The organism is Streptomyces sp. NPDC006012, from assembly GCF_042871185.1.
Lineage (GTDB): Bacteria > Actinomycetota > Actinomycetes > Streptomycetales > Streptomycetaceae > Streptomyces.
On the sequence record NZ_JBIAIE010000001.1, the window covers coordinates 115343 to 224923 of the forward strand.

Genomic DNA, 109581 nt, shown 5'->3' on the forward strand with positions numbered 1-109581 from the left:
CGGCCGGTTCGTGCGCTCCCGGCGGCGCGGCGAGACCGCCTCCGTCTTCCTGCCGACCATTCCCGACCTGCTCACCTTCGCAGGCGAGATGGAGGTCGAGCGCGACCACGCCCTCGACAAGCCGAAGAAGGAGGGCGAGGAGGACCCGTACGCCGAATCCGAGAAGGAGATGGCGGAGGCGAACCAGGAACAGGACGAGGACACCGGCGAGCAGGACACGCTGCCCTTCGAGGCGCTGGAGTCCGACGCCGTCTTCGACCGGGTCCTCTACGACGGGGCCGAGTTCGGCATGCAGGCCCACCCGGGCAGCGAGGAGGAGCAGGACTACCTCGGGATCCCGGGGCTGTTGGAACCCGACCAGGTGCAAATGCTGTTGCAGAAGCGGCAGGCCCGGCAGATCGCGCACAGCCGCAAGAAGCCGGACACCGAGGCCGACCTGCTCGAACTGCCCGCCGAACGCCGCCCGGTGGTCAGCCACAAGGAGATGATGGAGCTGCGCAAGCAGCTCAACACGATGGTCAGCGCGTACGTCCATCAGAGCGGCAAGCCGCACGGGGTGATCCACACCGAGCTGCGGCGGGTCTGCGGCGGACCGCCGAGCGCCGAGGCGACGGCCGGTCAGCTGCGGCAGCGGATCGCCAAAGTACAGGAGTGGGCAACGCGGATGCGCTGACGGGCTGCCCGTTCGGCGTTCGGAGTATCAGGACGAAGGCGGGCACTCCGGATCAACTGCTGCCCGGATTCTGGACGAAGGCTTCCGCTCAGCGAACCTGCTTCGCTACTGTCCGGCTACGCACACGCCCCGTGGCAGTGCAGCCGCGGAGCGCAGTCGTGAAGCGACTGGGCTCGGAGCCGCCGAGCAGTCCCGCCGAACGGCGGCCACTGAAGCGCGTCGCTGACGGGACTCGGCACGCATCCACGACCAGAGGCCACCGACCTCACCACCAAAGGAGTGGGCGTCGTGACCGCGGAGACCTCTCAGACGCTCGACCGGGGACTGCGCGTCCTCAAACTGCTGGCCGACACCGACCAGGGGCTGACCGTCACCGAGCTCTCCCACCGGCTGGGGGTGAACCGGACCGTGGTGTACCGACTGCTCGCCACGCTCGAACAGCATGCGCTGGTCCGGCGTGACCTGGGCGGGCGAGCCCGGGTCGGGCTGGGCGTGCTGCGCCTGGGGCGGCAGGTGCATCCGCTGGTACGGGAGGCCGCGCTGCCCGCGTTGCGGTCGCTGGCCGAGGACGTCGGGGCGACCGCCCATCTGACGCTGGTGGACGGGGCGGACGCGCTGGCGGTCGCGGTGGTGGAGCCGACGTGGACGGAATACCACGTGGCGTACCGGGCGGGGTTCCGGCATCCGCTGGACCGGGGGGCCGCGGGCCGGGCGATCCTCTCGGCCCGGCAGGCGCCGCCCGCGGAACCCGGCTACACGCTGACCCACGGCGAGTTGGAGGCCGGGGCCTGCGGGGCGGCGGCGCCGCTGATCGGGGTGACCGGGGTGGAGGGCAGCGTCGGGGTGGTGATGCTGTCGGACTCCGTCCCGGAGCGGGTGGGCACCCGGGTCGTGGACGCCGCCCGCGAGGTCGCGGAGGCCCTGCGCTGAGCGGGACAGCGGGACAGCGGGACAGGGGAGCGAGCGGTGCTTGCGCAGCCCGCCGGCTGGCGTCGTACGTTGTCCTCGGGTCGTACGTCGCCTCGGCTGCGGACGGTGGCCTGGCGCCTGGGACGGCGGCCTGATCGGGCGGGCGGCGGCCGTATCCGGTTGTCGCGTTAGATTGACCTCGTGTTCTCTCGTCTCACGCGCCTCCAGGCCGTCGCCGTCTGCGCCCTGCCCGTCGTGGCACTGATCGCCACCGCGGTGTTCGCGCCGCTGCCGTTCGCGCTGGCGCAGCCGGGGCTGACCGCGAACGTCCTCGGCGAGAACCAGGGCAACCAGGTGATCACGATCTCCGGTGCGCCGGTCCGGCGGACGGCCGGCCAGCTGCGGATGACGACCATTGAGGCGACCTCCCCGGACACGGACGTCTCCCTCGGCGATGTGATCGACAGCTGGTTCCGCACGGACCGGGCGGTCATGCCCCGCGACTCCGTGTATCCGAGCGGGGGCAGCGTCAAGGAGATCGAGCAGCACAACGTCGAGCAGATGCAGCAGTCCCAGGACGCCGCCACCCGGGCCGCGCTCCGGTACCTCGACGTGACCGACAAGAACGTCAAGGTCGCGCTGAAGCTCGCGGACGTCGGCGGACCCAGCGCCGGTCTGCTGTTCTCCCTCGGGATCGTGGACAAGCTGGACGGCAACGGCAGCGGCGGCGACCTCACCGGCGGCCGTACGATCGCCGGCACGGGCACGATCGACGACGACGGCGCCGTCGGCGCGGTGGGCGGCGTGGCCCTGAAGACCCAGGCGGCCCGGCGGGACGGGGCGACGGTGTTCCTGGTGCCCAAGGCCGAGTGCAGCGCCGCCAAGGCGGAACTGCCGAAGGGCCTTCGGCTGGTCCCCGTCACCACGCTGAAGGGAGCGGTGGACTCCCTGGTGGCGCTGGAGAAGGGGAACTCCTCGGTCCCGAGCTGCTGAGCGTTCTGCCGGTGAGCGCGGGTGTCGGGCGTCCGTCCCGGTCCCGTACGGACGGCATCTCCCTAGGCCGGCCGGCCGCCCTCCCGGTCCTGTGACGCCTGCTCCACCAGCGGGATGATCCGCAGCGGAACGGGGTTCTCCATGACGATCGCCGTGGCGGCCCGGACGATGCCGTCGAAGCCGACCACCCGGTCGATCACCCGCTGGAGATCGGCGTTCGAGCGGGCCACCAGCCGGCACAGCATGTCCCCGGTCCCGGTGGTGGTGTGCAGTTCCAGCACCTCAGGCACGGTCGCCAGGTGCGCACGGACGTCCGGCCCCTGCCCCTGCCGGATCTCCAGCGTGGCGAAGGCGGTGACGGGGTAGCCGAGGGCCGCCGGGTCCACCTGCGGGCCAAAACCGCGGATGACCCCGTTCGCCTGGAGCCGGTCCAGTCGCGCCTGCACGGTGCCCCGGGCGACCCCCAGCCGACGGGACATCTCCAGCACGCCGATCCGCGGCTCCTGCGCCAGCAGCACGATGATCCGCCCGTCCAGACGATCGATCGCCATTCGGTCTCCCGCTGTGGTCATCGGGTGTACAAGAACTGCCGGTACGGCCGTACCGGTCAGCGTATTGCCGAGTGGATACGCGGACCACCGCGCACTTGTGCCGAGTGCCGCCGCGCATCCGCCGGTCCCGTCTAACCTGGCCGTATGGCCAGGATCAACGACGTGGGCGGCACGCAGGGGTTCGGCGCCATCGACACCACCGACGACGTGGAACCCTTCCACGCCGACTGGGAGGCCCGGGTCCTCGGTCTCTACAACGCCCTGCGCAAGCAAGGGGTCTTCACCACCGACGAGTTCCGGGACGCCATCGAGCGGATGCCCCCGGCCGAGTACCTGGGCACCTCGTACTACGAGCGCTGGTTCCGGGCGATCTGCACGCTGCTGGAGTGCAGAGGGATCCTCGCGCCCGGCGAACTGGAGGCCGGTGAGCCTGCGGCCGGTGTACCGGAGGCCGGCGATGACTGACCGGTTCCCGCCGGGCACCCCGGTGCGCGCCTTCCCCCACGATCCGCCGCACCACACCCGTCTGCCGCGGTACGCCCGCGGCAAGCGCGGCGTCGTGGTCGAACCGGAAGGCCCCGCCCCGCTCGCCGACGCCCGCGCGCAGGGCCGCGCGGACGCGCCCGTCGAACAGGTCTACGCGGTCCGCTTCCGGGCCCGTGACCTGTGGGGCGACGGCGACCACCACGTCGTACTCGACCTGTGGGAAAGCTATCTGGAGGAGGACCGGACCGATGAGCGGTGACCACTCCGACGCGACGATCGCCCGGCGGGTACGGCGCCTGGAAACCCTGCTGGAGGAGAAGGGGCTCCTCTCCGGCGGGGCGCTGGACGAGAGCATCGACGCCTTCCTCTTGGGCGCCTCCCCGGCCAACGGCGCCCATGTGGTCGCCCGCGCCTGGACCGACCCCGCCTACCGGGCCCGGCTGCTGGCCGACGGCACCGCGGCCGTGCGGGAGCTGGGCTACCTGCGCGAGGCGGCGCCGCGGCTGCGGGTGGTCGAGAACACCGAGTCGGTGCACAACGTCATCGTCTGCACGCTCTGTTCCTGCTACCCGCTCAGTCTCCTCGGACCGTCCCCCAGCTGGTACAAGTCCGAGGCGTACCGCTCCCGCGTGGTGCGCGAACCACGGGCCGTGCTCGCCGAGTTCGGCCTGCACCTGCCCGCCGGTACGGAGATCACGGTCTGGGACTCCAGCGCCGAGACCCGTTACCTGGTCCTGCCGCGCCGCCCCGAGGGCACCGGGCAGCTGACCGAACAGGCCCTCGCCGCCCTGGTCACCCGCTACGCCCTCATCGGCACGGCCGCCGTGTGAGCGCTGCACACGGCCGCCGTCCCGCAAGTCCGGCGGGCCCGTCGTGTGAGCCGCAGGCCCGCCGATCGGCTCACCAGGCCGGGGCCGTGTCCTCGGGCGGCTCGCCGAGGGTGCCCAGCGCCGCCTTCGCCTCCGCCACCCGGGTCGGGGAGAAGTACGGGTTGATCTGGAGCGCCTCCTTGAGGTGGCGGCGGGCGTATGCGTACTCGCCCAGGTTGCGTTCGATCATGCCGCGGTGGAAGACGTACAGCGCGCTGCGCACCTCGCCGCCCTTCGTCTTGTCGGTCGCCTTCTCGGCGTAATCCAGGCCCTCCAGCGGGTCCCCGGCCCGGTACAGCGCCCACCCCAGCGCGTCCGCCACCTCGATCCCCGGCTGCCGCTCCCACTCGTCGCGCAGCCGCCGCACCGCCTCCTGCGGATCCCCGTGATCCGCCTCGTACTGCCCGATGACCAGTTCGTCGTCGACCCCGCCCGCCCTGTCCCGCTCCGTGCGCTGGCGCAGCAGTTCGTACTGGGCGCGTGCCTCCTGCGCCCGGCCCTGCGATTCGTACAGCTCGCCCAGCTCCAGGGCGTACTGCGGGGACGGCTGCCCCGCCAGCGCGTGCGCATAGGCGTTCAGCGCCTCCGTCGTACGGCCCAGCGCGGCCAGCGCCCGCCCCTGCCCGGCGAGTGCCCCCCGCTGGTCCGGGTCCAGGCGGACGGCCGCCTGGAAGTGCTGCAGGGCGTCCTCCCGGTCCCCGCGCTCCCACGCCAACTGCCCGCCCCGCTCCAGGTAGGCGGCCCGCTCGGCGGCGGTGCCCGCGGTGGCCGCGGCGTCCGCCAGCTGCGCGGACGCGTCCTCGCGCCAGCCCCGGTCGCGGTAGACGGCGGAGGCCCGGGCCATCACCGCCGGGTGCACGGCGGGCGGGGTGTGCAGCTCCATCAGCTTGTCCAGCGTGTCGCGCGCCGCCTTGTAGTCGCCGAGCCCGGTGTAGGCGTCGATCAGCAGCGCGTACGTCGTCCAGCGGTTCGGGGAGACCTCCTGCGCCTGTTCGCCCTGCCACCTGGCCTCGTCGAAGTCCCGGCGCGCGAGGGCCAGCGCCGCCAGTCCCTCCAGCGCCTCGGCGTTCTCCATCGGCCGCTCCCGCAGCGAGGTCTGCAGCGCTTCGTGGGCCTTCGGGAAACTCGCGGCGTCCGCGGTGCGACGCCCGCGCTCCACATAGGCCGTCCCCAGCACCGCCCAGGCCCGCGCGTCCTGCGGATGTGTGCGCAGGAACCTCTCCCGTTCTCCGATCAGCTTCGTCAGCTCGGGCAGCGCGACCGGCACCCCGGCGGTCACCGCCGTGACCGGCCGCGGCCCCGGGGCCGGTGCGGGCCGCCGGAGGGGCGGCGGCTGCGGGGGCGGCAGCAGCATCAGCACCCCGACCCACCCGGCGGCGCCCGCGACACCGGCCGACGCCAGGGCGCCCAGCACCCGCCGCCGCACACGGGCGCGGCGCCGCGGCGCCGTGGCCACCAGGGAGGTACCCGGGCTGGACTGTTCTTTCTTCATAAGTCTTACTGTGCGTTCATCCGACGACCGCAACCCGGCAGCCGAAGGCGCGCGCCGGATGGGGTTCACACCGATGGCCCCGGGTGCGAGGCTGTGATCATGAGCCGAATCGAAGCCGCACCTGACGCAGTGATGGCCGATCTGACCGACCGGCTCCGGGCCGGCCTGCCGGCCGAGGCCGTCGTCACCGATCCCGATGTCATGACCTCGTACGCCAACGACATGGCGAGCTTCTGCCCGGCCGGCACCCCGGCCGTGGTCGTCCTGCCGCGTACGGTCGAACAGGTCCAGCACGTCCTGCGCACCGCCACCGAGCTGCGCGTCCCGGTCGTCCCGCAGGGCGCCCGCACCGGCCTGTCCGGCGGCGCGAACGCCGCCGACGGCTGCATCGTGCTGTCCCTCACCAAGATGGACCGCATCCTGGAGATCAGCCCGGTCGACCGCATCGCGGTCGTCGAACCGGGCGTCGTCAACGCCACGCTCTCCCGTGCCGTCGAGGAGCACGGCCTGTACTACCCGCCCGACCCCTCCAGCTGGGAGTCGTGCACCATCGGCGGCAACATCGGCACCGCCTCCGGCGGTCTGTGCTGCGTGAAGTACGGGGTGACGGCGGAGTACGTGCTCGGCCTGGACGTCGTGCTCGCCGACGGCCGACTGCTGTCCACCGGCCGCCGGACCGCGAAAGGGGTGGCGGGGTACGACCTGACCCGCCTGTTCGTCGGCTCCGAGGGCTCGCTCGGCGTCGTCGTACGGGCGGTCCTCGCGCTCAAGCCCAAGCCGCCGCAGCAACTGGTGCTGGCGGCCGAGTTCTCCTCGGTGGCCGCCGCCTGCGACGCGGTGTGCCGGATCATGGCGGGCGGCCATCTGCCGTCCCTGCTGGAACTCATGGACCGTACGACGGTCAAGGCCGTCAACGAACTCGCCCACATGGGTCTGCCCGAGTCCACCGAGGCGCTGCTGCTGGCCGCGTTCGACACCCCCGATCCGGCCGCCGACCTGGCCGCGGTCGGCGCGGTGTGCGAGGCCGCCGGTGCCACCGAAGTGGTCCCCGCCGACGACGCCGCCGAGTCCGAGATGCTCCTGAAGGCACGCCGGCTGTCCCTGCCCGCGCTGGAAGCGGTCAAGGGCACGACGATGATCGACGACGTGTGCGTGCCCCGCTCCCGGCTGGCCGAACTGCTGGCGGGCATCGAGCGGATCGGCGAGAAGTACCGGCTGACCATCGGCGTGTGCGCGCACGCCGGTGACGGCAACACCCACCCGACCGTCTGCTTCGACGCCCAGGACCTGGAGGAGTCCCGGCGGGCCCGCGAGTCCTTCGACGAGATCATGGCCCTCGGACTGGAACTGGGCGGCACCATCACCGGCGAGCACGGCGTCGGCGTCCTGAAGAAGGAGTGGCTGGCCCGGGAGATCGGCCCGGTCGGCGTGGAGATGCAGCGCGCCGTCAAGCAGGTCTTCGACCCGCTGGGCATCCTCAACCCGGGCAAGCTGTTCTGACGCTGCGGTGCCGGTGCCGCTGCTGCGCAGCTTCTGCCGCTTCCGCTGCCGTTCGCGGGGGCCCCGCCGTTCGCGCGGCCTCCGGTGCCGCCGGGCGGGCGGTCACTGGGCGAGCAACTGGTCGAGCGCGTGGTCGACGCCCATCTGCTCGCCCTCGGACCCCGGCGGCACCGCCCGCATCGTCCGCTCCAGCCAGGCGGACAGCTGGGCGGCCGGCGCCTCCAGCAGGGCCTCGCCGTCGGGCGAGCTGAGCGCCATCAGGACGACACTGCGGCCCTCCGCCTTGGCCGGCCACACCCGCACGTCCCCCTGTCCGCAGGGCCGGAACACCCCCTCCACCAGCAGTTCACGGGCGAACGTCCAGTTGACGGGCTGCTCGGAGTTGATGTGGAAGGCGATGTGGACCGCGTACGGGTCGGCGACGCAGTAGGCGAGCCGCGCCGGGACCGGCACGCTGTGCTCCGGGGACAGGACGAGCTTCAGTTCCAGTTCGCGTTCCACCACGGTGTAGTGCATGGCCTGTGCTTCCTCTCTCGGGCAGGTGTACGGGACCCGAGGGAGGTCCCGTACGAGTGGAGAGCGGGCCGGTGCCCGGGCATTACGCGGGTCCGGAGAAGTTTTTTCCGCGGTCGTGAATCCGGTGCGCGGGGTTGCCCGGAAAGGGGCGGGTCCGGCAGGACTGGCGGTGCCGGGCCATCAGGTCTGATAGATGTGGAGGCCCCCAACCCACCCCCGAGCAGATACGGGACGACGGACATGAGCGCCCCCACTCCGGCCCCCGGCGACGACTGGCCTCGCGAGGGCTATTACCCGGACCCCTCCATCCCCGGCTACGTCCGGTACTGGAACGGGGCCGCCTGGCTGCCGGGCACCAGCCGGCCGGCGCCCCAGGACGGCGAACCGCTCACCCCGCCGCCCGGGGCGCGTCCGGCCGCGCCCGCGGTCGAGGAGACCGGTCCGCACTTCTTCGACGAGGACCCGCAGCCGGGACCCGGCGGGCCGGAACCGGCGTCCGCATGGGGCGCCGACCGGGCCCGGCAGACGGGCTTCGGCGGCGAACCGGACCGCCGGGTCTTCTGGGGCGCCGACCCACGGACGCCCGGCGCCGACCCACGGACGCCCGCGGACCAGCCGCCTCCGTCCGCCCCGATGCCCCCGCCGGACGGGCGGGCCACCAGCACCGACGGCACGGCGACGATCCCTCCGGCGGATTCCGGCGAACTCCCGGAGAACGGGACGTTCGTCTTCCGCCGACCCCTTCCCGGTCCGGCCGCCGTGCCCGGTCCGGCCGCCGTGCCCGGTCCGGCCGCCGTGCCCGGTCCGGCCGCCGTGCCCGGCCAGGGCTCCGGCCCCACGGACGAGGGCACCATGACCTTCCGCCCGGTACGCCCGCGCGCCGGTGAACCGGGCCCGGCAGGCTCTCCGGCGGGTCCGGCGGGTCCGGCGGGTCCGGCGGGTCCGGCGGGTCCGGCGGGTCCGGCGGGTCCGGCCGGTCCGGCCTTCGGTCCGCCTCCGGGTCCGCTCGGACCCGCCGCGGGCGTGCCGGGCGCCGCGGGACCTGCCGGGGGCCACGCGCCGGGTGCCGCCGCGTCCGCGTCCGGTCCGTTCGGCGTGCCGGGTGCGGGCGGCCCGGCCCCCGCCGGGGGGCCGGGCGGGTTCGGGTCCGGGCAGGCCGGCGCGGACCGCGCCGCCGGGGCGCAGGCGGCAGGCCGCCCGGCCGCCGCCCAGGTCGCCGCTTCCCCGCTGCCGCAGCAGTCCGGCCCGGTGACCACCGGGCCAGGGGGCGGCCAGTCCTCCTGGGCCCAGCAGGTGCACCAGCTCGCGGGCGCCGGGGACGAGCAGCCGGTGGTCCCCTGGAAGCCGCCCATGGAGGACCCCTTCCAGGCGATGGTGCGGCAGCAGTCGGCCGCCCGGCCCGCCGGGGTCGGCAAGCGGCTGGCGGCCCGGCTGATCGACACCGTGGCCGTCGGCGCGGTCACCGCGGTGGCCGCCGTACCGCTCGGTGCCAAGGCGGCCGACCACATCCAGGGGAAGGTCGACGCGGCCAAGCTCTCCGGCCACACCGCCACGGTCTGGCTGCTGGACGGGACGACGGGGGCGTACCTCGGCATCGTCCTCGCGGTCCTTCTCGTCGCCGGCGTCCTCTACGAGGTGCTGCCGACCGCCAAGTGGGGCCGCACCCTGGGCAAGCGGCTGTGCGGCCTCCAGGTGCGGGACATCGAGGGCCACGAACCGCCCGCCTTCGCCGCGTCCCTGCGCCGCTGGCTGGTCGCCACCGTTCCGGGGCTGCTGGGCATCGGGGTGATCGGCTTCGCCTGGTGCCTGTTCGACCGCCCGTGGCACCAGTGCCTGCACGACAAGGCGGCCCACACCTTCGTGGCGGGCTGACCGGGGTCCCTACGCCCGGTGCGGGAGACGGCGGTCCGCCGTTCTGTTCGCCGGATTCCGTCATCCGTACGGCCGCCCGTCGGATGCGGATCCGGGCGGTTCGCGGTCCACTCGGGCCATGAGCAGTGAACCGCCTCCCGGCGCCGGGCAGCAGCCACCGGAAGACGATCCGTTCAGAAAGCGGCCCCCGTCCGGTGAGGGGGCGGGCTCGCCGTACGACGGCCGGCAGCCCCCACCTCCGGGCGGCGAGGGCGACCAGCCGCCGCCCGGCGGCGGCCAGCAGCCCCCGCCCTATGGCGGCCAACAGCCCCCGCCCGGCGGCGGCCAGCACCTCCCGCCCTACGGCGGCGGTCCGTACGGAGCCGGCGGCCCGTACGGGGCCGGTGGTGTGCCCGGTGATCCGCTCGCCGGTATGCCCCCGCTCGCCGACAGCGGCAAGCGCACGCTCGCCCGCATCATCGACCTGATCCTGGTCGGCATCGTCGTCGGGCTGATCACCTGGGGCCTGGGGGTGGCCGAGTACCAGGTGGACAGCGAAAAGGTCGACGTCGCCAAGTCCTCCGCGCAGTCGGTGATCGCCGCCGTGCTCTACATCGCCTACGACACCGTTCTGATGTCCCGGACCGGGCAGACCCTCGGCAAGAAGTGGCTGGGCATGCGGGTCGCCAACCTGGCCGACGGCTCCACCCCCTCCGTGCCGACCATGCTGGCCCGCTCGCTGGTGTTGTGGATCCCGTTCGCCTTCTGCTGCGCCTGCATCTGGACCGCGATCTGCGGCGGCTGGAGCTTCTTCGACCGGCCCTACAAGCAGGGCCTGCACGACAAGGCCGCGAAGACGGTGGTGGTCAGCACCGGGTGAGCGCGGCGGGCCGGGTGAGGCGGCCGGTGGACGACAGCAGTCGGCGGGTCCGTGTCGCACGGACCCGCCGACTGCGTGTGTCGTTCAGCGAGCCGTGGGCTCGCGCAGCTGCTCGGCCGAGGCGGCCACCGGCTTGCGGGGCGCCGGCACCACCCGCTGGGCGGTGGCCGGCGTCGTGGCCGCGGGGGCGGCCGCAGGAGGCTTGGGCAGGGGTACCGTCATGGCGACCAGCAGCCCCAGGGCGAGCGCCGCGAGGGCGATCACGGCGATACCCAGTCCCGAACTCGTCTGCGACAGCAGCAGCATGGCGAGCGTCGAGAAGATCACGGTGCAGGAACCGTAGGCGAGCTGTGCGGCAGTCGGACGAGGCATGGCAATCGTGTCCTCGGAGGATATCGGGGGGTGAGGCGAGCAACCGGCCTGGCTTTCCGCCGGCTTCCGGGCGTTCCACTTTCGACTCTATTCGCGTGCATGCCCGAGTGGAGCGGTTGGTAAGCGTGGCCTAACCCACGGTGCCGGTGCACGGGGGGCGCACGGAGTCATGCATCCGGCAAGTGCCGTGGTGCACACGCCTGTTGGGTGCTCCGCCGGTGTCGCCCGGCCCCTCTTCATGCCGGAGTCCGTACATAGTGCAGTTGTCTTGTCCAAGTCAAGATCTGTCTTTTCTCTTAAACCTCTAGTCAAATTACGTCACTTGACTACACGCGTGAATCACGCACGGACCCTCCAAGCCGGGGACCCGTCCTGTCCGTGCGCGCAGCGCTGGGGAGGAACTCAAGTGACCAGCAGACCCTGGATGTTCAGAGCCGCCGCGGTCGGCGTCGCACTCGCGGCGGCGTCCGCCACGTTCGCGACGTTCGCCGTCGCGGAGGCGAGCACCACGGCCGCGTCGGCCGCCGCGAACCGGCACGACCCGGCGCCGGTGAGGCAGAAGACGCACGACCTCGACGGCCCGCTCAGCAAGACCCGGGACGCGCAGCGCCAGGAGGCGCTCGACCAGGTCATGGCCGGCCGGGCCAAGGTGCAGAACCGCGACGGTTCGCAGGTCGTCCAGCTCGCGAGCGGGAAGGGCGACAGCAAGTACGTCGAACTGGGCCGGGAGAAGACCGACGAGATCTTCACGATCCTGGTCGAGTTCGGCGACCAGACGGACCCCCGTTACGGCGGCTCCGTCGGCCCGCAGCACAACGAGATAGCCGCGCCGGACCGCACCGGCGACAACAGCACCGACTGGCAGGCCGACTACGACCAGAAGCACTACCAGGACCTCTACTTCGGCAGCGGCAAAGGCACCGAGTCGCTGAAGAAGTACTACGAGAAGCAGTCCTCGGGCCGCTACTCGGTGGACGGCGAGGTCTCCGACTGGGTCAAGGTCCCCTACAACGAGGCCCGCTACGGCAACAACGCGTGCGGCTCCAGCACCTGCTCCAGCGTCTGGAACCTGGTGAGCGACGGCCTGAAGTCCTGGGTCGCGGACCAGCAGGCGGCCGGCCGCTCCGCCGCCGACATCAAGGCGGACGTGGCCAAGTACGACCAGTGGGACCGCTACGACTACGACGCCGACGGCGACTTCAACGAGCCCGACGGCTACATCGACCACTTCCAGATCGTGCACGCCGGTGAGGACGAGTCCGCGGGCGGCGGCGCCCAGGGCGAGGACGCGATCTGGGCCCACCGCTGGTACGCCTACGGCACCGACGCCGGCGCCACCGGCCCCGACTACAACAAGCTCGGCGGCGCGCAGATCGGCGACACCGGCATCTGGGTCGGCGACTACACCATCCAGCCGGAGAACGGCGGCCTGGGCGTCTTCGCCCATGAGTACGGCCACGACCTCGGCCTGCCGGACGAGTACGACACCGCGGGCGGCGAGAACTCCACCGGTTTCTGGACCCTGATGTCCGCCGGCTCCTGGCTCGGCCGGGGCCAGGACGCCATCGGTGACCTGCCCGGCGACATGAACGCCTGGGACAAGCTCCAGCTAGGCTGGCTCGACTACGACATGGCGAAGGCCGGTGCCAGGTCCGCGCACCGGCTGGGCGTCGCCGAGTACAACACCAGGAACCCGCAGGCGCTGGTCGTCTCCCTCCCGGACAAGGCGGTCACCACTGAGATCGTCGCCCCGGCGCAGGGTGCGACGCAGTGGTGGAGCGGCAGCGGCAACGACCTCAAGAACACGCTGACCCGCAGCGTCGACCTGACGGGCAAGTCCTCGGCCGCCCTGACCCTGGACGGCTGGTGGGCCATCGAGGCGGGCTACGACTTCCTCTACGCCGAGGTCTCCACCGACGGCGGCGCCAACTGGAGCGCGCTCGACGGCACCGCGGACGGCCAGGCCATCGGGCGGGACGGCAGCGACAAGCCCGTCCTCACCGGGTCCTCGGACGCGTACAAGAAGCTGTCGTACCCGCTGGACGCCTACGCGGGCAAGAAGATCGACCTGCGGTTCCGCTACACCACCGACGGCGGTGTCGCGGAGGACGGCTTCGCCGCCGACCGGATCACCCTGACCGCGGACGGCGCGACGGTCTTCGCCGACGACGCCGAGAGCGCGGACCCGGCCTGGACGGCGAACGGCTTCTCCCGGATCGGCGCGTCCTTCACCAAGGACTACGCGCAGTACTACGTCGCCGAGAACCGCCAGTACGTGTCGTACGACACGACGTTGAAGACCGGTCCGTACAACTTCGGCTTCTCGACGACCCGTCCGGACTGGGTGGAGCACTACCCGTACCAGAACGGCCTGTTGATCTGGAAGTGGGACACCTCCGAGCAGGACAACAACACCGGGCAGCACCCCGGCACCGGCCTGATCCTGCCGGTCGACTCGCACCCGACGGCGCTCAAGTGGGCCGACGGCACGCTGCTGCGCAACCGGATACAGGCCTACGACTCGACGTTCGGCCTGGAGCGCACGGACGGCATCACGCTGCACAAGGCGGGCGTGCCGACCCGGATCGCGTCGTCGAAGGGGGTGTCGGTCTTCAACGACCACACCGGCACCTACTACGACGCGGCGAACCCGACGGGCGGTGTCAAGATCACTGACACCAACACCAAGATCAAGATCGACAAGCAGGCCCATGATGGCTCGACGATCGACATCCAGGTCGGCCCTGCGGTGAGGTAGCTCGTATCTCCGCAGGTCAGAGACGTATCGGCGGCGACCCCTTGGCGGGTCGCCGCCGATCGTGTTTAGGTGCGTCCTGTGGCGCTCTTATTGACACCGACCGAAACGGGGATGTGACTGAATGGCCGCTGGAGGTTTCTGCAAGCTGCCGAACGGCATGGTGGTGGTGGCACTGAACCTGCCGAGCCCCGCCGCCGACGGCGCGACCGCGGGCACGACCGCGGGTGTGGTGCGTGTGCTGGTGCACGCCCGGAACCGGGCCCGCGCTCTGACGCGGCTGCGCAACCTGGGTATGCGGGCGGTCTACCTGCGCGGGAACGCGGCGCCGCCGACGCCGGACGAGATCACGGCGGTGCTGCACCATCCGGACGGGCTGATATGGCGTACCGCGCCCGGCAACGGTGTCGCGACGGCGGACCCGGTCACCGAGCTGTGGCATCCGATCAGGGCGCTGCGGCGCGCTCGCGCTCCGCTCGGCGGGCTTTGAGGCGTCCGGTGCGGGTGCCGGAACCGGAGGCGTGGGGGCGGTGGGGCGTGAAGGACGTCGGTCGTCTGCGGGTGCTTCGTGGCCGGGCGCGCAGTTCCCCGCGCCCCTGCCGGGCGCGGCCCTCCGGGGCGGACTAGACGACCGGCTTGCCCGACAGTGCCACGCCTGCCTCTCGCAGGTCTTCGAGGGCGCGCTGGGTGGTGCTCTCGGCGACGCCCGCGGTCAGGTCCAGCAGGACGTGCGTGCGAAACCCTTCTCGCACGGCGTCCAGGGCGGTGGCGCGTACGCAGTGGTCCGTGGCGATGCCCACCACGTCCACCTCGCCGACCTCGCGGGCCCGCAGCCAGTCGGCCAGCGGGACGCCGTTCTCGTCGGTGCCCTCGAAGCCGCTGTAGGCCGCCGCGTACGCACCCTTGTCGAAGACGGCGTCGATCGCGCCGGAGGCGACCGCGGGGGCGAAGTTCGGGTGGAAGCCCACGCCCTCGGTGCCGGCGACGCAGTGCGCGGGCCAGGAGCGGACGTAGTCGGGGTCGTCGGCGAAATGGCCACCGGGTGCGATGTGGTGGTCACGGGTGGCCACCACGTGCCGGTAGCCGGCCGGCGCCTGACCGATCAGCTCGGTGATGGCGGCGGCCACATCGGCACCCCCGGCCACCGCGAGGCTGCCCCCCTCGCAGAAGTCGTTCTGCACGTCTACGACGATCAAGGCGCGGCGCATGGTCGGTGTCCTTCGACTGACGGTCCCCCGCTCGTGGCGGGCGGGGGGTGTGAAGTTACGAGCCTAGAGACTTCTGCTCCGGGGCGGGAGGGGTACGGCCGGGGCGGACGGTTGCCGGACGCCCCCGGTGCCCCGCCCGGCGGGGCACCGGAAGGGCGCTAGCTGCCCGGGCCCGCGTGGACGTACTCCGTCGCAAGGACGGGTTCCCCGCGCGACAGCTGCGTCGCGGACAGCGGCAGACCGGCACGTGCGACGGCGTGCCGGTCGCGGACGGCGTCCAGCGGCTCGCGGGCCACCACCGTGCCGCCCTTGACCAGCTCGACCAGGAGCTGCCGGTCGGCCAGCTCCGCGGGGACCGGCCCGGTGCCGATGACCTCGGCCTCCGCCACCCCGTGGGCGTCCAGCCGGCGCGCGGCCCACTTGCGCCCGCCGATGGAGGTCTTGCCGCCGGTGGAACGTTTCGCCACCGGCAGCAGCGGGGCCTGCGGGCCGGCCGACTCGGCGCGCGCCACCAGCTTGTAGACCATCGAGCAGGTCGGGTGCCCCGAGCCGGTCACCAGCTGGGTGCCGACGCCGTACGCGTCCACCGGGGCGGCGGCGAGCGAGGCGATGGCGTACTCGTCCAGGTCCGAGGTCACGGTGATCTTCGTAGCGGTCGCGCCCAGCTCGTCCAGTTGCTGCCGCACCCGGTGCGCGACCAGCAGCAGGTCCCCGGAGTCGATGCGCACCGCGCCCAGCTCGGGCCCGGCGACCTCGACGGCCGTCCGGACCGCCTCGGCGACGTCGTAGGTGTCCACCAGCAGCGTGGTGCCCCGCCCGAGCGAGTCCACCTGGGCCCGGAAGGCGTCCCGCTCGTTGTCGTGCAGCAGGGTGAAGGCGTGGGCGGAGGTGCCCACCGTCGGGATGCCGTAGCGAAAGCCGGCCGCCAGGTCGGAGGTGGTGGTGAAACCGCCGATGTAGGCGGCGCGCGCGGCGGCCACGGCGGACAGCTCGTGGGTGCGCCGGGCGCCCATCTCGATCAGCGGCCGGTCCCCGGCGGCCGAGGCCATCCGGGAGGCCGCCGCCGCGATGGCCGAATCGTGGTTGAGGATGGAGAGGATCACCGTCTCCAGGAGCACGCACTCGGCGAAGGAGCCCTCCACCCGCAGCACCGGCGAGCCCGGGAAGTACACCTCGCCCTCGGGGTAGCCCCAGATGTCACCCGTGAAGCGGTACTCGGACAGCCATTGGAGGGTGTCCTCGTCGACGATCTGCCGCTCCCGCATGAAGTCGAGGACGTCCACGTCGAAGCGGAAGTTCTCGACCGCGTCCAAAACCCGCCCGGTGCCCGCGACGACGCCGTAGCGGCGCCCGTCCGGCAGCCGCCGGGTGAAGACCTCGAACACGCTCCGCCGCCCGGCGGTGCCCGCCCTGAGGGCCGCCTGGAGCATCGTCAGCTCGTACTGGTCCGTGAAGAGTGCCGTCGACGGCACGCCCACCCGCCGGCCGCCACCGCCCCGGGGCGACGGCGCCGCGCGCCCTTCGCCCTCCGGCAGCCCAAGGTCCGCTGTGTCCATGAACCCGCATGCTACCCCCATTTCGTCAGTGTGACGATTTTTGCTGAGCATGGCAGCATGGGCGATGTGACGTCACCCGCGCCCGTAGAGATCGAACGCACCGAGTCGGCGGAGGAGGTCTTCGCCGTACCCGAGCCGGACGTCCCCTGGGTCACGATCGTGCACAACGACCCGGTCAACCTCATGAGCTATGTCACCTACGTTTTCCAGACGTATTTCGGCTATCCCAAGGACAAGGCCACGAAGCTCATGCTCGATGTCCACCACAAGGGCCGGGCGGTCGTCTCCAGCGGCAGTCGCGAGGAGATGGAACGCGACGTGCAGGCGATGCATGGCTACGGACTGTGGGCCACCCTCCAGCAGGACCGGAAGTAGCGACGCCACCGATGTCAGGACACTTCGAACCGCTCCCCGGCGGCGGCGCGGCCGTCGCGCTCGACGACGTCGAGATTTCCATCATCCGGTCGCTGGCCGTCCAGCTGCTGGAACTGATCGGTCCCGGCACCGCCCCCGCGGACGCTCCCGCCGACCCGCTCGCCGAACTGTTCACCGAGGGGCCGAGCGAGCCGCCCGCCGACCCGGTGCTGCGCCGTCTGTTCCCGGACGCCTACGGCGACCCCGGGCGGGCGGCCGACTCGCCCGCCCGGGCGGCCGAACAGGAGGCGTCCTCCGCCGAGTTCCGCCGTTACACCGAGAACGACCTGCGGGCGGGCAAGCGGGAGAACGCCCTCGCGGTGATCCGCGCCCTGGACGCGCTGGCCGCGGCGGGGGAGGACGGGGCGGTCCTCAAGCTGTCGCCCGAGGAGTCCCGGCAGTGGCTGGGCGCGCTCAACGACCTGCGGCTGGCGATCGGCTCCCGGCTGGAGATCACCGACGAGGACGACACCGAACTGCTCTACCGGCTGTCGGACGACGACCCGCGCAAGCCGATGGTGATGGCGTACCTGTGGCTGGGCGGACTCCAGGAGACCCTCGTCTCGACGCTGATGCCCTGATTCGCCCCTATTTCGCGTTCGCTCAGAGGACGCTCAAATCCGGATAACGATCCTGTCACCAAAGTGAGCTATTTTGACAGGATTGTTTGCCGTTTATCCCATTTTTCCTGTGTGGTGCGTCACAGTGCACCGGTGTCATGGCCGGGGCGGTCGTGGTAAATCTTCACGACCGCCAGGCGGACAGCAACCGTGTCCCGCCGGGTGGTGGCCCGGTCGGTCGGCTACCGGCCAGGCCAGCTCCATCAGTCGTGGGGGGACCGAAACCGGGCTGAGGCCGACCGAAGGGCCCCGGACCGGCGTGGAGAAAGGGACACCGCACATGACCCCATCGCAGGTCACCGAGGCGCCAGAAGAGGGCTACGAGCGCGGGCTCGGCAGTCGCCAGGTGCAGATGATCGCGATCGGCGGCGCCATCGGCGTCGGTCTGTTCCTGGGAGCCGGGGCGAACATCGCCAAGGCCGGACCCAGCCTCATCCTGATGTACGCCATCTCCGGCGGCATCATCTTCTTCATCATGCGGGCGCTGGGCGAGCTGCTGCTCTACCGGCCCGTCTCGGGATCCTTCGCCGAATACTCCCGGGAGTTCCTCGGCCCGTTCTTCGGTTACTTCACCGGCTGGACGTACTGGCTGATGTGGGTGGTGACCGGCATGGCCGAGCTGACGGCCGCCGCGATCTACGTCCACTACTGGTTCCCGTCCGTACCGCAATGGCTGACGGCCCTGGTCTTCCTGGTGATCCTGTTCGTGGCCAACCTGATCTCGGTGAAGCTGTTCGGCGAGATCGAGTTCTGGTTCTCGATGGTCAAGGTCACCGCGCTGATCGGCATGATCGTGATCGGTCTCGGCGTGCTCACCTTCGGCTTCAGCGCCGCCGGTGACACCGCCACGGTCTCCAACCTCTGGCAGTTCGACGGCTTCTTCCCCAAGGGCATCGGCTCCTCCCTGATGACCCTGCAGGGCGTGATGTTCGCCTACCTCGCCGTGGAACTGGTCGGCGTCACCGCGGGCGAGTCGGAGAACCCGGAGAAGACCCTCCCGAAGGCCATCAACACCCTGCCCTGGCGGATCGCGCTGTTCTACGTCGGTGCCCTCACCGTCATCCTGTGCGTGGTCAAGTGGACCGAATTCGCCGAAGGCGTCAGCCCGTTCGTGAAGGCGTTCGCCGTCATCGGCATCCCGGCCGGCGCGGGCATCGTCAACTTCGTCGTGCTCACCGCGGCCCTGTCGTCCTGCAACTCCGGCATGTACTCCACGGGCCGCATGCTGCGCACCCTCGCGGACAACGGCGAGGCCCCCAAGGTGTTCGGCCGGCTGTCGGCTTCAAAGACCCCCGCGCTGGCCATCACGATCTCCGTCGGCTTCATGTGCATCGGCGTGGTCCTCAACTACCTCGTCCCGGAGAAGGCGTTCGGCTACGTCACCTCCGTCGCCACCGCGGCCGGCATCTGGACCTGGCTGATGATCCTGATCAGCCACGTCCGCTACCGCCGTGAGGTCGTCGCGGGCCGGCTGCCCGCGTCCTCCTTCCCGGCGCCGGGCGGATCGGTGTGCAGCTGGATCGCCATCGTCTTCCTCCTCTTCGTCACCGGCCTGATCGCGTACGACGCCGACTCCCGGATCTGCCTGTACGTGATGGCGGGCTGGGCGGTCGTGCTCGGCATCGGCTGGCTGTACCTGAAGAAGCGCAATGCCGGGGCCACCGACCGCAGTGAACCGGCGCTGGAGCAGGTGGGCTGAGACCAGCCCACCGAGAACAGCACCGCCGAGGACGTCCGGCCGCAGCACGCCAGATACGGCGAGCACCGCGGCAGCCGCTCTGGACGTCCGCCATGTGGGCCGCTCCGTACCGTCCCTCGGTACGGAGCGGCCCCACTGCTTATCCTTGCCCGCATGCTGACCATCACCCAGGACCTGTACGACCGGATCGTCGCCCACGCCCGTGCGGACCACCCGGACGAGGCGTGCGGAGTGGTCGCGGGTCCGGCGGGCTCCGACCGCCCCGAGCGCTTCGTCCCGATGCTCAACGCCGCCCGCTCGCCCACGTTCTACGAGTTCGACTCGCAGGACCTCCTGAAGCTCTACCGCGAACTGGACGACCGCGACGAGGAGCCGGTGATCATCTACCACTCCCACACCGCGACCGAGGCGTACCCGTCCCGCACCGACATCGGCTACGCGAACGAGCCCGGCGCCCACTACGTCCTGGTCTCCACCGCCGACACCGACGGCCTCGGCGAGTTCCAGTTCCGCTCCTTCCGGATCCTCGACGGCGAGGTCACCGAGGAGGAGGTCAAGGTCGTGGCGGCGTACTGACCGCGGTTCGGTCGGAATTCATCCACCATGCGAGATCCCATTCCGGGAGGCGGATCGGGAATCGATACGATGTACCCATGGTTCTCCACGACGTGAGCGAGAAAGCGCCGGGCAGGCTGCTCGTGGCGCGGCTGCACGTCGATCTGTGCAGGCTGAACAGCGCCATCTGTTGACGTTTCCGTGCCGCCGTGCGGCCGTGAGCCGCGGCGCTCCCCCCACGTGCCGAAAGCCGGGGGACCCACTGTGCGCCCGATCCGATTCTTCCGACAGGAGCCCGCAACCATGGCCATCGAGGTCCGCATCCCCACCATCCTCCGCCAGTACACCGACGGCCAGAAGGCGGTGGAGGGCAACGGCGACACCGTCGCCGCGCTGTTCGCCGACCTCGAAGCCCGGCACACGGGCATCCAGGCCCGCCTCATCGACGAGACGAAGGACGGTCAGCTGCGCCGCTTCGTCAACGTCTACCTGAACGACGAGGACGTCCGGTTCGTCGACGGCATCGACACCAAGCTGTCCGACGGCGACGTCGTGACCATCCTGCCGGCCGTGGCCGGCGGGATGTCCTGACAGGCCCTGATCCACATGCGCTACGACTCCCCGCTCGCCGCGGTGGGCAACACCCCGCTGGTGTGCCTGCCGCGCCTCTCGCCGTCCGCCGACGTCCGCATCTGGGCCAAGCTGGAGGACCGCAACCCGACCGGCTCGGTCAAGGACCGCCCCGCGCTGCACATGGTCGAGCAGGCGGAGAAGGACGGCCGGCTCACCCCGGGCTGCACCATCCTGGAGCCCACCTCCGGCAACACCGGCATCTCCCTGGCCATGGCGGCCAAGCTCAAGGGCTACCGCATGGTGTGCGTGATGCCCGAGAACACCTCCCAGGAACGCCGTGACCTGCTCGGCATGTGGGGCGCGGAGATCATCCCCTCGCCGGCCGCGGGCGGCTCCAACACCGCCGTGCGCGTCGCCAGGGAACTCGCCGCCGAGCACCCGGACTGGGTGATGCTCTACCAGTACGGCAACCCGGACAACGCCGGCGCCCACTACGCCACCACCGGCCCGGAGATCCTCACCGACCTCCCCTCGGTCACCCACTTCGTCGCCGGCCTCGGCACCACCGGCACCCTCATGGGCGTCGGCCGCTACCTGCGCGAGCACAAGCCGGACGTGCAGATCGTCGCCGCCGAGCCCCGCTACGACGACCTCGTGTACGGCCTGCGCAACCTCGACGAGGGCTTCGTACCGGAGCTGTACGACGCCTCCGTGCTCACCACCCGCTTCTCGGTCGGCTCGGCCGACGCGGTCACCCGCACCCGGGAACTCCTCCAGCAGGAGGGCATCTTCGCCGGCGTCTCCACAGGCGCCGCGCTGCACGCCGCGCTCGGCGTCGGCCGCAAGGCGGTGCGGGCCGGGGAGAGCGCCGACATCGTCTTCATCGTGGCCGACGGCGGCTGGAAGTACCTCTCCACCGGCGTCTACACGGCGGCCACCACCGAGGAAGCCATCGCGGCCCTGCACGGCCAGCTCTGGGCGTAGCGCCCGCCCCAGCCCTTCGACCGCCGAGTGGCGGACCCCGGCCGGTGGAACCGGCGGGGGTCCGCAACGGATCCGGACGGCCCGGTGGAACGTCACATCCGTACCCGGTCCGACACCCCTGGCGGAAAGGCGGTCGCCCCATGCGCCGTACGACGATCCACCGCACGACGCTCGCCGCCGCGGCGGCCGTGGTGCTGCTCGCCGGCTGTGGCGGGGCGGGCGGCGGCCCGGGCACGGGGGACAGCGCGGGCGGCGGGCACAGCACGGGCAGCGGCACCCCGTCGTCGAACCCGTCCGCACCGTCGGCCCCGTCGACCCCTTCCGCATCAGGCACCCCGTCCAAGCCGGGCACGCCCTCCGGCGACTGTGTGACCCAGGCCGAACTGACCGTCGCCGACGACGGCCACAGCCTGTGCCTCACACGGGGCGCGGTGGTACGGATCGACCTGGACGGCACCGCGGACCGCCCCTGGCAGCCGCTCACCGCCACCGGCAACGCGCTCAAGGCCGTCAACGCGGGGATCGTCGTCCGGCCGGGCCACGCGCTCGCCGCCTACGAAGCCGTCGCCGCCGGCACCGCCCGGCTCACCTCGTACCGCCCGCTGTGCGCCCAGGGCAGCCCCGGCCAGGTCACCTGCCAGGGCCTGCAGAGCTGGACGGTCACGGTACGGGTCCGCTGAACCGGGGCCGGGCCTGCCCGCTGAAGTGGGGAGGGGCCCGCTGTCGAACCGGGGCCGGGCCCGCCGCTGCGGCGATGCGGCCCCGCTCAGGTCGCCAGGTGCCGCACCTGGTCCCACAGCACCGGATCGACCACGCCCACCCGGCGCCGGAAGTCCCACACCGGCACCTGGCGCAGCTCGTCCGTCTCCAGGAAGCTCTGCCGGCCCTGCGCGTCGCCTACGGAACCCGGCGGGAGCGGGATCACCCCGGCCTGTTCGTCGCGGTACCTGCTGGTGATCTCCGCGACCGTGGCCCGCTTGCCGTGCACCGCGAGCACCAGACAGGGCCGGTCCTCCGCCCGCCCGTCCCGCGCCGCCGCCCTGCCCGAGGCGCCGCGCGGAGCCGCTTCGGCCGCCGACCCCTGCGCGTGCGGCACGCTCGCCCACCAGATGTCACCCGGCCGCGGCCGGGTGGCGCCCGCCCGGGGACCCTCGTCGTATCCCAGTGACGGCGTCCTGCGCCGGGGCGGCCGGCTGCCGCGTCCCCAGCCGTCGACGAGCGTGGCGATCAGCGCGAGCAGCACCACCGCCGCGAGCGCCAGCCACCAGGACGTGTCCATAGGCTTGACGGTACCGGCGCGTGCAACCCCCCGCGCGCCCTCTACCGCATCGCCCGCGCCCCCGGTCCAGCCGAACCGGTGACACCACAGGTGAGTTCGCCCACAACCCCCCTGGCAAAGGAGCGACCCAGGCTTTCGCGCTTTACGCTCGACGGACCGCACGACCCCTGTCTGCCTTTTTCTGAAACCCATTTCGCCCCCAGTGGACCGTTCCTTCCGGTTCGGTCCAGCCGGATTCACCGCCAACGGAGGTTTCTGCTTCATGAAGCTCACCGTCGTCGGCTGCTCGGGGTCGTTTCCGTCCGCGGACTCGGCCTGTTCGAGCTACCTCGTGGAGGCCGACGGCTTCCGGCTGCTCCTCGACCTGGGCAACGGCGCCCTCGGCGAGTTGCAGCGCCACTGCGGTCTCTACGACCTCGACGCGATCTTCCTCAGCCATCTGCACGCCGACCACTGCATCGACATGTGCGCCTACTTCGTGGCGCGCTACTACCGGCACGACGGCGGACGCGCCGCCCCGATCCCCGTCTACGGACCCGAGGGCACGGAGCAGCGCCTGACCACCGCCTACGCCGACACCCCCACCGCCTCCTCCATGAGCGAGGTCTTCGACTTCCACACGATCAAGCCGTCCACGTTCGAGATCGGCCCGTTCACGGTGCACGTCGAGCGGGTGCGGCACCCCGTGGAGGCGTATGCCATCCGGGTCGAACATGGCGGGAAGTCGCTGACGTACTCCGGGGACACGGGCGTCACCACGGCCCTCGACGAGCTGGCCCGGGACACCGACCTCTTCCTGTGCGAGGCCGCGTTCACCTACGGCAAGGAGGACATCCCCGACCTGCACCTCAACGGCCGCGAGGCGGGCGAGAGCGCCACCCGCGCGGGTGCCCGGCGCCTGGTCCTCACCCACATCCCCCCGTGGACCGACCCCCAGATCAGCCTGGCGGACGCGCGCGCCGTCTTCGACGGCCCGGTGGAACTGGCGGCACCCAGGGCGACGTACGAGATCTAGACGTACGAGAGCCAGCGGACCCGGTTCGCACGGGGTTCAGGCCCGTGCGCGCACACCGGAAGGCCCCGGAACCGAGCATCGGCTTGGGTTCTAACGGTCCTCGCAACACCCGTGATCTGTGGGAGTTGCGAGGACCGTGGGCTTTGGGCGGGACGATCTTGCTGGGTTGCGGGAGCCTTCGTCGTGCCGGGCTGGACTCACGCCTTGGTGAGGTCCTCGACCTCCTCCTCGGGCTCGCGGCCCGGGGTCTTCAGATCGAACTTGACGATCGCGAAGCGGAAGGTCACGTAATAGATGGCCGCGAAGACCAGACCGATCGGGATGATCAGCCATGGCCTGGTCGCCAGATGCCAGTTCAGCGCGTAGTCGATGAAGCCGGCGGAGAAGTTGAAGCCGTCGTGCACGCCCAGGCCCCAGGTCACCGCCATCGACGCCGCGGTCAGCACCGCGTGCAGCACGTACAGGACCGGCGCGACGAACATGAAGGAGAACTCGATCGGCTCGGTGACACCGGTGACGAACGAGGTCAGCGCGAGGGAGACCATCATGCCCAGCACGGCCTTGCGGCGTTCGGGGCGGGCGCAGTGCGCGATGGCGAGCGCGGCGGCCGGCAGGCCGAACATCATGATCGGGAAGAACCCGGACTGGAACAGACCGGCGGACGGGTCACCGGCCAGGAACCGGGTGATGTCGCCGTGCACGACGTCGCCGGCCGCGTTCTTGAAGTCGCCGAGCTGGAACCAGGCCACCGTGTTGACGAACTGGTGCATGCCGACCGGGATCAGCGCGCGGTTCACGGCACCGAACAGGGCCGCGCCGCCCGAGCCGAGACCGGTCAGCCACTCGCCGAAGTTCGAGATGCCCTCACCGACCGGCTTCCAGACCAGGCCGAAGAAGACGCCCATCACCAGGCCGACGAAGGCCATGATGATCGGCACGAGCCGGCGGCCGTTGAAGAAGCCCAGCCAGTCGACGAGCTTGGTCCGGTGGAAGCGCTGCCACAGCACGGCGGCGAGCAGACCCATGATGATGCCGCCGAGCACCCCGGGATCGTTGTAGACGGCCGGGGTGTCCTTGCCCTTCTGGATCACCTCGTCGGCGACCGGGAACGCCTGGAGGACCTTGCTGTAGACGAGGAAGCCGACCACCGCGGCGAGCGCGGTCGAACCGTCCGCCTTCTTGGCGAACCCGATGGCGACGCCCACGCAGAACAGGATGGGCAGGGCGCCGGTCAGTGCACCGCCCGCGTTGGAGAAGACAGCGGCGACCTTGTCCCAGCCGAGACCGTCCTTGCCGAAGATGTCGGGCTGACCCAGCCGGACCATGATCCCCGCCGCCGGCAGCACGGCGATCGGGAGCTGCAGGCTGCGGCCGACCTTCTGCAGGCCCTGGAACAGGCCGGATCCCCGCCTCTTTGCGGGGGCCGCCGTCGCGGTGGCGGTGCTCATGCGTCCTCCATCGGGTGGTGGTCTACACCACTCAGTGGTGTAGACCTGTTGTAACACGGTGGAGGGCGCCCACGGAATGGCCATTTCCACAGCACGGTGCCGGGTTTCGGTCACACTTTGGTGACGCCGCCGAAGCCCCCGCCGACACCGTGCCGATCACGCCTCGGCGACGTCCTCGACCTCCTCCGCCGGCTCCCGACCCGGCGTCCGCAGACCGAACCGCACGATCGCGAAACGGAACACCACGTAATAGACGACGGCGAAACACAGCCCGATCGGCACGATCAGCCACGGCTTCGTCGCCAGACCCCAGTTGATGACGTAATCGATCAGCCCCGCCGAGAAACTGAAACCGTCGTGCACCCCCAGCCCCCACGTCACCGCCATCGACACCCCCGTCAGCACCGCATGCACCCCATACAACAACGGCGCCACGAACATGAAGGAGTACTCGATCGGCTCGGTGATGCCCGTCACGAACGACGTGAGCCCCACCGACAGCATCAGACCGCCCACCTCGGCACGGCGGTCCGGCCGCGCGCAGTGCGTGATGGCCAGCGCCGCGGCAGGCAGCGCGAACATCATGATCGGGAAGAAACCCGACGTGAACAGACCCGCGTGCGGATCACCCGCCAGGAACATGTTGATGTCACCGTGCACCACCGTGCCGTCCGACGCCGTGTAACTGCCGAACTGGAACCAGATGGGCACGTTCAGGAACTGATGCAGGCCCACCACCAGCAGCGCCCGGTTCGCCACCCCGAAAACCCCCGCACCCCACGCCCCCAGACCCCGCATCCACGCACTGAAACCCTCCAGCGCGGCACCGACCGGCGGCCAGACCCACAGACACAGCGCCGCGAACACGATCGCCACGAACGCCATGACGATCGGCACCAGCCGGCGCCCGTTGAAGAAGCCCAGCCAGTCCACCAGACGCGTGCGATGCAACCGCGCCCAGAAGAACGCCGCCAGCAGCCCCATCACGATGCCCCCGAAAACCCCCGGGTTCTGATACGTGAAGGCCGACACCGTCCCGTCCCGCGCCTGACACCCGGCCGCCACCGCCCGCGCACCCGCCGCACAGCCCTGCGGGAACTGGTGCAGCACGTTGTAGTAGACGAGGAAACCCGCCACCGCGGCCAGCGCCGTCGAACCGTCCGCCTTCTTCGCCATCCCGATCGCCACCCCGACACAGAACAGCAGCGGCAGCCCCAGCGAACCGTCGAGCAGCGCACCGCCCGCCCCCGCCATCACCTTCGACGCGGCCGTCCAGCCCAGCCCCCGCGCGCCGAACACATCAGGCTGGCCCAGCCGGTTGAGGATGCCCGCCGCCGGCAGCACCGCGATGGGAAGCTGCAGACTGCGCCCCATCTTCTGCAACCCCTGAAACAGACTGTTCCAGCGCGCGCGGGCGGGAACCACCGTGCTGTCGGCGCTCATGGCGTCCTCCGGGCCGCTCGGCTCACAAGCGGGCTTGGCGACCGTCTCCCGAGTGGTGTAGACCAGTTTCGGACGGTTCCGCTGCCGTGAACGCCATCCTTCGATACGTACGACAAGGACGCTCGCGAAGCTGGGCCAACTGTGGGTTACTGCGACAAAGCGGTTCAGACCAGGGAGACGGAACATGGCCAGCAAGGCAGAGAAGATCGTCGCCGGACTCGGCGGCATCGACAACATCGAGGAGATCGAGGGCTGCATCACCCGCCTGCGCACCGAGGTCACCGACCCCTCCAAGGTCGACGAAGCCGCCCTGAAAGCCGCCGGCGCCCACGGCGTCGTCAAGATGGGCACCGCCATCCAGGTCGTCATCGGCACGGACGCCGACCCCATCGCGTCGGAGATCGAAGACATGATGTGAGCCACACAGCCCACCCGTAAGGGGCCCCGCCCAGCGGACACCGACAACACGTCCCAGCGGCCGGGCCCCTCACGCGTCCCCGCCGAACCCCGCAGCGAGAAACAAGGCCGGTACACGCACATCCGACGGGCATCGAACGCCCCGGCATCCGACGGGCATTGCCCGCTCCGGCACCCGACGGGCACCGCACGCCCCGGTACCCGACAAGCATTCCCCGCCCCCGCACAGCCGACTTCCCACGCCCGGACGGGGACCGCCCCCCAACCCCCACAGGCACCCTCCCCAGCCGCCCCACATCCGGCCGGACCCCACCCGCCCAGGCACTAGGCTCCACCCCATGTCTCGAATCGACGGCCGCACCCCAGAACAACTCCGCCCGGTCACTATCGAACGCGGCTGGAGCAAGCACGCCGAAGGCTCCGTCCTCGTCTCCTTCGGCGACACCAAGGTCCTCTGCACCGCATCCGTCACCGAAGGCGTCCCCCGCTGGCGCAAGGGGAGCGGCGAAGGCTGGGTCACCGCCGAATACGCCATGCTGCCCCGCGCCACCAACACCCGCGGCGACCGCGAATCCGTCAAAGGCAAGATCGGCGGACGCACCCACGAGATCTCCCGGCTCATCGGCCGGTCCCTGCGCGCCGTCATCGACTACAAAGCCCTCGGCGAGAACACCATCGTCCTCGACTGCGACGTCCTCCAGGCCGACGGCGGCACCCGCACCGCCGCCATCACCGGCGCGTACGTCGCCCTCGCCGACGCCGTCACCTGGGCCCAGGGCAAGAAACTCATCCGCCCCGGCCGCAGGCCGCTCACCGGCACCGTGAGCGCCGTCTCCGTCGGCATCGTCGGCGGCATCCCGCTCCTCGACCTCTGCTACGAAGAGGACGTCCGAGCCGAAACCGACATGAACGTCGTCTGCACCGGCGACGGCCGCTTCGTCGAGGTCCAGGGCACCGCCGAAGCCGAACCCTTCGCCCGCGACGAACTCGACGCCCTCCTCGACCTCGCGGTCACCGGCTGCACCGACCTCGCCGCCCTCCAGCACACGGCACTCGAAGCCACCCTCGAAAAGTAAAGGGAACGCCAAACAGAAGTCCCCGCCGCGGCAACCCCACCGGCCTCCCCGGCGTCCCCATGAATACGGGCGCACGACACACAGGTCTGCGCCCCGCCAGCCTGAACCGGGGAGGAACCCAGCCATGGCCGCGAGTCGACGCCGCCGTCGAACCCGTATCACCGCCGTCGCCGCCGTGACGGCCGGCGTCGCACTCACCACCGGCCTCCTCACCGGATGCGACAGCGTCGACAGGGCCCTCGACTGCGTCCGCACCGCCGACTCCATCGCCGACAGCGTCACCCGACTCCAGCAGGCAGTGGAGAACGCCGCCGACGACCCCACCCAGGCCGCCGAATCCCTCGACGCCATCGAGAAGAACCTCGACAAGATCGGCGACACCACCGACGACGCCGACGTCAACAAAGCCGTCGACAACCTCGGCACAGCCGTCGGCAACATCCGCACAGCGATCAAGAACGGCGACGCCACCCCCGACGTCGGACCGGTCACCGACGCCGCGGGCGAACTGACCAAGGTCTGCACCCCGTAAACCTTGTGTGAGTGGCCGGCGTACAGGAAATCCGGACGGCGCAGATGACTCCCTTGACGGCGACGGTAGGGCGCCCACCGACGCGACCGCGGACGACCCGTCCTCGCGTCGCCGCCGGAGCTACCGACGTGATGCGCGTCACACGACCTTGCCCCTGACGTCAACGTCAGCTTTTAGAGTGACCGATGTGCGGGCCGGACGAGCAAGGCCCCGGGCGAATCATGGGAGAAGGAAGAGATGCTGTACGACTACAAGACCCTGCGGGTGACGGTCGACACGGGCGTGGCCCGAGTCACCATCGACAACGCCCCGGTCAACATGCTGGACACCACGCTCGTCAACGAACTGCACGACTTCGTCGGTGCCGTGGCCGACGACGAGCAGGTCCGCGTGATCGTGCTGGACAGCGCCGACCCGGAGTTCTTCGCTGCGCACGTCGACTTCGGCTTCATGCTGGACCCGGCCGCGTTCGGCGGGCTGGCCAACCCGGGCGCCGGCAGCGGCGGCGACGAGTCGCTGATCAACCCGATGCAGAAGCTGATGCTGCGGCTGCGCCTGCTGCCGCAGGTGACGATCGGCAAACTGTCCGGCCGGCTGCGGGGCGGCGGCAACGAGCTGGCCATGGCCCTGGACATGCGCTTCGCCGCCCGCGGACGGACCTGGCTGTCCCAGGTCGAGACCCGGATCGGCATCATCCCCGGAGGCGGCGGAACCCAGTTGCTGCCGCCCCTGGTGGGCCGGGCCCGCGCGCTGGAAGCGATCCTCGGCGGGAACCTGTTCGACGCCGAGACGGCCGAACGCTACGGCTGGATCAACCGCGCCCTGCCGGCCGAGGAACTCGACGCATTCGTGGACGACCTCGCCCGACGCATTGCGGCACTGCGGCCGGAACAGATCGCCGCGACGAAGGCCGCGGTCGGCGCGGCGGCAGCCACCGGCGGGGACCTGCTGGCCGGCTTCACCGAGGAGAGCAAGGTGCTGGGTGCCGTCTACCCGGCCCCGGACGCGGTGGTCGAGCGGGCGCGCACGGCCGTCGAGAGCGGGATGCAAAGCCGCGAAAACGAACTCGACCTGGAGGCGTCACTGGACCGCGTCGCACAGCTCCCGTAAACCGCCGGCCGGCAGCGGGGGATACTGGCGCGCATGACCCGCCTGATCCTCGCCACCCGCAACACCGGAAAGATCACCGAGCTGCGCTCGATCCTCGCCGACGCGGGCCTGCCCCACGAACTCGTGGGCGCGGACGCCTACCCCGACATCCCCGACGTCAAGGAGACCGGCGTCACCTTCGCCGAGAACGCCCTGCTGAAGGCACACGCCCTCGCCCGGGCAACCGGCCTGCCCGCCGTCGCCGACGACTCGGGCCTGTGCGTCGACGTCATGAACGGCGCCCCCGGCATCTTCTCCGCCCGCTGGGCCGGACGCCACGGCGACGACAAGGCCAACCTGGACCTGCTGCTCGCCCAACTCGCCGACATCTCCGACGAACACCGCGCCGCGCACTTCGCCTGCGCGGCGGCCCTGGCCCTGCCCGACGGCCGCGAAGCGGTGGTCGAGGGCCAACTGCGGGGCACCCTCCGCCACACCCCCGCGGGCACCAACGGCTTCGGCTACGACCCGATCCTCCAGCCGGACGACGACACCCGCACCTGCGCCGAACTCACCCCGGCCGAGAAGAACGCCATCAGCCACCGGGGGAAGGCGTTCCGGGCGTTGGTACCGGTGGTGCGGGAGTTGTTGGGCTGAGGGCATGAAAAACGCCCCGCACCTTTGAATGCAAGGTGCGGGGCCCCTTTTGCCTGTGCGCCCGGTCGGATTCGAACCGACAAACACGACCACCTAAAGATCGCCGCTCGGCCGTTGGCGTACGGGCGCCTGCGACGGGGCCTACTTTACTGGGCTACGCCTTCCGCCGTCCGCCCCCTCTGCACCAGGTGCTGGTGATCGCGTGGCAGTTCGGGCAGAGCAGCCGCAGGTTCTCGCGCCGGTTGTCCCTCCAGTCGCCGTTCACATGATCGATCTCCAGCGTCATGGGGCGCCCCAGCCACTGAGGGCCCACCCCGCACCCGGCGCACCGTTCTGGGACGCCGACCGCACGGAGCGCACGGCGTAGCCGCGAGGTCGCCGTCCGCGGCCCGGCAGCGCGTCGGACCAGGACCTCCGAGGGGGACCGTCTGTTTGCGGCTCGCTGCCCTCTCCGGTGTCCCTGTCCCACGAAGTGGGCGGTGGAGAGGCACTCTTGCGCGATCAACTTCCTGAGGCCGATGCGTTGCCCGCTGTTGTCCGGGCGGCCCAGGCGGCGAAGCACCTCCGCGAGGGAAGCCGACTCGGCCACTGCGTCATGCAACTCGCTGGATGTGGGACGGGGGAGTCTGCCGCTGGCGGGGAAATGCGAGACGTCGATGTCGAAGTCCGCGAATCGCTTCAGGATGTGCCGGCGGAGGCTCGGATAGGGCCGGGTGCCGAGGTGGGCGATGACCTCGTCGACATCGGAGCATTGCTCGGCAGCCTGCATCAGCCGCTCTCGGGTGTACCGCCCGACTTCACTCACGAGGCGCCGTCCCTGACGGACCGGCTGCCACGGCCACGGTAATTGTCCGTCGTCGAGTGGCAGTTGGGGCAGAGCAGCCGCAGGTTCTGGATCTCGTTGTTGCGCCAGTCACCGTCGATGTGGTCGACCTCAAGCGGCAGCGGTTCGCCCAGCCAGACCGGCGCCACGCCGCACATGGCGCAGTGTTCGTCGAGACCGCGCTCCAGCATGGCCCGCTTGAGACGGCTGCTCTGCATCCGCCGGGCCGTGGCGGCTGGCTGCTTCACCAGCAACCCCTCCGGTGCCCGACGGCGGCTCCCCTCTCCCTTCCGTGCCGATACCCGGAAGTGCGAGGTGTCGATGCCGTACGCCTTGATCCGGCGGCTGATGTGGGTGTGATGCCCGCCGACCATGTCAAGGCCGAGCCGGCGCAGCACCTCACTCATGGTCGTCGAAGCCGCCACCGCCGCCTGAAGGATCTCCCGGGTCCATTTGACTCCCTCCTTCTCGAAGTGCGACGTGTCGATCCCCAGCTTCCGCATCCGCTCCCTCAGGTAGTTCCTGGTGGAGCTCCGTGAATCCACCCCCAGTCGCTCCAGGGCCCCCGACAGTGTCCGTGCCCCCTGAACCGCGGCCTCCAGCCGCTCCCTGCTGTAAGCACTGTCCCCCACACCGATCCCCCTTCGCTCTCGGCCACGCGTTCGTGGCCCGTACGGAGTAACGAAGTGATGGTCGGATGGTCACGTGCGGGCAGCGGAACGGCCCGTGGCTGGGTGGGTTTCCCGGTGCGGGCTGTCGGTGCGAGGTGCGGTCGTGGGGGTCAGACGCCCAGGTCCTTGATGATCTTGGCGACGTGGCCGGTGGCCTTGACGTTGTACAGGGCCCGTTCCACCTTGCCCTGCTCGTCGACGATCACCGTGGAGCGGATGACGCCGACCACCGTCTTGCCGTACAGCTTCTTCTCGCCGAAGGCGCCGTACTCCTCCAGGACCTGCTTGTCGGGGTCGGCGAGGAGGGTGACCTTCAGGGACTCCTTCTCGCGGAACTTCGCCAGTTTCTCCGGCTTGTCGGGGGAGATGCCGATCACGTCGTACCCCGCGCCGGCCAGCACGTCCAGGTTGTCGGTGAAGTCGCACGCCTGCTTGGTGCAGCCGGGGGTGAGGGCCGCCGGGTAGAAGTACACGATGACCTTGCGGCCCTTGTGGTCCGACAAGGACACCTCGTTGCCGTCGGCGTCGGGGAGGGTGAAGGCGGGGGCCACGTCCCCGGGCTGGAGTCGCTCGCTCATCGGTCTAGCGTAACGGGGGGTCCTGGCAGTGCGGCGGCCCGGGAAGCTGACAGACTGTCCGAAACAGCACCAGCAGACTTCGGAGGCCGTACGGTGGCGGACACGTCGGACACCAGAACCCCGGCGCAGATCGAGGCGGACATCAGGCGCCGCCGTGAAGTGCTGGCCGAGACGCTCGACGAGATCGGGGTGCGGGTGCATCCGAAGACCGTCGTCGGGGATGCCAAGGCCAAGGTCGTCGCCAATGTCGACCACACCCTGGGACGAGCTTATGTGCAGGTCAACCGGGTGATCAGTGACGTCAGGGCGCAGTTCGTCGACGAGGAGGGGGCGCCGCGGATGGAGCGCATCGTGCCCGTTGCGCTGCTCGCCGTCGGGGTGGTGGGGCTGGTCACCCTCGGGTCCCGGCGCCGCAAGGGCTGACCCGGACTCCTCCGGGCACGTCGAAGGCAGGTAGGTTCGAAGGCGTGAGCGCCAAAAGTAACGAGCACAGCAGCTCCCAGCACGACAAGCTGCCCATCCGGATGCTGCACGACCGCGTCCTCGTGCGGCAGGACACCAGCGAGGGCGAGCGGCGTTCGGGCGGCGGCATCCTGATTCCCGCCACCGCGGCCGTGGGCCGTCGGCTGGCCTGGGCCGAGGTCGTCGCGGTCGGGCAGAACGTCCGGACCGTGGAGCCGGGCGACCGGGTCCTGTACGACCCGGAGGACCGGGCCGAGGTCGAGGTGCGGGGTGTCGCGTACGTGCTGATGCGCGAGCGTGATCTGCACGCGGTGGCCGCGGACCGGTTCGAGGGCTCGGAGGACTCCACCGGCCTGTACCTGTAGCGAGGTCCGTCAGCACGACCAGCACGACCAGCACGACCAGTGCAAGTCGGTACATGTCAGTGCATGTCAGTGCTGGCGGTGAAGTCTGTGAAGTCTGTGATTCGACGGCCGGAGGGGCCGGTGGCCTTCGTCACCGGTCCCTCCGGCCGTTTGTTTTGCTAGCTTTGAGGGAGCCCGACGAGACGCGCCGTACCGGGACGCAGGCAAAGACGACGCACCCCCGTCCAGTCAGTGCGTATGTCCCGGAGGTGCCCGTCATGGCCTGGGTTCTGCTCGTCGTCGCCGGTCTGCTCGAAGTGGGCTGGTCGATCGGTATGAAGTACACCGACGGTTTCACCCGGCCGGTGCCCAGTGTGTTCACCGGTGCCGGCATCGTCGCCAGCATGGTGCTGCTCTCCTACGCCGCGAAGACCCTGCCCATCGGTACCGCCTACGGCGTGTGGGTGGGCATCGGGGCGGCCGGGGCGGCGGTGCTCGGCATGGTGGTGCTGGGTGAGCCCGTCACCGCCGCCCGGATCTTCTTCGTCTGTCTGCTGCTGGTCGCCGTGGTGGGTCTGAAGGCGACGTCAGGTCACTGACCGCGGCCGGATGCCCGGCCCGCGCGGTGCGGGTCGCCGTCTCACTGTCTCCGGGTGAACGCGGACATCGGTCCCATCGTGCCGGTGGTGCCGCTGCTGCCCGGGTCGCCGGGGGCGCCGCCGGACGCGGTGCCGCCGTCGGCCGTGCCGCCGTCGGCCGTGCCACCGGGGGCGCCGCCGCCCGATCCGGCGCCGTCCGAGCTGCCCGTGCTGCCGGTGCCGCCCGTGCCGCCCGTGCCGGTTCCGGCATCGGTGCCGCCGTCGGTCGTGGTGCCGCCCGTGCCGGTGCCGCCGGTGCCGGTCCCGGCGTCCGTGCCGCCGCCGGTGGGGCTGCCGCCGCCGGAGTCCTGGCCGCCGCCGGTCTGGCCCTGTGTCCGGCCCGGGTCGCCCTGGCCGCCGGTGCCGTCGGTGCCGGTGGTGCCCGTCGTGCCGGTGGTGCTGCCGTCGCTCGGAAAGCCGGTGCCGGGCTGGGACGAGGAGGGGGCGCTGGGCGGCAGGGTGCGGTCGGCGCCCGGTTCCAGCCGGAGGTGGAAGTCGGCGGCCGGCTCGTCCTTGAGGGCATTGCGGGTGTACTGGGCCCAGATCTCGGCGGACGGGCCGCCGCCGTTGATGCGGGCGAGGCCGAGAGCACCGTAGAGCGGCATGTGCTTGGCCGTCTCCGGGTCCTGGCCCATGACGGCGATGACCGTGGAGAGGTCGGGGGTGAAGCCGGCGAACCAGGCGGCGGTGTCCCTCTCGGCGGTGCCGGTCTTGCCCGCGGCGGGGCGGCCGGCGGCCTTGGCCGCGGTGGCGGTGCCGTTGTCGACGACGCTCTGCAGGATCGACGTGGTGGTGTCGGCGGCCTCGCGGCTGACGGCCTGCTCGGTCTGCCGGTCGGGCAGCTCGACGTTCTCGGTGCCGGCCTTGGTGATCTTGGCGACCAGGCTGAAGGTGGGGCGTTCGCCGTGGTTGGCGAGGGTGGCGTACGCCTCGGCCATGTTCAGCACGCTGGCGTTGGCCGTGCCGAGCGCGATGGACGGGTAGGGCTGCAGGTCCGTGGTGTCGGAGGGGATGCCGAGGTCGATCGCGGTCTGTTTGACCTTCTGCGGGCCGACGTCGACGGCCATCTGTGCGTACACCGCGTTGACGGACTTGTCGGTGGCGGTGCGCACGGTGATGTCGCCGTAGGAGACGTTGTCCTCGTTCTCGGGGGCGTAGGGGCCGCCGCTCCAGCCCTGGACGGGCCGTTTGTCGGTGCCGTCGTAGTAGGTGTTCGGGTCGATGGGCTGGCCGTCCTGGGTGGACGAGCCGTTCTCCACCGCCGAGGTGAACACGAACGGTTTGAAGGTGGAGCCGACCTGGAAGTCACCGCGGGTGGCGCCGTTGGTGTACTGCTTGACGTAGTCGATGCCGCCGTACATCGCGACGACCTTGCCGGTCTTGGGGTCGACGGAGGCGCCGCCCGCGCGGACGTAGGTGTCGACCTTGCGGTTCTTCTTGTCCAGCTTGGACATCAGCTGGTCGTCGACCGCTTTGACGAGGGCGTTCTGCTTGTCCTTCTGCAGGGTGGTGGTGATGCGGTAGCCGCCCGCGGCCAGTTCGTCGGCGCTGACGATGTCGTTGGTGGTGAGGTAGTGCTTGACCGCCTCGACGAGGTAGCCACGCTGTCCGGACAGTCCGGTGGACGTCGTCTGTTCCTTCGGCATCGGGAACTTCAGTCCGGCCCGTTCCGACCGGCTGAGCCAGTGCTTCTTGACCATGCCGTCGAGGACGTAGTTCCAGCGGTCCACGGCCTTGGCCTTGTTCTCGGGGCGGGCGACGACGTCGTACTCGCTGGGTGCGTTGACCAGTGCGGCGAGGTAGGCGGCGCGGGCCGGGTCGAGGTCCTTGGCGTCCACGCCGTAGTACGCCTGCGCGGCGGCCTGGATGCCGTACGCGTTGCGGCCGAAGTAGCTGGTGTTGAGGTAGCCCTCCAGGATCTGGTCCTTGGACTCCGTGCGGTCGAGCTTGATCGCGATGAAGAACTCCTTCACCTTGCGGGTGACGGTCTGTTCCTGCGCCAGGTAGTAGTTCTTCACGTACTGCTGGGTGATCGTCGAGCCGGACTGCTTGCCCTTGCCGGTGGCGGTGTTCCAGCCGGCGCGGAGCATCGCCTTGGGGTCGATGGCGGATTCGCTGTAGAAGTCGCGGTCCTCGGCGGCGAGTACGGCGTGCTGGGCGTCCTTGGAGATCTGGGCGAGGGTGGTGCTCTCCCGGTTGACCTCGCCGTCGCGGGCCAGTTGGCTGCCGTCGGCGTAGAGGAAGACGTTGCTCTGCTTGATGGCGAGGGCGTTCGCCGAGGGGATCTTCACCAGGGAGTAGCCGAGGAAGAACAGCCCGATGACCAGGAGTACGCCGATGACGGACGTGCCGAGGACCATGCGCCAGGTCGGCAGGAGGCGGCGCCAGCCGGTGCGCCCCGGCCTTTTGCCCCCCGCGTCGGGCGCCCCCTGCAGTTCTCCCGGTGCCCAGCCGTCGGTCGGCTGCTGCGGCTGCGGATCGTCGCTCATCTCGAACACGGACTCCTGATTCGCGTCGTACGTTTCCGTACGCCCTCGTAACGCCTTCTGCGCCCCCTGTTGAAGACTCTCGCACCTGGCGTTCCGTTCCCGGATTCCGGCACGCTTCCGCGGGGAAAAATGCGTGGTCCGCCACATCGCCGCCCATTAGGCTCCTGCGTTCGGTGTCGGGCGGTCCGGGAGGTCGGTGGGAGTGGGCGCGGGACGGTTGTATGCGGCCGTCGCGGCCGGCGGTTTCCGGCGATACGCGACGTATCGGGCGGCCACCGCGGCCGGGGTGTTCACCAACACCTGTTTCGGGATCATTCTCGTGTACACCTATCTGGCCCTGTGGGACGAGAGACCGCACCTGGGCGGCTACGACCAGGCACAGGCCGTGACCTATGTGTGGCTCGGGCAGTGCCTGTACGCGACCCTCGCCCTCCAGGGCGGCGGCGTCGAGAAGGACCTGATGGAGCGGATCCGCACGGGCGCGATCGCCATCGACCTGTACCGGCCGGCCGACCTGCAACTGTGGTGGCTGGCGAACGACTTGGGGCGGTCGCTGTTCCAGTTGCTGGGGCGGGGCGTGATCCCGTTCGTCTTCGGTGCGCTGTTCTTCCCGATGGCGCTGCCGCGTGACGCCGTCTCCTGGGCGGCGTTCCTGGTCGCCCTGGTGCTGGCGATGGTCGTCAGCTTCGGCATCCGCTATCTCGCGGCGCTGTGCGTGTTCTGGTTCCTGGACGGCATGGGGGTGTCGCAGGTCATGATGGTCACGGGGGTCTTCTGCAGCGGGATGACACTGCCGCTCAATGTCTTCCCGGGCGCGTTCGGCGACGTGGTGAGGGCCCTGCCGTGGGCGGCGCAGTTGCAGATGCCGGCGGACGTGCTGATGGGGGAGGCCGACCCGCTGGGCGCCTTCGCGTTCCAGGCGGCGTGGGCGGTGGCGCTGCTGGCGGCGGGGCGGCTGATGCAGTCGGCGGCGACGCGGCGGGTGGTGGTGCACGGTGGGTGAGCCCAGCCGTGCCCTGGACGGGCTGCGGGCCTACCGGCTGATCGCCGGGATGTGGATCCGGTCGACGATGGCCTACCGCGCGTCCTTCGCCCTGACGCTGGCCGGCAACCTGTTGGTGACCGGGCTGGACGTCGTCACGATCCTGCTGATGTTCTCGCAGGTCGACACGTTGGGCGGCTGGTCGCTGCCGGAGGTCGCGCTGTTGTACGGCCTGTCCGCGACGGCGTTCGGCACGGCGGATCTGGTGCTCGGCTCGATGGACGCGCTGGGCGCCCGGATCCGTGACGGTTCCGTCGACACCTTGCTGGTACGGCCCGCTCCGGTGCTCGCCCAGGTCGGCGCGGACCGCTTCGCGCCGCGCCGGCTGGGCCGGATCACCCAGGGCGCGCTGGTGCTGGGCTACGCGCTGGCCGCCGTGCACGTCGACTGGACCGTGGGGAAGGTGCTGCTGGTGCCGGTGATGCTGGTCAGCGGTGCGGCCATCTTCTGCGCGGTGTTCGTGGCGGGCGCCGCCTTCCAGTTCCTGGTGCAGGACGCGGCCGAGGTGCAGAACGCGTTCACCTACGGCGGCACCACGCTGTTGCAGTACCCGCCGAGCGTGTTCGGGAAGGACTTCGTGCGCGGGGTGACGTTCATGCTGCCGCTGGCCTTCGTCAACTGGGTACCGGCGAGCCGGCTGCTGGGCCGGCCGTATCCGCTCGGCCTGCCGGGGTGGACCGCGTTCGCGTCGCCGCTGGTGGCGGTGGCCTGCTGTGCGCTGGCCGGTCTCGCGTGGCGGGCGGGGCTTCGTTCCTACCGGAGTACAGGGAGTTAGCGCGTGACGGACGGCGACTTCACCGGAGGGGACCGGTCCGCGGGCCGGGGCCGCTCCGCCGAGCATGTCGGGCAGGGGCTTTCCGGCGAGGGGGGCCCTTCCGCCCGGGAGAGCGTTTCCGTCGACGGCGGCGACCGGGATCGTTCCGCGGGCCCCAAGGATCCTATGGATCCAGCCGGCCCCATGGACCCCATGGACCCCGTTGATCCCGTTGATCCCGTGGTCCGGGATCAGTCCGTGGACCCCGTCGACCGTGTCCCTTTCATCGAGTTGGACGGTGTGGAGAAGGTCTTCGACGTCCGCAGGAAGACCGGTTTCCTGCGGCGGGAGCGGCGCCAGGTGCGGGCGGTCGACTCGATCTCCTTCACTGTGGCGCGCGGCGAGATGGTCGGCTACATCGGCCCGAACGGCGCCGGAAAGTCGACCACGATCAAGATGCTCACCGGCATCCTGACGCCGAGCGGCGGGCGGCTGCGGGTGGCGGGCATCGACCCCTCGCGCGAGCGCAGGCGGCTCGCGCAGCGCATCGGGGTGGTGTTCGGACAGCGTACGACGCTGTGGTGGGACCTGCCGCTGATCGACTCCTACCGGCTGGTGCACCGGATGTACCGCATCCCCGACCGGCGTTACCGCGAGAACCTCGACCGCTGCGTCGAACTCCTGGAACTGGCCGACCTGCTGGACGTACCGGTGCGTCAGCTCTCGCTCGGCCAGCGGATGCGCGGCGACATCGCGGCGGCGCTGCTGCACGACCCCGAGGTGCTCTACCTCGACGAACCGACGATCGGCCTCGACGTCGTCTCCAAGGCCAAGGTGCGTGAATTCCTGCGCTCGCTCAACGCCGACCGGGGCACGACCGTGCTGCTGACCACGCACGACCTCCAGGACATCGAGCAACTGTGTTCCCGGGTGATGGTCATCGACCACGGGCGGCTGGTCTACGACGGCCCGCTCACCGGGCTGCACGAGGTGGCGCAGGGCGAGCGGACCCTGGTGGTGGACCTGGAGCGGGAGGTCCAGCCGATCGAGGTGCCCGGGGCCCGGGTGACCAAGGTGGAGGGGCCGCGGCAGTGGCTGGCCTTCCCGGCGTCCGAGTCGGCGGCGCCGCTGGTGGCGCGGATCGCCGCGGCCTACCCGCTGGCGGACCTGTCGGTGCGGGAACCGGACATCGAGCAGGTGATCGCCAGGATGTACGCCGGGGAGACGCAGGGAGCGGTCTCGTAGCCACCAGTTCGTGACCCGGTCGGCTCGTCGGACGCGAATCGACCGACGGCGTTGCTCGTTGGCTGGTCGCTGGTCGCTGGTCGCTGGTCGCTGGTCGCTGGTCGCTGGTCGCCGGTCGCTGGTCGGGCCCGGGGCCGGGGCCGTGAGCCGTCTCGTGGGTGCGGCGCGGTCGTCTCGTAGCACTGGGCCGGGCAGAACTCGTAGGCTGCTCGGTATGACCGACGAAGCCCCGGAGCTGCGTGCCTCCGACGCCGACCGTGAGCGAGTCGCCGAGATTCTGCGGGACGCCCTCGCGGAAGGGCGGCTCGACATGGAGGAGTTCGGCGAACGGCTCGACGCCGCCTACAAGGCGCGTACGTACGGAGAACTGGCCCCGATCACCCAGGACCTGCCCGTGAGCGGCGCGGTGGCGCCGACGCCCGCGGTCTCCATGCGCAAGGAGGCGGCACCGGACGGGAGTTGGACGGGCCGGATCGTGGGCGGCGAGGGCTCCTCGTCCTGGGCGGTCGCCGTGATGTCCGGGTTCCAGCGCAAGGGCCGCTGGACCGTGCCGCGCCGCTTCAACAGCTTCGCCTTCTGGGGCGGCGGTGAGATCGATCTGCGGGAGGCGGACTTCGCGGACCGCGAGGTCGTGATCAACTGCATTGCGATCATGGGCGGTATGCAGGTCGTCGTGGGGCCCGGGGTGGAGGTCGTGGTGCGCGGCATCGGCATCATGGGCGGCTTCGACCACCGGGAGGAGGGCGTACTCGGTGACCCCGGCGGCCCGCGCGTGATCGTGACCGGCTTCGCCTTCTGGGGCGGTGTCGGCGTGGAGCGCAAGGTCACCCGTGCGGAGCGGCAGCGGCTGAAGGAGGAGCGCCGGCAGCAGCGGCTGGACCGGCGCGCGGAGCGGCGCGAACTGCCCGAGGGCGGGCGCGGCGGGCACGGCCACCACTACTACCGGGACGACCGGGAGCGGCGCCGCCACGGGGAGCACTGAGGACCGGGTTCCGGCGGCTGTACTCGCCGCTGTCGTTGCCCTCGTCGTTTCCGCTGTCGGCTGTCGGCTGTCGGCTGTCGGCTGTCGGCTGTCGGCTGTCGGCTGTCGGCTGTCGGCTGTCGCTGTGCCCGGCCGGCCGGGCGGGCGGGCGGCTACAGCGCCGCCTGGCGCGCGCCCTTGAGATCCCGCAGGTCGAAGGTCTCGGCCATCGCCCGGTAGCCCCGGTCGTCGGGATGCAGATGGTCGCCCGAGTCGTACTCCGGGCGGAGCCGGCTCGGGTCTGCCGGGTTCCGCAGCGCGGCGTCGAAGTCGACCACCGCGTCGAAGACGCCGCCCGCCCGGATCCGGGCGTTGACCTTCTGGCGGACCAGTTCACGGGCGGGGGTCGACCCCCGGTGGCCGGCGAAGGGCATCAGGGTGGCGCCGACGGCCTTGAGGCCGCGGGCGTGGGCCCGGCGGACCAGGGCACTGAGCCCGTCGACGATCTTGCCGGGGTCGGCGAGTCGCGGGTTGCGGAGGATGTCGTTGACGCCGAGGCCGATGACGACGACCTTGACGTTCGTACGGCCGAGGACGTCCCGCTCGAAGCGGTCGAGCCCGCTCTGGTTGTCAGGGGGCCGGCCGTATCCGCCGGCCAGGAGCTGGTTCCCGCTGATGCCCTCGTTGACGACGCTGTAGCGGGGCACGTCGCCGCCGTTCCGGACGGCGGCGCGCAGCCGTCGCGCGAGGAAGTCGGTCCAGCGGTGATCGGCGCTCTCGGTGGCGGTGACCCCGTCGGTGAGCGAGTCGCCGAGGACGACGACCGTCCCGTCGGACTCGTTGCTCAGCACGTCCACGGCCGTCAGGTAGCGCCAGGCCGAGGTCTGCCCGGTGTAGGGGGCGGCCGTCGGGTCCTCGGTGCGATCGCCCTGCGCGAGGTAGGAGAGCTGCCGCGCCTGCGGATGGTAGGTGACCGGGCCCGACGCGCTGGGGGAGTAGGTGGTGACCAGGATGTCCGCGTCGCGCGGGACGGCCAGCCGTACGGCGTCGCTCAGCACCTGCCCGCCCGGCGGGATGACCACTCCGGTGCCGCCGCCGAAGGTGAGCTGCCGCATCGTCCCCGCCGCGGCGGCCGCACTGCCGTCGGCGGCGGCGACCGCGAGCGACGCGTGCGAGAGGATCAGCGCCGACCGGCCGTAGAGGTTGGACAGCGTGATCCGGGCGCTGGTGCCACTCACGCTGGTGTGCACCACGTTGCGCACCGAGAGGCCCGCCATGCCCAGCATCTCCGTACCTGGCTCGGCGCCCGCGGGCGCCGCGGACCAGGTGCCCACCCAGGTGCCCGCGGAGGCGGGGGCGGCGGCCGTGGGGCCGTGGTAGGGACGGTGCGAGGCGACGACGGTACGGGGCAGGCCGTCGTCGACGGCGACGCCGGCCCAGAGGGCGGCGGACAGCCCCACGACCAGCGCGATGACGGCGCTGAGCAGGACGTGTCCAGGACGCCTGGTCATGCTTGTGGTGTTCTCCTCGGCGAAGGGAGCCCTGGGCTCCGGTCCGATGAGCCCATGATGTGTCATGGACCGGGGTGATCTGACAGGACCCTGTCCAAACCCCCGCGCAGACGGACGACGGGAACTCTTGTTCCGTTCCAGGAGTCGGTCAGGAAGGGACAATGTGTGCGGGATCACCGAACGGGTGGAGCGAATGGACGGCACGGAGGACGGCGCGCAAGAAGGTACCGCGGCGCGCACATCGGACCAAACCGGTACGTCTGAGCAGGCACGTACGGCTGACCGGGCGCGAGCGTCGGACGACGCCGGGGGGTCCGACCGGGCGCGAGCGTCGGGTCCGGCGCGCGCGGACGAGCGGCCGCGGACGTCCGACCCGGCGAGCACGGACGAGCGCCCGCTGACGTCCGACCCGGCGAGCGCGGGGGAGCGGGCACTTCCGTCCGGCCCGGGGAAGACGGGCCCTGCGGGGGGCCCGGCCGAGACAGGCACAGCGGCGGGCCCGGCCGAGACGGGCACCGCGACGGAACAGCCGACAACCGAACAGCCAGCGACGGGACAGCCGACGACGGGACAGCCAGCGACGGGACGGACGGCGGGCAAGGTGGCGCCCGAGTCCGCCGCGCAGCGCACCTACCGCGCCATGACCGCGTTCACCCCGGCCGACGCCGAGCGGCAGCGCGGGGTGCGGCGCATGAAGCTCACGGCGACCAGCCTGCTGCTTCTCGTGGCCGTGGTGTACCTCCTCGCGCGATGGGCGGGGAACTCGGGCGCGGGCCCCTGGGCGGGCTATGTCGCCGCGGCGGCCGAGGCCGGCATGGTCGGCGCGCTCGCCGACTGGTTCGCGGTCACCGCCCTCTTCCGCCATCCTCTGGGCCTGCCCATCCCGCACACCGCGATCATCCCCACCAAGAAGGACCAGCTCGGCATCTCCCTCGGCGAGTTCGTCGGCGAGAACTTCCTTTCCGGGGACGTCGTACGGCAGCGGCTGCGCACCGTCGGCATCGGCAGCAGACTCGGCGCCTGGCTGGCCGAGCCCGAGCACGCGGACCGGGTGACGGCGGAGCTGGCGACGGCCCTGCGCGGCGCCCTGACCGTGCTGCGGGACTCCGATGTCCAGGCGGTGGTCGGCGAGGCCATCACGCGCCGCGCCGACGCCCAGGAGATCGCCCCCGGCATGGGCAAGATGCTGGAGAAGATCGTCGCGGACGGCGGTCACAAGCGGTTCGTGGACCTGATCGTCGGCCGGGCGCACGACTGGCTCGTCCTCCACGACGAGCAGGTCATGGACGCCGTCCAGGGCGGTGCCCCCGGCTGGACCCCGCGGTTCGTCGACAAGAAGGTCGGCGAACGGGTCTACAAGGAACTGCTGCGCTTCGTCACCGAGATGCGGGACATGCCTTCCCACCCCGCGCGCGGGGCGCTCGACCGCTTCCTCGGTGACTTCGCCTCCGACCTGCAGTCCGACACGGACACCCGGGCGCGCGTGGAGCGGATGAAGGGGGAGGTGCTGGGCCGCGGCGAGGTCCAGGACCTGATCGCCTCCGCCTGGACGGCCGTACGATCCATGATCGTCTCGGCGGCCGAGGACGAGCGCAGCGAGCTGCGGCTGCGCGTCCGTGCCTCGCTGCTGTCCCTGGGCGCCCGCATGGCCACCGAGCCGAACATCCAGGAGAAGGTCGACAGCTGGGTCGAGGACGCGGCCGTGCACGTCGTGTCGACGTACCGCAAGGAGATCACCTCCCTGATCACCGACACCGTGGCCGGCTGGGACGCCGAGCACACGACCCGCAAGATCGAGGCCCATATCGGCCGTGACCTGCAGTTCATCCGGATCAACGGCACCGTGGTGGGTTCCCTGGCCGGCCTGTTGATCTACACGCTGTCGCGGGCGCTCGGCGCATAGCCGGCGCGGTGGCGCAGGGGCGGTGGCGCCGAGGCGGCGGACCGGGTGGCTTGCGGTGTCGAGGAAATCGACCGGTTCGACCGGGTTCTTTCGGCGGCGCATCGGGACACGGGCGCCCCGGAGTGGCGACGGATCGGGCCGGGACTCGTTGTCCCGGTGTCGCGGCGTGACGTCGTCGCGGCACCGCGACGACGAGGGAGCCCGTGCCCATGACCGCTGCCGAGGCCGCCGCCGGCCGGACCGTCACCACCGCCGTACCCGCCAGGCTGGACCGTCTGCCCTGGTCGCGCTGGCACTGGACGATCGTGATCGGCCTGGGCACCGTCTGGATCCTGGACGGCCTGGAGGTCACGGTCGTAGGCAACATCGCGAGCCGGCTGTCCGAACCCGGCAGCGGGCTGGCGATCACCTCCGGCGAGGTCACCGGTGTGGCCGCCGCGCTGTATGTGGCCGGTGCCTGCTCCGGCGCCCTGTTCTGGGGCCGTCTGACCGACCGCTACGGCCGCCGGCAACTCTTCATGATCACCCTCGGGGTCTATCTGGCCGCCACCGCGCTGACCGCGGTCTCCTTCTCCTCCTGGTGGTTCTTCCTCTTCCGGTTCCTGACCGGCTTCGGCATCGGCGGCGAGTACGCGGCCATCAACTCGGCGATCGACGAACTGATCCCGGCCTACTACCGCGGCCGGGTCGACCTGCTGATCAACGGCAGCTTCTGGCTGGGCGCGGTCGGCGGTTCGCTGCTGTCGATCGTGGCGCTGAACACCGACATCCTGCCCGCGGACGTCGGCTGGCGGCTGACGTTCGCGCTGGGCGCCGTACTCGCCCTGGTCATCCTCCTCGTACGACGGCACGTTCCCGAAAGTCCCCGCTGGCTGCTGATCCACGGCCGGGAGCAGGAGGCGGAACGGACCGTCGCCGCCATCGAGCGGCGGATCACAGAGCAGCGGGGCGAGCCGCTGCCCGAGCCGCACGGCGAACTGGTCATCCACCAGCGCAGCGGCATCAGCTTCCGGGAGATCGCCCGCACCATCTGCCACGACTACCGCAGACGCGCGGTCCTCGGCTTCGCCCTCTTCATCGGCCAGGCGTTCCTGTACAACGCGATCACCTTCGGCTTCGGCACGATCCTGACCAGGTTCTTCGCGGTGCCCACCGGTGACACCGGGTACTACTTCGCCGTCATCGCGGTCGGCAACTTCCTGGGCCCGCTGCTGCTCGGCAAACTCTTCGACACCGTGGGCCGCCGGGTGATGATCTCCTCGACGTATCTGCTCTCCGGGGTGCTGCTGTTCGGCACGGCCTGGCTGTTCGGCCGGGGCACGCTGAGCGCCCTCACGCTGACGGCATGCTGGTGCGCGGTGCTGTTCTTCGCGTCGGCGGGCGCCTCAAGCGCCTATCTGACCGTCTCCGAGATCTTCCCGATGGAGACCCGGGCGATGTCCATCGCCTTCTTCTACGCGCTCGGCACCGCGGCCGGCGGGATCAGCGGCCCGCTGCTGTTCGCCGAACTCACCGGCACCGGCCGGGTCGGCGACACGGTCATCGCCTTCCAGGTCGGCGCGGCCCTGATGTGCGCGGCCGGGCTGGTCGCGGCGGCCCTGGCGGTACCGGCGGAACGACGGGCCCTGGAGGACATCGCGCGCCCCCTGACGGCAGCGGACTGACGGACCGGGGCCCGCCGGACGGCCGCCCCCTCGCGAACGGTTCAGGCGCCGGTGGTCGATCCCAGCCGGATGGCTCAGGCCCGCCGGTCGGCGACGGCCCAGGAGGCGAGGGCGACAGCCCCCGCGGCCCCGAACACGGACGGCCAGGCGCCGACCTTCTTCGCCAGCGGATGCGACCCGGCGAAGGCGGCGACGTAGGCGGCGCCGAGCGCCCCCGCGGCCTTCGGTCCGGCCGCCCTGTGCCACTGTTGCGCGGCAGCGGCGCCCGCGACGGCCAGTACGGCCCCGCCGAGTTGCCGCTTCTTCGTCCAACGGGCAACGCCGTACCCCCCGACGAGCCCGCCCGCGGCGATCACCGAGCTGGGAACCTTGGCCATGTCTGCCTCCTTATGTCACTGCTCCTGAGGCTAACGCCGCGGCCAGGGAAGAAACCGAACCTGAGTCAGTCCCTATCAACTTTCCGTGCGTCGGGGCCTCAGGAGGCCAGGCCGATGACCTCAGACCCGGTCCAACGGCCGATGCGGCCCCTCCGGTAGCTCCACCTCGACGGTGTCGCCCGGGCGTACCCGGCCGCCCTCCTTCACGACGCTCATGATTCCGGCCTTGCGTACGAGGTTCCCGTCCGCGTCCCGTCCGACGACCCGCTTCAGCAGCCCGCTGCGGAAGCCGTCGATCTGCACACACGGATTGCGCAGCCCGGTCACCTCGACCACGGCCTCGGCACCGATCTGCAGAAGGGTCCCCACGGGCAGCCCCAGCAGGTCGAGTCCCCGGGTGGTGATGTTCTCCCCCAACTCCCCGGGCCCCACCTGGAAGCCGGCCTCGCCGACCTCCGCGAACAGCTCCTCGTGCATCAGGTGCACCTGCCGCAGATTCGGCTGCGTGGGGTCCTGTGCGACGCGCGACCGATGCTTGACGGTCACCCCGGAATGCACATCCCCTTCGACGCCGAGCCCGGCGAGGAGGGTGATGCTGTCCCGGTTCGGTTTGGTGAACGAGTACTCGCCGTTGCTGCTGACGGCCGCCACGATCCCCTGCATATGGAACCCCCTGTTCGCGTCAGGCCCTTATAGTGCCCCGCCGCTCTTAGGATCCGAAGGGGCGGACCGCTCAGAGCTTGGGCTCGACCGGGGAAGGCAGTTTGTCCGCCCAACCTCCCAGGGCCGCGACCGCGATGCGGCGGGTCTCGCCGTCGACGGCTGTCTCCTTGAGGAGGGTCCGGTCGGCGTTGGGGGAGGAGAGTTCCCGGTAGAACTGGAGATCTTCGAAGCCGTTGACCGCGACATCCCGGCTGGTTGCGGCGTATACCAGACGAGGAACGCGGGCCCAGTAGCAGGCAACCAGGCACATGGGGCACGGTTCGCTGCTGGAGTACATCACGGCGTCTTCCATGATGTGGCGGTCGAGTTTCTCACCAGCGGCCCGCAGAGCCATGACCTCAGCGTGAGCCGTGGGGTCTCGTCGTTCGACCACCGAACTGGTACCTGTGGCCACGACTTCGCCTTCGATGACGATGAGCGCGCCGAAGGGGGTTTTGCCTTCGTCTTCCAGGGCGTGTCGGGACAACTCGATGGCCTGGGCGAGGAATGCCTGGTCGTCATGGCTCTGAGGAAAATAGGGCATGTCGTCTCCAAGTCTCCAACTGGGCTTGCCACGCTGGACTCACATGTAGACGGAAGGATCGGCGTCGCCGAAGGGACCGTCCAGATTCATGTCGTAGCCGGTCAGGGGAGTAGTGGCGCCTGCCGTGTTGACGATGTTCAGTGCCAGCCCGGCTCGGTCGTGATTGGTCCAGTCGCCGTTGTCGAACAGTTCGACCATATCCGGGATGGGGGCGGTGGGCTGGTCGTTGCTGAGTATGAGGCGGTGGATCCGGGGCGCGGGCTGGTTATGGGCGCAGAGCAGGACTCTGGCGGCCGACAGACGATGGTGCCATTCGTCGAAGGCCCGGTCGACGGCGGCGGGCCGGGCAGGAGCGTCGGTGGCGAGGGGGAGACTGTGCAGGAGGATGCGGGTGATGGTGATGCGGTCACGACGACGCAACTGGGCCACCATGAGGCCGTGGTCTATTTCGTTCCGCAGGGTTGCGAAGTGCGGCTGGAGCCAGGCTTGGTCGCACTGCACGACCACGGCGGCCGTCACCTCTGCTGACTGAAGGACGGCCATACGCTCGCGCCAGGCTGTCACGTCTATGGCTGGGGCGGTCATGGTCCCTCCCGGGTATGCCGGCCAACCAGCGTCAGGACCGACAGACCAGCGGTGATGGTGTCAACAGGTTCGCTCTCCCCGGCGGCGCCGGGCAGGATGCGGACGGCCAGTCGAGCGGCCGCGTTCAGAGCAGCAGCGGGCAGCGCGCGTAGGAAGGCGCGCAGTTCGGTGTCGTCGTCGTCCACGGTGAGTGGGGCCAGACGGCAGGCGATGGCGAGGATCATCGCAGCTGGCCGCTGATGCGGTTCGACGTAGGGCGCCGGAACACCGTAGGTGTGACCGCCGCGCGCGTTGTGTATCTCCGCGCTGGGTGAGTTCGGCGGATTGGTGCGGCTCACCAGGCTGAGCAGAGCTTCGCGGGCCTGCGAGGCCGTGGTGAAGTATCGGTGAGTGGCGAAGGTGCGCACGTATGCGCCCAGCAACTGATGGTCCGGGGTGAACTCCGGGCGAATGAGCTCAGGAGGATGGGGCAGGCGCGCGTCGCGCAGGGTGGCGAGAGCGGTGACGGAGGCCAGGGCCCAGAAGTGGTCGTACTCCGCTACGTTGCTGAACACGGCCCGGCCCGTGTCAGCTGCGGCGTTGGAGACGGCCTCGGTCTCGTCGAACAGAGCCGCACGCAGTTGGGTGAGGATGGAGTCGCCGTCCCAGTAGTTGCCCATGAACTTGGTTCCGGTGAGGATCTCGTAGGTCCCGTACAAGGCGCTTGCCTGATGTGCGCCGTGAAATTCCGCGAAGTCGCTGCTCCACAGCAGGGCCTGGAGGGGGTCCGAAAGGAGGGTGCCGAGTTCGTCCTGGGCCGTGGCGGACTTCGGGTCGGGATCGACGCTGCGGAGGATCCTCAGGCGTGCATCGGTTGACAGGGCGACCAGTTCGCGTGCCGCGCGGTTGGAGGCCACGCCTCGTACCGACATCAGCAGCGCGGTGTTGGCGAGCCATGCCAGGTACCTGCTGAGTGCACCGAGCGGAGGGGCTGGAGCGCGCAGGCTGCGGCAGTGGCGGATCACTGAGTCGACCAGTGTGTTCGCGCAGGTGCTCACCTGGATCGGGTCGGCCCCGCTGACCAGGGAAGCGCGGGTGAGACGGTGCAGGATGTCGATGTGGAGGGCAATTGTCCGCTCGGTTGCCGCTGTCGGAACCTCGGCCTCGACTAACTGGTCCACCAGGTGCCGGATGGCAGTCGGGTCGTTGCTCGCCGCCGCCTGGCTGAGGGCTCCCAGGTAGGAGCTGATGACGGGGTCGTTCCGTAACTTGTGATGAGCGGCACGGTCGACACCCTGCTGGGCCAGTGCCCCAGCCAGAGTGCGGCGCAGTAGCCGATTCCGCCCGCCCACACTGGCCAGGCCGAACAACTGGATGAAGGAGAAGATCCCAAAGATGTTGGCGAGGAGGAACAGCAGCGCGCCATAAGTGGCGCTGACGCCGTTGTTGCCCAGTAACCCGCAGGCTGTGAACAGAGCCGCGAACCAGCCGATGAGCACCCACTCGCGGAAGGCGATGTGGCTGTCGATCGCGCGCAGGGACGGCCAGGAACTGGCTGCGGAGAATGTGAGCGCGAAGATCACTGCCTCGCCGGTCAGCAGGGTGGCGAAGAAGGCGATGCTGAACTGGGTTGCGTCCACGACGCCGTCTGGCTCGCGCGGATACTCCAGTGCGACGAATCCGAGTGCCGCAGCACATACGAACAGCACGATCTGCCTGTGTGTCTGCACTGCCGCCCTGCTCATCCTCCCGCGTGCCACTGATATTGCCCAACTCTCCCAGCAGACACGTACGTTGCCAACCACACAGATCAGCCGGGCCGGAACTTCAGCAGCCCAGTTCACGCCTCCGCAGAGCCCACGTGAACGCACGCCACACCGGGCCGGGGAGGTCGAGCAAGGGGCCGTCGACGGCCTTTGAGTCGCGTATGAGAACGCCTGCCGAGACGACGGCGGCCTCTACGCACTCGGTTGCGTTGCCGCCGCTGTACGACGACTTGAACCAGCTGAGCACTGGGACGGGCTGAGGCGTGGCAGGCATTCACAGCTCCTTGAGGGCGCGATGGATCATGGCAGAGGAAGCCTCCATGTCCAACGCTTGTGCCTGGAGGTACTCGAACGCAAGCCTGTACCGATCCAGTTCCTCGTCCTTCTCCAGGAACAGCGAGCCCGCGTGGAAGTCGACGTAGACCACGTCGAGCGCCGGCTCTGCCCCGCCGATGATGACGAAGCTCCCCAGCGCCGCGGCATGGGCACCCTTGGCGAAGGGGAGCACCTGAAGCGTGATGTGAGGAGCCTCGTTCGCCGAGAGCAGCCGATCGAGCTGCTCCTTCATGGTCTGCGGAGACCCGACAGCGCGGCGGATCACGGACTCATCAAGGATTGCCCACAACCGTGGCGGCTGCGGGCGGGTGAGGATCTCCTGCCGCTTCATCCGGATGTCTACCAACCGCTCGACCTCGGCCTGCGCCAGCGGGACTTCGTTAGCCCGCTGCACGGCAGTGCTGTAAGCCCGTGTCTGCAGCAGCCCTGGGACGTAGACGCAAGAGAAGTGGCTTTCGCGTACCGCATCGTCTTCGAGGGTGAGCAGGAGGTTCATGCTTTCGGGGATGGAGTCGGCGAAGGAACTCCACCAGCCTTGCTGTTTGGCGTCCTTCGCAAGAGCGACAACAGCCCGGCGCTCGGCCTCGGTGGCCCCGTACTCGCGGCACAACGCGTCGACGACGATCCACTTGACCGGCCCTGCCTGGGTTTCGTACCGGCTGACGGTGGCTTTTGAAATTCCGACGAGGACTCCGGCCTCTTCCAGCGTCAGACCCGTGCGTGCGCGCAACTTGCGCATCATGGCACCCAGTTGACGGCGGCGAGTTGTGGTGCGTACAGACATTCGGCTCCTTCGTCGAGCGCCGGGATACCCCGGAAACCCCACTCAGGCTAGGCAGGGCGAGAGCGGAGCCACCATCAGATTCACTCGATGGATTCGCGTGAGAAGTTACATGGAGAGATTTCTCTGTGCCATGCTCGATCGCAGACCGCTACGCAGTGCAGTCGTACGGATACGGCAGGCGCAGCACGTGCGTGGCTCGGGAGGGAGGAGCGGTCATGACCGACCGCCAAGTCACCGAACCGCCCCGGCTCCGTTATGTCCTGCCCTTCGAGGCGACGCCGGCGGGAGTGCCCATACTGCGGAGAGCAGCTGCCAAGCAGTTGGGCCGGTGGAGTGCGTCCATGGCCACTGACGAGGCCGAACTGCTCGTCACTGAAATTGCGACCAACGTCCTCAAGCATGTGGGGGACGGCGTATCGGCGGCCTTGGTCCTCGAATGGGGAGGTGGGCGGCTGCGGCTGGAGATGCATGACGGAAACCGTGTGCTTCCGGTCCTCAGATCGGCGAACTGCGACGAGGAGTGCGGCCGGGGCCTGCATCTCCTCGCCGCACTGGCTGCCGACTGGGGCACGGTCCTCACCGCCGTCGGCAAGGCGGTCTGGTGCGAGATCGAAGTGGACGGCGTGCCCACGTGCCGACGTCTTGAGCGGGCTGCCGAAGCGCTTGAGAACTACCAGGGTGCGAGCGCCGCTCCGATGGGAAGTGGGCGCGAGGCGGGCCTCGAAGAGTCAGCGATCGAACTGATCGCGGACCTGCTTCACTGGAGCGCTGCTCATGGCCATGAACCGGACGACGTTCTCTATCGGGCTCAGAAGCATTACGAGGGTGACGTGGACGCGGCTTAGCCTGCCAGTTGACCAGACTTCCGGATCTGCTCTCGAAGGGCTGTCGGGGTGCGCCGGAATTCCTAGGACCTCATCAGGTCGGCCTGCCGCACGTCGAAGCTTAGGTCTAGATCTCCGTGTAACCGGTGTAGCGGAGCGTCAGTCTCACCCGCTAGTGATCGCAGCTGAGTAGGCCCAAACGTCAGCTGGAAGTTCGTGGTGCAGATCCCACGTGATGGCCATGGGTTTGCTGCCGGTGTGCCCTACATAGGTTGCCGGACCCAGGAGCATCCAGGGCTCGGACTTGCCGATGCTGTTGCGCTTGTAACGGCGCAGGAACAGGAGCACGCTGCTGCCCTCTTGGGCGTGCCGCTGGTAGCGCAGACCAGTTGAGGAGTTCGCCGGGGTGGTGCTCTGTGATTCCCAGTGGAATCGGGTGGGACTGATGGCGTAGTCCCGATAGCGGACCGTGGGCGAGAAGTCCCGCTCGTTCTTCTCCAAGGTGATGAGCAAGGCGTCGGTCTTGATCTCCTCTATCCATCGCACGCCTTGGCCGAAGTCTCTCGGCATCTGTCCGTCCAACTGCGCTACTCCCAACGCCGCGAGAATTTCGGAACGATTGTAAGAGCTGTGGATCTTCAAGGGAATCTGGTGGAGCGCGCCTTCCAACGGTATGGGGAAGTGGTCGGCCACTTCGAGGACGTAGGACAAAACCTGTCGGAGTTCGTCGCGGAGCAGGCGTTGGGGGCGCAGCGATTCCAAGCCCTCCCGGTAGCTGCTGAAGCCGCCGGCATTATCCCAGAGGTTGAAGAAAAGCATGCGGGCGTATGCCTGGTCTTGTAGCGACAACGAGTTGTATTCGGGAGCGTCGCCTTCGAGGAGTCGCCGATACGCACGGACTCGGTCTGGGTCGTCTACATGAAGGAAGGCATGCACGCGTTTGAGAAGGTTTGCCTCCTCCGCTTGCATTTCTTCTTCAATGTATCCGGCCTTGCGTAGCACCTTGGTCCACGAGTTGTCGCTCTTGTACAGCTCCTTGATTTCGCGGCGACTCTCCCGTAGGTAGTCCACCAGCTTGGGTGTGCTGTAGTCTCTCACCTCCTTAGCGAGCGTCTTAATGGTGGCCTTGAGCTGAGTACGAATGTTATCGAGGATGAGGTCTTTGGACTTCCCCTCCAGAATGATTTGACAGCCGGAAGGAAGTTGAGGAAAATCACGTTCGATGTTGTCGACCAAGCGATTGCGCGAGAGATTGGTCAGTGCCCGGAATTGTTCCTCGAATCGGAACTCTGCACGATGCTGACCGATGAAATCGAGCACGGTTAGTACCGGCTTGTTCGCTGTACGGCGCAGCCCGCGCCCGAGTTGCTGAAGGAAGACCGTCGCGCTGTTCGTGGGGCGAAGGAGCAGCAGAGTGTCAACTTCGGGGACGTCCAGCCCTTCATTGAAGAGGTCGACCGAGAAGATTACCTGGATACGTCCGGCCTTGAGGTCCTTGAGTACGCGCTCTCGCACGCCGGAAAACGAGTCGCTGTCGAGGGCTTCGGCCTTAAAACCGGCCTCACGGAAGCATCTAGCCATGAAGCTGGCATGCGCCTTGGTCACACAGAAACCGAGAGCACGCATGGAGGCTGGGTGGGCGATCTTATCCTTGATCTGCTTGATGACGATACGCGCTCGCGCATGATCCCCTGTGTAGAGGCTGCCCAGTTCATTTCGATCGTAGGTGCCTGAGCGCCAGCCGAGGTTGGCCAGATCAGTACCATCGGGAAGCCCGAAGTAGTGGAAGGGACATAGCAGATCGTTTTCGAGTGCCTCCCAGAGCCGCAACTCGGCGGCGATCCGACCGTCGAAGAACTCATCCTGCACATTAAACCCGTCCATCCGCTCAGGAGTTGCGGTGAGACCGAGCAGTTCGGTTGGTTTGAAGCGTTCGATAACTCGGCGGTATGTGTCCGCCGTCGCGTGGTGGAACTCGTCGATGACGATGACGTCGAAGTGTTCTGGAGAGAGCTGCTCCAGTCGTCTTGGGTTGAGGGACTGCACACTGGCGAAGACATGCGTCCAATCCTTCGGTTCTTGACCGTTGTAGAGCAGCTCGCCGAACGAGGCGTCGTCCAAAACCTCGCGGTAGGTCCGCAAAGACTGCCGCAAGATCTCTTTGCGGTGGGCAACGAAGAGTAGTTTAGGGAGCTTTCCTCGGAGCTTGTCACGTAGATTTCGGTAGTCCAGGGCCGCCATCACGGTCTTGCCGGTACCAGTTGCTGCGACCAGGAGGTTCTGGTGGCGGCTACGGATCTCACGCTCGACTCGGAGGCGCTCCAGCATGTCCTTTTGGTGTGGAAGCGGATGCACTTCAAGCCCGGATAGGCTGATCTTCAGTTCGCTAGACGAACCGGTGCCAGCCGCCTGGGCCAGTGCCTCGGTGAGTCGCTCGCCATCGCGGTCGGGGTCGTACGTCTCGAAGGCAGCATCCGCCCAGTAGGCGTCGAACGTCGCCTCGAACTTGTCTAGCACGCGGGGAGTGGCGACTGCCGACAGCCGCACATTCCACTCCAGGCCGTCAAGCAATGCAGCCTTGGAAAGGTTGGAACTGCCGACGTAGGCGGTGTCAAAGCCGGTATTGCGTCGAAACAGCCATGCCTTGGCATGCAGCCGCGTAGAGCGGATCTCGTAGTTGACCTTCACCTGGGCGCCAAATTCGCGGGCAAGTCGATCCAAGGCGTACCTGTCGGTGGCGCCAATGTAAGTGGTTGTTATGACACGGATGCGAACTCCACGTTCTCTTGCCGCGTGAAGCGAATCCTCAAGAACTCGAATGCCGTACCACTTCACGAAAGCGCAGAGCAGGTCGATGCGGTCTGCTGTGGCCAACTCCGCCCGCAACTCCGCGCCCAGGCTGGGGTCGTCAGGGGCGTTGGTGAGCAACGCGGTCTCGGAAAGCGGCGTGAGGGGGCGAATCGCGTAAACGCCAGGTGCTTCTGGCTCTGCAAGTGCCAGTAGTTGTCGAGGACCGTCGGCGATAGTACCGACCACCTCGTCCAGATCTGGGTTAGGGGCACCGGCAGCCAAAGAGCGCATGATCTGGTTGGCGGCCGCCACCTGCTTGTCATGGGGTAGTTGGCTCAGCCGGAGCCGCACAGCCTCGCCGATGTGTCGGGCCAGCACATGAGGGGTGGACTCCTCACTGACCTCTGCGTCAACTGCTTTCCAGCCAATTGCGCTCAGATGCGTCATCTGTGTTTGGAGGTTGTGAGTGACCAGCTCCTCATACATGCCCGCGACAGGCTCAGGCAGGTCCCGTGGCGTGGGCATGTGAGTCCCCCTTGATCGCTTCTGTGCCATGCCCAGTTGTAACAGCGACCACTGACAAGCGGGGGTGGGTACCTGCTATCAGGACTCGAAGCGATCGCATTTGGATAGCAATCTCGTCAAGATGTGATCAAAAAGTGACGTTGGTGATCACTTCGATCCAGTATGGCGGCATGGGAGTACGAAAGATCGGTCACATTGACGGCATTGCCCCAGGTGCGGAGTTCCATCGGCGGCGCCAGGTGAAGTCGAGCAACCTGCACGGCGATGTTCAGAGGGGCATCTCTTCGCTCAAAGATGAGGATGGCAGCACGGTTGCTGACGCCATCGTGCTGCATGGGGGGTATGAAGACGATGCGGATTATTGGGACATAATTCGATATACGGGAGCGTCGCCCGATAAGGAAAAATATGAGGTCGATGGCGCTACAAAGCTCCTATGTAGTCAATCATGGGAGTACTCGAACAATGCGGCACTAAAGCTCAGTTATGACCGTAAGTATCCTGTGCGGGTCATACGTGGAGCGAAGGGTAACGCAAGGTACTCGCCCATCGATTGCTATCGGTACGACGGTTTGTATGAGATCACAGCGATTCGCACCGCCGTGTCGAAGTCGCCAGCGCCCGACGGTACACCCATCGAGATTTGCCAGTTCGATCTAAAGCGACTCCCCGATGATCGCCAAGATCCAACGATGGTGGAACATCAGATTTTCGACCTGCTGGGGCAGCAGGAAGAACGGCCATCGGAAGTGTTGGTGGAGAGTGAGGAGGTGGAGGGGCAGTCGTCGAAGGAGGAGAAATTCCCGGAGATGCGTTCTATTCGGGTTCAGCGTTTGGTGCGTGACAGTGGGGTGATTAGGAATGTCAAGAGGTTGTACGGCGGAGTGTGTCAAATATGCGATCTTCGGATACTCGGACCGGATGGAAAACCCTATAGTGAGGGTGCTCACATCCGGCCTCTAGGTGCACCGCACAAAGGCCCCGACGTGGAGCCGAACGTCTTGTGCCTCTGCCCCAATTGTCATGTGCGACTGGACATTGGCGCCATCGTCATTGACGAAGATTGGTCGATCATTGTGCGGGCGGGGGCCTTGGGCAGGGATATTCTGCCCAAATTGAAGCGGCACCGGAAACACAAGGTCCACCCGGATTACATCCGCTACCACCGTGAGTGGTGGTTGAGCCGGACTGCCCCCGGCGAGGCGTGAGTCTGGGCCACGGCCATCGGGCAGGCAGCCCGGTGCAGAGGGGGACTGAGGGTTAGTTACGCAGTCCCGTGACACCCCTCATACGACGCCCCCGCCCCACACCAACACCCCGCCCCCCGCTCCGGCGGCCAAGCCACCGCCCGTCCCCGGGCCGCCAGCGTCGTCGCGTACTGCGGGAGCAGTTCCACCTCCGTCGGCGACGACGCCTCCGACGCTGCGAAGGCCTCGTACGACGGGACCGTGCCCGTGACGATGCCCAGGTTTGCCGTGCCGGAGGACGACAGTTCGCGTAGTGCGGCTTCTATCGTCGACAGGTGCTGGTCCCGGGACGGGTACTCGGCTGTGAGGGACGGGTAGGCGGAGAGGAGTTCCGCCAGTTCGTCGGCCGGCCAGTGCAGGATCGCGACCGGGAAGGGGCGGGACAGGGTCTCGCGGTGGGCGTCGAGTTCCGCGCGCAGGCGGGAGATCTCCGCCTCCAGTTCCGCGGGGTTGTCGGAGCCCAGGGACCACACGCGTTTGGGGTCGTGGAGTTCGTCCAGGGTCACCGAGGAGGACGACGAGGACGCGGAGTGGAGGGCGTCGGCCTGGTTGTCCCGGTCGTCGTGGGGTGCGCCCAGCATGCGGCGGACCCGGTGGCGGCCGAAGAGGAGGGGGTGTGTGGGGTAGGGGGGTTCCGTGACATCCGTCAGGAGCAGCGTCGTGCCCTGGGTGAACGTCTCGTGCGCCGCTTCCAGTTCGTCGTGGGACTCCAGGGCCTCGGCCACGATCACCCACGGGGCCGGGTCCCGGGGGGCGGCGGTGCGGATGCCGTCGATGATGGCGCGGGCCTCTGCCTCATGGCCGTACTCCCACAGGTTCGACGCCTTCAGGGCGCGTACCAGGTGAGGGGCCTCCAGGGTGTCCGGGGCGGCGAGCAGGCGGTCGTAGAGCGCGGTGGCGGCGGGGCGGTCGCCGGAGAGTTCTCGGTGGGCCGCGGCCCGGACGAGCAGGGCTTCGGCGTCCTCGGGATACAGGCCGGCGGTCCGCTCCAGGCGTGCCGCTTCAGCGGTGTGGTCGACGTTCTCGGCGGGCGTGTCGGGGCGCATGGGGGACACCGTACTGCCGTTGGCCGAGGGGGTGAGCGGCAAGGGGACCGGCCGGGCGCCGGGGCCGGCGGGTCGTGGTCGGGCGGCGGTGGTGTCCGCCGGTCACGGGAACCGTGTGCGGCCGGGTGCGGGGACGGCCGCCTTCGGGCCCGTGAGCGGGTGGGGCGGTGTGCGGGCCGCGTACGTCATCACCGCCGGGCTGAACGTGCCGGACATGCCGCCGTAGCCGAGCGCCGTCGCCGTGAGCGCAGGTCACAGCTGGACCGAGCGGCAGGTGTGCAGCCGGGCGCGGAGGCCGGTCGGCCCGGACGGTGGTCGTGGGCGGTCGGGTGCGCCCGCCTGGTTTCCGTGGGCGCCAGGGGCGCGGGTCTGGTGAGTTGACGGCTGCGCGCCTATCGTGCGGGCGGCTCCGGGTGCGCGGGCGATGCGGGGCAGCAGGGGGCGCGGGGCCGTAGGAGGCGGTGCGGGGCCGTAGGGCGGTGCGAGGGCGCACGGTGAGGAGGCGTACTGCGGATGCGGGCTTCCGGTGTGGTTCGCGGGGTGCCTGTCGTGGTGAACGGCACGCGGCGGCGGCGAGACCAGCGCCGCCGGGTGGTGTGGAGCGGCGGCGAGATCCTGGTGACCGTCGGGGTGGTGCTCCTGCTGCTCGTCGTGCACCAGTTGTGGTGGACGAACCGGGAGGCCAGGCGCGGGGCCGAGCGGCAGGTGGAGGCGCTGGAGCGGGAGTGGGACGCCGGTGGCCCCGCCGCCGCGCCCGCCGGTACCGACGCGGCCCCGGTGGCGCCGTCCGCCCCGTCGTCGGCGAACCCGGGAGGGGCCACGGGCCGGCAGCGGTCGCCCGGCGGCACCGGTCCTTCGAGGGCCGGCCGTTCCCAGGCGTACGCCGTCCTGACCATCCCGCGCCTCGGGCTGCGGGTGCCCGTCGCGGAGGGCGTCGGCAAGCAGAACGTCCTGAACAAGGGGTACGTCGGCCACTATCCCGGCACCCAGCAGCCGGGCCGGGCCGGCAACTTCGCACTCGCCGGGCACCGGAACACGCACGGGGAGCCGTTCCGTCATCTGCCGCGGCTGCGGGCCGGGGACACGATCGAGGTGGAGACGGACGCGGCGACGTACTCGTACGCCGTCGACAAGACGTTGCCGCAGACCTCGGCGCGCGACTCGGGCGTCCTGCGGCCGGTGCCGCGGTCGGTGGTGAAACCCGGGTACGGCTACGCCGAGCCGGGTTACTACATCACCCTGACCACCTGCACGCCGGAGTTCACGTCCACGTACCGGCTGGTCGTGTGGGGGAAGCTGGTGTCGATGCGGCCGCGCTCCCCGTGACCCGGCCGGGGAGCGGGGCGGTGGCCTTCGGCGTGCGGGGTCCGGTGGCCTTCGGTGTGCGGGCCGGTGGCCTTCGGCGTGCGGGTTCAGCCTTGGGTCCGGACCTGGTTCCGGTCCTGTTCCCGGTCCTGGGTCCGGGCCCGGTCCCGGAGTGCCAGCACGCTCGCCGCCCCCAGTATCGCGAGCCCCGCAGAGACGGTCATCGAGAGGTTCGCCCCTTGGGCCAGGCCGGCGCGGGACGACGTGGCCAGCGCGATGGTCAGGGCCACCCCGGCGCAGGAGCCGATGTAGCGGAAGGTCTGCTGGGCGCCGGAACCCATCGCCGCCCGTTCGGCCGGTACCGACTCCACCGACAGCAGCGGGAGCGCCGCGTTGAGCAGACCGCTGCCCACCCCGCCGATCACGAGTCCCGGCAGCAGCCGCACCCAGGAGTCCGCGCTCAGGGCGCCCAGCATCGTCAGCGTGCCGACCGCGTGCAGGGCGAAGCCGATCGCCAACTGCCGGCGCGGCGGCACCCGGCCCGCGAGCCGCTTCGCCTGCAACGCCACCGTGAAGGACAGCCCGGACCAGAGCAGGAACAGCCACGCCGTGCCCATCGGCGACAGGTGCAGCGACTGCTGCAACAGCGCGGGGAGATAGCTGAATATGCCGATCACGGCCAGGCCGGTGAACAGGCCGCCCGCCGAGGACGCCAGGAAGCGGGGGCTGCGCAGCAGGCTCAGGTCGATCATCGGCGCCCGTACCCGCCGTTCGACGACCGTGAAGACCCCGACCAGCACCACGGTCGCCGCCAGCAGCAGGCCGACCGGCGCCCGCAGCCAGCCGTCCCGGCCCAGGGTGAGCGCCGCGACCAGGGCGACCAGCGCGAGGCCGAAGGCCGTGGCCCCGGCGGCGTCCGGCCGTCCGCCCCGCGGCGAGCGCGACTCGGACAGTCCGCGGACGCCCAGCCCCGCGATCACCAGGGCCGCTGCGCCCAGGACGCCGTACACCAGCCGCCAGTCGGGCAGGGCGCCGGAGACCAGCGGGCCGACCGCGATGCCGCCGCTCACGAACGCGCCCCACACGCCGGTCGCGTGCAGCCTGCCGCGCGGGCTCGGGTAGGCCGTCACCAGCAGGCCCAGGCTGCTCGCCAGGATCGCCGCGCTCGCGGCGCCCTGGGCGACGCGGGCCAGGGTGAAGGCCCAGGTCGACGTGGTCAGGCCGCCGAGGGCCGTGGTGATGCCGAGGGCCAGGGTGCCGGAGAGGAAGATCCGGCGCCGGCCGTAGTCGTCGGCGAGGCTGCCGGCCACCAGGAGCAGGGCGGCGAGTCCCAGCGGGGCGCCGTTGAGCAGCCATGCCTGGGCGGACAACGGCGTGTGCAGGGCGGCCGCGGTGTCCGGCAGCGTGACCATCGGAGCCGTGTACGTCATCAGGGTCACCGCTGTCGCGGCGCTGGTCAGGGCCAGGGTGACGGCGGGCCGGGGGCGTCCCGACGGCTGGGCGGCGACGACCGGGGTGCCCGGGGTGTGCGGGGCGTTCCGGGAGGTCTGGGTCGTCCCTATTAGGGTTCGTTCATTGAACCTACTCATGTGCGGTACCGTAGCACGGCAGGTTCGTTCATTGAACCAATATGTCGGAAAGTGGCTGAGGTGGTCCCCGTGGCACTGGGCAAGGACTACGTGACGCAGGAGTGCTCGATCGCTCGCGCGCTGGAGGTCGTGGGCGAACGCTGGACGTTGCTCGTCGTCCGCGACGCGCTCTACGGCGTCCGCCGGTACAACGACTTCCTCGTCCATCTCGGCATCCCGCGCGCCGTCCTGTCCGCCCGGCTCAAGACCCTGACCGAACAGGGGGTCCTCGACCGGCGCCGGTACCAGGAGTCGCCGCCGCGGGACGAGTACGTGATGACCGAGCGCGGGGCCTCGCTGTGGCCGGTGCTGCGGACGCTCGGGCTCTGGGGGCGCGAGCACTTCCAGGGCGCGCAACTGCGCTCGTACCGGCACGCGGACTGCGGCACGGAAATCGGGGCGTACGGCGAATGCCCGGCCTGCGGAACCGCCGTGCCCGTCGGGGACATCGTCGTCGCACCGGGCCCCGGACTCGACCCCGACCCGGCCGATCCGGTCAGCCGGGCGCTCCTGAGGCCGAAGCGGCTGCTGGAACCCCTGGAGATCGAGCCCGGCCTGCTGTCCGGCGGCGGGGTGTAGATCGCGGGGTGCGGGGCCGGCCGCAGGGGGGAGAGCGAGGACCGGTGCCGTCCGCGGGGGGTGCGGCGTGGACCGGGTATGGGGGATGTGGGGTCACCCGCGGGGGCTGCGGCGCGGAACGGCGGGTGGATTGCGGCGCGGGCCGGTCGGGTTGCGGTATAACCGGCAGGACGGCACGCAAGGACGTACGAGCGAGGGGAGGGCGGGCCGATGGTTCGTAGCCGGTCCAGCCTGCGCCATGCCGCCGTCCTGCTGTTCCTGCTGCTCGGAGTCACCCTCCTCGACACCGGCGTCCTGAGCGCCACCGTCGCGCTCGCGGCGACCGCGGCCGCCGCCTCGGCGCTCGCCGTCTGCACCCTCGTCGCCGCCCGCTGCGCCCCCGTCGTACCGCCCACCCGGGTGCGGACGGCCATCCGCGACCGGGACCGCCGCACCGCCTTCCTGCCCCAGCGGGATCCCGATGCCTCCGGTCGGCCGCGGCCCAGAGCACCCGGGCACGCCCTCCCGGCGACCACCGCGTAGGGCCCCACCACCCGTATTCGTATTCGTATTCGTCTTCGTCGCGTAGGTGCCCCCGCGCGGGTCGTCATGCCGTCACGCACATCCTCACCGGCACGACGAGACCCCCGGAGGGCTCACCCATGTCTGTCTTCGCCCGCCTTGTCGAGCAGCTCGCCGAGTTGCTCCAGCCGATCTTCCACGCCTCCGCGGCGGCCGCCGCGATCGTCCTGTTCACCGCGTTCGTCCGGCTGCTGGTGCATCCGCTGTCCCGGGCGACGGCCCGCGGGCAGCGGGCCCGGGCCGCGCTCCAGCCCAAGGTCGCCGAACTGCGCGAGAAGCACGGCAAGAACCCGCAGAAGTTCCAGCAGGCCGTACTGGAACTGCACGCCGAGGAAAAGGTGTCGCCGCTGTCCGGCTGCCTGCCCAGCCTGCTCCAACTGCCCGCCTTCTTCCTCCTCTACCACCTCTTCTCCCACACCACGCTCAGCGGCCGGACCAACGGGCTGCTCACCCACCAGCTGTTCGCCGCGCCGCTCGGCGGGCGGTGGAGCGACGCTCTCGCCGACGGCGGGGTGTTCGGCGCCTCGGGCGCCGTCTACCTCGGCCTGTTCGCCGTCGTCGTCGCCGTCGCGACCTTCAACTACCTGCGTACGAAGCGGACGATGGCGGCCGATGCCCCGGCGTCCGCCGGGAACGCGTCGGCTCCCGGGCTCGCGGTGGTCGGCCGGGCCATGCCGTTCATGTCGTACTTCACGCTCCTGACCGTGGCCGTGGTGCCGCTCGCCGCCGTGCTGTACGTGGTCACCAGCACGACGTGGAGCGCCGTCGAACGGGTTCTGCTGTACCGGTGAGCGCCGCCGGGACAGCGGTGGGGTGTACCGGTGTGCACCCCGGTGCTCGGTGCACACCCCGGCCGTGTTCCAGTAGGTGAACCGGGTGTTGCGGACTTGATCTCGGCCTTGGAGGATCGACCAGACCTCCGATGGCTGTGCCCGTCGGACGGGATCTTTGACTGAGGGAGATGGTGACCATGAAGCTTCTGCGAGTCGGTACGGCCGGGGCGGAGCGACCCGCGCTGCTGGACGCCGCGGGGATCCTGCGGGATCTGTCGGGGCTCGTCGACGACATCGACGGGGCACTGCTCGCCGACGAGGCCGCGCTCGGCCGGGTCCGGGCCGCCGCCGACGCCGGCGACCTGCCCGTGCTGGACGCGGCCGGGCTGCGGATCGGGCCGCCGCTCGCGCGGATCGGCAAGGTCGTCTGCATCGGCCTGAACTACCACGACCACGCCCGCGAGACGGGCGCCGAGACGCCCGCCGAGCCGGTCGTCTTCTTCAAGGCCGCGGACACGGTCGTCGGACCGGACGACACCGTGCTCGTGCCGCGCGGCTCGGCGCAGACCGACTGGGAGGTGGAGCTGGCCGTCGTCATCGGACGTACGGCCCGCTACCTGGAGTCGGCGGACGACGGGCTCGCGCATGTCGCGGGGTACGCGGTGGCCCACGACGTGTCCGAGCGGGAGTTCCAGTTCGAGCGGGGTGGGACCTGGGACAAGGGCAAGAACTGCGAGACGTTCAATCCGCTCGGGCCGTGGCTGGTGACCGCGGACGAGGTGCCGGATCCGCAGAACCTGCCGCTGCGGCTGTGGGTCAACGGCGAACTGAAGCAGAACGGGACCACCGCCGAGCAGATCTTCCCGGTGGGGGAGGTCGTCCGGTACGTGAGCCAGTTCATGGTGCTGTACCCCGGGGACGTCATCAACACCGGTACGCCCGCGGGGGTGGCGCTGGGGCAGCCCGAGCCGAAGCCGTATCTGCGGGGCGGGGATGTCGTCGAGTTGGAGATCGAGGGGTTGGGGAGGCAGCGGCAGGTTTTCGCCAACGCGTAGCGCTCCGCGGAGGGGGCGGGGAAATACGGGGGGTGGGTGGTGGGGTGGGTTTTGGGGGTGCGGGTGGGTGGGGTTTTTTGCGCAGTTCCCCGCGCCCCTGGGGCGGGGTGGGTGACTGGGGTGTTGTTCGGGTGCGGGTGGGTGGGGGGTGTTTGCGCAGTTCCCCGCGCCCCTATCGGTGGGTGGGGGTGTTTGCGCAGTTCACCGCGCCCCTGAGGGTGTTCCTCGTGTGGGGTCAGGGCAGGAGGGTGGCGAGGGTTTGCCAGGCTGTGTGGGGGAGGGTGTCCCGGGGGGTGTCGTCCACCACCTGGAGGGCCACGTGGTCGGCGCCTGCCTGGTGGAAGGCGTTGATGCGGTCCCGGATCCGGCCGTGGTCGCCCCAGGCGAACAGGGCGTCGATCAGGCGGTCGCTGCCGCCCGCCGACAGGTCGTCCTCGGTGAAGCCGAGCCGCAGGAAGTTGTTGGTGTAGTTCGGCAGGGCCAGGTACATGGACAGGCTCTGCCGGGCCAGGGCGCGGGCGCGGTCCGGGTCCGTCTCCAGGACCACCTTGAGCTCCGGTGCCAGCAGGGGTTCCTCGCCCAGGATCCGGCGGGCCTGCGCGGTGTGCTCGGGGGTGACGAGGTAGGGGATGGCACCCGCGGTGCGTTCGCGGGTCAGGTCCAGGGTCCTCGGGCCGAGCGCGGCCACGACCCGGCGCCCGGCCGGGACCCCGGCCGCGTCCAGCGCGTCCAGGTACTCGACCAGCGCCGAGTACGGGCGGCGGTACTGCTCGGCGCGCTTGGCGTGGCTCACCCCGAGGCCCAGCAGGAAGCGGCCGGGGTGGGCCGCCTCCACCTCGGCGAAGGCGGCGGCGCTGGTCTCGGCGTCGTAGTCCCAGATGCTCTGGATGCTGGTGCCGACGACCAGCCGGGAGGTGGCTTCCAGCAGGGGCAGGGAGTGCCGGGCCGCGCTGTTGCCGCCCAGCCAGACGGCGCCGAACCCGAGCTGTTCGAGTTCGGCGGCCGCAGCGGCGATCTCCGGCCGCCGCCGCGGCTCCTCCGAACGGAGTCCGACGTTCCAGATGCCGTACCGGCCGACCGATTCCTTCAGGGCGGTGTTCATGGTTCCGTTCCCTCCGGGTGCGTGTCGTTCCATGATCGCCGAGTGTGCCGGCGGTTCAACCGGAGGGAGCCTCGGGATGGTCCCGTGGGGCGTCAGATGCCGAGGAAACGCTCCAGTGCCTCCACCACCAGGCGGTGGTCCTGGAGCTGCGGCAGGCCGGAGACGGTGACCGCGCCGATCACGCCCACGTCCGCGACGGTGATCGGGAACGAGCCGCCGTGCGCCGCGTACGCGTCCGGGTCGAGCCGGGAGGAGTCCTCGAAGCTCGTACCCTTGGCCCGGAAACGGGCGCCGACCAGGTAGGACGAGGCGCTGTAGCGCTCCACGACGCGGCGCTTGCGGGCGATCCAGGCGTCGTTGTCGGGGGTGGCCCCGGGCAGCGCCGCATGGAAGAGTTGCTGGCCGGCGCGGTGGATGTCGATCGCCACCGGGGCATTGCGCGCCCGGGCCAGCTCCACCAGGAGCGAGCCGAGGGCCCAGGCGTCGTCACAGGTGAACCGGCGGAAGACCAGCCGGCTCTGCTGTGCCTCCAACTCCTCGATGCTCGGGGTGATCTCGGCGGCGGACCCCGGTCCGTCCTGCGGCCCGCGGGTCACAGCGTCACCGCCACACCGTCGCGGGCGGAGCGGCGGGCCGCTTCCAGTACGTCGAGGGCGTCGGCCGCGGCCAGTGCGCCGACCGGGTGGGGGCCGGCGCCGGTCAGCGCCCCGGCCACGGCGGCGTAGTACGCCGGATAGTCGCCGGGCAGGGTCGGTACAGGCGTGCCGCCGCCGGTGAGCGGGGACTGTCCGGAGCCGATGCGGCCCCACAGGGACTCGGGTTCGGTGCCCCAGCCGGGGCCCGGCCGGCGCCCCTCGCGCAGCGCCGCCTCCTGCGGGTCCAGGCCGTACTTCACATAGCCCGCGCGCGAGCCGAGCACCCGGAAACGGGGGCCGAGCTGGGCGGTGGTGGCGGAGGCGTACAGGTGGGAGCGGACGCCGCCGGCGTGGGTGATCGCGATGAAGGTGTCGTCGTCGGCCTCGGCGGCGTCACGGCGGACGTCCGACTCGGCGTACACCCGCGTGGCCGGGCCGAACAGGACCAGGGCCTGGTCGACTATGTGGCTGCCGAGGTCGTAGAGCAGACCTCCGATCTCTGCCGGATCGCCGGACTCGCGCCAGCCGCCCTTGAGTTGCGGACGCCAGCGTTCGAAGCGGGACTCGAACCGCTGGACCTCGCCCAGCGCGCCCTCCGCCAGGAGTCCCCGCAGGGTCAGGAAGTCGTTGTCCCAGCGGCGGTTCTGGAAGACCGACAGCAGCAGGCCGCGCTGCTCGGCGAGGGCGGCCAGCTCCCGGGCCTCGGCGGCCGTACCGGCCAGCGGCTTGTCCACCACGACCGGCAGGTCCGCCTTGAGGGCGGCGGTGGCCAGTGGGACGTGCGTCTTGTTCGGCGACGCGATGACGATCAGGTCCAGTCCGTCCGCGCGGGCGAACAGTTCGTCGGGGCCGGCGGCGAGCCGGACGTCCGGGAACTCGGTGCGGGCCTGCCGCTGCCGCTCGGGGTTCGAGGTGACCACCGTGTCGAGGGCGAGGCCGTCCGTGGCGGAGATCAGCGGGGCGTGGAAGACGGAGCCCGCCAGGCCGTAGCCGATCAGGCCCACGCGCAGGGGGGTGCCAGTCGTACCAGTTGTCATGCGCCCACTTTCGCAACGCTGTTTCCAAAGTGCAAGGTGCCGGAGAGAATGGGGGTGTGGAACGGGCGGACAGGGAGTACGCGGAGAGCCGGGAGCGCCGAGAGTGCGGGGAGCGCCGTGAGGGTGGCCGGACGGTCGGCTTCAGGCGCGCGGTGCGGGAGGGGGACGCCGCGGGCGGGGCGGACGACGGTGCGGGCGGTGTGGCGGGCACTTCGGGGGGCGCGAGAGTCATTGGGGGCGATGTGGCGGGCACTGTGGGTGGGGCAGCGGGTGGTGCGGCGGGCGCGAATCTGCTCGCGCTGCGCAGTCACAACACCGCGCTCGTGCTCGACCTGCTGCGCACCGCGGGGAGCGACGGGATCAGCCGGCTGGAGCTGGCCGAGCGCACCGGGCTGACCCCGCAGGCGGTCAGCAAGATCACTGCCCGGCTGCGTGCGGAGGGGCTGGCGGCTCAGGCGGGGCGGCGCGCGTCGACCGGCGGGAAGCCGCGGACGGTGCTGCGGCTGGTGCCGGGGGCCGGACACGCGGTGGGCGTGCACCTGGACCGGGACGAGGTACGGGTGGTGCTCTGCGACCTCGCCGGAGCGGTGATGGCCGAGACCCGGTCCGCACTGGATCTGGGGGGAGGCGCGGCGGCGGTCGTCGAGCGGACGGCCCGGCAGGTCGGGGAACTGCTGCCCGGACCGCGCGGGCCGCTGCTCGGGGTCGGGGTCGCACTGCCCGGACCGCTGGACCACACGCGGGGTGTGCTGCACCGGGTCACCGGGTTCCCCGAGTGGGACGGCTTCCCGCTGCGGGACGCGCTGGCCCGGCGGCTCGGTTTGCCCGTGGTGGTCGACAAGGACACGAACGCGGCGGCGCTCGGGCTGGCGGTCGCGGGGGAGGGGGAAGGAGAGGGCGGCTCGTTCGCGTATCTGCACCTCGGTACGGGGCTCGGCGCCGGGCTGGTGATCGGCGGGAGCGTGCACCGGGGCGCGCGTACCGGCGCCGGGGAGTTCGGCCACCAGGTCATCCAGCTCGACGGGCCGGTGTGCTCGTGCGGCGGCCGGGGGTGTGTCGAGGTGCTGTGCCTGGCGGCCGTGGCCCGCGGTGACCTGGCGGAGGCGGCACGGGTGCTGGGCGCGGGAGCGGCGAACCTGGTGGGGCTGCTGGACATCGACCTCGTACTGCTGGGCGGCCGGACGGTGGCGGCGGCGCCGGGGGAGTTCGTGCGGGGGGTCGGCGCCGTACTGGCGGAACGGGCCCGGCGGGAAGGGGCGCTCGGGGACGCGATCCCGGTGCGTCTTGTCTCCGGCGGGGGCCGCGGGGTCGCGGAGGGCGCGGCGCATCTGCTGCTGGCGCCGCTGTTCGGTCGGACGGACGGCTGATCCCGGGCGGCGGCCGATCCCGGGCGGCTCCTGATGCCGTACCGGGGTCGCCGCCCACCGCAGTGGCGCCCGTCTGCGACGATCCCTGGGTGGATTACCCGAACGACCAAGCACCAGGCGCCCCAGTCCGCTCCGGTATCCCCGAGCACGGGCGCATCCCCAAGTACTACGCGGTGAAGGCACGGATCGCCGCACTCGTGGAGGAGTTGGGGCAGGGCAGCCTCATCCCCACCGAGCGGGATCTCGCCGACCGGTTCGAGGTCGCGCGGGAGACCGTGCGGCAGGCGGTGCGCGAACTGGTGCTGGAGGGACGGCTGAGGAGGCAGGGGCGGGGGACCGTCGTCGCCGGGCCCAAGCTGGAGCAGCCGCTGTCGCTGGCCAGCTACACCGAGGGCGTACGGCGGCAGGGGCGCACCCCGGGCCGTACGCTCGTCTCCCTCGACCGTTTCCCCTGCTCGGACGCGCTCGCCGCCGAGGTCGGTCTGACCCGTGGTGAGCCGGTGTGGCACCTGGAGCGCGTGCTGCTCGCGGACGACGAGCGGGTCGGCCTGGAGAGCACCTATGTCGCGGTCGCTCGGGTGCCGCGGCTGGACGTCGACTTCGAGCCCGACTCCTCCTTCTACGCGTACCTCCGCGACCGGGGCATCGCCTTCGGCGACGCCGACGAGCGGATCGAGACCGTACTGGCCACCCCGCGCGAGGCCCTGCTCGTCGGCACCCCGCCGGCCCTGCCGATGCTGCTGATCCACCGGGTGTCCCGGGACAGCGCGGGGCTCCCCCTGGAGCGGGTGCGCAGCCTGTACCGGGGGGACCGGTTCTCCTTCACCACCCACCTCACGGGTTGAGCAACGGCCCGTCCCGCAGCCGGAGTCACCACCCAAGCCCGGGCCCGGTGAACGCCCGCCCCGCCTGCTGAACCACCGCCCACCCCCGGGCCGGTCGCCCGCCCGCCCCCTCCTGCACCATCACCCCCCTCACTTGCATCAACACCGCCTCCGCAAGGCCCGGCCACCGTCGTCCGGCTCGCCGGCCCACCCCCATCTCGACATAACGAAATGATAACGGGTCTAGCCCAAACTTGATGGGTCGTTCACGCTCTCGTTGACAGCCGGACCATTCCGGTTCCCCGATCGCGAGGAGCGTTGCCGCCGTGAGAGTGACAGTCGTAGGAGCGGGCGTGCTGGGCACCATGCACGCCTGGCAGGCAGTGGAACGTGGCCACACCGTCGTCCAGATCGAGCGGGAGGCCGAGGCGCGCGGCGCCTCGTTGCGCAACTTCGGGCAGATCTGGGTCAGCGGACGTGCGGGCGGGGAGGAACTCCGCACCGCCCTGCGGGCCCGTGAGCTGTGGGAGGCCATCGGCGGCCGGGTACCCGGTCTCGGATTCCGCGCCAACGGTTCCCTCACCCCGGTTCGCGGCGCCCGGGAACTCGCCGTCGCCGAGGCCGCCGTCGCCCGGCCGGACGCGGCCGAACGCGGATACGAGCTGCTGACGCCCCGCGAGGCACGCAACCTGAACCCCGCGCTGCGCGGCGAGTTCACCGCCGCCCTGCACTGCGAGCGGGACGCCGCCGTCGAACCGCGGACCGCGCAGCTCGCGCTGCGCGCCGAGCTGCTGAAGTCGCCGCGCTACACCTTCCTGCCGGGGCGTGAGGTGCGCGACGTCGTCGGCCCCGGTGCCGTACGGGACGACCACGGTGACGTGCACACCGCGGACGCGGTCGTGCTGTGCACCGGTGCCTGGCTGGGCGGTCTGGTGCGGGAGCTGGCCGGGCCCGGACTGCCCGTGCGCCGGGTGCGGTTGCAGATGATGCAGACCGACCCGCTGGGCGAGCCGCTGCCCACCTCGGTCGCGGACGCGGACAGCTTCCGGTACTACCCGGCGTACGCCTCCCCGGCCCTGGACGAACTCAACGCCCGCCAGCCGCAGCCCGAGACGGCCGCCGCCCACCGGATGCAGCTGCTCATGGTGCAGCGCGCCGACGGCGGCCTGACCATCGGCGACACCCACGAGTACCAGCACCCCTTCGCCTTCGACACCGTCGAGGACCCCTACGACCACCTCACCTCGGTCGTCGAGTCCCTGCTCGGCCGTCCGTTGCCGAGGATCCGGCGCCGCTGGGCCGGGGTGTACGCGCAGTGCACCGACACCAGCCGGGTCGTGCACCGGCAGCGGGTGCGCGACGGCGTGTGGCTGGTGACCGGGCCCGGCGGGCGCGGCATGACCTGCTCGCCCGCGATAGCCGAAACGACCGCCGACGAACTGGGCTGGTGACCACAGTGCCCCCGCAGACCGACCAGAACCCGCAGAACCCGCAGAACTCACAGGGCCCGCAGGCTCCGCGCACCCCGCAGCCGACCGGTGTCCGGCTCGTCGTCCTCGACATGGCCGGCACCACCGTCGCCGACGGCGGCCTCGTCGAGCTGGCCTTCGAAGCCGCCGCCGGTGAACTGGGCGTCGAGCCCGGCTCCGCCGACCACGCCGAGAAGCTCGCCTACGTCCGCGCCACCATGGGCGAGTCCAAGATCTCCGTCTTCCGGCACCTGTTCGGCGACGAGAGCCGCGCCCAGCGCGCGAACGCCGCCTTCGAGAAGGCGTACGGCGCACTCGTCGACGCCGGCCGCATCGCCGAGGTGCCCGGTGCCCGCGCGGCGATCGAACGGCTGCATGCCGACGGCCGGACCGTCGTCCTGACCACCGGCTTCGCCCGGATCACCCAGGACGCCATCCTGGCCGCCCTCGGCTGGCACGACCTGGTGCCGCTGACCCTGTGCCCGGCCGACGCCGGCGGGCGCGGACGGCCGTACCCGGACATGGTCCTGGAGGCGTTCCTGCGCACCGGGGCCGCCGACGACGTACGCCAGGTCGCCGTGGTCGGCGACACCTCCTACGACGTGCTGAGCGGACTGCGCGCCGGGGCCGGCCTGGTGGCCGGGGTACGCACCGGGGCGCACGGGGACGCGGAGTTCCGGGCGGCCGGCGCCACGCACGTCCTGGACTCGGTGGCCGAACTGCCCGGCCTGCTCACGGAGGTCCGGTGAGATGGGCATCCGGTTCGACTCCGTCTCGGTCGCCTACGACGGCAACGTCGTCCTCGACTCGTTCGACCTGACCGTGGCGCCCGGCGAGGTGATGGCCCTGCTCGGGCCGTCCGGCTCCGGCAAGACCACCGCGCTGCGGGCGGTCGCCGGATTCGTACGGCCCACCTCCGGGCGGGTGTTCCTCGGCGACCGGGACGTCACGGACCTGCCGCCGCACCGGCGGGGCATCGGGATGGTCGTCCAGCAGTACGCCCTCTTCCCGCACCTGCGGGTCGCGGACAACGTGGCCTTCGGCCTGAAGGCGCGCAAGGCCGCCAAGGACGAGATCCGCACCCGGGTCGCCGAGGCGCTGGAGCTGACCGGGATGGCGGCGTACGCGCGCCGCTACCCGCGGGAGCTGTCCGGCGGACAGCAGCAACGGGTCGCCATCGCCCGCGCCCTCGCCATCCGCCCGGACGTGCTGCTGCTCGACGAGCCGCTGTCCGCGCTCGACGCCCAGCTGCGCTCCGGGATGCTCACCGAACTGGCCCGGCTCCACCGCGAGCTGCCCGACGTGTCCATCCTGTACGTCACCCACGACCAGGTGGAGGCGCTGACCCTCGCCGACCGCATCGCGGTGCTGGACCAGGCCAGGCTCCAGGACGTCGGCACCCCGCTGGAGCTGTACCGGGCGCCGCGCACCGAGTTCACCGCCTCCTTCGTCGGCAACTCCAACCTGCTCCCGGTGACCGTGGGGAAGGCCGGGGTGTCCTTCGCCGGTAAAGAGATCGAGGTCGCGACGGGCGGTGCGGAACCGGGGGCCCGGGCCACGCTGTGCGTGCGGCCCCACCTCGTCGGCCTGGGCAGCGGCCCGAACCAGATCACCGGGACGGTCGGCGAGATCCAGTGGCGGGGCGCCACCCACCGCCTGCACGTCGACGTCGACGGCCACCGGATCATGGCGGACCTGCGGGAACTGCGTGAACCGCCCGCCCACGGCGCGTCCGTCACGCTGCACTTCGCGGCCGAGGACGCCGTGCTGCTGCCCCTGGGAGCCGGCGATGACTGAAGCCGTCAGCCGGGCGCGGGCGGTCCGCGGCAGGCCGCGCAGTTTCCCGGGCGCTTCCCCACGCACCCTCGCGTGGACGGTCCTGCCGCCCGTCGCGCTGCTCGCCCTGTTCTTCCTCTACCCGCTCGCCCTGGTCGTCGAGCAGTCCGTGCACCCGGACAGCGGCGGCACCTCGCTGCAGCCGTACGCCGACGTCTTCGCCTCCGGGGCCTTTTGGGAGGCGCTGTGGACCACCGTGTGGCTGGCGCCGGCCGCCACCGCCGGATGCCTGGTCCTCGGGTTCGTGCTCGCGCTGGTCATCGCCTTCGTGCCGTTCCCCGGGGCCAGGGCGGTCTCCCGGTTCATCGACGTCTTCCTGTCCTTCCCGTCCTTCCTGATCACGCTGGCCCTGCTGTTCATCTACGGCAGGGTCGGCATGGCCAACGGGGCGTGGACGGACGTCACCGGCGCCGCCGAGGGGCCCTTCCAGTTCCTCACCACCCCCTTTGGGGTGCTGCTCGCCGAGATCACGTACTTCACACCGTTCGTGATGCGCCCGCTGCTCGCCGCGTTCTCGCAGCTCGACACCGGGCAACTGGAGGTCGCCGCCAGCCTCGGCGCGCGGCCGGCCAGGATCGTACGGCAGGTCGTCCTGCCCGAGGCACTGCCCGCGCTCGCCGCCGGCGGCAGCCTCGTCCTGGTCATGTGCCTCAACGAGTTCGGCATCGTGCTGTTCACCGGCGCCAAGGGCGTCACCACGCTGCCGATGCTCGTCTACAGCAAGGCGATCCTGGAGTCCGACTACCCGGGCGCCTGTGTGGTCGCCGTCGTCAACGTCCTGATCTCCGTCGGCCTGTACGGCCTGTACCGGGTGGTGAGCCGCCGTGCTCGTGCATAGCCGGGGAGGCAAGCGGACCGCCTGGGCGGTGTTCTTCGTCCTCTTCCTGCCCCTGTTCGCGCTGCCGCTGCTGGTGATCCTGGCCGCGTCGTTCGCGACCAGCTGGTCGAGCGTGCTGCCCTCCGGCTTCACCACCGGCAACTACACGGCCGCCACCCGCGGTGAAGCCCTCCAGGCGCTCACCACGAGCCTGCTCACCGCCGCCGGCGCGAGCCTGCTGGCCCTCGTCGCCGGCACCTGGGCCGCCCTCGTGGGCACCGCCCTCGGCCGCCGCCTGCGCACCGTGCTCGACGCCCTGTTCGTGCTCCCGGTCGCCGTCCCCTCCGTAGTGGTCGGCCTGGCGGTCCTGGTCGCCTTCTCCCAGCCGCCGATCCTGCTCAACGGCACCCGGTGGATCGTCGTCCTCGCGCACACCGTGCTGGTCACGGCGTTCGCCTACCAGTCCGTCACGGCCGCCCTGACCCGCCTCGACCCGGCCTACGAACAGGCCGCGGCCTCGCTCGGCGCAAGCCCCGGCCGGGTGCTGTGGCGCATCAGACTGCCGCTGCTGCTGCCCTCGCTGACCGCCGCCGTCGGCCTCTGCTTCGCCCTGTCCATGGGCGAACTGAGCGCCACGGTGATGCTCTATCCGCCCGACTGGACCACGCTTCCGGTCCTGATCTACTCGGCCACCGACCGCGGCGCCCTGTTCGCCGGCTCCGCCCTGGCGGTCGTCCTGATGGCGGCGACGCTGCTCGTCCTGCTCGTCATCGCCCGCATCCGCACCCGAGCCTCGTTCCGCTGATCCAGCCCACCCCCGCCCGCCGCGCATCCCCCGCTTCCCCGCTTCCCCGCAAGGAGTTCACTCCGCCATGCCCAAGAACGGCGCCAAGCTCGCCCTCGCCCTCGCGCTGTGCGCGACCCCACTGCTCGCCGCCTGCTCCGGCACCTCCGCCGGCTCCGACGCCAAGGAGGTCACCGTCTACAGCGCCGACGGCCTCAAGGGCGAGAAGGGCGACGGCTGGTACGACAAGACCTTCAAGGACTTCCAGCAGCAGACCGGCATCAAGGTCAACTACGTCGAGGGCGGCTCCGGCGAGGTCGTCCAGCGCGCCCTGCGCGAGAAAAGCAACCCGCAGGCCGACGTGCTGGTCACCCTCCCGCCGTTCATCCAGCAGGCCGACGGCAAGGGCCTGCTCCAGAAGTACGCCCCGCAGGGCTCCGACCAGGTCGGCGGCGCCGACAAGGGGAGCGACGGCACCTGGACGTCCGTCGTCAACAACTACTTCGGCTTCATCTACAACAAGAAGGAGCTGAAGCAGGCCCCCACCACCTGGGAGCAACTGCTCGACGGCAGCTACAAGAACAAGCTCCAGTACTCCACCCCGGGCGTCGCCGGCGACGGAACCGCCGTCCTGATCAAGGCCATGCACGACTTCGGCGGCAAGGACGCGGCCCTCGCCTACCTGAACAAGCTCCAGGCCAACAACGTCGGCCCGTCCGCCTCCACCGGCAAGCTCGCCCCCAAGGTGGACAAGGGCGAACTGCACGTCGCCAACGGCGATGTGCAGATGAACTACGCACAGTCCAAGACCATGCCCAACCTCGGCATCTGGTTCCCCGCCGGGCAGGGCGGCAAGCCCACCACCTTCGCGCTGCCGTACGCGGCCGGCCTCGTCACCAAGGCACCGCACTCCGACAACGGCAAGAAGCTCCTCGACTTCATGCTGAGCCAGCAGGCCCAGCAGGAGGTCAGCGAGATCGGCGGCGGCTTCAGCGCCCGCCAGGACGTCAAGGCCGTCGACGCCAACGCCGTCGCCCTGACCAAGATCATGAACGGGGTCGAGGTGTTCGAGCCGGACTGGGCCGACATCGAGAAGAACCTGACGTCGTACGTCGAGGACTGGAAGTCCGCCACCGGCAGCTGACCCCTTCCGCCCGGCAGCACGCTCCGCAAGCCCACGACTTCACCCGAACAGGGGCCCCACGGCCCCGCTCGGGCCGGCCGCACGGAGCCCCCCTCCGCGCGGTCGGCCCGGATCCGCAAGATCCGGGGCCCTTCTGGTGGATCTCCGCGGAGATCCACCAGGAGGACCCAGCCCACCCGCAACCGGAGGTTCCCGTGTCGTCCCGTGTCTCCCGTCGTGCACTGCTCGGATCCGCGGTCGCCCTGGCCGTCTCGGCGGGGCCGCTCGCCGGCCTCGCCCGGGCCGCGGCCCGCACCCCGAAGGTCCTGGTCATCGGCCTCGACGGCTGCCTGCTGAGCCGTATCAAGGACGCCGACGCGCCCCACCTGGACGCCCTGATGGCCGCGGGCCTCACCGCGCCCAGCAGCATCTACGCCAACCCGTTCGCGCCCACCCTCTCCGGTCCCGGCTGGTCGACGATCATCACCGGTGTCTGGCCCGACAAGCACAACGTCAAGGACAACACCCTCAGCGGCAACAAGTTCAGCCAGTACCCGGACTTCCTCACCCGGATCGAGACCGCGAAGCCGTCGCTCAGCACGTACGCCGTCTCCTCCTGGGCGCCGATCACCGACACCGTGTTCTCGGCGAAGGTCGACACCCGCATCTCCACGCCGAGCGCCGAGTACGACACCGGCACCACCTCCCGCGCGGTCGCCACGCTCAAGGGCGGCAACCCCGACGCGGTCTTCGTCCACCTCGACAACATCGACCACGCGGGCCACACCTACGGCGCCGCCTCCCCGCAGTACCTGGACGCCGTCCACACCGCCGACGCCCAGGTCGGCCAGCTCGTCACCGCCGTCAAGTCCCGTGCCACGTACGGCAACGAGGACTGGCTGATCATGATCACGGCCGACCACGGGCACACCGACGCCGGTGGCCACGGCGGCTCCAGCAGCCCCGAACGGCAGACCTTCCTCATCGCCACCGGACCGACCCTGGCGGCCGGTTCGACCCGCTACGACGTGAAGATGCCCGACGTCGCCGCGTCCGCGCTGGCCCACCTCGGCATCGCCATCGACCCGGCCTGGCAACTGGACGGACGGCCCGTCCAGCAGCCCCAGCCCGACGACTTCGACGCGCTGCGCCCGCGGTTGCAGACCCGCGTCGACGAGACCGGCATCGGCGCCGGCGTGCTCGGCTTCACCCACACCCCGCCGAGCGGCTGGTCCGTCGACAACTCCGCGATGGGCACCGGCGGGATCACCGAGTGGCGCGGCTGGTCCTTCACCACCGACGAGTTCTGGACCGCGGCCCAGCGCGACCAGGAACGCGAGTCCAACGTGCGGGCCCGGGGCGTCTTCGCGGTGGCCGACGGTGACGAGTGGAACGACAAGACCGTCTCCGGCACCTTCGACTCCACCCTCGTCAGCCCCGCCTACCCGGTCACCGGAGGCCGCACCGCCACCCTCACCTACACCACCTACTACCGCCAGGAGGCTCCGCAGAAGGGCGAGGTCCTGGTCTCCTACGACGGCGCCGCCCCGGTCACGGTGAAGACCTACACGGCCGACGTGTCCTCCCGCACCGAGACCGTCACCCTCCAGGTCCCGACCGGCGCCACCACGGCCCGCGTCCGGTTCCGCTACACCGGCGGCAACAACTGGTACTGGGTGATCGACGGGGTACGCGTCACCCAGCCCTGACCCCGAGCCCGGCTTCGACCCTGACCTCGACCTCGAACAGTTCCCCGCGCCCCAAAGGGGCGCGGGGCCCTACGCATATGCGGCTCCGCCGCGCGGGCGCGACCGGCCCCCACGCTCCCGCGGACGAATACGCACCCGTCAAGGGGCGCGGGGCCCTACGCATATGCGGCTCCGCCGCGCGGGCGCAACCAGCCCCCCACCCCCGCGGACGCGAACCGCACCCATCCCGGCCAACCCAGTGGAACGCTTACGCTAGGGAGGTCGGTACGCCGTGGTTCCGGCGCCCCTGCCCAGACCGTTCCCACACTTCCGCATGCCAGGAGACCGAATCACATGGCAGACAGCAGGCCCGTCGAATCCTGGCTCACCGACATGGACGGCGTGCTCGTCCACGAGGGAATTCCGATCCCCGGCGCCGACGCCTTCCTGAAGAAACTGCGCGAGTCCGGCCGCCCCTTCCTGGTCCTCACCAACAATTCCATCCAGACCCCGCGCGACCTGCACGCCCGGCTCGGCCGGATGGGTCTGGACGTGCCGGTCGCCAACATCTGGACCTCCGCGCTGGCCACCGCCCAGTTCCTCGACGACCAGCGCCCCGGCGGCAGCGCCTACGTCATCGGCGAGGCCGGGCTGACCACCGCCCTGCACGACATCGGGTACATACTCACCGACCAGGAGCCCGACTACGTGGTGCTGGGCGAGACCCGCACCTACTCCTTCGAGGCCATGACCAGGGCGGTACGGCTCATCCTCGGCGGGGCCCGGTTCATCTGCACCAACCCGGACGAGACCGGCCCGTCCACCGAGGGCCCGCTGCCCGCCACCGGCGCCGTCGCCGCACTGATCACCAAGGCCACCGGCAAGAAGCCGTACTTCGCGGGCAAGCCGAACCCGCTGATGATGCGCACAGGGCTGAACGCGATCGGCGCCCACTCCGAGACCAGCGCCATGATCGGCGACCGCATGGACACCGACGTGCTGGCCGGCATGGAGGCCGGGATGCGGACGTACCTGGTGCTCACCGGCCTGACCAGGCCCGAGCACGTCGAGGACTTCCCGTACCGGCCCTCCGAGGTGGTGGGCTCGATCGCGGACCTCGTCGACCGCATCTGAAAACCTTGTGACCCGAACGGAGCAGCCGGACGCCGCCGGGGATGCGGTCCGACGGCTGCCGGGGGAGCCTCCAGATATCTGGAGGTTTCACGATGGGCTCACTACCCCTCACTCTCGGTACCGGAATCCTCGTCGTCGCCGTGCTCACCCCGTCGGCGTACGCGGCGGACGGCGGGGTCTCGGTGGCCCCGTCCGCCCCCGCCCCCGGCGGCGACGTGGCCGTACGGGTCAGCGGCTGCGACGCGCGGACCGGCACCGCGGTCTCCGACGCGTTCGCCACGGACGGCACCCTCAGCGGCCCGGACGGCACGCTGGGCGGCCGGAGCCGGATCAGCCGGGCGGCCTCGCCCGGCCCCTACGACATCCGGGTCACCTGCGGCGACACCCAGCTCACCGGCACGGTGACGGTGACCGGCGCGGACTCCGCCCCTGGCGCCGCACCCCCCTCTCCCGTATCTCCCGTATCTCCTGCCTCTCCCGCGGCCCCTTCCTCACCTTCCTCACCTTCTTCCCCTCCCTCTCCCGCATCCCCTGCCTCCTCCGCCACCCCCGCCGACCTGGGCGCCGAGGACGCCGCCTACTTCGCCTCCGTCGACACCCACCCGACCGGTCCCGGCCTCGCGCAGGCGATCATCGGGTTCGCCCTGGTCGGCGTCGCCGCGGTCGCCGTCGGGCTGCGCAGCGCCCGCCGCAAGCGTGGCGGCAAGGACTGAGAGCGCCGCCCGCCATGCCAGACCGCGTACGAACCACCGGGGCCGGCCGGCTGGCCACCGGCACCGCCTGGGCGCTGCTGCTGCTCGGACTGTGGCTGTGGGGCCGCGAGGCGACCGACGTACCGCCGGGGGTCTTCGCCCCCACGACCGGCGACATGGCCGCGGTGGGACGCCCCGCCGCGGCCGAACTCCCGCCGCAGGCAGAGCCGTTGCCGGACGCGTCGCCCCAGCGGCTGGAGATCCCCGGACTCGGGGTGCGGGCGTCCGTCGTAGCCGGCAGTCCGGACGTGCGATCCGCGGCCGGCCCCCCGTCCTGCCCCCAGCCGTCCGGGTCGGTGACCTGGCATGCCGCCGGGACCGGACCGGGAGCGGCCGGCGCAGCGGTCCTGGTGGGCGCCGCGGACACCGGGACCGGGCCCGCCGTCTTCCACCGGGTCGGCGCGCTGCGGCCCGGCGAACAGGTCCGGGTGGCCCGCGCCGACGGCACGGTCGCCGAGTTCACCGTGGACGACGTGCGGGTGCCGGCCCGCGACCACTTCGACGCGGATCAGGCGTACGGGCCGCGCCGGGCCGGCCGTGCCGAACTGAGGCTGGTCACCTGCGGCGACTTCGACCGGGCCGACGACGGCTACCCGGCGAACGTGGTGGTGTCGGCGTATCTGACCGGAACCGGCCGGTGAGGCGCCGGTCGTGTCCTCCATCACCACCTGGCCCGGTCGGCGGCCAACTCCCCCCGAAGCCGCCGACCGGGCCGGTCCTCGACCGCGGACGCCCGGGCTGCGGGAAGGGCCCGGCGATCGGCGCGGGAGGCCGGTGGAAACCACGGCGGACGTCCAGCCGGCCCGGGGCCGGGGCCGCCTGAACCCACTCAGGAAAGAAACTCTAGACGCCCGGGAGGCCCCGGCCTAGGGAGAGTTGACGCCAAGTCCCGCACCGGTGGCTCTCCGTCACCCCCACAGCATGGGGGCAGGGGGTCGTGACCGTCCGGTTGCTGGTGCCCCCTCGGCATCCGCTCATGGGCGGGGCCCTCTCCCCGCCGATCCGGCAACCGGCTGCCTTCCCCCCCCCCAAGTGCCGCGAATCGGCGGCAGCTTGAGCAATCAGGTTTCTACGGTGTCCAGCATGATGGCAAGATGCCAAAGGCGGTGTTCACCAGTCATACGGGTTCATTGTGGAGCGTGCGAGGATCCTCTGGGCGTGTCGTGACAATGCTGGACAGGCGGGCGCGGATGTTGTCGAAGTGGTCTCTTATGGCCTGTTCCGCCCGTACGGCGTCGCCAGAGCGGACCGCGTCCAGGATCTCCCGGTGCTGCCGGCAGGTGACCCGCGGATCCTGCGGTACGTCCACCAGGTCCCGCTGGACCCGGTGGAAGACGTCCCAGAACGCCTCCAGCACCTCGCTCAGCAGGGCGTTGTCCAGCCCCCGGTAGAGGGCGGCGTGGAAGGCCCGGTCCGTCTCGGCGAGGCCGGCCCCGTGTCCGGACCGCTCGTCCATCCGGTCGACGAGCGCGGTCAGCTCCACCAGGTCGGCCTCGGGCAGCCGCCCGGCCAGCCGGGAGACGAGGCCTGCCTCCATCGCCTCGCGCAGTTCGAGCAGTTGGACCAGGGAGTCCTCGCCCCGGTGGTGTCCGGCGACCGTGCGGAAGGTGAGGCCCTCGACCATGGGGGCGAGGGACATCGGGCCGACGTAGGTACCGAAGCCGTGCCGGATCTCCACGATGCCCATCGCCTGGAGGGCCTTCAGCGCCTCGCGTACCGAGTTCCGGCTCGCGCCGAGGAACTCCATCAGCTCGGGCTCGGTCGGCAGCGGTGACCCGGAGGGCAGCCGCCGGTCGACGATGAGCTTCTTGATCCGCTCCTGGAGGTCTCGGGCTGCCATGGGCAGAGGGTATCCGGCCAGGATGTCGGGGGATCCTTCGCCCATGGGGGCAATCGGCTCGGCCGGTGAGTGAGCGGCTCGGCGATCCGGCGATCCGGCGATCCAGCGGCCCGGTGGCCCGGCGGGCCGGAGCGCCGTGCATGGCGCGTGCGCCGGGTGGGCGTGACGGGGCCGGGACGGGGACGTGACGGGTGCAGGGGAGAGGTATACGGGGCCGGGACGGGAGGTGGCAGGGTCCCGCAGCCCCTCCGCACCCGGGAAACACGAACGGGCGCCCTCGAACATCGAGGACGCCCAGGTCAGCGTGGTGCTGTAGTGGTGCGCCGCCAGGGACTCGAACCCCGGACCCGCTGATTAAGAGTCAGCTGCTCTAACCAACTGAGCTAGCGGCGCCTACTGACACGAGAACTCTACCCGACCCCCAGGTGTGCTCCCGACCGCGATCGGGCGGCGCGGGGGTGCCCTGTGGGGCGTACATCATTCGGACCGTCAACATGCGCGCCGCGATGACAGTTGAGAAACTGATCAACGTGCACAGATGCGAACATTTCACCCCGGAATGGGAGAGGGATCGCATGGCGACTCCGGTATTCGAGGAATTCGATCCCGCGAGCGATTGCGACTGTCCGGGCTGCGTTCACTGGCGGCGGGTGAGCCCGCGTTCCCTGCCCGGCCGGCTCGGCGGGCACCCGGCCTCCCGGCGGGCCCTGGTCGTGGCCGCCGCCACGTCGGCCGCCCTCGCCGCGGGCCACCCGGCATCCGCCCTCGCCGCACCGCCCGCCCCGCCGGGGCCGCACCGCGCTGGGCTGCCGGCCGGCCCGGAACCCGGCACCCCGCAGGGCGGGAAGGGCCCGTTGCACGGCGGGGGCGGCGCGTCCTCACCGCCGGCCCATCCGCGCGCCCTCACCCGTGCGGAGATCATCAACCGGGCCAAGACCTGGGTCGACGCCAAAGTGCCGTACAGCATGTCCAAGTACTGGTCCGACGGTTACCGCCAGGACTGCTCGGGCTACGTCTCGATGGCCTGGGGGCTGCAGCGCAACGAGTGGACGGGCAGCCTCGGCGGCTTCGGCGTGAAGATCAAGAAGTCGGATCTGCAACCCGGCGACATCCTGCTGTTCCACAACGCCGCCGACCCCGAGAAGGGCTCGCACGTCGTCATCTTCGGCGGCTGGACGGACTACACGCACACCTACTACACCGCCTACGAGCAGACGCCCCCGCACACGCGCAGACTGGCCACCCCGTACGCCTACTGGAGCCAGTCCGGCAAGTACGTCCCCTACCGCTACAAGAGCCTCAAGGCGGGCGCGGCCGGCGCCGAGCCGGGTGCCGCGGTCAGGGCCGGGCCGTTCCCGGGGGCCGCGTACTTCGGACCCGGGACGGAGAACAAGTACGTCACCCAGCTCGGCGAACTGCTGGCGGCCCGCGGCGCCGGGGCCTACTACGCCGACGGTCCCGGGCCGCGCTGGTCGGACGCGGACCGGCAGGCGACCCAGGCGTTCCAGCGGGCCCAGGGCTGGAGCGGCGCGGACGCGGACGGGCTGCCCGGACCGCGTACCTGGGAACTGCTGGCCGGCGGGAAGGGCAAGGACATCCGGACGGCCCCGGCCGGTGCACCCGCCTCGCACGGTGTGCCCGGCTATCCCGGCCGGAACCTGTTCCGCCCGGGCGCGGACAACCCGTACGTCACCCGGCTGGGGCAGCGGTTGGCCGAGAAGGGGTACGGCCGTTACTACACCACCGGGCCGGGACCGCGCTGGGGCGAGGAGGACCGGCGGGCCGTCGAGGCGTTCCAGCGCGCCCAGGGCTGGCGGGGCGGCGCGGCGGACGGCTCTCCGGGGCCGGAGACCTGGCGCCGGCTGTTCCGTTAGGCCGCCGCCCCGCCCTGCCAGGACCGCCGCGCCTCGCCCCGCCGCCGTCCTGCCCCCGCCCCGTCCCGTTTCTGTCACTCACTCACTCATTCACTCACCTGTCATGACGCATCTGGCGCGGAGGCTGGAGGCACGCATGAGTACGACGACGTCACACACGCCCGAATCGGAGGGACCCGTCGAGGGGCCGTCCCGTCCGGTCCGGCTGATCCAGAACGAGGCGACCACCGAGATCCCCGTCCACCTGCTGTTCCGCGACGACCCCGACCCGGTGTCGGCACCGGTCAAGCCGGCGGTGGTGGCCCGCCGTCAGGGCACCGGCGAGCAGCCGCGGCTCAGGCGTGCGGGTCCGGTCCGGGCCCGCACGGTGCCCCAGGCCGACCCCGAACTGGCGGAGTGCCCGGCGCGGGTGCTGCCCGGGATCGCGGGGGTGCTCGCCGGTCTGGGCGGGGCGGCCGGGTGTCTGGCCACCTCCTGGTGGGCGGGCGCGGGGCCGGGTCCGGCCCAGTGGGCGGCGTACGCGGGTGCCGGGGCGCTCGGCGCGCTGGGCTTCGGCGGCCTCGCCCGGGGCGCGGCCGGCCGGGCCTTCGTACTGGCCCTGTTCGGCCGCTATCAGGGGACCGTGCGGCGTACCGGTCTGCTGTGGGTCAATCCGCTGCTGCGGCGCCGCCGGGTCGACGTGCGGCTGCGGCACTGGCGCAGTGAGCCGATGCCGGCCGCCGACGGCCGCGGGGTCGGGCTGCGGGTGGTGGTCCTGGTGGTGTGGCGGGTGCGGGACACCGCGCGGGCCGTGCTGGGCGTGGCGGACCACGAGGCGTATCTGCGGGACTGCGTCGAAGCGGCGCTGGCCCGGGTGCCGGTGGACATGCCGGGCGGGGTGCGGGGCGCGGTGGAGGCGGCCGGGGAGGCGCTGACCCGGCTGGTGGCGGCGGACGCGGCGGGCATCGGGCTTGAGGTGTTCTCGGTGCAGCCGGTGCGGGCCGAGTACGCGCCCGAGGTCGCCGCGGCGATGCACCGGCGCCGGATCGCGTCGCTGGACGCGCAGCAGCGTTCGTCCATGCTCACCTCGGTCGTGGACTCGGTGGAGGACACGGTGACCCGGCTGACCATGCGCGGGCTCGTCGAACTCGACGACTACGAGCGCAAGGTGCTGGTGCGGGACCTGACGGTGGCCTTTTGTTCGAGCCGTACGGAGTCCGCACCGTGATTGGTGTGGACATGTTCAACTGATGGCAATATTCTGCTACTTGGTCTAGACCTGCACGGCTCACTGAACTTCCCCCACGTTCTCCAGGAGCGGCAGCATGCGTACACAGACCAAGTTGTCCGCCGTCGTGGTGGGTCTGGCCACCGCCGGAGCCTTTGTGCTCTCCTCCGGCGGGGCCAGCAGCCACGGCTACACGGACCTTCCCATCAGCAGGCAGAAGCTCTGCCAGAACGGAACGGTGGCGAACTGCGGCGCCATTCAGTGGGAGCCGCAGAGCGTCGAGGGTCCGAAGGGCTTCCCGGCCGGCGGTCCCGCCGACGGCCAGCTCTGCAACGGCGGTCTGAGTCAGTTCGCCGACCTCAGTTCGCCGACCCAGCCGTCGGGTGCGGCCTGGCCGACCACCAAGGTGACAGGCGGACAGAGCTACACCTTCCGCTGGCAGTTCACCGCACGGCACGCCACGACGGACTTCCGGTACTACGTCACCAAGCAGGGCTGGAACCAGAACCACGCTCTGGCCCGCTCGGACCTCAACACGACACCGTTCCTGACGGTGCCCTACAACAACCAGCAGCCGCCGGCGACGCTGTCGCACAGCGGCACCCTGCCGGGCGGCCTGAGCGGACACCACGTCATCCTCGCGGTCTGGACGATCGCCGACACGGGCAACGCGTTCTACGCCTGTTCGGACGTCACGTTCTGATCCCGTCCGGGTGAGACCCGCGTGCGCCGGCGCGGCGGCGACCGACGCGCGCGGGTCGATGTGCCGAGCCGGGATCCGGCATCGGCGGGCGGGGCGTCAGTTCAGCGACGATGCCGCGATCGGGAAGTCGAAGTACGTGTCCGGGTAGGGCTCGTCGTCCAGGGTGTAGTGCCACCACTCCACCGGCAGATTCGTGAATCCGGCCGCTGCCATGGCGGACTTCAGCTTCAGCCGGTTCGCGTGCGGCGCACCGGTCACGCGCGGGTCGAGCGTGTTCGCCAGGGTGTCGAAGCAGTCGTAGCCGGTGCCCATGTCGATGGAATTGTCGGGAAACCGCTCCTCCTGGCCCGCGTAGCACGGCACCAGGGGCTGACCCGGTACGTAGGGCGGCGTGGCCTTCGCGGGCAACTTGACGATCGTCAGGTCCAGGGTGCTGCCTCGGCTGTGTCCGGACCGCTCGGCGATGTATCCGTCGGTGAACAGGTCCTTCTTGTCCTCGTCGGGGTAGAACTCGGCCTTCATGGCCTGGTCGTCGAGGTCCTCGGCCCAGGCGACGAAGTGGTCGACGGCACGTTGCGGGCGGTAGCAGTCGTAGACCTTCAGGGAGTGACCCGTTCTGAGCAGTTTCTGCTGCACCCGGTGCAGGGCCCGGGCCGCCGGCCTGGTGAGGATGCACATCGGCTGCACATACCCGTCGACGGGCTCCCCGACGAAATTGTGCGGGGTGGCGTAACGGATCTCCTGGATGATGCTGGAATCCACCGAGGCGAGCGCCACGAAGCCGGGCGGGGCCTTGCCGTCGTCGGCGACCGCCTCGTGCCCCGGCAGGGCGAGGAGCGAAGCCGCCGACAGGGCGACGACGGACAGCATGCGTGACCTGACGGAGCGCTGGTAGTTCTGCATGCCTGTCCTATACCAGCGGCCCGCCGCCCCGGGGGAGCCCCGGGAAGTCCACGTCCGGCAACCCTCCACAACTGACGATACGTCAGTTACCGTGCCCGTCCATGGAGTCCAACAGGCGTACGGTGGCGGAGCTGGTCGCGGCGCGCTGGGGTGACCGGCGGCCCGGGCTGTGGTTCGAGGAGACGGTGCTGAGCCACCACGAGGTGGCGGCCGGCGCCGCCGCCCGCGCCGCGCTCCTTGCCGACCTGCTGCCGGCCGGCGCCGAACCGCACGTCGGCGTGCTGCTCGACAACACCCCGGAGTTCCCGCAGTGGCTGGCCGCCGCCGCCCTCGCGGGGGCCGCGGTCGCCGGGATCAACCCCACCCGCCGGGGCCCCGAACTGGCCCGCGACATCCTGCACACCGCCTGCCCGCTGCTGGTCACCGAACGGGCCCACCTGCCGCTCCTGGACGGCCTCGACCTGCCCGGCGTACGGCTGCTGGTCACCGACACCCCGGACTACGCCGACCTGCTCGCCCCGTACGCCGACGCCGAACCCGACCCCGCCCGGGCCGCCCCCGGCGACCGCGTCCTGCTCTACTTCACCTCCGGCTCCACCGGCGCTCCCAAGGCCGCGATCTGCACCCAGGGCAGGCTGGCCGCCGCCGGACGCTCCCTCGTCGACCAGTTCGGCCTGGGCCCGGACGGCGTGCACTACATCTGCATGCCCCTCTTCCACGGCAACGCGGTGATCGCCGACTGGGCGCCCGCGCTGGTGTCCGGCGCCGGGGTGGCGCTGCGCCGGCGGTTCACCGCGTCGGGCTTCCTTTCGGACGTACGCCGGTTCCGGGCGACGTACTTCACCTATGTCGGACGGGCCGTGCAGTACGTCCTGGCCACCGAGTCCCGTCCGGACGACGCGGACAACCCGCTGCGCCTCGGCTTCGGCACCGAGGCCGGGGCGGTGGAGGCAGCGGCCTTCGCGCGGCGGTTCGGGGTGCGGCTGGTGGAGGGGTACGGCTCCTCCGAGGGCGGCGCGGCGGTGCAGTGGACCCCGGGCACCCCCGCCGGGGCGGTGGGGCGCGGGGCGCCCGGGCTGGCCGTCCTCGACCCGGACAGCGGCGCGGAGTGCCCGCCCGCCCGTTTCGACGGCGCCGGCCGGCTGCTCAACGGCGACGAGGCGATAGGCGAGCTGGTCAACCGGGGCCCGAGCCCCTTCGAGGGCTACTGGCGCAATCCGGCCGCGGAGGCCGAGCGGACGCGCGGCGGGTGGTACTGGACCGGGGACCTGTTCTGCCGCGACGCGGACGGCTACCTCTACTTCGCCGGCCGGGCCGACGACCGGCTGCGCGTCGACAGCGAGAACCTGGCCGCCGCGATGATCGAGAACATCCTCGCCCGCTACCCGGGCGCCGAGGCCGTCGCCGTCTACGCGGTACCCGACCCGGTCACCGGTGACCAGGTGATGGCGGCCCTCTCCGGCACCTTCGACCCGGCCGGCTTCGCCGACTTCCTCGCGGCCCAGCCGGACCTCGGGACCAAGATGGCGCCCCGGTTCGTCCGGCTGGTGGAGCGGATGCCGGTCACCGCCACGAACAAGATCCACCGGGCCGGGCTGCGCCGGGAGGGGCTGCGGTGCGCCGATCCGGTGTGGTGGCGGCCGCCGGGCGAGCAGGCGTACCGGAGACTGACCGCACAGGACGCCGAAGGGCCCCTCGTCGGAACGAGAGGCCCTTCACCCAGGTGCGCCGCCAGGGACTCGAACCCCGGACCCGCTGATTAAGAGTCAGCTGCTCTAACCAACTGAGCTAGCGGCGCCTGACTCCCGCCACCCACTGCTTTTGGGTGGCGACGAAGAAAATACTACCTGGTCCGCGCGGGTGCTCCGGACCATCCCCGCACCCTCTCGGCGGTGTGGTCCACACCAGTGGTGCCCGGGCTCCGGCAGGCGCCGCCGCCTGCCGGAACACTAGATCGCCAGCGAGAGCAGCACCGGTGCCGCGCCGCGGTTCAGGGTGTCCGCGGCCTGCCGCAGCCGGTGCGCGTGCTCCACCGGCAGGGACAGTGCGAGACAGCCCACTGAGGAGCCCGCCGTGACCGGGACCGCCGCGCAGACCGTGCCGACCGCGTACTCCTGGAGGTCCAGGACGGGCACCGTCGCCGGCTGGGACTCCAGACGGGACAGCAGCAGCCGGTCGCTGGTGATGGTGCGCGAGGTGAGCCGGGCCATCTTGTGCCGGGCCAGGTGGTCGCGGCGGCCGTCGTGGTCGAGCTGGGTCAGCAGGCTCTTGCCGAGCGCCGTCGCGTGCGCGGAGGAGCGGAAGTCGACCCACTCGTTGACCGCGGGCGTGGCCGGACCGTCCGCATACTGGGTGATCCTGACCTCGCCGTCCACGTACCGGCTCAGATAGACCGCCGCACCGACCGAGTCGCGCAGCCTGACCAGCATGTGCTGGAGCTTCTCGCGCAGCGCCTGCTCCCGGCCGTGCGCGGAGCCGAGGCGGCGCAAGGCGTCGCCGGTGACGTAGGCGCCGTCGGCGCCCTGCTCGACGTACCCCTCGCGGCGCAGCATGCGCAGCAGCGCGGTCAGCCGGTCGGGACCCAGGCGGGTCAGGCGGCCCAGCTCGGTGTCGGTGACGCCGGTGGTGTGCCGTGCCACCGTCTCCAGGACGCGCAGGGCGTCCTGGGCCGAGTGGTACGGGGCGGTCGGCTCGTGCTTCAGCGCCACAGTGGCCCCCTGCGCTCGCTCTCAGTGCCGCAATCCAGACAGTGGATCGTTTCCACGATAACCGGCAAGAGGCCGGTACGGAGGGGGCGTTCACGAGATCACCGGGCCCCTCGACCGGGGCGCCGCCACGTCAGCATATGCCCATGACACGCTCCGGCCGGTGACCAGCAGTAACGCCCCCTTCACCTGCTGCAATTGCAGCGCCGTACGAGGGAAAAATCTCGGTCACAGGACGGCGCTCAGGAACTCGCGCGTGCGGTCCCGCTCCGGGTCGCTGAAGATCCTCTCCGGCGTCCCCGCCTCGATGATCCGCCCGGAGTCGAACATCAGGACCTGGTCGGAGATGTCCCGGGCGAAGCCCATCTCGTGGGTCACGCACAGCATCGTGATGTCCGTGCTGCGGGCGATGTCCCGCAGCAGGTCCAGCACGCCCGCGACCAGCTCGGGGTCGAGCGCCGAGGTCACCTCGTCCAGCAGCAGCACCTGCGGCCGCATGGCCAGCGCCCGCGCGATCGCCACCCGCTGCTGCTGCCCGCCGGAGAGCTGGGACGGGCGCATGCCGCACTTGTCGCTGAGGCCGACCAGCTCCAGCAGTTCGCGGGCCCGCGCCTCCGCCTCGTCCTTGGACAGGCCGAGCACGGTGACCGGGGCCTCCATGATGTTGCGCAGCACCGTCATGTTCGGGAACAGATTGAACTGCTGGAACACCATCCCGATCTTCTTGCGGACCTCCCGGACCTCCTTCTCGGTGGCCGGGAACAGCTGCTGCCCGGCGACCGTGATCGTGCCCTCGTCGGGCTTGGCCAGCGTCATCAGCAGCCGCAGGATCGTGGTCTTGCCGGAACCGGACGGACCGATCAGGGTGACGTGCCGGCCCGGCTCGACGGACAGGTCGAGCCGGTCGAGGACGGTGTGGTCCCCGAACCGCTTGGTCACGCCCTCCATCCGGATGAGCCGGGTCCGACTGTTCTCGGCGATGGCCGACTGCTTGCGGGTCTCAACGGACAAGGCGACGCTCCAGGGTGCGCAGGAGAAGGGAGGCCAGGTAGGAGATGACGATGAAGGCGACGCCGATCACCGTCACCGGTTCGGTGAACTGGAAGTGCTGCTGGGAGAAGAGACGTGCCTGCCCCAGCAGCTCCAGCACGGTGATCGTCAGCAGGATGGGCGTGTCCTTGAGCATCGAGATGACGTAGTTGCCCAGCGGCGGGACCACCCGGCGGATCGCCTGCGGCAGGATCACCGCCGTCCAGGTGCGCCGCACGGGCAGGTTCAACGCCGTCGCGGCCTCCCACTGGCCGGCCGGTACCGCGTCGATGCCGGCCCGGTAGACCTGCATCGTGTACGTCGAGTAGTGCAGCCCGATCGCGACGACACCGGTGGTCAGCGCGGAGAAGGCCACGCCCCACTCGGGCAGCACGTAGAAGAGGAAGAACAGCTGCACCAGCAGCGGGGTGTTGCGGACGAACTCCGTCACCACCCCCACCGGCCAGCGCACCCAGCGGGTGGGCGTCCACATCAGCAGCGTCCACACCAGCCCCAGGCTGAAGGAGAGCAGCGAGCCGAGCGCCAGCGCCTCCAGGGTGACCAGCAGTCCGTCCCAGAAGTGCGGCAGGAAGTCACTGACGGCGTTCCAGTCCCAGGTCATGCGACACCTCCGTCGGTGGCACCCACGCCGGTCGTCCTGGCCCGTTTGGCCGCGCGTGCCTCCTGCTCGGTCCCGGGATCCTTGCCGACCCCGGCCCGCAGCCGCTTCTCCAGCGCCCGCATCAGCCGGGTGATCACGAAGGCGATCACGAAGTAGATCAGCAGGACGTACGTGTAGACCTCCGCGCTCCGCTGGAGCGCCAGGCGTACCAGGTTGGCGCTGAACGCCAGGTCACCCATGCCCATGACGGACACCAGCGCGGTGCCCTTGAGCAGCTCGACCACCAGGTTGCAGAAGGTCGGGATCATCTCCGGCACCGCCTGCGGCAGCAGGATGAGCCGCAGCCGCTGCCAGGGCGTGAAGCTGAGGGCGATACCGCCCTCCTGCTGCGCCGTGTCGACCGCGTTCAGCGCGCCGCGCACGATCTCCGAGCCGTACGCGCCGTAGGTCAGCCCGAGCGCCAGCGTGCCCGCCCACAGCGGGACCAGCTGCCAGCCGAAGGCGATCGGCAGCACGAAGAACACCCAGAAGATCATCACGAGGGCCGAGGTGCCGCGGAACACCTCGGTGTAGAAACCGGCGACGAAACGGACGATCCACAGCCGGTGGGTGCGCGCGATGCCGACGACGAAGGAGACCGCGGCGGCCAGCAGCGCGCCGAGGACCAGGAGCTGGACGGTCGTCCAGACTCCCTTGAGTACGAGTTCCCAGAGCCCGGTGGTCATCCGCCGCACAGCTCCTTCGCGGTGAGGTCGGTCATCTCGTCCTTCGTGAACCCGAACGGCCGCAGGATGCGCAGCAGCTCGCCGCTCCGCTTCAGCTTGTGCAGTTCGGTGTTGAAGGCGTCCCGGAGCTTCGTCTCGGTGGGCCGGAAGGCGAACGCGCCGCCGTCCATGTGCGGTTTGCCGTCCACGAGCGGTGCGAAGGCCGCGGTGGCCTCCGTCTTCGCGGACTTCTTCACCACCTCGCGGGTGGTCAGGGCGGTCCCGGCGAACACGTCGACGCGCCCGGCCTCGACCGCGTTCAGCCCGGCCACCTGGTCCGGGACGATCAGGATGTCGTCCTCCTTGTACCCGGCGTCGACCGCGTACTGGATTTCGGCGTATCCGGTTCCGGTCGCGAATTTGGCCTTCTTCGCGACGACGTCCTTGTAGTTGTGCAGCCCTTTCGGATTGCCCTTGCGCACGATGAAGGAATCGAGCATCTGGTAGTCGGGATCGGCGAAGATCACCTGTGCGCAGCGCTCGGGATTCACATACATCCCGGCAGCCACGACATCGAACTGCTGTGAATTCAGCCCCGGGATCAGCGAACCGAACTCGGTCGGCACAGGCTGCACGGTGTCCACACCGAGCCGCTTGAAGACGGCCCTCGCCAGCTCCGGTGCCTCACCGGTCAGCCGGCCGTCCGTGTCGATGTAGCCGAAAGGTATCTCGCCCGCGATCCCGAGCCGTACGACGCCCTGCGCCCGCAGCCGGGCCAGCAGATCACCGCCGTTCTCCGTGGACGCCGTGGCCACGCGTGAGCAGCCCGCCGCGCCCAGCACGCCGAGCGCCGCGACGCCCGCGAGCACCGTCCGTCGGCTGTGTCTGTGTTCGTGACCGGTCGTGTGTACGCCGTTCCCAAGTGGTGGAGCCATGGCGGCGCGGCTACCCGGGTTCACGTGGGTCATGCCCCCGGGATTGCCCGACGGATTTCACAACCACCCGATTCCTGGAAATTTCGCCGGTCGCGTGGACGCCTGCGATCAGGCCCCGGTTCCGCGCGCCCCACGCCGATCGCCGGTACCGCGGCTATGTGATCCGTACCGCGGTTTTCCGACTACGTCACCGCGGTCCAGTGACATTTATCACGGGAAATGCGGGCAAAGGCGCGATTCATGGTGGGGCCACGTCGTTCATGCCCCCGAAGTCACCCCGGAGAACCAGAGGGGCCGGAAAATCCTGCCGGTGTGCCCCGCGTCACCCGCTCGGGTACGGGCCGGGGCGGTCAGTGCCCCGGCACGTACCCGCGCTTCTTGTCGACCACGTTCACCAGGGCCCGGCCCGCCGCCCACCGCTCGTACAACTCCACGAACTGCGCGCCCAGTTCGTCCCGCCAGCCGACCGTGTCCCCGCTCATGTGCGGGGAGACGATCAGCCCGGGCGCCCGCCACAGGGGGCTTTCGAGCGCGAGCGGTTCGGTGGCGAACACGTCCAGGGCCGCACCCGCGATCCAGCGCTTGGACAGCGCTTCGACGAGCGCGTCCTCGACGACCAGCTGTCCACGGCCGACGTTGATGAAGTGCGCCGAGGGCTGCATCACACCGAAGCGCCGGGCGTCGAACATGCCGTACGTCCGCTCGGTCAGCGGCGCCGCCGCGATCACCCAGTCCGCACGCGACACCAGCCGGTCCAGGTCGTCGGGGCCGTGGATGCCGGTGCGCGGTACGCGGCCGACGACCGCGGACTGCACCTCCAGGGCCTTGAGCGTGCGGGCGATCGTCCGGCCGACGGGCCCCGCGCCAACCACGCACGCGCGCGTGCCGGCCAGCCGCCGGGTCTCGCGGTGCCGCCAGATCCGCTGCCGCTGGAGGCCCAGGGTGCGCGGCAGGTCCTTGGCGATCGCCAGCACGAGCGCCGCCACGTACTCGGCGACGGGCCGCTCGAAGATCCCGCGCGCGTTGGTCACCACGGTGTCCGACCCGGCCAGCTCCGGGCACAGCAGATGGTCGACGCCCGCGCTCGCCGTGTGCACCCAGCGCGGGCGCGGACCCTCACCCGGCCAGGCCGCGCGGACCGCGTGCGAGGCGAAGTCCCAGACCAGCAGGATGTCCGCCGTCGGCAGCAGCCCGGCGAGCGTGCTCTCGTCCGCGTGCACGACGCGGGCACGGCCGGTGAGCCGGCCGAGGCGGGGCAGGGGGTCGGCGTCGAGGACGAGGAGCGTCGGTACGGGCGTCGGCAAACCGTTCCTCCGGATTCCGGTGCGGAAGACAGGGCGGGGCGGGGCGGACCGGGCGGAGCGGTGTGGCACACGGGCTGACATGCCCGGATTGACCACGCTCGCACCCGAACCTGCCCCCGTCAACACGGCCGCGAAAGGGCGCGGTTGCCCGCCCGTGCCCTGCCCGCGGACCGTTGCCCACCCTGGCCGTGTCCCCGCTCTTTCGGCCCTGTCCCAGCGTTCCCCCGGACGACGGGCCGTCGCTGCCCGCCGGCGACCCGCCGACCGGACGCGCAGCCACGTCCCCCGCGCTTCGGCCAAGCAGGTAACGGTGTGGGCGGTGCCGCACCCGGCTGGGTACCCGAGAACGGTGGGGCCGTACCCGGCGCCGCGCCGGGCCGCCCCGCCCACGGGCGGTGGGGCGAGGCGGCGCCGGGACGGTCCGTACCGCCGAGAACCGCAGGAGGGCTGGACATGACCGCACTCGGATTCCTCTACCCGGGGCACTCCGCAGAGGACGACTATCCGCGCATCGAGCAGCTCCTGGGCAGCGACATCCGGCTGGACCTGGTCCACACCGGCCGGTGCGAGGACACCGACCGGGCCCATCCGCTGGGCCGTCTGGGCGCACCGGAGCCGCTGGCGGCGGGCGTCGAGGAACTGCGGCTGTCCGGCGCCGAGGCGATCGTGTGGGCGTGCACCAGCGGCAGCTTCGCGTACGGCTGGGAGGGCGCCCACGAGCAGATCCGCGCCCTCGCCATGGCCGCGGGCATGCCGGCCTCCTCGGCGTCCTTCGGTTTCGTGCACGCGGTGCAGGAGATCGGGGTGCACCGGGTGGCGATCGGCGCGGCCTACCCGGACGAGACGGCCGAGCTGTTCGCGGACTTCATGCGGGCCGCCGGTGTCACGGTGACCGGAGTGCGGTCGTCCGGGACCGGTACGGCCGCGGCGGCCGGTGGCTGGGGCGAACGCGAGCTGTTCGAGCTGGCCGGGCAGGCGGACCGGACCGACGCGGAGGCACTGCTGCTGCCGAACACGGCCCTGCACACGGTGGCCCACCTGCCCGCACTGGAGAAGGAACGGGGCAAACCGGTCCTCACCGCCAACCAGGTCACGGTGTGGGAAGCGCTGCGGCTGACGGACCGCAGGGTGAACGCCCCGAAGCTGGGCTCCCTGTTCACCCGGGAACCGATCATCCAGGTCTGAGGCCCGGTCTTCGTCCCGCGCCGCCGCGTTCCCTTGTCCGTACGTCCTGCCCGTTCCCGCTGCCCTTACCACGCCCTGTCCGCCTGGCCTTCTGCCCGCTTGTCCCCGCCTGTCCGTCCGGCCTCCTGGCCGCGCAGAATCCGTGCCACCCCCACAGGCCCCGGGAATAAACCGGAGTCACCCTCCTGTTCCCCCCGGAACACTGCGCACAGCCGCGCAGCGCACGGCGAAACACAGGAGGCAGCACCGTGGCGGCAGACGAGATCCGGGGGACGGCCCACGGGACCGCACCCGTCCCCCTCTCCGTACTGGACCTGGTGACCGTGGGGGCGGGCAGCACCGCCACCGACGCACTGCGCACCAGCGTCGCGCTGTCCCGGTTCACGGAGGCGCGCGGCTTCCACCGGTACTGGGTCGCCGAGCACCACTCGATGCCCGGTGTCGCCTCCTCCTCGCCGGCGGTGATCCTCGCCCACCTCGCCGCCCACACCGAGCGGATCAGGCTCGGCTCCGGCGGCGTGATGCTGCCCAACCACGCACCCCTGGTGATCGCCGAGCAGTTCGGCACGCTGGAGGCGCTGGCACCGGGGCGGATCGACCTCGGCCTCGGGCGGGCGCCGGGCACCGACGGCGCCACCGCCGCCGCGCTGCGCCGCTCCGACTCCCTGGGCGAGGGCGCCGACGACTTCCCGCAGCAACTCGCCGAGCTGACCCGGTTCCTGGACGACGACTTCCCGGACGGCCACCCCTACGGCCGGATCCACGCCATTCCGGGCCCGGTGCAGGGCAGCGCGCCCGGCGGTGTCCAGTCCCCGCACCGGCCGCCGGTCTGGCTGCTGGGCTCCTCCGGCTTCAGCGCCCAGCTCGCCGCCATGCTCGGCCTGCCCTTCGCCTTCGCCCACCACTTCTCCGCGCAGAACACCGTCCCGGCCCTCGACCTGTACCGGGAGCACTTCCGCCCGTCCGAGGTGCTCGACGAGCCCTACGCCCTCATCGGCGTCTCCGCCCTCGCCACCGACGACGAACGGGAGGCGCGTCGGCAGACCCGGGCGATGGGGCTGAACATGGTCCGGCTGCGCACCGGCCGGCCCGGTCTGTTCCCCGGCCCGGAGGAGGCCGAGCGGCACGAATTCACCCCGTTCGAGGAGGACTTCGTCTCTTCCTGGAGCGGCAACGTCGTGCACGGCAGCGCCGAGGAGGTGCGGGCCGGCCTCGACGCGCTGCACAAGCGCACCGGCGCCGACGAGCTGATGATCACCACCCACGCCCACCACGGCGACCTGCGGCTGCGCTCGTACGAACTGATCGCGGACGTCTACGGATTGCCCACGGCGTAGGACTGCGACGCCAGCAGTTCGGAGATGCGGTCCGGGGACACCGGCCGGGAGTAGAGCCAGCCCTGGCCGGTGTCGCAGCCGATGTGGCGCAGCCGGTTCGCCTGGGCGGAGGTCTCCACGCATTCGGCGGTGACGGTGAGGCCGAGCCGGTGGGCCAGCTGGATCATCGCCTCCACGACGACCTCGTCGGCCGGATTCGGCTGGTCGCCGGGGTCGTCGTACTGGAAGCCGCGCACGAACGAGCCGTCCAGTTTGAGGACCGACACCGGCAGCCGGCTCAGATAGGCGAGGTTGGAGTAACCGGTTCCGAAGTCGTCGATGGCGATGCGTACGCCCATGTCGCTCAGCGCCTGCAGGGCCTCCAGCGGGCGGCCCGCCGAGCCCATCACCGCCGACTCGGTCAGCTCCAGTTGCAACAGGTGCGGGGCCAGCTCCGTCCGGGCGAGGGCGTCCGCCACGTCGGCCACCAGGTCGGAGTCCCAGATCTGGCGGACCGCCACGTTGACGCTCACGAAGATCGGCGGTTCGCCCGGGTGGGCCAGTTGCCAGCGGCGTGCCTGGCGGCAGGCGGTGACCAGCGCCCAGCGGCCGAGCGGCACGATCGAACCGTCCTCCTCGGCCAGCCCGATGAACCGATTCGGCGTCAACGTGCCGAACTGCGGGTGGTGCCAGCGGGCCAGCGCCTCCACCCCGCTCAGCCGGCCGTCCTCCATGCCGACCAACGGTTGGTACTCCAGGGCGAATTCACCGCGGTCGATGGCGGGGCGCAGCGCGGAGGAGAGGGCCTGCCGGGTCATGCGGTGCGCGTTGCGTTCCGGGTCGAACAGCGTCCAGCGGCCCTTTCCGTCGGCCTTCGCCCAGTACAGGGTGGTGTCGGCGGCCTGCATCAGACCGGTGGCGGTCGTGCCGGCCGCGTGCCGCTCGACGACCCCGATGGAGGCCGTCAGCGACAGCCGCCGGCCCATCAGGTCGAAGGGGTCCCGCAGCGCGGTCAGCGTGGCCTCGGCCAGTTCGGCCAACTGGTCGGTGCCGGTCGAGTCCTCGACGAGCAGGGCGAATTCGTCGCCGCCGAGCCGCGCCACCAGCGGGGTGCCCGCCCGTCCGGCGCCGGCGTCGTCCGCGACCCGGGTCAGCCGCTCCGCCACGGCGGCCAGCAGCCGGTCGCCGACCCGGTGGCCGAGAGTGTCATTGACCACCTGGAAGCCGTCCAGGTCGAGGTAGCACAGCCCGATCCGGCCGGTTCCGCCCTGTTCGTAGGCGTCCGTCTCCAGCGCCGCCGTCAGCCGCTCGAAGAACAGCGTGCGGTTGGGCAGCCGGGTCACCGGGTCGTGCATCTGCAAGTGCCGCAGCCGCGCCTGGAGTTCCCGGCGGGCGCTGATGTCGGTGACGGAGAGCAGGATGCCCTCCTCGGGTCCGGTGAGCGGGGCGATGGTGACCTGCACCCACACCGAACGGCCGTCGGGCTGCTTCACCCGCCGGGTGCACCGCAGCCGCGCCTGCCGTCCGCGCAGCACCTCGCGGTAGGCGTGCCAGGCACGGGCGTCGGAGGCCAGGTCGACCAGGTCGGCCGCGACCCGCCCGGTCAGCCCGGCGGCGTCGGTGCCGAGCAGTTCGCCGAGGGCGTCGTTGGCGCTGACCACCAGGCCGCCCCGGTCGACGACGGCCATGCCCAACGGCGCGGCCGTGAAGACGGAACGGTAGGTGTGGGACGGTGCCCCGGCCCGCGGCCGGGCACCGGGAGGCGTACTGTTGTCACTCTCTGTGACGGCGGACCGGTCGAGGTCTGCCGCGGGCGTCGGCCCTTCGGACGTTCCGCTCACCGCTCGCTCCCGCCGTGCACTCGATCGCTGTCCGTGCAGGAAAGTGTGCCGATCATAGAGGCTGGCCCGAGGGCCGTGCAGCCACCTTCCAGTGTCCCTGATGGACCCACCGTTCTGACAGATCGTTTCTGCCCGTGCCTGGACCGGTTCTGCGGGCCCCCGACCGCTTGTGACGTTCCGTGAGTGATTCGGGGTGTCGGTCGTTCAGGGATGGTCACCCTTCTGGTGCAGACAAACAGGGCGTTATGCGGCAAAATGCCCCAAGCTGGGTGCGGTGTCCCGTGCAACCGCACCCGGAGGTGCTCCTTTGCCGCCCCATCTGCGCAGTGCCGCCGCCGTGTTCACCACGATGTCGGCGCTCGCCGCGACGTCGATCCTCACCGTCCCGTCGGTGGCCGAGCCGTTCTCCACGGCTCCGTGCGCCCTGCCGCGGACCGACGCCCACCACTCCGAGGGGGTGGACACCTGGAACCCCGCCTACACCCGGCCGACCCGCCCGCTCGACGCCGTGATGGTGTTCCTCTCCTTCCCGGACTCCGTCCCACGCAGCACACCCGCCCAACTGGCCGCCGACCACTTCCCCGGCACCAGCCGCTTCTTCGAGCAGGTCTCCTATGGCCGGTTCACGCTGCGTCCGCATCCGCTGGACCACTGGATCCGCATGCCGAACCCGTCGGCGTCGTACGCCATAAAGCGTGACTGGAACGCCGCGCAGCGCGCCGCCTATCTGCGGGACGCGTTCGCGGTGGCCGACCCGGAGGTCGACTTCTCGCGCTACGACGTCGTCTACTTCGTGGCCGACCCGGACGCGCCCGGCGTGGACTCCGACGCGACGAAGGTGGTCAACCTGGACGCCCCGGTGCGGGTGGACGGCAAGGAGATCCGCCGGGTCGTCACGGTCTTCGAGCGGCATCCGCCGGACCGGCTGGTTCTCGCGCACGAGACCGGGCACGTCTTCGACCTGCCGGACCTCTACCACCGCCCTGCGGACGAGCAGGGCGACTGGGACACCTACGTGGGCGACTGGGACCTGATGGGCAGCCAGTTCGGTCTGGCGCCCGACCTGTTCGCCTGGCACAAGTGGAAACTCGGCTGGCTCGAACCCCGCCAGGTGGTGTGCGTACAGGGTGCCGGGCCGACCCGGCTGACGCTGGAGCCGCTGGGTGCCGGGGAGACCCCGGCCGGCGCGGCCGCCGGAACGCCGGCGTTCGGGCTGGGCGGCGGGGTGAAGCTGGCCGTCGTGCGCACCGGGCCGGACAGCGCGCTGGCCTTCGAGGCGCGCGGCCCGGCCGGACCGGACAGCGGGATCTGCCACCAGGGCGTGCTGGTCTACCGGGTGCACAGCGCGGCGGCCTCCGGCGACGGCCCGATCGAGGTCGTGGACGCCCACCCGCGCACCGAGGGCTGCTGGGAGGGCTCGGTCTACCCGCCGCTCGCCGACGCCCCGGTCGCGCTGGGCGAGAGCTTCACCGTGCCGGGGGACGGCGTACGGGTGGAGGCCGAGGCCAGGACGGCGTCCGGCGCCTGGACGCTGAAGATCACGCCGAAGGTCGGGATCTGAACGTGCCGGACAGCGCAGACGGACAGCGGAAACACGGAAGGGTTCACGCTTGTGGCGTGAACCCTTCACCGTCATCACTGTGCGCCGCCAGGGACTCGAACCCCGGACCCGCTGATTAAGAGTCAGCTGCTCTAACCAACTGAGCTAGCGGCGCCTGCTGACGTCGTAGACCTTAGCACCCTGCTCGGCGGGAGGAAAAATCGATATCCGCACGGTTTCCCGGGCCGCCCGGACCGCCGCCCAGAGCGCGACCTCGGGCCCGGGCAGCCACGGGTGACGGCTGTCGGGGGCGACCAGCCAGCGCGAGTCGTCGCGGGCGTCGGACCGCTCGGCGTCCGCGGTCCGCAGCGCCGGTACGGTCACCGCGTCCCCGGTGCCGTGGCACAGCAGCGGCGGCACACCGCAGGTACGGCCCCCGCAGCCCCGCTCCTCCCAGGCCAGCAGCGAGGGCAGCCGCTGTGCCGTGCCCGGGGCGGTGAACAGCAGCACCCGGCCGCGGAACACCGCGACCGGTCCGGACCCCGGGCCCTCGGCCCACAGCCGGTCCAGCATCCGGCGGCCGAACACCGCCGGTGCGCTGACCACGTCGAAGACGGTGCCGCAGGGCAGGACGAGCGGGGTGTCCGGACGTTCCTCCCACAGGGCGAGCGTGCTCCGCGGATACGTTCCTGCGGAGACGAGCCAGGCGGCGCCGTCAGCGGTGACCTTCCGTGTGCTGCTCATGACCCATAGGTCTACCGCCGGTGAAATCCCGATCGCGCTGAGTTGCGGAAATTCGGGACGTGGCGGTGTAAGAGGGAGTATCTTGCCCGCTTGGCATATGCCCTGGGCGGGTGGCGCGACACGGCGTGACACCCGCCCGGCACGCGCGGGCCCCGGGCCTCACACCGGATCGGCGGTGCCGCGGTCCTCGGTGTCGACCCCGCGCATCAGGTCCCGGCCGAACTCCACCATCTTCTTCGCATAGTCCTCGGTCCACTCCGCCCGCTCCGCGATGTCCGCGGGCGTCAGCCGGTCGAAGCGGCGCGGGTCGGCCAGCTGGGCGGCGGCGACGGCCTGGAACTCGACGGCCCGGTCGGCGGCGGCGCGGAACGCCTGGGCCAGCTCGGTCGCCCGCGCCAGCAGGGCCCGGGGATCGTCCATCGACTCCAGGTCGAAGAAGTGCTCGGGATCGGCGACCGCCGCCACGGGCTCGAAGAGCAGGGGCGCGGGGCGTAGCCGCGGTTCGTTCCGTCGCGGCGTGGGCTCCGCCATGTCTCGTCCTCCTCGTACGGTTCGGTCGGCCGCCCTCAGGCTGCGCCACCCACCATTCTCCCGCGTGCCCGCAAGCCCCCCTCGCGGGCGGCGGCAGACCGGGTGACCGGGGCCCGGCCGCGGCCCCGCCGCACGGTCACGACCGCCGCACGGTCACGACCGCCGCACGGTCACGGCTGCCAGGCCACCCGGTGTTCCGTCAGGTGGGCGAGGACCGCATGGTTGGCCTCCCAGCCGTCCGGAAATTTCACTAGCGTGCCCAGCTGGACCGGGTCGGCCGACGGATAGTCGTCCAGGAGGTCCGCCACTCCCGCGCGGCACACCACGACGCACGCGTGGCGGTGCCGGGAGGCGAGCACGCACAGGCGGCCCGTCTCCAGGTGGAAGGCGGTGGCGTCGGGGCGGCCGGAGAGGGGATGCAGGACCACCGTCACGTCGTACTCCCTCCCCTGGAGCCGGTTCGCCGTGTCGACCGTGACGTCCGCCACGCCCAGCTCGGCCAGCGCCGCCCGTACCGCCGCGGCCTGGTCCCGGTGCGCCGTGCCGACGGCGATCCGGTCCGCGGTGAGCGGTGCGGTACCGCGCTCCGACGTGGCGGCGCCGCCGCGGTCCAGCAGCCGGCGGACCACCGCCGCCACGGCCCGCACCGCCTCCGGGTCCGTACGCGGGGTGTGCCGCGCGGACAGTTCCAGCAGACCCCAGCCCGAGGCCGCCGCCTCGTCGATCACCCGGTCGGCTCCCGAGCCGTCGGACGGCACGGCGAAGGCCAGCCCGCGGTCGCCGTGGCCGGTGCCGCTGCGGAACGGCGTGTACGGGTAGAAGGCGCCCGAGACCAGCGGCGCGGCCGAGGCCGGCAGCCGCCAGGACACCGGCAGCCGGTGCTGCGGCAGCTTCGGGTTGTGCGCGAGCAGCGTCGTCACGGCGGAGGCCGACGGGTCGTACGACAGACCCGCCCACTGCTCGCTGCCCACGATCGCGAACGGGTCCAGCTGGCCCGGGTCGCCCACGAACAGCGCCTGCTCGAACAGCCCGGCCACCGACAGCAGCGCGTCCGACCGCATCTGGTACGCCTCGTCGACGATCGCGTGCCGCCAGGGTTCGTCCACCTTGACGTGCGCCCACTTCGCGGCCGTGGACAGCACCACCGGGAGGCCGGCCAGGTCCGCCGCCTTCGCCGACGTGCGCACGGCCGGCAGGTCGTCCAGCGCCTTGTCGTACGGGTCGGCGTCGCTGCTGTGCAGGCGGCCCACCGGCAGCTCGGGGTTCTTCTCGGCGAGCCGCAGGACCAGGTCGTCGACCTGGGCGTTGGTCTGGGCGACCACCATCAGCGGCCGTCCCGCGTCGGCCAGTTCGAGCGCCGCCCGGACCACCAGGGTGGACTTGCCCGCGCCGGGCGGGGAGTCGACGACCACGCCCCGGTGCGCGCCGTGCAGGGTGTCGTGCAGGATCGCCTGGGTGGCGCGGGCGGCGGCGGCGCCCGGGTCGAAGGTCTCGTCCGTCACAGCACGTCCTCCTCGGTGACGGGATCGGCGGCCTCCGCGGCGGCCTCGCCGGGCGGCCCGCCGTGCGTCCACGGGGTCTGCTCCGGGTCGGGCAGCTTCGCCCCGCCGCGCTGTTCGTGTTCGAACAGCGTGAAGCAGAGCCGGTCGCCCTTCTCGGGCACCGATCCGTCCTCGGGTTCCTTGCCGCGGCCCATCTTGTCCAGGATCCGCAGCACGACCAGCCCGTCGCCCTCGTATCCGACGAACTCGGCCGACTGCGGGCGGCCCGCCAGCGAGCGGTACGCCTTCGCCCGCTCCCCGAGCTGCGGCCGGTCGTCGGTGCGGACGGTGACCAGCGGGCGCGGACTGGGCCGCTTCCCCTCGCTGTACGCCATGACGACCTCGACGACCTCGCCCGCGAACGCCTCCCCGGCCAGCCGCCGGCCCGCCATCACCAGCGGGTCGTCGAGCGCCTCCTGCGCCTCAAGGCGGGCCTGTTCGCGTTCGCGGGTGGCCAGTTTGTTCGCCGCGGTGACCGCGTCGTCGCGGCGCGGCTGCGGGGGCTCGCCGGCCCGCACCCGGTCGCGGTGGCCGGTGAACGACCAGCGGTCGCGCAGCCACCGCTCCTCCACGTGCGCGCCGTCGGGCAGCGCCCGCAGCAGGTCGAGCCCGCGCCACACGGCGTCCCAGGTGGGCCGGGTACGGCTGTCGACCAGGGCGCGGATCTCCCGCTCGGCGACGCTGAGCGGACCGAGCAGGTCGTCGGCCTCCAGGCCGTCCTCGGCCGTCGCCAGCGCGGTGCGGGCACGGTGGTGGCGCTCGATGGCGGGGGCGAGCAGCTTGTTGTCGAAGGCCGGGTCGGTGGCCGGGCCCGCGGGCGGGAACAGCAACTGGCCGTCGGCGTCGCGGGCCCGCTCGGCCCGGTCGGCCGCCGCGGCACCGGACTGCCCGGCGGGCGGGTCGATCCAGGCCAGCAGCGTGCCCAGGTGCTGGTCCTCCAGGCTCGACTGGCCGGTGGTCCAGTGCCGGGCCAGCACGTCGGTGAGCGCGAGCAGCAGCGAGGAGCCGGGCACCCGGGCCCGCTCGGCGAAGTGCGTCAGCCACCGCCCGAGCAGCGGCACCCGCGGCGGCGCCGGATACGGCGCCTCGGGGTCCTGCTCGGCCGTGCGGCGAAAGCGCATGGAGCGGCCGAGCAGCCGTACGAAGTCGACGCCCGCGCGGCTCGGCACGATCAGCTGGGGCGCGTCGGCGCACAGTTCCGCCTCGACCTTGACCCGCTTGCCGGTCTCCGGGTCGGTCTCGGTGCGCTCGGCGGCCTCCACGTGGTCGGTGTACGCGTCGAGGTAGGGCAGGACGACGTCGGCGACGTCGGCGAGGAACGCGAACCGCAGGTCGCGATCGCGCGGCTGCTCCACGACCAGCAGCCGGGGCGCGTCCCGGTCGGTGCCGACCAGCGCGCCGAGCGGGGCGCCGGTCTCACCCGCGGTGGTCAGCGGTACGAACACCAGGGGCCGGTCGGACAGGTGCCGGTGCCGGACGGTGGCGGCGGGGCGGGCCCGGCCCGAGCTGACCGCCTCCAGCCGGCCGAGTGCGGTGATCAGCGACAAGGGGCCACCTCCTGGCCGGCCCGCGCCCTGGGGAACGCCTCGCCGTCCGGTGCGTCTGTGTCCGGTTCCTTTCCGCCTGGTGCCGTCCCGCCCGGTGCCGTGTCGTGCGGTGCAGTGTCGTGCGGTGCGGTGTCCTGCGGTGCCGCCTCGCGCAGTGCCTCCGCGCGCAGGGCGGCTGCCCTGCGCAGCGCGGCGACCGCCGGATCGGCCGGGTCGCCGCTCGCCCCGCGGGCCGCCGACAGCACCTCCTCGACCGTGGTCAGACCGCCCAACTCGGCGCGCAGCGGGCGGCCGAGCGCGGTGACCGCGCCCGCCGCGCGCGACCGCGCCCGGCAGTGGAAGGCGAGTTCGCAGACGGCCAGGCACTCGGGCGCGTAGGCCGCCGGGACCGCCTCGACCGCGGTCGTCAGCTCGGCGGCGGGCAGGCCGGGGGCGAAGCAGGTGCCGTCGGGCAGGGCGTCGGCGATGTCCTGGATCCGGGTGAGCCGGGCCAGCTGGCGGGCGGTGACGGCGCGCTGCTTGCGGACGTCCACGGCGGAGGCGGTGGGGAGGTTGGAGAAGTCCTTGGGGCAGACCAGGAGCACCTGGTGGCGCACGCGCGGGGCGGGGTCGAGGCGGGCCGCGACCTCCTCCAGGGCCAGCACGTACACCGCGGCCTGCCGGGCGGCGGCGCCCACCTTCGCCGGGTCCGCCGAACCGTCCAGCATCGGGAAGGACTTGATCTCCACGACGGACCAGCTGCCGTCGGGGTGCACGACCACCGCGTCCGGCTCCAGGAACGTGGCGGAGCCCGCGACGTCGAGCGCCAGCATCGGATGGTCGAGCAGCGTCCAGCCGCCCCGGACGGCCGTGGCCTCGCGCAGCGCCAGCGCCGTACGGGCCGTGCGCCCCTCGGGGCCGATCGCGGACAGGTCGGGGACGGCGGCCTCCTGCGGCGGCTCGGCGGCCGGGTCCAGCGTGGTGTGCACGAGCCGCAGCAGTTCGGCGCCGTCGCCCGCCTTCACTCGTGCTTCGAAAGCGTTGCCCCGGGTGAGGGCGAACTGCGAACGGCCGAAGACGGGCGGGGCGCCCAGCGCGCTCGCCAGCGCCGCCTTGTCCACCCCGGCGCCGTCCAGGACGGCCCGCCTGCGGCATCCCGGGTTCGCGGCGAGCGCCGCGAGGGCGCGCGCGTCCAGTGCCTTGGACGGCACGCCGGGGCCGCGCAGCTCAGCGAGCCTTCCCCAGACTCTCGACTTCGCCGGGGCGGGGGAGATCCCAGTCCTGCGGTCGCTCTCCCGTGTCCCTGGGGGAAGGGTGCGGTTCGGCTCCGGACCCGAACCGTTCCTCGCGCTGCTGTGGAATTCGCTCACCCGGCGAAGTCTGGCATCCGCCACTGACAATCGGGGCTGCCGCGTCGCCGGAGTCTTGCGCGACGGGCGCGACGGCCGGGGCGGTACGGGCCCGCACCGACTGCAGGGCCTGTACCGCGGGCGGCGCGAGGCGGGCCCGCAATGCGGTGGCGGCCCGCGTCACGTACGGCGTGAGCAGCAGCCCGACGCCCATCACGGCCACGCCCGCCACCGCGTCCAGCAGATAGTGGTTGGCGGTGCCCATGACCACGGTGGCGGTCAGCAGCGGGTAGGCCACCCCGAGAACCTTGGTCAGCCGCGTACCGCCGTACCGCCACAGGATCACCCCGCACCACAGCGCCCAGCCCACGTGCAGACTCGGCATGGCCGCGTACTGGTTGGTCATCCCGCCCATCCCGCGCGGGGCACTGGCCTCGCCGCCCCACCAGCCGTACGAGCTGTACTGGGCCATCGTGTCGACGAAGCCCTCCTCGGGCGCCAGCAGCCGGGGCGGGCAGGTGGGCAGCAGGGTGAAGCCGATCAGGCCGATGAACGTGGACGTCATCAGCCAGGTGCGCACCGCGCGGTAGTGGGAGCTGCGGAACCGGAAGATCCAGATCAGTATCGCCGGGGTGACCAGATAGTGCAGGGACGCGTACCAGAAGTCGGCGGGCACCCCGAGCCACGCCTCGCGCGTGAACAGCCGGTTGAGCGGGTGTTCGGCGTTGACGCGCAGGAACTTCTCTATGCGCAGGATCACCAGGCCGTGGTCGACGGCGGTCGAGACGTCCCCCCGGGCGAGCAGACGCCCGGCCGAGTAGCAGCCGTACACCAGGAGGATGAGCGGCAACTCGGTCCACCACCGCAGCCGGATCCGCTGGGACACCCCGGTGCCCGGTGTCTCGGTCTGCGGCATCCGACTGCCTCCCCCTTCTCCGCGCGGCGCCCTGCGGGCCGACCGTGCCACTTTACGGTGTACGCGGTACACCCCGTACGGGGGCGTTCCAGCCCTGATAGACGCCGAGGTCGCCCGGCGGGTTGCCCGCCACGGTGATGCGTGATGATGGAGGGGTTCCGGTTCCGTTCCCTCGTGTTTCTCCTGTGTTCCACCCCTCGTTCGGCCTCCTGGATCCACCCCTCCTCCCGCCCGTTCGTTCCGACCCCTCGTGCTCCCTGGACCGCGGACCGGTCCGGCACCGCCCTGCCCCGGAAAGGCCCCCGTCATGGCACCCCGCATCCTGCTGGCCCGGCACGGACAGACGCAGTGGTCGCTGTCCGGCCAGCACACCGGCAGAACCGACGTGCCGCTCCTGGAGGAGGGGCGGACGGGGGCCAAGCTGCTCGGCGAGCGGCTGCACCGGCCGCCGTTCGACGGCCTGCCCGGGGCCGAGGTGCGCACCAGCCCGCTGGCACGCGCGCGTGAGACGTGCGAACTGGCCGGATTCGGCGGGCGGGCCGCCGTCTGGGACACGCTCCTGGAGTGGGACTACGGCGCCTACGAGGGCATGACCCCCGCCGAGATCCAGGCCGTCCGCCCCGGCTGGCTCATCTGGCGGGACGGTGTCCCCGGGGGCGAGGACCTGGCCGGGATGACGGCACGGGCGGACGAGGTGGTGGCCTGGGCCAGGTCCGCGGACCGTGACGTCCTGGTCTTCGCCCACGGGCACATCCTGCGCTCCATAGGGGCGCGGTGGCTGGGCCTGCCGCTCGACTTCGCCGCGCGCATCCGCCTCGGCCCCGCGTCCCTGTCGGTCCTCGGCTGGGCCTACGGCGAACCGGCGATCGAGAGCTGGAACGACCTGGGCCACCTCGCGGGGTGACCGTGCTCACCCCGCCGGCGGGGTGGGTGTCCTCACACGGTGCGCGGCAGCGAGGCGTGCCGCTCCAGGAACTCGGACACCCCCGACGCCCTGCGGTGCGGCAGCAGCACGCGTGCCGTCCCCGCGAGTATCGAGTGGACCCGGGACGACTGGACCTGGTCCAGCAGGCCGAGCACCCGGATCCCGGCCTGCGCGGCCTCGTCGGGAAGGCCCCCGCGCGCGAGGTCGTCGGCGAGTTCCGCCGTGTACAGGGCGATGTTCCGGGTGAAGTGCGGGTCCTGGAGCTGGGCCGCGCGGCGGGCGTGCCGGGCCGCGCGCGGCCAGTCGCCCAGCATGGACCAGCACTGGGCCTCCAGCCCCTCCAGTTCGGCCTGCCCGTAGAAACTCATCCACTCGGGGTCGGCGTCCGAGCGTCCTCGTTCGTACAGGGCCTGGGCCCGGGCCAGCGCCTGTTCGCAGCCCGTGCGGTCGGCGAGCCCCGCCCAGCCGCCCGCCTCGCGCAGTGCGAGCAGCGACATCAGGCGCGCGGAGCCCAGTGCGCGCCCCACCCGCTGCGCGGCCTGAGCCGCCCGCACCGCCTCCCGCGGCCGTCCGGCGTCCCGCGCGAGGAACGCCGTGTTGCAGAAGGCGTGCGCCTCCAGGGCCGGGTCCGCGATCATCCGGGCGGTCGCCAGCGCCTCCGCGTAGTGCGAACGCGCGTCGTCGAACCGCCCGGAGTCGTGCGCCAGCCAGCCCACCGAGATGGCCAGCTCGCCGGCGCCCGAGTGCAGCCGGTCGACGGTCGTCTGCCGGGTCGCTCCCGCGTCCAGCAGCGTGTAGGCGGCGCGCAGCGGGGCCGCCGCGCGCCGGTAGAGGCCGTCCGCGCCGTGCCGGTCGTCGAGCAGCCGGATCCGGCGGACGGCTTCTTCGAGGGCCGTGGCCTCGCTCGATCCGGCCCGCCGGTACGGCCGGTCCGCGGGCCCGGCCGCGGTGTCGGTGGTGAGGGCGAAGGGTCCCAGGGCGGCGGCCACCGTGGCGCCCCCGCCGGTCATGAATGCGCGACGCAGCACGTCGCTCTCCTCGTGGTTCTGGTGCGTGTCGTACGGGTCCTCCGGCTCGACTGCCGCACCCGTCCCGCCCGCTGCGGGCACCGGGTGGGTGCCTGCCGCAGAGGACGCGTCCCCGGCCGGGCGTGCCGCGCGTCCGCGGACGGACGAGCGGGGCGCGAAGCCGAGGTCGGCGAGCGTGCGGCCGGGGAACATGTGCAGGAACACCCGTTCGTACGCGTAGTTCGGGCAGCGGATCTCACCTGCCTCCACCCGGCCGACGTAGCGCGCGTCACAGCTCACTCGCTCACCGATCTCGCGGGCGGCACGTCGTACCTGCGCCGCGAACTCGGCGGGTGAACGCCGGCCGCGCAACTGCCGGAAGGCAAGGTTCGGCCGCGGCGGCCGGTCGGGCTGTGACGAGGTCACCGTTGACGACGCCATGGCCGGGGGTCCTCTCGTGCGAACCGTCGAACCATGCCGGATTCGGGATGATTCAAGGAGAGTTGCCCGTGAGGCACCCTTCATCCGGCGGGCAAGAACGTACCCGCTGCGACCCACCCGCCACACAGTGTTTGGCCACAAACCGGATATCCGCCCTGCGATCTGCCATGAACTGCCATCCTTTGCGGCGGCCCGGCGCGTAGCTGTTGACGTCCTGTCTCGTTGGACGGGGTGGACTGCAAGATGCTGCGTGGTGGAGGCCCGGATGGAGACCAGCCGGAGCAACGATCTTGGTATGTCGATCGTGTCGTCCATGTCGTCGCCGAAATCGTGCGACCTCGTGACGGTGCCGACCCGACAGGGTCTGGAGGCGGTCGACATCCTGCGGCGAGGAGCCGGGGAGGCGGTGGGACCCGTCCTGCACGACGACGGGGGCGAGACCCTCGGCTTCCTCGTGCCCCCGGGGACCGCGGCTGCCTGGGACGTCCCGGGCAGCACCTGCACGGAGACCGACGGGCGCGGGCTGAGCCTGCACCGGGAGCCCCCGGTCGCGGGCTCGGACTGGCTGCTGCCGCCCGGTGAGGCCGACCTGGCGACGGACCCGTCGGTGCTGCGGCGTGCCCTGGGGGAGGCGGCTCGGCTGATCAAGGCCGCGGACAGCTGCCGTTGACGCTTGGCCGGAGTGCGGCGAGCGGGCGGTACGGGAGCTGTGCCGCGGGGTGGGTGCGGCGTGCGCCGTGACCGGCCGCGCAATATCCCGTTCCTGTGCACGGTGAAGGTGGCGGGGCCGGCGCCCCGCGGGGTGCCGTTCCGCGGCCCTCGGACGCCGCTGGGCCGGGGGAAACGGCGGCTGCGAGAATGGCCGGGTGGGCAGGGCAAGGAAATCCGGGCGTCGTGCGGCGGACGCCGATGTCGTCGCCGAGCGTGTCGACGGTGGGCTGGCGCAGCTGGTGCCCGATCCGGACCGCCGGCGGGCCTGGACGCTGCTGATCGACGGGGCGCCGCAGTCGCACGTCGACCTCGACGACCCCGCCCACCTCTCCTTCGAGTACCAGCGCCGGCTCGGCCACGTCGTCGACCTGGCCGCCCCGCCCGGAAGGCCACTGCACGCCGTGCACCTCGGCGGCGGTGCCTGCACCCTCGCCCGGTACATCGCCGCCACCCGCCCCCGCTCCACCCAGCAGGTCGTCGAACGCGACACCCGGCTCGTCGAACTCGTACGCAGCCGGCTCCCCTTGGACCCGGCCGCCCGGATCCGGGTGCGATCGACGGACGCGCGTGCGGGCCTCGCCAAGGTCCCGGACGGCTGGGCCGACCTGGTCGTCACCGACGTGTTCAGCGGCGCCCGGACACCCGCCCACCTCACCTCGGCCGAATTCCTCGACGAGGTCCGCCGCGCGCTCGCCCCCACCGGCGTCTACGCGGCCAACCTCGCCGATGGCCCGCCGCTCGCCCACCTGCGCGGCCAGATCGCCACCGCCGCCGCCCGCTTCGCCGGGGTGGCGCTGGTCGCCGACCCGGCCGTGCTGCGCGGCAAGCGGTTCGGCAACGCGGTCCTGGTCGCCGCCGACGGCCCGCTGCCGATCGCCGAACTGACCCGGCGGGCGGCCTGCGACCCGCACCCAGGGCGGGTCGAACACGGCAGGCCCCTCGCCGACTTCACCGGCGGCGCACTCCCCGTGACGGACGCGGCGGCGGTGGCCTCACCCGCGCCGCCGCCCTCCGTGTTCCGCTGACCGCGCCGCCGGACTACGGGGTTCCGGCCGGCGGCAGCGCACCGGACCGGGCGGCCTGCCCGTACCACTGCGCGCTCGACTTCGGCGTCCGCTCCAGCGTGGCGTAGTCGACGTACACCGCGCCGAACCGCTTCTCGTAGCCGTAGCCCCACTCGAAGTTGTCCATCAGGGACCACAGGTAGTAGCCCCGTACGTCCGCGCCGTCCGCGACCGCCCGGTGGACCGCCGACAGGTGGCCGTGCAGATAGGCGACGCGCTCCGGGTCGTGGACCCGGCCGTCCTGGTCCGGCTTGTCGTCGAAGGCGGCTCCGTTCTCCGTCACGTACAGCGCCAGACCGGGGGCCTGTCGCGCGTACCGCATGATCAGTTCGTGCAGGCCCGTCGGGTCGACGGTCCAGCCCATCTCCGTGCGTTCGCCCGGGGTCTGGTGGAAGGTCACGCCGTCGGCGCCCGGCCAGGGCGAGTGCTCGCTCGCCCCGTGTCCGTCCGCCTGGTGTCCGGCGGTGTCCGGCCCGCTCGCGGAGACCAGTGTGGGCGTGTAGTAGTTGAGGCCCAGCGCGTCCAGCGGCTGATGGATCGCCCGGAGGTCGCCGTCGTGGACGTACGACCAGTCGGTGAGCGACGCCGTGGACTCGAACAGCGTCCCCGGGTACGCGCCGTGCAGGATCGGGCCGTGGAAGATGCCGTTGGCCAGGTCGTCGATCTGCCGGCCCGCCACCAGGTCAGCCGGGTCCTGCGTAACCGTGCGCACCACGGAGGAGTTGAGGCTGAGCGCGATCGAGGCGTGCTTCGGCAGCACCGAACGCAGCGCCGTGGTGGCGAGGCCGTGCGCCAGGTTGAGGTGGTGTGCGGCCCGCAGCGAGGCCACCGGTTCGGTCCGGCCCGGTGCGTGCACCCCGGAGGCGTAGCCCAGGAAGGCGCTGCACCAGGGCTCGTTGAGGGTGATCCACTGCTCCACCCGGTCGCCCAGCGCCTCCCCGACGATCTGCGCGTACTCGGCGAACCGGTGGGCGGTGTCCCGCTCCGGCCAGCCGCCCGCGTCCTCCAGCTCCTGGGGCAGGTCCCAGTGGTAGAGGGTGACGGCCGGCTTGATGCCGGCGGCCAGCAGGTCGTCGACCAGGCGGCGGTAGAAGTCCAGGCCCACCTGGACGGCCGGGCCCCGGCCCGTGGGCTGCACCCGCGGCCAGGAGACCGAGAACCGGTACGCGTTCAGGCCCAGCCGGGCCATCAGCGCCACGTCCTCGCGGTAGCGGTGGTAGTGGTCGACCGCGACGTCACCGGTGTCGCCGCCGGCCGTCCTGCCGGGCGTGTGGCTGAAGGTGTCCCAGATCGAAGGGGTACGGCCGCCCTCCCGTGCCGCCCCCTCGATCTGGTACGCGGAGGTCGCGGCGCCCCAGAGGAAGGCGGAGGGGAAACTCACGGGGGTAACGGGTTCAGGCATGGAAGCGCTCCCATCGAGGGGTCGGGGAGGAGGAAGGGGAGGAAGGGGGTGGGAGAGGGCGGGAGGAGGAGTAGGGGAAGGGGAGTACCGGGGCCGGGGCGGCGGTGGCCCGGCCCCCGGTCCCCGGCGGCCGGGGCGGGTCAGCCCTTGATCGCGCCCTGCATGATGCCGCCCACGATCTGCTTGCCGAACAGCAGGAAGGCGGCCAGCAGCGGCAGCGTGCCGAGCAGCGCGCCCGCCATGAT

Annotated in this window: 107 protein-coding genes, 4 tRNA genes, 1 pseudogene and 1 riboswitch (2 of these 113 only partly in view); of the genes and pseudogenes, 63 read left to right on the top strand and 49 right to left on the bottom strand. The window is 71.1% G+C overall.

The window, feature by feature from the left end; translation table 11 throughout:
* From ACFYPJ_RS00460 to ACFYPJ_RS00470, 3 genes are all read left to right on the top strand, one after another.
* Positions 1-673, top strand: the 3' portion of a protein-coding gene (locus tag ACFYPJ_RS00460) for a DEAD/DEAH box helicase (RefSeq protein ID WP_389008171.1). It extends 1133 nt beyond the left edge of the window; only the last 673 of its 1806 coding nucleotides appear in the window; its start codon lies beyond the left edge, outside the window; it ends in the stop codon at positions 671-673.
* A gap of 288 nt (positions 674-961) precedes the next feature.
* On the top strand, positions 962-1603 hold the full coding sequence (locus ACFYPJ_RS00465; RefSeq protein WP_389008174.1) for an IclR family transcriptional regulator: 642 nt from the start codon (positions 962-964) through the stop codon (positions 1601-1603).
* A gap of 180 nt (positions 1604-1783) precedes the next feature.
* Positions 1784-2575, top strand: coding sequence for a S16 family serine protease (locus tag ACFYPJ_RS00470; RefSeq protein ID WP_389008177.1), 792 nt, complete (start codon positions 1784-1786; stop codon positions 2573-2575).
* A 62-nt stretch (positions 2576-2637) separates the two neighbouring features.
* Here ACFYPJ_RS00470 and ACFYPJ_RS00475 read toward each other — a convergent pair whose 3' ends face one another.
* Positions 2638-3126 (bottom strand): Lrp/AsnC family transcriptional regulator, encoded by a 489-nt coding sequence (locus ACFYPJ_RS00475; RefSeq protein WP_389008180.1) that lies wholly within the window; start codon positions 3124-3126, stop codon positions 2638-2640.
* A 144-nt stretch (positions 3127-3270) separates the two neighbouring features.
* Between ACFYPJ_RS00475 and ACFYPJ_RS00480 the strand changes: the two genes are divergently transcribed.
* From ACFYPJ_RS00480 to nthA, 3 genes are read left to right on the top strand one after another with little or no spacing between them, the layout of a single operon-like run.
* On the top strand, positions 3271-3591 hold the full coding sequence (locus ACFYPJ_RS00480; RefSeq protein WP_389008183.1) for a hypothetical protein: 321 nt from the start codon (positions 3271-3273) through the stop codon (positions 3589-3591).
* Positions 3584-3871, top strand: coding sequence for an SH3-like domain-containing protein (locus tag ACFYPJ_RS00485; RefSeq protein WP_389008186.1), 288 nt, complete (start codon positions 3584-3586; stop codon positions 3869-3871). Before ACFYPJ_RS00480 ends, ACFYPJ_RS00485 begins: the two co-directional genes overlap by 8 nt.
* Complete coding sequence (nthA, locus tag ACFYPJ_RS00490) at positions 3861-4442, top strand: nitrile hydratase subunit alpha (RefSeq protein ID WP_389008189.1); 582 nt, start codon at positions 3861-3863, stop codon at positions 4440-4442. Before ACFYPJ_RS00485 ends, nthA begins: the two co-directional genes overlap by 11 nt.
* Before the next feature lie 70 nt (positions 4443-4512).
* On the opposite strand, the gene ACFYPJ_RS00495 is transcribed toward nthA, so the two are convergent.
* Positions 4513-5973 carry a tetratricopeptide repeat protein gene (locus tag ACFYPJ_RS00495; protein ID WP_389008192.1) on the bottom strand — a complete coding sequence of 487 codons (1461 nt, stop codon included), beginning with the start codon at positions 5971-5973 and terminating at the stop codon, positions 4513-4515.
* Positions 5974-6066: 93 nt separating this feature from the next.
* Between ACFYPJ_RS00495 and ACFYPJ_RS00500 the strand changes: the two genes are divergently transcribed.
* Positions 6067-7473 carry an FAD-binding oxidoreductase gene (locus ACFYPJ_RS00500; protein WP_389008195.1) on the top strand — a complete coding sequence of 469 codons (1407 nt, stop codon included), beginning with the start codon at positions 6067-6069 and terminating at the stop codon, positions 7471-7473.
* Positions 7474-7575: 102 nt separating this feature from the next.
* Here the strand turns inward: ACFYPJ_RS00500 and ACFYPJ_RS00505 are convergent, their stop codons facing one another.
* Positions 7576-7989 carry an SsgA family sporulation/cell division regulator gene (locus tag ACFYPJ_RS00505; RefSeq protein ID WP_389008198.1) on the bottom strand — a complete coding sequence of 138 codons (414 nt, stop codon included), beginning with the start codon at positions 7987-7989 and terminating at the stop codon, positions 7576-7578.
* Positions 7990-8229: 240 nt separating this feature from the next.
* On the opposite strand from ACFYPJ_RS00505, the gene ACFYPJ_RS00510 reads away from it, so the two are divergent.
* Both ACFYPJ_RS00510 and ACFYPJ_RS00515 read left to right on the top strand, forming a co-directional pair.
* On the top strand, positions 8230-9861 hold the full coding sequence (locus ACFYPJ_RS00510) for an RDD family protein (protein WP_389008200.1): 1632 nt from the start codon (positions 8230-8232) through the stop codon (positions 9859-9861).
* A 118-nt stretch (positions 9862-9979) separates the two neighbouring features.
* Positions 9980-10720, top strand: coding sequence for an RDD family protein (locus ACFYPJ_RS00515; RefSeq protein ID WP_389008203.1), 741 nt, complete (start codon positions 9980-9982; stop codon positions 10718-10720).
* 84 nt (positions 10721-10804) lie between these two features.
* On the opposite strand, the gene ACFYPJ_RS00520 is transcribed toward ACFYPJ_RS00515, so the two are convergent.
* Positions 10805-11092, bottom strand: a complete 288-nt coding sequence (locus tag ACFYPJ_RS00520; RefSeq protein ID WP_389008205.1) for a hypothetical protein — start codon at positions 11090-11092, stop codon at positions 10805-10807.
* 406 nt (positions 11093-11498) lie between these two features.
* Between ACFYPJ_RS00520 and ACFYPJ_RS00525 the strand changes: the two genes are divergently transcribed.
* Together ACFYPJ_RS00525 and ACFYPJ_RS00530 are read left to right on the top strand one after the other, a co-directional pair.
* Positions 11499-13850 (top strand): immune inhibitor A domain-containing protein, encoded by a 2352-nt coding sequence (locus tag ACFYPJ_RS00525; protein ID WP_389008208.1) that lies wholly within the window; start codon positions 11499-11501, stop codon positions 13848-13850.
* Between the two features lie 121 nt (positions 13851-13971).
* Complete coding sequence (locus tag ACFYPJ_RS00530) at positions 13972-14337, top strand: hypothetical protein (protein ID WP_389008211.1); 366 nt, start codon at positions 13972-13974, stop codon at positions 14335-14337.
* 133 nt (positions 14338-14470) lie between these two features.
* Here ACFYPJ_RS00530 and ACFYPJ_RS00535 read toward each other — a convergent pair whose 3' ends face one another.
* Both ACFYPJ_RS00535 and ACFYPJ_RS00540 read right to left on the bottom strand, forming a co-directional pair.
* On the bottom strand, positions 14471-15055 hold the full coding sequence (locus tag ACFYPJ_RS00535; protein ID WP_389008214.1) for an isochorismatase family protein: 585 nt from the start codon (positions 15053-15055) through the stop codon (positions 14471-14473).
* Positions 15056-15213: 158 nt separating this feature from the next.
* Positions 15214-16611, bottom strand: a complete 1398-nt coding sequence (locus tag ACFYPJ_RS00540; protein ID WP_389008217.1) for a nicotinate phosphoribosyltransferase — start codon at positions 16609-16611, stop codon at positions 15214-15216.
* Between the two features lie 57 nt (positions 16612-16668).
* Between ACFYPJ_RS00540 and clpS the strand changes: the two genes are divergently transcribed.
* The 8 genes from clpS to ACFYPJ_RS00580 all read left to right on the top strand — a co-directional run bounded on the left by clpS (position 16669) and on the right by ACFYPJ_RS00580 (position 22136).
* Positions 16669-16986: an ATP-dependent Clp protease adapter ClpS gene (gene clpS / locus ACFYPJ_RS00545; protein ID WP_121894012.1), complete on the top strand. Its 318-nt coding sequence runs from the start codon at positions 16669-16671 to the stop codon at positions 16984-16986.
* A gap of 11 nt (positions 16987-16997) precedes the next feature.
* Positions 16998-17606: a DUF2017 domain-containing protein gene (locus tag ACFYPJ_RS00550; RefSeq protein ID WP_389008220.1), complete on the top strand. Its 609-nt coding sequence runs from the start codon at positions 16998-17000 to the stop codon at positions 17604-17606.
* Positions 17607-17925: 319 nt separating this feature from the next.
* Positions 17926-19344, top strand: a complete 1419-nt coding sequence (locus ACFYPJ_RS00555) for an amino acid permease (protein ID WP_389008223.1) — start codon at positions 17926-17928, stop codon at positions 19342-19344.
* Between the two features lie 153 nt (positions 19345-19497).
* Positions 19498-19920: a Mov34/MPN/PAD-1 family protein gene (locus tag ACFYPJ_RS00560; RefSeq protein ID WP_389008226.1), complete on the top strand. Its 423-nt coding sequence runs from the start codon at positions 19498-19500 to the stop codon at positions 19918-19920.
* A gap of 77 nt (positions 19921-19997) precedes the next feature.
* Positions 19998-20093 (top strand): putative leader peptide, encoded by a 96-nt coding sequence (locus tag ACFYPJ_RS00565; RefSeq protein ID WP_389008229.1) that lies wholly within the window; start codon positions 19998-20000, stop codon positions 20091-20093.
* Positions 20094-20202: 109 nt separating this feature from the next.
* Positions 20203-20490, top strand: coding sequence for a MoaD/ThiS family protein (locus ACFYPJ_RS00570; RefSeq protein ID WP_389008232.1), 288 nt, complete (start codon positions 20203-20205; stop codon positions 20488-20490).
* Positions 20491-20505: 15 nt separating this feature from the next.
* Positions 20506-21456, top strand: coding sequence for a PLP-dependent cysteine synthase family protein (locus ACFYPJ_RS00575; RefSeq protein ID WP_389008234.1), 951 nt, complete (start codon positions 20506-20508; stop codon positions 21454-21456).
* Positions 21457-21596: 140 nt separating this feature from the next.
* Positions 21597-22136: a hypothetical protein gene (locus ACFYPJ_RS00580; protein WP_389008237.1), complete on the top strand. Its 540-nt coding sequence runs from the start codon at positions 21597-21599 to the stop codon at positions 22134-22136.
* Between the two features lie 86 nt (positions 22137-22222).
* Here ACFYPJ_RS00580 and ACFYPJ_RS00585 read toward each other — a convergent pair whose 3' ends face one another.
* Positions 22223-22735, bottom strand: coding sequence for a type II toxin-antitoxin system PemK/MazF family toxin (locus ACFYPJ_RS00585; protein WP_389008239.1), 513 nt, complete (start codon positions 22733-22735; stop codon positions 22223-22225).
* Between the two features lie 262 nt (positions 22736-22997).
* Here ACFYPJ_RS00585 and ACFYPJ_RS00590 point away from each other — a divergent pair, with 262 nt between their 5' ends.
* The gene (locus ACFYPJ_RS00590) at positions 22998-23750 is read left to right on the top strand and encodes an MBL fold metallo-hydrolase (RefSeq protein ID WP_389008242.1); all 753 of its coding nucleotides are present in this window, start codon (positions 22998-23000) and stop codon (positions 23748-23750) included.
* Between the two features lie 197 nt (positions 23751-23947).
* On the opposite strand, the gene ACFYPJ_RS00595 is transcribed toward ACFYPJ_RS00590, so the two are convergent.
* Entirely contained in the window at positions 23948-25198 is a 1251-nt protein-coding gene (locus ACFYPJ_RS00595) for a PTS transporter subunit EIIC (protein ID WP_389008245.1), read from the bottom strand.
* A 156-nt stretch (positions 25199-25354) separates the two neighbouring features.
* Positions 25355-26641 (bottom strand): PTS transporter subunit EIIC, encoded by a 1287-nt coding sequence (locus tag ACFYPJ_RS00600; protein WP_389008248.1) that lies wholly within the window; start codon positions 26639-26641, stop codon positions 25355-25357.
* 184 nt (positions 26642-26825) lie between these two features.
* Here ACFYPJ_RS00600 and ACFYPJ_RS00605 point away from each other — a divergent pair, with 184 nt between their 5' ends.
* From ACFYPJ_RS00605 to rdgB, 5 genes are all read left to right on the top strand, one after another.
* Positions 26826-27059, top strand: coding sequence for a glucose PTS transporter subunit EIIB (locus ACFYPJ_RS00605; protein WP_376523848.1), 234 nt, complete (start codon positions 26826-26828; stop codon positions 27057-27059).
* Positions 27060-27396: 337 nt separating this feature from the next.
* The gene (gene rph, locus ACFYPJ_RS00610) at positions 27397-28134 is read left to right on the top strand and encodes a ribonuclease PH (protein WP_389008251.1); all 738 of its coding nucleotides are present in this window, start codon (positions 27397-27399) and stop codon (positions 28132-28134) included.
* Positions 28135-28258: 124 nt separating this feature from the next.
* Complete coding sequence (locus ACFYPJ_RS00615; protein WP_389008254.1) at positions 28259-28666, top strand: hypothetical protein; 408 nt, start codon at positions 28259-28261, stop codon at positions 28664-28666.
* A 237-nt stretch (positions 28667-28903) separates the two neighbouring features.
* Positions 28904-29776, top strand: coding sequence for an enoyl-CoA hydratase/isomerase family protein (locus ACFYPJ_RS00620; protein WP_389008257.1), 873 nt, complete (start codon positions 28904-28906; stop codon positions 29774-29776).
* Between the two features lie 33 nt (positions 29777-29809).
* Complete coding sequence (gene rdgB / locus ACFYPJ_RS00625; protein WP_389008260.1) at positions 29810-30412, top strand: RdgB/HAM1 family non-canonical purine NTP pyrophosphatase; 603 nt, start codon at positions 29810-29812, stop codon at positions 30410-30412.
* A gap of 56 nt (positions 30413-30468) precedes the next feature.
* On the opposite strand, the gene ACFYPJ_RS00630 is transcribed toward rdgB, so the two are convergent.
* The 4 genes from ACFYPJ_RS00630 to bcp form a co-directional block, all read right to left on the bottom strand.
* Positions 30469-30541: transfer RNA gene (locus ACFYPJ_RS00630), tRNA-Leu, on the bottom strand.
* Between the two features lie 25 nt (positions 30542-30566).
* On the bottom strand, positions 30567-30698 hold the full coding sequence (locus ACFYPJ_RS00635; RefSeq protein ID WP_389008263.1) for an HNH endonuclease: 132 nt from the start codon (positions 30696-30698) through the stop codon (positions 30567-30569).
* 515 nt (positions 30699-31213) lie between these two features.
* Complete coding sequence (locus ACFYPJ_RS00640; protein WP_389008266.1) at positions 31214-31867, bottom strand: HNH endonuclease signature motif containing protein; 654 nt, start codon at positions 31865-31867, stop codon at positions 31214-31216.
* Positions 31868-32016: 149 nt separating this feature from the next.
* On the bottom strand, positions 32017-32484 hold the full coding sequence (bcp, locus tag ACFYPJ_RS00645) for a thioredoxin-dependent thiol peroxidase (protein ID WP_389008269.1): 468 nt from the start codon (positions 32482-32484) through the stop codon (positions 32017-32019).
* Positions 32485-32577: 93 nt separating this feature from the next.
* On the opposite strand from bcp, the gene ACFYPJ_RS00650 reads away from it, so the two are divergent.
* The 3 genes from ACFYPJ_RS00650 (at position 32578) to ACFYPJ_RS00660 (ending at position 33889) form a co-directional block, all read left to right on the top strand.
* Positions 32578-32907 (top strand): DUF3618 domain-containing protein, encoded by a 330-nt coding sequence (locus ACFYPJ_RS00650; RefSeq protein WP_389008272.1) that lies wholly within the window; start codon positions 32578-32580, stop codon positions 32905-32907.
* 44 nt (positions 32908-32951) lie between these two features.
* Positions 32952-33311, top strand: a complete 360-nt coding sequence (locus tag ACFYPJ_RS00655; protein WP_389008275.1) for a GroES family chaperonin — start codon at positions 32952-32954, stop codon at positions 33309-33311.
* Between the two features lie 157 nt (positions 33312-33468).
* Positions 33469-33530: riboswitch (guanidine-III (ykkC-III) riboswitch) on the top strand.
* A gap of 38 nt (positions 33531-33568) precedes the next feature.
* Positions 33569-33889 carry a DMT family transporter gene (locus tag ACFYPJ_RS00660; RefSeq protein ID WP_389008278.1) on the top strand — a complete coding sequence of 107 codons (321 nt, stop codon included), beginning with the start codon at positions 33569-33571 and terminating at the stop codon, positions 33887-33889.
* A gap of 41 nt (positions 33890-33930) precedes the next feature.
* On the opposite strand, the gene ACFYPJ_RS00665 is transcribed toward ACFYPJ_RS00660, so the two are convergent.
* On the bottom strand, positions 33931-36417 hold the full coding sequence (locus tag ACFYPJ_RS00665; protein ID WP_389008281.1) for a transglycosylase domain-containing protein: 2487 nt from the start codon (positions 36415-36417) through the stop codon (positions 33931-33933).
* Between the two features lie 202 nt (positions 36418-36619).
* Between ACFYPJ_RS00665 and ACFYPJ_RS00670 the strand changes: the two genes are divergently transcribed.
* The 4 genes from ACFYPJ_RS00670 (at position 36620) to ACFYPJ_RS00685 (ending at position 40440) form a co-directional block, all read left to right on the top strand.
* Positions 36620-37420, top strand: coding sequence for an ABC transporter permease (locus ACFYPJ_RS00670; RefSeq protein WP_389008284.1), 801 nt, complete (start codon positions 36620-36622; stop codon positions 37418-37420).
* 49 nt (positions 37421-37469) lie between these two features.
* Positions 37470-38234: an ABC transporter permease gene (locus ACFYPJ_RS00675; protein WP_389010042.1), complete on the top strand. Its 765-nt coding sequence runs from the start codon at positions 37470-37472 to the stop codon at positions 38232-38234.
* Positions 38235-38426: 192 nt separating this feature from the next.
* Complete coding sequence (locus tag ACFYPJ_RS00680; RefSeq protein ID WP_389008287.1) at positions 38427-39458, top strand: ATP-binding cassette domain-containing protein; 1032 nt, start codon at positions 38427-38429, stop codon at positions 39456-39458.
* A gap of 214 nt (positions 39459-39672) precedes the next feature.
* Positions 39673-40440, top strand: a complete 768-nt coding sequence (locus ACFYPJ_RS00685; RefSeq protein ID WP_389008290.1) for a DUF1707 domain-containing protein — start codon at positions 39673-39675, stop codon at positions 40438-40440.
* Between the two features lie 152 nt (positions 40441-40592).
* Here ACFYPJ_RS00685 and ACFYPJ_RS00690 read toward each other — a convergent pair whose 3' ends face one another.
* A complete protein-coding gene (locus ACFYPJ_RS00690) occupies positions 40593-41930 on the bottom strand; it encodes an SGNH/GDSL hydrolase family protein (protein WP_389008293.1) in 1338 nt (445 codons plus the stop codon).
* Positions 41931-42570: 640 nt separating this feature from the next.
* Here ACFYPJ_RS00690 and ACFYPJ_RS00695 point away from each other — a divergent pair.
* Both ACFYPJ_RS00695 and ACFYPJ_RS00700 read left to right on the top strand, forming a co-directional pair.
* Positions 42571-43833 (top strand): DUF445 domain-containing protein, encoded by a 1263-nt coding sequence (locus tag ACFYPJ_RS00695; protein WP_389010045.1) that lies wholly within the window; start codon positions 42571-42573, stop codon positions 43831-43833.
* A gap of 209 nt (positions 43834-44042) precedes the next feature.
* A complete protein-coding gene (locus ACFYPJ_RS00700) occupies positions 44043-45497 on the top strand; it encodes an MFS transporter (protein ID WP_389008296.1) in 1455 nt (484 codons plus the stop codon).
* Positions 45498-45571: 74 nt separating this feature from the next.
* On the opposite strand, the gene ACFYPJ_RS00705 is transcribed toward ACFYPJ_RS00700, so the two are convergent.
* The 7 genes from ACFYPJ_RS00705 to ACFYPJ_RS00735 all read right to left on the bottom strand — a co-directional run bounded on the left by ACFYPJ_RS00705 (position 45572) and on the right by ACFYPJ_RS00735 (position 50570).
* Positions 45572-45874, bottom strand: a complete 303-nt coding sequence (locus ACFYPJ_RS00705) for a hypothetical protein (protein WP_389008299.1) — start codon at positions 45872-45874, stop codon at positions 45572-45574.
* Between the two features lie 120 nt (positions 45875-45994).
* Positions 45995-46537, bottom strand: coding sequence for an MOSC domain-containing protein (locus ACFYPJ_RS00710; protein WP_389008302.1), 543 nt, complete (start codon positions 46535-46537; stop codon positions 45995-45997).
* A 70-nt stretch (positions 46538-46607) separates the two neighbouring features.
* Positions 46608-47120: a nucleoside deaminase gene (locus ACFYPJ_RS00715; RefSeq protein WP_389008304.1), complete on the bottom strand. Its 513-nt coding sequence runs from the start codon at positions 47118-47120 to the stop codon at positions 46608-46610.
* Positions 47121-47159: 39 nt separating this feature from the next.
* Complete coding sequence (locus tag ACFYPJ_RS00720; RefSeq protein WP_389008307.1) at positions 47160-47705, bottom strand: hypothetical protein; 546 nt, start codon at positions 47703-47705, stop codon at positions 47160-47162.
* Complete coding sequence (locus ACFYPJ_RS00725; protein ID WP_389008310.1) at positions 47702-49414, bottom strand: hypothetical protein; 1713 nt, start codon at positions 49412-49414, stop codon at positions 47702-47704. Before ACFYPJ_RS00725 ends, ACFYPJ_RS00720 begins: the two co-directional genes overlap by 4 nt.
* A gap of 97 nt (positions 49415-49511) precedes the next feature.
* Complete coding sequence (locus tag ACFYPJ_RS00730) at positions 49512-49724, bottom strand: DUF397 domain-containing protein (protein WP_389008312.1); 213 nt, start codon at positions 49722-49724, stop codon at positions 49512-49514.
* Positions 49725-50570: a helix-turn-helix domain-containing protein gene (locus ACFYPJ_RS00735; protein WP_389008314.1), complete on the bottom strand. Its 846-nt coding sequence runs from the start codon at positions 50568-50570 to the stop codon at positions 49725-49727.
* A 341-nt stretch (positions 50571-50911) separates the two neighbouring features.
* Here ACFYPJ_RS00735 and ACFYPJ_RS00740 point away from each other — a divergent pair, with 341 nt between their 5' ends.
* Positions 50912-51415, top strand: coding sequence for an ATP-binding protein (locus ACFYPJ_RS00740; protein WP_389008317.1), 504 nt, complete (start codon positions 50912-50914; stop codon positions 51413-51415).
* Positions 51416-51559: 144 nt separating this feature from the next.
* On the opposite strand, the gene ACFYPJ_RS00745 is transcribed toward ACFYPJ_RS00740, so the two are convergent.
* Entirely contained in the window at positions 51560-54709 is a 3150-nt protein-coding gene (locus ACFYPJ_RS00745) for a DUF3427 domain-containing protein (protein WP_389008320.1), read from the bottom strand.
* Between the two features lie 143 nt (positions 54710-54852).
* Between ACFYPJ_RS00745 and ACFYPJ_RS00750 the strand changes: the two genes are divergently transcribed.
* Positions 54853-55917 (top strand): YDG/SRA domain-containing protein, encoded by a 1065-nt coding sequence (locus ACFYPJ_RS00750; RefSeq protein WP_389008323.1) that lies wholly within the window; start codon positions 54853-54855, stop codon positions 55915-55917.
* Positions 55918-55973: 56 nt separating this feature from the next.
* Here the strand turns inward: ACFYPJ_RS00750 and ACFYPJ_RS00755 are convergent, their stop codons facing one another.
* Positions 55974-57002, bottom strand: coding sequence for a hypothetical protein (locus ACFYPJ_RS00755; protein ID WP_389008325.1), 1029 nt, complete (start codon positions 57000-57002; stop codon positions 55974-55976).
* Positions 57003-57515: 513 nt separating this feature from the next.
* Here ACFYPJ_RS00755 and ACFYPJ_RS00760 point away from each other — a divergent pair.
* Positions 57516-58328 carry a class E sortase gene (locus ACFYPJ_RS00760; protein ID WP_389008327.1) on the top strand — a complete coding sequence of 271 codons (813 nt, stop codon included), beginning with the start codon at positions 57516-57518 and terminating at the stop codon, positions 58326-58328.
* A gap of 86 nt (positions 58329-58414) precedes the next feature.
* Here ACFYPJ_RS00760 and ACFYPJ_RS00765 read toward each other — a convergent pair whose 3' ends face one another.
* Positions 58415-59896: an MFS transporter gene (locus tag ACFYPJ_RS00765; protein WP_389008330.1), complete on the bottom strand. Its 1482-nt coding sequence runs from the start codon at positions 59894-59896 to the stop codon at positions 58415-58417.
* 69 nt (positions 59897-59965) lie between these two features.
* On the opposite strand from ACFYPJ_RS00765, the gene ACFYPJ_RS00770 reads away from it, so the two are divergent.
* The 4 genes from ACFYPJ_RS00770 to ACFYPJ_RS00785 all read left to right on the top strand — a co-directional run bounded on the left by ACFYPJ_RS00770 (position 59966) and on the right by ACFYPJ_RS00785 (position 62903).
* Positions 59966-60514: a winged helix-turn-helix transcriptional regulator gene (locus ACFYPJ_RS00770; RefSeq protein WP_389008333.1), complete on the top strand. Its 549-nt coding sequence runs from the start codon at positions 59966-59968 to the stop codon at positions 60512-60514.
* A gap of 210 nt (positions 60515-60724) precedes the next feature.
* Positions 60725-61036, top strand: a complete 312-nt coding sequence (locus ACFYPJ_RS00775) for a DUF6412 domain-containing protein (RefSeq protein WP_389008336.1) — start codon at positions 60725-60727, stop codon at positions 61034-61036.
* A 119-nt stretch (positions 61037-61155) separates the two neighbouring features.
* Complete coding sequence (locus ACFYPJ_RS00780) at positions 61156-61866, top strand: YidC/Oxa1 family membrane protein insertase (protein ID WP_389008339.1); 711 nt, start codon at positions 61156-61158, stop codon at positions 61864-61866.
* A 179-nt stretch (positions 61867-62045) separates the two neighbouring features.
* Positions 62046-62903 (top strand): fumarylacetoacetate hydrolase family protein, encoded by an 858-nt coding sequence (locus tag ACFYPJ_RS00785; RefSeq protein WP_389008342.1) that lies wholly within the window; start codon positions 62046-62048, stop codon positions 62901-62903.
* Positions 62904-63138: 235 nt separating this feature from the next.
* Here ACFYPJ_RS00785 and ACFYPJ_RS00790 read toward each other — a convergent pair whose 3' ends face one another.
* The 3 genes from ACFYPJ_RS00790 to ACFYPJ_RS00800 form a co-directional block, all read right to left on the bottom strand.
* Positions 63139-64005, bottom strand: coding sequence for an LLM class F420-dependent oxidoreductase (locus ACFYPJ_RS00790; protein WP_389008344.1), 867 nt, complete (start codon positions 64003-64005; stop codon positions 63139-63141).
* A gap of 92 nt (positions 64006-64097) precedes the next feature.
* Positions 64098-64601 (bottom strand): heme-degrading domain-containing protein, encoded by a 504-nt coding sequence (locus ACFYPJ_RS00795; protein ID WP_389008347.1) that lies wholly within the window; start codon positions 64599-64601, stop codon positions 64098-64100.
* Complete coding sequence (locus ACFYPJ_RS00800; protein ID WP_389008350.1) at positions 64598-65677, bottom strand: Gfo/Idh/MocA family oxidoreductase; 1080 nt, start codon at positions 65675-65677, stop codon at positions 64598-64600. The genes ACFYPJ_RS00795 and ACFYPJ_RS00800 overlap by 4 nt, the downstream gene beginning before the upstream one ends.
* 242 nt (positions 65678-65919) lie before the next feature.
* Between ACFYPJ_RS00800 and ACFYPJ_RS00805 the strand changes: the two genes are divergently transcribed.
* The 12 genes from ACFYPJ_RS00805 (at position 65920) to ACFYPJ_RS00860 (ending at position 78112) form a co-directional block, all read left to right on the top strand.
* On the top strand, positions 65920-67044 hold the full coding sequence (locus ACFYPJ_RS00805) for an ROK family protein (RefSeq protein WP_389008353.1): 1125 nt from the start codon (positions 65920-65922) through the stop codon (positions 67042-67044).
* Positions 67045-67133: 89 nt separating this feature from the next.
* Positions 67134-67889 (top strand): GntR family transcriptional regulator, encoded by a 756-nt coding sequence (locus ACFYPJ_RS00810; protein WP_389008356.1) that lies wholly within the window; start codon positions 67134-67136, stop codon positions 67887-67889.
* Between the two features lie 305 nt (positions 67890-68194).
* Positions 68195-69319 carry a TIGR03364 family FAD-dependent oxidoreductase gene (locus tag ACFYPJ_RS00815; RefSeq protein WP_389008358.1) on the top strand — a complete coding sequence of 375 codons (1125 nt, stop codon included), beginning with the start codon at positions 68195-68197 and terminating at the stop codon, positions 69317-69319.
* A gap of 5 nt (positions 69320-69324) precedes the next feature.
* On the top strand, positions 69325-70086 hold the full coding sequence (locus ACFYPJ_RS00820) for a phosphonatase-like hydrolase (protein WP_389010048.1): 762 nt from the start codon (positions 69325-69327) through the stop codon (positions 70084-70086).
* Between the two features lies 1 nt (position 70087).
* Positions 70088-71134 (top strand): ABC transporter ATP-binding protein, encoded by a 1047-nt coding sequence (locus ACFYPJ_RS00825; protein WP_389008361.1) that lies wholly within the window; start codon positions 70088-70090, stop codon positions 71132-71134.
* A complete protein-coding gene (locus ACFYPJ_RS00830) occupies positions 71127-72011 on the top strand; it encodes a 2-aminoethylphosphonate ABC transporter permease subunit (protein ID WP_389008364.1) in 885 nt (294 codons plus the stop codon). The genes ACFYPJ_RS00825 and ACFYPJ_RS00830 overlap by 8 nt, the downstream gene beginning before the upstream one ends.
* Positions 71998-72795, top strand: a complete 798-nt coding sequence (locus ACFYPJ_RS00835) for an ABC transporter permease (RefSeq protein WP_389008367.1) — start codon at positions 71998-72000, stop codon at positions 72793-72795. The genes ACFYPJ_RS00830 and ACFYPJ_RS00835 overlap by 14 nt, the downstream gene beginning before the upstream one ends.
* A gap of 67 nt (positions 72796-72862) precedes the next feature.
* Positions 72863-73918, top strand: a complete 1056-nt coding sequence (locus ACFYPJ_RS00840; protein ID WP_389008370.1) for a 2-aminoethylphosphonate ABC transporter substrate-binding protein — start codon at positions 72863-72865, stop codon at positions 73916-73918.
* Between the two features lie 194 nt (positions 73919-74112).
* Positions 74113-75606 (top strand): alkaline phosphatase family protein, encoded by a 1494-nt coding sequence (locus ACFYPJ_RS00845; RefSeq protein WP_389008373.1) that lies wholly within the window; start codon positions 74113-74115, stop codon positions 75604-75606.
* Positions 75607-75939: 333 nt separating this feature from the next.
* On the top strand, positions 75940-76719 hold the full coding sequence (locus tag ACFYPJ_RS00850) for an HAD-IIA family hydrolase (protein WP_389008376.1): 780 nt from the start codon (positions 75940-75942) through the stop codon (positions 76717-76719).
* A gap of 92 nt (positions 76720-76811) precedes the next feature.
* A complete protein-coding gene (locus ACFYPJ_RS00855; RefSeq protein WP_389008379.1) occupies positions 76812-77432 on the top strand; it encodes a hypothetical protein in 621 nt (206 codons plus the stop codon).
* 14 nt (positions 77433-77446) lie between these two features.
* The gene (locus ACFYPJ_RS00860; RefSeq protein ID WP_389008382.1) at positions 77447-78112 is read left to right on the top strand and encodes a sortase domain-bontaining protein; all 666 of its coding nucleotides are present in this window, start codon (positions 77447-77449) and stop codon (positions 78110-78112) included.
* A 476-nt stretch (positions 78113-78588) separates the two neighbouring features.
* On the opposite strand, the gene ACFYPJ_RS00865 is transcribed toward ACFYPJ_RS00860, so the two are convergent.
* Together ACFYPJ_RS00865 and ACFYPJ_RS00870 are read right to left on the bottom strand one after the other, a co-directional pair.
* A complete protein-coding gene (locus tag ACFYPJ_RS00865; protein ID WP_389008385.1) occupies positions 78589-79311 on the bottom strand; it encodes a FadR/GntR family transcriptional regulator in 723 nt (240 codons plus the stop codon).
* A gap of 316 nt (positions 79312-79627) precedes the next feature.
* A tRNA-Lys gene (locus ACFYPJ_RS00870) sits at positions 79628-79704 on the bottom strand.
* Positions 79705-79886: 182 nt separating this feature from the next.
* On the opposite strand from ACFYPJ_RS00870, the gene ACFYPJ_RS00875 reads away from it, so the two are divergent.
* The 3 genes from ACFYPJ_RS00875 (at position 79887) to ACFYPJ_RS00885 (ending at position 83095) form a co-directional block, all read left to right on the top strand.
* A complete protein-coding gene (locus ACFYPJ_RS00875) occupies positions 79887-81185 on the top strand; it encodes a peptidoglycan-binding protein (protein ID WP_389008388.1) in 1299 nt (432 codons plus the stop codon).
* Positions 81186-81321: 136 nt separating this feature from the next.
* The gene (locus tag ACFYPJ_RS00880; RefSeq protein ID WP_389008391.1) at positions 81322-82392 is read left to right on the top strand and encodes an SPFH domain-containing protein; all 1071 of its coding nucleotides are present in this window, start codon (positions 81322-81324) and stop codon (positions 82390-82392) included.
* 97 nt (positions 82393-82489) lie between these two features.
* Positions 82490-83095 carry a lytic polysaccharide monooxygenase gene (locus ACFYPJ_RS00885; protein WP_389008394.1) on the top strand — a complete coding sequence of 202 codons (606 nt, stop codon included), beginning with the start codon at positions 82490-82492 and terminating at the stop codon, positions 83093-83095.
* A 96-nt stretch (positions 83096-83191) separates the two neighbouring features.
* Here the strand turns inward: ACFYPJ_RS00885 and ACFYPJ_RS00890 are convergent, their stop codons facing one another.
* Entirely contained in the window at positions 83192-83998 is an 807-nt protein-coding gene (locus ACFYPJ_RS00890; RefSeq protein WP_389008397.1) for a M15 family metallopeptidase, read from the bottom strand.
* 101 nt (positions 83999-84099) lie between these two features.
* On the opposite strand from ACFYPJ_RS00890, the pseudogene ACFYPJ_RS00895 reads away from it, so the two are divergent.
* A pseudogene (locus ACFYPJ_RS00895) lies at positions 84100-85757 on the top strand (AMP-binding protein).
* On the opposite strand, the gene ACFYPJ_RS00900 reads toward ACFYPJ_RS00895, so the two are convergent.
* The 7 genes from ACFYPJ_RS00900 to ACFYPJ_RS00930 form a co-directional block, all read right to left on the bottom strand.
* Positions 85723-85796 (bottom strand) — tRNA-Lys (locus ACFYPJ_RS00900). The pseudogene ACFYPJ_RS00895 and the gene ACFYPJ_RS00900 sit on opposite strands and share 35 nt — an antisense overlap.
* A gap of 151 nt (positions 85797-85947) precedes the next feature.
* On the bottom strand, positions 85948-86706 hold the full coding sequence (locus ACFYPJ_RS00905) for an IclR family transcriptional regulator (RefSeq protein ID WP_389008400.1): 759 nt from the start codon (positions 86704-86706) through the stop codon (positions 85948-85950).
* Between the two features lie 225 nt (positions 86707-86931).
* On the bottom strand, positions 86932-87651 hold the full coding sequence (locus tag ACFYPJ_RS00910) for an amino acid ABC transporter ATP-binding protein (protein WP_389010051.1): 720 nt from the start codon (positions 87649-87651) through the stop codon (positions 86932-86934).
* A gap of 52 nt (positions 87652-87703) precedes the next feature.
* A complete protein-coding gene (gene ehuD, locus ACFYPJ_RS00915; protein WP_389008403.1) occupies positions 87704-88354 on the bottom strand; it encodes an ectoine/hydroxyectoine ABC transporter permease subunit EhuD in 651 nt (216 codons plus the stop codon).
* Complete coding sequence (gene ehuC / locus ACFYPJ_RS00920; RefSeq protein WP_389008406.1) at positions 88351-89079, bottom strand: ectoine/hydroxyectoine ABC transporter permease subunit EhuC; 729 nt, start codon at positions 89077-89079, stop codon at positions 88351-88353. Before ehuC ends, ehuD begins: the two co-directional genes overlap by 4 nt.
* Positions 89076-89993 (bottom strand): ectoine/hydroxyectoine ABC transporter substrate-binding protein EhuB, encoded by a 918-nt coding sequence (gene ehuB, locus ACFYPJ_RS00925; RefSeq protein ID WP_389008409.1) that lies wholly within the window; start codon positions 89991-89993, stop codon positions 89076-89078. Before ehuB ends, ehuC begins: the two co-directional genes overlap by 4 nt.
* 350 nt (positions 89994-90343) lie before the next feature.
* Positions 90344-91297, bottom strand: a complete 954-nt coding sequence (locus ACFYPJ_RS00930; protein WP_389008412.1) for a D-2-hydroxyacid dehydrogenase — start codon at positions 91295-91297, stop codon at positions 90344-90346.
* Positions 91298-91750: 453 nt separating this feature from the next.
* Between ACFYPJ_RS00930 and ACFYPJ_RS00935 the strand changes: the two genes are divergently transcribed.
* Together ACFYPJ_RS00935 and ACFYPJ_RS00940 are read left to right on the top strand one after the other, a co-directional pair.
* Positions 91751-92482, top strand: coding sequence for a decarboxylase (locus ACFYPJ_RS00935; protein ID WP_389008415.1), 732 nt, complete (start codon positions 91751-91753; stop codon positions 92480-92482).
* Between the two features lie 248 nt (positions 92483-92730).
* Positions 92731-93819, top strand: a complete 1089-nt coding sequence (locus ACFYPJ_RS00940; RefSeq protein WP_389008418.1) for an LLM class flavin-dependent oxidoreductase — start codon at positions 92731-92733, stop codon at positions 93817-93819.
* Here ACFYPJ_RS00940 and ACFYPJ_RS00945 read toward each other — a convergent pair.
* On the bottom strand, positions 93798-95639 hold the full coding sequence (locus ACFYPJ_RS00945; protein ID WP_389008421.1) for a putative bifunctional diguanylate cyclase/phosphodiesterase: 1842 nt from the start codon (positions 95637-95639) through the stop codon (positions 93798-93800). The two genes, ACFYPJ_RS00940 and ACFYPJ_RS00945, sit on opposite strands and share 22 nt — an antisense overlap.
* A gap of 349 nt (positions 95640-95988) precedes the next feature.
* Between ACFYPJ_RS00945 and ACFYPJ_RS00950 the strand changes: the two genes are divergently transcribed.
* On the top strand, positions 95989-97200 hold the full coding sequence (locus ACFYPJ_RS00950; protein ID WP_389010054.1) for a M6 family metalloprotease domain-containing protein: 1212 nt from the start codon (positions 95989-95991) through the stop codon (positions 97198-97200).
* Between the two features lie 80 nt (positions 97201-97280).
* Here ACFYPJ_RS00950 and ACFYPJ_RS00955 read toward each other — a convergent pair.
* From ACFYPJ_RS00955 to ACFYPJ_RS00985, 7 genes are all read right to left on the bottom strand, one after another.
* A tRNA-Lys gene (locus ACFYPJ_RS00955) sits at positions 97281-97354 on the bottom strand.
* Positions 97345-97923 (bottom strand): bifunctional DNA primase/polymerase, encoded by a 579-nt coding sequence (locus ACFYPJ_RS00960; protein ID WP_389008424.1) that lies wholly within the window; start codon positions 97921-97923, stop codon positions 97345-97347. Before ACFYPJ_RS00960 ends, ACFYPJ_RS00955 begins: the two co-directional genes overlap by 10 nt.
* Before the next feature lie 159 nt (positions 97924-98082).
* Positions 98083-98454 (bottom strand): hypothetical protein, encoded by a 372-nt coding sequence (locus ACFYPJ_RS00965; protein WP_389008426.1) that lies wholly within the window; start codon positions 98452-98454, stop codon positions 98083-98085.
* A 170-nt stretch (positions 98455-98624) separates the two neighbouring features.
* Positions 98625-99956 (bottom strand): AAA domain-containing protein, encoded by a 1332-nt coding sequence (locus tag ACFYPJ_RS00970; protein ID WP_389008429.1) that lies wholly within the window; start codon positions 99954-99956, stop codon positions 98625-98627.
* Complete coding sequence (locus ACFYPJ_RS00975; protein WP_389008432.1) at positions 99953-101542, bottom strand: hypothetical protein; 1590 nt, start codon at positions 101540-101542, stop codon at positions 99953-99955. Before ACFYPJ_RS00975 ends, ACFYPJ_RS00970 begins: the two co-directional genes overlap by 4 nt.
* A complete protein-coding gene (locus ACFYPJ_RS00980) occupies positions 101533-102795 on the bottom strand; it encodes a hypothetical protein (protein WP_389010056.1) in 1263 nt (420 codons plus the stop codon). Before ACFYPJ_RS00980 ends, ACFYPJ_RS00975 begins: the two co-directional genes overlap by 10 nt.
* Positions 102749-103786 carry a phosphatase PAP2 family protein gene (locus ACFYPJ_RS00985; RefSeq protein WP_389008435.1) on the bottom strand — a complete coding sequence of 346 codons (1038 nt, stop codon included), beginning with the start codon at positions 103784-103786 and terminating at the stop codon, positions 102749-102751. The genes ACFYPJ_RS00980 and ACFYPJ_RS00985 overlap by 47 nt, the downstream gene beginning before the upstream one ends.
* Positions 103787-104093: 307 nt before the next feature.
* Between ACFYPJ_RS00985 and ACFYPJ_RS00990 the strand changes: the two genes are divergently transcribed.
* A complete protein-coding gene (locus tag ACFYPJ_RS00990; RefSeq protein ID WP_389008438.1) occupies positions 104094-104690 on the top strand; it encodes a histidine phosphatase family protein in 597 nt (198 codons plus the stop codon).
* Between the two features lie 32 nt (positions 104691-104722).
* Here the strand turns inward: ACFYPJ_RS00990 and ACFYPJ_RS00995 are convergent, their stop codons facing one another.
* Positions 104723-106159: a hypothetical protein gene (locus tag ACFYPJ_RS00995; RefSeq protein ID WP_389008441.1), complete on the bottom strand. Its 1437-nt coding sequence runs from the start codon at positions 106157-106159 to the stop codon at positions 104723-104725.
* Between the two features lie 295 nt (positions 106160-106454).
* Here ACFYPJ_RS00995 and ACFYPJ_RS01000 point away from each other — a divergent pair, with 295 nt between their 5' ends.
* Both ACFYPJ_RS01000 and ACFYPJ_RS01005 read left to right on the top strand, forming a co-directional pair.
* Complete coding sequence (locus ACFYPJ_RS01000; RefSeq protein ID WP_389010059.1) at positions 106455-106829, top strand: hypothetical protein; 375 nt, start codon at positions 106455-106457, stop codon at positions 106827-106829.
* A gap of 196 nt (positions 106830-107025) precedes the next feature.
* Entirely contained in the window at positions 107026-107895 is an 870-nt protein-coding gene (locus ACFYPJ_RS01005) for a spermidine synthase (protein WP_389008443.1), read from the top strand.
* A 13-nt stretch (positions 107896-107908) separates the two neighbouring features.
* On the opposite strand, the gene ACFYPJ_RS01010 is transcribed toward ACFYPJ_RS01005, so the two are convergent.
* Both ACFYPJ_RS01010 and ACFYPJ_RS01015 read right to left on the bottom strand, forming a co-directional pair.
* Positions 107909-109336, bottom strand: coding sequence for a GH1 family beta-glucosidase (locus ACFYPJ_RS01010; protein ID WP_389008446.1), 1428 nt, complete (start codon positions 109334-109336; stop codon positions 107909-107911).
* Between the two features lie 140 nt (positions 109337-109476).
* Positions 109477-109581: the end of a carbohydrate ABC transporter permease gene (locus ACFYPJ_RS01015; RefSeq protein WP_389008449.1), read on the bottom strand. The gene runs 798 nt beyond the window's last position; the window shows 105 of its 903 coding nt (coding positions 799-903); its start codon lies beyond the right edge, outside the window; its stop codon occupies positions 109477-109479.

What these genes read in the sequence shown, in the direction of transcription:
- ACFYPJ_RS00475 (WP_389008180.1), bottom strand. Translation starts at nt 3,126, where the DNA reads ATGGCGATCGATCGTCTGGACGGGCGGATCATCGTGCTGCTGGCGCAG.
- ACFYPJ_RS00480 (WP_389008183.1), top strand. Translation starts at nt 3,271, where the DNA reads ATGGCCAGGATCAACGACGTGGGCGGCACGCAGGGGTTCGGCGCCATC.
- ACFYPJ_RS00485 (WP_389008186.1), top strand. Translation starts at nt 3,584, where the DNA reads ATGACTGACCGGTTCCCGCCGGGCACCCCGGTGCGCGCCTTCCCCCAC.
- nthA (WP_389008189.1), top strand. Translation starts at nt 3,861, where the DNA reads ATGAGCGGTGACCACTCCGACGCGACGATCGCCCGGCGGGTACGGCGC.
- ACFYPJ_RS00495 (WP_389008192.1), bottom strand. Translation starts at nt 5,973, where the DNA reads ATGAAGAAAGAACAGTCCAGCCCGGGTACCTCCCTGGTGGCCACGGCG.
- ACFYPJ_RS00505 (WP_389008198.1), bottom strand. Translation starts at nt 7,989, where the DNA reads ATGCACTACACCGTGGTGGAACGCGAACTGGAACTGAAGCTCGTCCTG.
- ACFYPJ_RS00510 (WP_389008200.1), top strand. Translation starts at nt 8,230, where the DNA reads ATGAGCGCCCCCACTCCGGCCCCCGGCGACGACTGGCCTCGCGAGGGC.
- ACFYPJ_RS00515 (WP_389008203.1), top strand. Translation starts at nt 9,980, where the DNA reads ATGAGCAGTGAACCGCCTCCCGGCGCCGGGCAGCAGCCACCGGAAGAC.
- ACFYPJ_RS00520 (WP_389008205.1), bottom strand. Translation starts at nt 11,092, where the DNA reads ATGCCTCGTCCGACTGCCGCACAGCTCGCCTACGGTTCCTGCACCGTG.
- ACFYPJ_RS00530 (WP_389008211.1), top strand. Translation starts at nt 13,972, where the DNA reads ATGGCCGCTGGAGGTTTCTGCAAGCTGCCGAACGGCATGGTGGTGGTG.
- ACFYPJ_RS00535 (WP_389008214.1), bottom strand. Translation starts at nt 15,055, where the DNA reads ATGCGCCGCGCCTTGATCGTCGTAGACGTGCAGAACGACTTCTGCGAG.
- ACFYPJ_RS00540 (WP_389008217.1), bottom strand. Translation starts at nt 16,611, where the DNA reads ATGGACACAGCGGACCTTGGGCTGCCGGAGGGCGAAGGGCGCGCGGCG.
- clpS (WP_121894012.1), top strand. Translation starts at nt 16,669, where the DNA reads ATGGGCGATGTGACGTCACCCGCGCCCGTAGAGATCGAACGCACCGAG.
- ACFYPJ_RS00550 (WP_389008220.1), top strand. Translation starts at nt 16,998, where the DNA reads ATGTCAGGACACTTCGAACCGCTCCCCGGCGGCGGCGCGGCCGTCGCG.
- ACFYPJ_RS00555 (WP_389008223.1), top strand. Translation starts at nt 17,926, where the DNA reads ATGACCCCATCGCAGGTCACCGAGGCGCCAGAAGAGGGCTACGAGCGC.
- ACFYPJ_RS00560 (WP_389008226.1), top strand. Translation starts at nt 19,498, where the DNA reads ATGCTGACCATCACCCAGGACCTGTACGACCGGATCGTCGCCCACGCC.
- ACFYPJ_RS00565 (WP_389008229.1), top strand. Translation starts at nt 19,998, where the DNA reads ATGGTTCTCCACGACGTGAGCGAGAAAGCGCCGGGCAGGCTGCTCGTG.
- ACFYPJ_RS00570 (WP_389008232.1), top strand. Translation starts at nt 20,203, where the DNA reads ATGGCCATCGAGGTCCGCATCCCCACCATCCTCCGCCAGTACACCGAC.
- ACFYPJ_RS00575 (WP_389008234.1), top strand. Translation starts at nt 20,506, where the DNA reads ATGCGCTACGACTCCCCGCTCGCCGCGGTGGGCAACACCCCGCTGGTG.
- ACFYPJ_RS00580 (WP_389008237.1), top strand. Translation starts at nt 21,597, where the DNA reads ATGCGCCGTACGACGATCCACCGCACGACGCTCGCCGCCGCGGCGGCC.
- ACFYPJ_RS00585 (WP_389008239.1), bottom strand. Translation starts at nt 22,735, where the DNA reads ATGGACACGTCCTGGTGGCTGGCGCTCGCGGCGGTGGTGCTGCTCGCG.
- ACFYPJ_RS00590 (WP_389008242.1), top strand. Translation starts at nt 22,998, where the DNA reads ATGAAGCTCACCGTCGTCGGCTGCTCGGGGTCGTTTCCGTCCGCGGAC.
- ACFYPJ_RS00595 (WP_389008245.1), bottom strand. Translation starts at nt 25,198, where the DNA reads ATGAGCACCGCCACCGCGACGGCGGCCCCCGCAAAGAGGCGGGGATCC.
- ACFYPJ_RS00600 (WP_389008248.1), bottom strand. Translation starts at nt 26,641, where the DNA reads ATGAGCGCCGACAGCACGGTGGTTCCCGCCCGCGCGCGCTGGAACAGT.
- ACFYPJ_RS00605 (WP_376523848.1), top strand. Translation starts at nt 26,826, where the DNA reads ATGGCCAGCAAGGCAGAGAAGATCGTCGCCGGACTCGGCGGCATCGAC.
- rph (WP_389008251.1), top strand. Translation starts at nt 27,397, where the DNA reads ATGTCTCGAATCGACGGCCGCACCCCAGAACAACTCCGCCCGGTCACT.
- ACFYPJ_RS00615 (WP_389008254.1), top strand. Translation starts at nt 28,259, where the DNA reads ATGGCCGCGAGTCGACGCCGCCGTCGAACCCGTATCACCGCCGTCGCC.
- ACFYPJ_RS00620 (WP_389008257.1), top strand. Translation starts at nt 28,904, where the DNA reads ATGCTGTACGACTACAAGACCCTGCGGGTGACGGTCGACACGGGCGTG.
- rdgB (WP_389008260.1), top strand. Translation starts at nt 29,810, where the DNA reads ATGACCCGCCTGATCCTCGCCACCCGCAACACCGGAAAGATCACCGAG.
- ACFYPJ_RS00635 (WP_389008263.1), bottom strand. Translation starts at nt 30,698, where the DNA reads ATGACGCTGGAGATCGATCATGTGAACGGCGACTGGAGGGACAACCGG.
- bcp (WP_389008269.1), bottom strand. Translation starts at nt 32,484, where the DNA reads ATGAGCGAGCGACTCCAGCCCGGGGACGTGGCCCCCGCCTTCACCCTC.
- ACFYPJ_RS00660 (WP_389008278.1), top strand. Translation starts at nt 33,569, where the DNA reads ATGGCCTGGGTTCTGCTCGTCGTCGCCGGTCTGCTCGAAGTGGGCTGG.
- ACFYPJ_RS00665 (WP_389008281.1), bottom strand. Translation starts at nt 36,417, where the DNA reads ATGAGCGACGATCCGCAGCCGCAGCAGCCGACCGACGGCTGGGCACCG.
- ACFYPJ_RS00675 (WP_389010042.1), top strand. Translation starts at nt 37,470, where the DNA reads ATGTGGATCCGGTCGACGATGGCCTACCGCGCGTCCTTCGCCCTGACG.
- ACFYPJ_RS00680 (WP_389008287.1), top strand. Translation starts at nt 38,427, where the DNA reads ATGGACCCCGTTGATCCCGTTGATCCCGTGGTCCGGGATCAGTCCGTG.
- ACFYPJ_RS00685 (WP_389008290.1), top strand. Translation starts at nt 39,673, where the DNA reads ATGACCGACGAAGCCCCGGAGCTGCGTGCCTCCGACGCCGACCGTGAG.
- ACFYPJ_RS00690 (WP_389008293.1), bottom strand. Translation starts at nt 41,930, where the DNA reads ATGACCAGGCGTCCTGGACACGTCCTGCTCAGCGCCGTCATCGCGCTG.
- ACFYPJ_RS00695 (WP_389010045.1), top strand. Translation starts at nt 42,571, where the DNA reads ATGACCGCGTTCACCCCGGCCGACGCCGAGCGGCAGCGCGGGGTGCGG.
- ACFYPJ_RS00700 (WP_389008296.1), top strand. Translation starts at nt 44,043, where the DNA reads ATGACCGCTGCCGAGGCCGCCGCCGGCCGGACCGTCACCACCGCCGTA.
- ACFYPJ_RS00705 (WP_389008299.1), bottom strand. Translation starts at nt 45,874, where the DNA reads ATGGCCAAGGTTCCCAGCTCGGTGATCGCCGCGGGCGGGCTCGTCGGG.
- ACFYPJ_RS00710 (WP_389008302.1), bottom strand. Translation starts at nt 46,537, where the DNA reads ATGCAGGGGATCGTGGCGGCCGTCAGCAGCAACGGCGAGTACTCGTTC.
- ACFYPJ_RS00715 (WP_389008304.1), bottom strand. Translation starts at nt 47,120, where the DNA reads ATGCCCTATTTTCCTCAGAGCCATGACGACCAGGCATTCCTCGCCCAG.
- ACFYPJ_RS00720 (WP_389008307.1), bottom strand. Translation starts at nt 47,705, where the DNA reads ATGACCGCCCCAGCCATAGACGTGACAGCCTGGCGCGAGCGTATGGCC.
- ACFYPJ_RS00730 (WP_389008312.1), bottom strand. Translation starts at nt 49,724, where the DNA reads ATGCCTGCCACGCCTCAGCCCGTCCCAGTGCTCAGCTGGTTCAAGTCG.
- ACFYPJ_RS00735 (WP_389008314.1), bottom strand. Translation starts at nt 50,570, where the DNA reads ATGTCTGTACGCACCACAACTCGCCGCCGTCAACTGGGTGCCATGATG.
- ACFYPJ_RS00740 (WP_389008317.1), top strand. Translation starts at nt 50,912, where the DNA reads ATGGCCACTGACGAGGCCGAACTGCTCGTCACTGAAATTGCGACCAAC.
- ACFYPJ_RS00745 (WP_389008320.1), bottom strand. Translation starts at nt 54,709, where the DNA reads ATGCCCACGCCACGGGACCTGCCTGAGCCTGTCGCGGGCATGTATGAG.
- ACFYPJ_RS00755 (WP_389008325.1), bottom strand. Translation starts at nt 57,002, where the DNA reads ATGCGCCCCGACACGCCCGCCGAGAACGTCGACCACACCGCTGAAGCG.
- ACFYPJ_RS00760 (WP_389008327.1), top strand. Translation starts at nt 57,516, where the DNA reads ATGCGGGCTTCCGGTGTGGTTCGCGGGGTGCCTGTCGTGGTGAACGGC.
- ACFYPJ_RS00765 (WP_389008330.1), bottom strand. Translation starts at nt 59,896, where the DNA reads ATGAGTAGGTTCAATGAACGAACCCTAATAGGGACGACCCAGACCTCC.
- ACFYPJ_RS00775 (WP_389008336.1), top strand. Translation starts at nt 60,725, where the DNA reads ATGGTTCGTAGCCGGTCCAGCCTGCGCCATGCCGCCGTCCTGCTGTTC.
- ACFYPJ_RS00780 (WP_389008339.1), top strand. Translation starts at nt 61,156, where the DNA reads ATGTCTGTCTTCGCCCGCCTTGTCGAGCAGCTCGCCGAGTTGCTCCAG.
- ACFYPJ_RS00785 (WP_389008342.1), top strand. Translation starts at nt 62,046, where the DNA reads ATGAAGCTTCTGCGAGTCGGTACGGCCGGGGCGGAGCGACCCGCGCTG.
- ACFYPJ_RS00790 (WP_389008344.1), bottom strand. Translation starts at nt 64,005, where the DNA reads ATGAACACCGCCCTGAAGGAATCGGTCGGCCGGTACGGCATCTGGAAC.
- ACFYPJ_RS00800 (WP_389008350.1), bottom strand. Translation starts at nt 65,677, where the DNA reads ATGACAACTGGTACGACTGGCACCCCCCTGCGCGTGGGCCTGATCGGC.
- ACFYPJ_RS00825 (WP_389008361.1), top strand. Translation starts at nt 70,088, where the DNA reads ATGGGCATCCGGTTCGACTCCGTCTCGGTCGCCTACGACGGCAACGTC.
- ACFYPJ_RS00830 (WP_389008364.1), top strand. Translation starts at nt 71,127, where the DNA reads ATGACTGAAGCCGTCAGCCGGGCGCGGGCGGTCCGCGGCAGGCCGCGC.
- ACFYPJ_RS00840 (WP_389008370.1), top strand. Translation starts at nt 72,863, where the DNA reads ATGCCCAAGAACGGCGCCAAGCTCGCCCTCGCCCTCGCGCTGTGCGCG.
- ACFYPJ_RS00850 (WP_389008376.1), top strand. Translation starts at nt 75,940, where the DNA reads ATGGCAGACAGCAGGCCCGTCGAATCCTGGCTCACCGACATGGACGGC.
- ACFYPJ_RS00855 (WP_389008379.1), top strand. Translation starts at nt 76,812, where the DNA reads ATGGGCTCACTACCCCTCACTCTCGGTACCGGAATCCTCGTCGTCGCC.
- ACFYPJ_RS00860 (WP_389008382.1), top strand. Translation starts at nt 77,447, where the DNA reads ATGCCAGACCGCGTACGAACCACCGGGGCCGGCCGGCTGGCCACCGGC.
- ACFYPJ_RS00865 (WP_389008385.1), bottom strand. Translation starts at nt 79,311, where the DNA reads ATGGCAGCCCGAGACCTCCAGGAGCGGATCAAGAAGCTCATCGTCGAC.
- ACFYPJ_RS00875 (WP_389008388.1), top strand. Translation starts at nt 79,887, where the DNA reads ATGGCGACTCCGGTATTCGAGGAATTCGATCCCGCGAGCGATTGCGAC.
- ACFYPJ_RS00880 (WP_389008391.1), top strand. Translation starts at nt 81,322, where the DNA reads ATGAGTACGACGACGTCACACACGCCCGAATCGGAGGGACCCGTCGAG.
- ACFYPJ_RS00885 (WP_389008394.1), top strand. Translation starts at nt 82,490, where the DNA reads ATGCGTACACAGACCAAGTTGTCCGCCGTCGTGGTGGGTCTGGCCACC.
- ACFYPJ_RS00890 (WP_389008397.1), bottom strand. Translation starts at nt 83,998, where the DNA reads ATGCAGAACTACCAGCGCTCCGTCAGGTCACGCATGCTGTCCGTCGTC.
- ACFYPJ_RS00910 (WP_389010051.1), bottom strand. Translation starts at nt 87,651, where the DNA reads ATGGAGGGCGTGACCAAGCGGTTCGGGGACCACACCGTCCTCGACCGG.
- ehuD (WP_389008403.1), bottom strand. Translation starts at nt 88,354, where the DNA reads ATGACCTGGGACTGGAACGCCGTCAGTGACTTCCTGCCGCACTTCTGG.
- ehuC (WP_389008406.1), bottom strand. Translation starts at nt 89,079, where the DNA reads ATGACCACCGGGCTCTGGGAACTCGTACTCAAGGGAGTCTGGACGACC.
- ehuB (WP_389008409.1), bottom strand. Translation starts at nt 89,993, where the DNA reads ATGGCTCCACCACTTGGGAACGGCGTACACACGACCGGTCACGAACAC.
- ACFYPJ_RS00935 (WP_389008415.1), top strand. Translation starts at nt 91,751, where the DNA reads ATGACCGCACTCGGATTCCTCTACCCGGGGCACTCCGCAGAGGACGAC.
- ACFYPJ_RS00950 (WP_389010054.1), top strand. Translation starts at nt 95,989, where the DNA reads ATGTCGGCGCTCGCCGCGACGTCGATCCTCACCGTCCCGTCGGTGGCC.
- ACFYPJ_RS00960 (WP_389008424.1), bottom strand. Translation starts at nt 97,923, where the DNA reads ATGAGCAGCACACGGAAGGTCACCGCTGACGGCGCCGCCTGGCTCGTC.
- ACFYPJ_RS00965 (WP_389008426.1), bottom strand. Translation starts at nt 98,454, where the DNA reads ATGGCGGAGCCCACGCCGCGACGGAACGAACCGCGGCTACGCCCCGCG.
- ACFYPJ_RS00985 (WP_389008435.1), bottom strand. Translation starts at nt 103,786, where the DNA reads ATGCCGCAGACCGAGACACCGGGCACCGGGGTGTCCCAGCGGATCCGG.
- ACFYPJ_RS00990 (WP_389008438.1), top strand. Translation starts at nt 104,094, where the DNA reads ATGGCACCCCGCATCCTGCTGGCCCGGCACGGACAGACGCAGTGGTCG.
- ACFYPJ_RS00995 (WP_389008441.1), bottom strand. Translation starts at nt 106,159, where the DNA reads ATGGCGTCGTCAACGGTGACCTCGTCACAGCCCGACCGGCCGCCGCGG.
- ACFYPJ_RS01000 (WP_389010059.1), top strand. Translation starts at nt 106,455, where the DNA reads ATGTCGATCGTGTCGTCCATGTCGTCGCCGAAATCGTGCGACCTCGTG.
- ACFYPJ_RS01010 (WP_389008446.1), bottom strand. Translation starts at nt 109,336, where the DNA reads ATGCCTGAACCCGTTACCCCCGTGAGTTTCCCCTCCGCCTTCCTCTGG.